This is a genomic window from Actinacidiphila sp. bgisy145 (genome assembly GCF_057708125.1).
Genome location: NZ_JBYIRL010000017.1, coordinates 1 through 112,956, shown reverse-complemented (window position 1 = coordinate 112,956; position 112,956 = coordinate 1). Strand labels below are relative to the sequence as shown.

The 112,956-nt window shown below is 72.7% G+C and carries 100 protein-coding genes and 7 pseudogenes (1 of these 107 only partly in view); 51 read left to right on the top strand and 56 right to left on the bottom strand.

What is annotated here, in order from left to right:
- Positions 1-125, bottom strand: the start of a protein-coding gene (locus AC3ERT_RS17465; protein WP_435175247.1) for a hypothetical protein. 436 nt of this gene lie to the left of the window's left edge; the window shows 125 of its 561 coding nt (coding positions 1-125); it begins with the start codon at positions 123-125; its stop codon lies beyond the left edge, outside the window.
- A gap of 240 nt (positions 126-365) precedes the next feature.
- Here AC3ERT_RS17465 and AC3ERT_RS17460 point away from each other — a divergent pair, with 240 nt between their 5' ends.
- On the top strand, positions 366-1,316 hold the full coding sequence (locus tag AC3ERT_RS17460) for a Rieske (2Fe-2S) protein (protein ID WP_435175245.1): 951 nt from the start codon (positions 366-368) through the stop codon (positions 1,314-1,316).
- A gap of 87 nt (positions 1,317-1,403) precedes the next feature.
- Here the strand turns inward: AC3ERT_RS17460 and AC3ERT_RS17455 are convergent, their stop codons facing one another.
- The 3 genes from AC3ERT_RS17455 to AC3ERT_RS17445 form a co-directional block, all read right to left on the bottom strand.
- Positions 1,404-3,614 (bottom strand): catalase, encoded by a 2,211-nt coding sequence (locus tag AC3ERT_RS17455; protein ID WP_435175243.1) that lies wholly within the window; start codon positions 3,612-3,614, stop codon positions 1,404-1,406.
- 160 nt (positions 3,615-3,774) lie between these two features.
- Entirely contained in the window at positions 3,775-4,326 is a 552-nt protein-coding gene (locus tag AC3ERT_RS17450; RefSeq protein ID WP_435175241.1) for a DUF6328 family protein, read from the bottom strand.
- A gap of 139 nt (positions 4,327-4,465) precedes the next feature.
- Positions 4,466-4,930 (bottom strand): STAS domain-containing protein, encoded by a 465-nt coding sequence (locus AC3ERT_RS17445; protein ID WP_435175239.1) that lies wholly within the window; start codon positions 4,928-4,930, stop codon positions 4,466-4,468.
- A gap of 126 nt (positions 4,931-5,056) precedes the next feature.
- On the opposite strand from AC3ERT_RS17445, the gene AC3ERT_RS17440 reads away from it, so the two are divergent.
- Together AC3ERT_RS17440 and AC3ERT_RS17435 are read left to right on the top strand one after the other, a co-directional pair.
- Entirely contained in the window at positions 5,057-5,419 is a 363-nt protein-coding gene (locus AC3ERT_RS17440) for a helix-turn-helix transcriptional regulator (RefSeq protein ID WP_435126970.1), read from the top strand.
- Positions 5,420-5,559: 140 nt separating this feature from the next.
- Positions 5,560-6,567 (top strand): SDR family NAD(P)-dependent oxidoreductase, encoded by a 1,008-nt coding sequence (locus AC3ERT_RS17435; RefSeq protein ID WP_435175237.1) that lies wholly within the window; start codon positions 5,560-5,562, stop codon positions 6,565-6,567.
- On the opposite strand, the gene AC3ERT_RS17430 is transcribed toward AC3ERT_RS17435, so the two are convergent.
- Positions 6,561-6,929: a VOC family protein gene (locus AC3ERT_RS17430; protein WP_335972460.1), complete on the bottom strand. Its 369-nt coding sequence runs from the start codon at positions 6,927-6,929 to the stop codon at positions 6,561-6,563. The two genes, AC3ERT_RS17435 and AC3ERT_RS17430, sit on opposite strands and share 7 nt — an antisense overlap.
- Positions 6,930-7,080: 151 nt before the next feature.
- Here AC3ERT_RS17430 and AC3ERT_RS17425 point away from each other — a divergent pair, with 151 nt between their 5' ends.
- The gene (locus AC3ERT_RS17425; RefSeq protein WP_435175235.1) at positions 7,081-7,992 is read left to right on the top strand and encodes a LysR family transcriptional regulator; all 912 of its coding nucleotides are present in this window, start codon (positions 7,081-7,083) and stop codon (positions 7,990-7,992) included.
- Between the two features lie 7 nt (positions 7,993-7,999).
- Here the strand turns inward: AC3ERT_RS17425 and AC3ERT_RS17420 are convergent, their stop codons facing one another.
- On the bottom strand, positions 8,000-9,184 hold the full coding sequence (locus AC3ERT_RS17420) for a zinc-dependent alcohol dehydrogenase (protein ID WP_335972458.1): 1,185 nt from the start codon (positions 9,182-9,184) through the stop codon (positions 8,000-8,002).
- A 286-nt stretch (positions 9,185-9,470) separates the two neighbouring features.
- Here AC3ERT_RS17420 and AC3ERT_RS17415 point away from each other — a divergent pair, with 286 nt between their 5' ends.
- Entirely contained in the window at positions 9,471-10,043 is a 573-nt protein-coding gene (locus AC3ERT_RS17415; protein ID WP_335972457.1) for a hemerythrin domain-containing protein, read from the top strand.
- A gap of 65 nt (positions 10,044-10,108) precedes the next feature.
- On the opposite strand, the gene AC3ERT_RS17410 is transcribed toward AC3ERT_RS17415, so the two are convergent.
- Positions 10,109-11,176 (bottom strand): mannonate dehydratase, encoded by a 1,068-nt coding sequence (locus AC3ERT_RS17410; protein WP_435175232.1) that lies wholly within the window; start codon positions 11,174-11,176, stop codon positions 10,109-10,111.
- A gap of 128 nt (positions 11,177-11,304) precedes the next feature.
- Positions 11,305-12,045 (bottom strand): GntR family transcriptional regulator, encoded by a 741-nt coding sequence (locus AC3ERT_RS17405; protein WP_435175230.1) that lies wholly within the window; start codon positions 12,043-12,045, stop codon positions 11,305-11,307.
- Between the two features lie 105 nt (positions 12,046-12,150).
- On the opposite strand from AC3ERT_RS17405, the gene AC3ERT_RS17400 reads away from it, so the two are divergent.
- The 15 genes from AC3ERT_RS17400 to AC3ERT_RS17330 all read left to right on the top strand — a co-directional run bounded on the left by AC3ERT_RS17400 (position 12,151) and on the right by AC3ERT_RS17330 (position 36,008).
- Positions 12,151-13,449, top strand: coding sequence for an extracellular solute-binding protein (locus AC3ERT_RS17400; protein ID WP_335972454.1), 1,299 nt, complete (start codon positions 12,151-12,153; stop codon positions 13,447-13,449).
- 29 nt (positions 13,450-13,478) lie between these two features.
- Entirely contained in the window at positions 13,479-14,396 is a 918-nt protein-coding gene (locus tag AC3ERT_RS17395; protein ID WP_435175228.1) for a carbohydrate ABC transporter permease, read from the top strand.
- A complete protein-coding gene (locus AC3ERT_RS17390; protein ID WP_435175226.1) occupies positions 14,393-15,328 on the top strand; it encodes a carbohydrate ABC transporter permease in 936 nt (311 codons plus the stop codon). Before AC3ERT_RS17395 ends, AC3ERT_RS17390 begins: the two co-directional genes overlap by 4 nt.
- Before the next feature lie 39 nt (positions 15,329-15,367).
- A complete protein-coding gene (locus AC3ERT_RS17385) occupies positions 15,368-18,166 on the top strand; it encodes a fibronectin type III domain-containing protein (protein WP_435175224.1) in 2,799 nt (932 codons plus the stop codon).
- Between the two features lie 106 nt (positions 18,167-18,272).
- Entirely contained in the window at positions 18,273-18,989 is a 717-nt protein-coding gene (locus tag AC3ERT_RS17380) for a GntR family transcriptional regulator (protein WP_435175222.1), read from the top strand.
- Positions 18,990-19,518: 529 nt separating this feature from the next.
- The gene (locus AC3ERT_RS17375) at positions 19,519-21,432 is read left to right on the top strand and encodes an alpha-amylase family protein (protein ID WP_435175220.1); all 1,914 of its coding nucleotides are present in this window, start codon (positions 19,519-19,521) and stop codon (positions 21,430-21,432) included.
- Positions 21,433-21,497: 65 nt separating this feature from the next.
- Positions 21,498-24,407 (top strand): hypothetical protein, encoded by a 2,910-nt coding sequence (locus tag AC3ERT_RS17370; RefSeq protein WP_435175218.1) that lies wholly within the window; start codon positions 21,498-21,500, stop codon positions 24,405-24,407.
- Between the two features lie 64 nt (positions 24,408-24,471).
- Positions 24,472-25,773, top strand: coding sequence for an enolase C-terminal domain-like protein (locus AC3ERT_RS17365; RefSeq protein ID WP_435175216.1), 1,302 nt, complete (start codon positions 24,472-24,474; stop codon positions 25,771-25,773).
- A gap of 98 nt (positions 25,774-25,871) precedes the next feature.
- Entirely contained in the window at positions 25,872-27,212 is a 1,341-nt protein-coding gene (locus AC3ERT_RS17360) for an ABC transporter substrate-binding protein (protein WP_335972446.1), read from the top strand.
- Between the two features lie 70 nt (positions 27,213-27,282).
- Complete coding sequence (locus AC3ERT_RS17355) at positions 27,283-28,182, top strand: carbohydrate ABC transporter permease (protein ID WP_435127003.1); 900 nt, start codon at positions 27,283-27,285, stop codon at positions 28,180-28,182.
- Positions 28,179-29,078, top strand: a complete 900-nt coding sequence (locus AC3ERT_RS17350) for a carbohydrate ABC transporter permease (protein ID WP_435175214.1) — start codon at positions 28,179-28,181, stop codon at positions 29,076-29,078. The genes AC3ERT_RS17355 and AC3ERT_RS17350 overlap by 4 nt, the downstream gene beginning before the upstream one ends.
- Positions 29,075-33,259 (top strand): hypothetical protein, encoded by a 4,185-nt coding sequence (locus AC3ERT_RS17345; RefSeq protein WP_435175212.1) that lies wholly within the window; start codon positions 29,075-29,077, stop codon positions 33,257-33,259. Before AC3ERT_RS17350 ends, AC3ERT_RS17345 begins: the two co-directional genes overlap by 4 nt.
- The gene (locus AC3ERT_RS17340) at positions 33,253-34,107 is read left to right on the top strand and encodes an NAD-dependent epimerase/dehydratase family protein (protein ID WP_435127010.1); all 855 of its coding nucleotides are present in this window, start codon (positions 33,253-33,255) and stop codon (positions 34,105-34,107) included. Before AC3ERT_RS17345 ends, AC3ERT_RS17340 begins: the two co-directional genes overlap by 7 nt.
- A gap of 153 nt (positions 34,108-34,260) precedes the next feature.
- Positions 34,261-35,094 (top strand): SDR family NAD(P)-dependent oxidoreductase, encoded by an 834-nt coding sequence (locus tag AC3ERT_RS17335; protein WP_435175210.1) that lies wholly within the window; start codon positions 34,261-34,263, stop codon positions 35,092-35,094.
- Between the two features lie 56 nt (positions 35,095-35,150).
- On the top strand, positions 35,151-36,008 hold the full coding sequence (locus tag AC3ERT_RS17330) for an SMP-30/gluconolactonase/LRE family protein (protein ID WP_435175208.1): 858 nt from the start codon (positions 35,151-35,153) through the stop codon (positions 36,006-36,008).
- A 36-nt stretch (positions 36,009-36,044) separates the two neighbouring features.
- Here the strand turns inward: AC3ERT_RS17330 and AC3ERT_RS17325 are convergent, their stop codons facing one another.
- Positions 36,045-37,031 carry an MASE1 domain-containing protein gene (locus tag AC3ERT_RS17325; RefSeq protein ID WP_435127016.1) on the bottom strand — a complete coding sequence of 329 codons (987 nt, stop codon included), beginning with the start codon at positions 37,029-37,031 and terminating at the stop codon, positions 36,045-36,047.
- Positions 37,032-37,100: 69 nt separating this feature from the next.
- A complete protein-coding gene (locus AC3ERT_RS17320) occupies positions 37,101-37,931 on the bottom strand; it encodes a PP2C family protein-serine/threonine phosphatase (protein ID WP_435175206.1) in 831 nt (276 codons plus the stop codon).
- Positions 37,932-38,174: 243 nt separating this feature from the next.
- On the opposite strand from AC3ERT_RS17320, the gene AC3ERT_RS17315 reads away from it, so the two are divergent.
- Positions 38,175-39,137 (top strand): NAD(P)-dependent oxidoreductase, encoded by a 963-nt coding sequence (locus tag AC3ERT_RS17315; RefSeq protein ID WP_435175204.1) that lies wholly within the window; start codon positions 38,175-38,177, stop codon positions 39,135-39,137.
- On the opposite strand, the gene AC3ERT_RS17310 is transcribed toward AC3ERT_RS17315, so the two are convergent.
- From AC3ERT_RS17310 to AC3ERT_RS17290, 5 genes are all read right to left on the bottom strand, one after another.
- The gene (locus tag AC3ERT_RS17310) at positions 39,122-42,118 is read right to left on the bottom strand and encodes a glycoside hydrolase family 35 protein (RefSeq protein ID WP_435175202.1); all 2,997 of its coding nucleotides are present in this window, start codon (positions 42,116-42,118) and stop codon (positions 39,122-39,124) included. The genes AC3ERT_RS17315 and AC3ERT_RS17310 overlap by 16 nt on opposite strands.
- A gap of 64 nt (positions 42,119-42,182) precedes the next feature.
- Positions 42,183-43,541: a right-handed parallel beta-helix repeat-containing protein gene (locus AC3ERT_RS17305; protein ID WP_335972435.1), complete on the bottom strand. Its 1,359-nt coding sequence runs from the start codon at positions 43,539-43,541 to the stop codon at positions 42,183-42,185.
- Positions 43,542-43,566: 25 nt separating this feature from the next.
- Positions 43,567-44,700, bottom strand: coding sequence for a Gfo/Idh/MocA family protein (locus AC3ERT_RS17300; protein ID WP_435175200.1), 1,134 nt, complete (start codon positions 44,698-44,700; stop codon positions 43,567-43,569).
- Positions 44,701-44,781: 81 nt separating this feature from the next.
- Entirely contained in the window at positions 44,782-45,861 is a 1,080-nt protein-coding gene (locus AC3ERT_RS17295; RefSeq protein ID WP_435175198.1) for an SGNH/GDSL hydrolase family protein, read from the bottom strand.
- Positions 45,862-45,915: 54 nt separating this feature from the next.
- On the bottom strand, positions 45,916-48,648 hold the full coding sequence (locus AC3ERT_RS17290; protein WP_435175196.1) for an exo-rhamnogalacturonan lyase family protein: 2,733 nt from the start codon (positions 48,646-48,648) through the stop codon (positions 45,916-45,918).
- A 669-nt stretch (positions 48,649-49,317) separates the two neighbouring features.
- Between AC3ERT_RS17290 and AC3ERT_RS17285 the strand changes: the two genes are divergently transcribed.
- The 5 genes from AC3ERT_RS17285 to AC3ERT_RS17265 all read left to right on the top strand — a co-directional run bounded on the left by AC3ERT_RS17285 (position 49,318) and on the right by AC3ERT_RS17265 (position 55,860).
- Entirely contained in the window at positions 49,318-50,172 is an 855-nt protein-coding gene (locus tag AC3ERT_RS17285; protein WP_435127031.1) for an ABC transporter permease, read from the top strand.
- Positions 50,169-51,056, top strand: a complete 888-nt coding sequence (locus tag AC3ERT_RS17280; protein WP_435127033.1) for a carbohydrate ABC transporter permease — start codon at positions 50,169-50,171, stop codon at positions 51,054-51,056. The genes AC3ERT_RS17285 and AC3ERT_RS17280 overlap by 4 nt, the downstream gene beginning before the upstream one ends.
- Before the next feature lie 83 nt (positions 51,057-51,139).
- Positions 51,140-52,792, top strand: coding sequence for an extracellular solute-binding protein (locus AC3ERT_RS17275; RefSeq protein WP_435175194.1), 1,653 nt, complete (start codon positions 51,140-51,142; stop codon positions 52,790-52,792).
- Positions 52,793-52,838: 46 nt separating this feature from the next.
- The gene (locus AC3ERT_RS17270) at positions 52,839-53,894 is read left to right on the top strand and encodes a LacI family DNA-binding transcriptional regulator (protein ID WP_435175192.1); all 1,056 of its coding nucleotides are present in this window, start codon (positions 52,839-52,841) and stop codon (positions 53,892-53,894) included.
- A gap of 16 nt (positions 53,895-53,910) precedes the next feature.
- Positions 53,911-55,860 carry a DUF2264 domain-containing protein gene (locus AC3ERT_RS17265; RefSeq protein WP_435175190.1) on the top strand — a complete coding sequence of 650 codons (1,950 nt, stop codon included), beginning with the start codon at positions 53,911-53,913 and terminating at the stop codon, positions 55,858-55,860.
- An 81-nt stretch (positions 55,861-55,941) separates the two neighbouring features.
- Here AC3ERT_RS17265 and AC3ERT_RS17260 read toward each other — a convergent pair whose 3' ends face one another.
- The 6 genes from AC3ERT_RS17260 to AC3ERT_RS17235 all read right to left on the bottom strand — a co-directional run bounded on the left by AC3ERT_RS17260 (position 55,942) and on the right by AC3ERT_RS17235 (position 63,248).
- Positions 55,942-57,519, bottom strand: a complete 1,578-nt coding sequence (locus AC3ERT_RS17260; RefSeq protein ID WP_435175188.1) for a hypothetical protein — start codon at positions 57,517-57,519, stop codon at positions 55,942-55,944.
- Between the two features lie 429 nt (positions 57,520-57,948).
- On the bottom strand, positions 57,949-58,704 hold the full coding sequence (locus AC3ERT_RS17255) for an MOSC domain-containing protein (RefSeq protein WP_435175186.1): 756 nt from the start codon (positions 58,702-58,704) through the stop codon (positions 57,949-57,951).
- A gap of 2 nt (positions 58,705-58,706) precedes the next feature.
- Positions 58,707-59,597 carry an alpha/beta fold hydrolase gene (locus AC3ERT_RS17250; protein ID WP_435175184.1) on the bottom strand — a complete coding sequence of 297 codons (891 nt, stop codon included), beginning with the start codon at positions 59,595-59,597 and terminating at the stop codon, positions 58,707-58,709.
- Positions 59,594-60,877: an ATP-grasp domain-containing protein gene (locus tag AC3ERT_RS17245; RefSeq protein WP_435175182.1), complete on the bottom strand. Its 1,284-nt coding sequence runs from the start codon at positions 60,875-60,877 to the stop codon at positions 59,594-59,596. The genes AC3ERT_RS17250 and AC3ERT_RS17245 overlap by 4 nt, the downstream gene beginning before the upstream one ends.
- On the bottom strand, positions 60,874-61,797 hold the full coding sequence (locus AC3ERT_RS17240) for an alpha/beta hydrolase (protein WP_335972422.1): 924 nt from the start codon (positions 61,795-61,797) through the stop codon (positions 60,874-60,876). Before AC3ERT_RS17240 ends, AC3ERT_RS17245 begins: the two co-directional genes overlap by 4 nt.
- A 155-nt stretch (positions 61,798-61,952) precedes the next feature.
- Positions 61,953-63,248 (bottom strand): MFS transporter, encoded by a 1,296-nt coding sequence (locus AC3ERT_RS17235; RefSeq protein ID WP_435127049.1) that lies wholly within the window; start codon positions 63,246-63,248, stop codon positions 61,953-61,955.
- A gap of 219 nt (positions 63,249-63,467) precedes the next feature.
- Between AC3ERT_RS17235 and AC3ERT_RS17230 the strand changes: the two genes are divergently transcribed.
- The 3 genes from AC3ERT_RS17230 (at position 63,468) to AC3ERT_RS17220 (ending at position 65,868) form a co-directional block, all read left to right on the top strand.
- Positions 63,468-64,067 (top strand): RNA polymerase sigma factor, encoded by a 600-nt coding sequence (locus AC3ERT_RS17230; RefSeq protein ID WP_335972420.1) that lies wholly within the window; start codon positions 63,468-63,470, stop codon positions 64,065-64,067.
- Positions 64,068-64,072: 5 nt separating this feature from the next.
- Complete coding sequence (locus AC3ERT_RS17225; RefSeq protein ID WP_435175288.1) at positions 64,073-65,242, top strand: Ada metal-binding domain-containing protein; 1,170 nt, start codon at positions 64,073-64,075, stop codon at positions 65,240-65,242.
- Positions 65,243-65,325: 83 nt separating this feature from the next.
- Entirely contained in the window at positions 65,326-65,868 is a 543-nt protein-coding gene (locus tag AC3ERT_RS17220; RefSeq protein ID WP_435175180.1) for a methylated-DNA--[protein]-cysteine S-methyltransferase, read from the top strand.
- 22 nt (positions 65,869-65,890) lie between these two features.
- Here AC3ERT_RS17220 and AC3ERT_RS17215 read toward each other — a convergent pair whose 3' ends face one another.
- From AC3ERT_RS17215 to AC3ERT_RS17195, 5 genes are all read right to left on the bottom strand, one after another.
- Positions 65,891-66,559, bottom strand: coding sequence for a LysE family translocator (locus AC3ERT_RS17215; protein ID WP_335972418.1), 669 nt, complete (start codon positions 66,557-66,559; stop codon positions 65,891-65,893).
- Entirely contained in the window at positions 66,553-66,906 is a 354-nt protein-coding gene (locus tag AC3ERT_RS17210; protein WP_435175177.1) for a Rieske 2Fe-2S domain-containing protein, read from the bottom strand. The genes AC3ERT_RS17215 and AC3ERT_RS17210 overlap by 7 nt, the downstream gene beginning before the upstream one ends.
- Positions 66,894-68,315, bottom strand: a complete 1,422-nt coding sequence (locus tag AC3ERT_RS17205) for an iron-containing redox enzyme family protein (RefSeq protein ID WP_435175175.1) — start codon at positions 68,313-68,315, stop codon at positions 66,894-66,896. Before AC3ERT_RS17205 ends, AC3ERT_RS17210 begins: the two co-directional genes overlap by 13 nt.
- Positions 68,316-68,387: 72 nt before the next feature.
- Positions 68,388-69,491 carry a class I SAM-dependent methyltransferase gene (locus tag AC3ERT_RS17200; protein ID WP_435175173.1) on the bottom strand — a complete coding sequence of 368 codons (1,104 nt, stop codon included), beginning with the start codon at positions 69,489-69,491 and terminating at the stop codon, positions 68,388-68,390.
- A gap of 1,004 nt (positions 69,492-70,495) precedes the next feature.
- The gene (locus AC3ERT_RS17195; RefSeq protein WP_335972414.1) at positions 70,496-71,074 is read right to left on the bottom strand and encodes a nuclear transport factor 2 family protein; all 579 of its coding nucleotides are present in this window, start codon (positions 71,072-71,074) and stop codon (positions 70,496-70,498) included.
- A 103-nt stretch (positions 71,075-71,177) separates the two neighbouring features.
- Here AC3ERT_RS17195 and AC3ERT_RS17190 point away from each other — a divergent pair, with 103 nt between their 5' ends.
- Positions 71,178-71,804, top strand: a complete 627-nt coding sequence (locus tag AC3ERT_RS17190; protein WP_435175170.1) for a TetR/AcrR family transcriptional regulator — start codon at positions 71,178-71,180, stop codon at positions 71,802-71,804.
- A gap of 163 nt (positions 71,805-71,967) precedes the next feature.
- Here AC3ERT_RS17190 and phtC read toward each other — a convergent pair whose 3' ends face one another.
- The 3 genes from phtC to AC3ERT_RS17175 all read right to left on the bottom strand — a co-directional run bounded on the left by phtC (position 71,968) and on the right by AC3ERT_RS17175 (position 75,532).
- Positions 71,968-72,729, bottom strand: coding sequence for a 3,4-dihydroxyphthalate decarboxylase (gene phtC / locus AC3ERT_RS17185; RefSeq protein ID WP_435127063.1), 762 nt, complete (start codon positions 72,727-72,729; stop codon positions 71,968-71,970).
- 395 nt (positions 72,730-73,124) lie between these two features.
- Positions 73,125-74,117, bottom strand: a complete 993-nt coding sequence (locus AC3ERT_RS17180) for an ABC transporter substrate-binding protein (RefSeq protein WP_335972411.1) — start codon at positions 74,115-74,117, stop codon at positions 73,125-73,127.
- Positions 74,114-75,532 (bottom strand): MFS transporter, encoded by a 1,419-nt coding sequence (locus AC3ERT_RS17175; protein ID WP_335972410.1) that lies wholly within the window; start codon positions 75,530-75,532, stop codon positions 74,114-74,116. The genes AC3ERT_RS17180 and AC3ERT_RS17175 overlap by 4 nt, the downstream gene beginning before the upstream one ends.
- Before the next feature lie 120 nt (positions 75,533-75,652).
- Here AC3ERT_RS17175 and AC3ERT_RS17170 point away from each other — a divergent pair, with 120 nt between their 5' ends.
- The gene (locus AC3ERT_RS17170; RefSeq protein ID WP_435175168.1) at positions 75,653-76,288 is read left to right on the top strand and encodes a PadR family transcriptional regulator; all 636 of its coding nucleotides are present in this window, start codon (positions 75,653-75,655) and stop codon (positions 76,286-76,288) included.
- 646 nt (positions 76,289-76,934) lie between these two features.
- Here AC3ERT_RS17170 and AC3ERT_RS17165 read toward each other — a convergent pair.
- Positions 76,935-78,077 carry an FAD-dependent oxidoreductase gene (locus AC3ERT_RS17165; RefSeq protein WP_435175166.1) on the bottom strand — a complete coding sequence of 381 codons (1,143 nt, stop codon included), beginning with the start codon at positions 78,075-78,077 and terminating at the stop codon, positions 76,935-76,937.
- Between the two features lie 107 nt (positions 78,078-78,184).
- Between AC3ERT_RS17165 and AC3ERT_RS17160 the strand changes: the two genes are divergently transcribed.
- Positions 78,185-78,883 carry a TetR/AcrR family transcriptional regulator C-terminal domain-containing protein gene (locus tag AC3ERT_RS17160; protein WP_335972407.1) on the top strand — a complete coding sequence of 233 codons (699 nt, stop codon included), beginning with the start codon at positions 78,185-78,187 and terminating at the stop codon, positions 78,881-78,883.
- A 207-nt stretch (positions 78,884-79,090) separates the two neighbouring features.
- Here the strand turns inward: AC3ERT_RS17160 and AC3ERT_RS17155 are convergent, their stop codons facing one another.
- Positions 79,091-79,822, bottom strand: coding sequence for an IclR family transcriptional regulator (locus tag AC3ERT_RS17155; protein ID WP_435175163.1), 732 nt, complete (start codon positions 79,820-79,822; stop codon positions 79,091-79,093).
- 70 nt (positions 79,823-79,892) lie between these two features.
- Here AC3ERT_RS17155 and pcaH point away from each other — a divergent pair, with 70 nt between their 5' ends.
- Genes pcaH through pcaDC form a run of 4 tightly spaced genes read left to right on the top strand, consistent with a single transcriptional unit; the run spans position 79,893 to position 83,491 of the window.
- A complete protein-coding gene (gene pcaH / locus AC3ERT_RS17150; protein ID WP_335972405.1) occupies positions 79,893-80,672 on the top strand; it encodes a protocatechuate 3,4-dioxygenase subunit beta in 780 nt (259 codons plus the stop codon).
- A complete protein-coding gene (pcaG, locus tag AC3ERT_RS17145) occupies positions 80,669-81,205 on the top strand; it encodes a protocatechuate 3,4-dioxygenase subunit alpha (protein ID WP_435175161.1) in 537 nt (178 codons plus the stop codon). The genes pcaH and pcaG overlap by 4 nt, the downstream gene beginning before the upstream one ends.
- Positions 81,198-82,352 (top strand): lyase family protein, encoded by a 1,155-nt coding sequence (locus AC3ERT_RS17140; RefSeq protein WP_435175159.1) that lies wholly within the window; start codon positions 81,198-81,200, stop codon positions 82,350-82,352. The genes pcaG and AC3ERT_RS17140 overlap by 8 nt, the downstream gene beginning before the upstream one ends.
- On the top strand, positions 82,349-83,491 hold the full coding sequence (gene pcaDC, locus AC3ERT_RS17135; protein WP_435175157.1) for a bifunctional 3-oxoadipate enol-lactonase/4-carboxymuconolactone decarboxylase PcaDC: 1,143 nt from the start codon (positions 82,349-82,351) through the stop codon (positions 83,489-83,491). Before AC3ERT_RS17140 ends, pcaDC begins: the two co-directional genes overlap by 4 nt.
- Before the next feature lie 15 nt (positions 83,492-83,506).
- On the opposite strand, the gene AC3ERT_RS17130 is transcribed toward pcaDC, so the two are convergent.
- Positions 83,507-84,385 carry a LysR substrate-binding domain-containing protein gene (locus tag AC3ERT_RS17130; RefSeq protein ID WP_435175155.1) on the bottom strand — a complete coding sequence of 293 codons (879 nt, stop codon included), beginning with the start codon at positions 84,383-84,385 and terminating at the stop codon, positions 83,507-83,509.
- 70 nt (positions 84,386-84,455) lie between these two features.
- Between AC3ERT_RS17130 and AC3ERT_RS17125 the strand changes: the two genes are divergently transcribed.
- The 3 genes from AC3ERT_RS17125 to AC3ERT_RS17115 are packed head-to-tail and all read left to right on the top strand — an operon-like array spanning position 84,456 to position 87,033.
- Entirely contained in the window at positions 84,456-85,652 is a 1,197-nt protein-coding gene (locus AC3ERT_RS17125) for a thiolase family protein (RefSeq protein WP_435175153.1), read from the top strand.
- Positions 85,649-86,344, top strand: coding sequence for a 3-oxoacid CoA-transferase subunit A (locus tag AC3ERT_RS17120; protein WP_335972399.1), 696 nt, complete (start codon positions 85,649-85,651; stop codon positions 86,342-86,344). The genes AC3ERT_RS17125 and AC3ERT_RS17120 overlap by 4 nt, the downstream gene beginning before the upstream one ends.
- Complete coding sequence (locus tag AC3ERT_RS17115) at positions 86,341-87,033, top strand: 3-oxoacid CoA-transferase subunit B (protein ID WP_435175151.1); 693 nt, start codon at positions 86,341-86,343, stop codon at positions 87,031-87,033. Before AC3ERT_RS17120 ends, AC3ERT_RS17115 begins: the two co-directional genes overlap by 4 nt.
- Before the next feature lie 134 nt (positions 87,034-87,167).
- Here the strand turns inward: AC3ERT_RS17115 and AC3ERT_RS17110 are convergent.
- A pseudogene (locus AC3ERT_RS17110) lies at positions 87,168-87,710 on the bottom strand (aldehyde dehydrogenase family protein); the annotation flags it as partial.
- Here AC3ERT_RS17110 and AC3ERT_RS17105 point away from each other — a divergent pair.
- Both AC3ERT_RS17105 and AC3ERT_RS17100 read left to right on the top strand, forming a co-directional pair.
- On the top strand, positions 87,643-87,987 hold the full coding sequence (locus AC3ERT_RS17105) for an FAD-dependent oxidoreductase (RefSeq protein WP_435175149.1): 345 nt from the start codon (positions 87,643-87,645) through the stop codon (positions 87,985-87,987). The pseudogene AC3ERT_RS17110 and the gene AC3ERT_RS17105 sit on opposite strands and share 68 nt — an antisense overlap.
- A 243-nt stretch (positions 87,988-88,230) precedes the next feature.
- Entirely contained in the window at positions 88,231-88,638 is a 408-nt protein-coding gene (locus AC3ERT_RS17100; protein ID WP_435175147.1) for a VOC family protein, read from the top strand.
- Positions 88,639-88,809: 171 nt separating this feature from the next.
- Here the strand turns inward: AC3ERT_RS17100 and AC3ERT_RS17095 are convergent, their stop codons facing one another.
- From AC3ERT_RS17095 to AC3ERT_RS17080, 4 genes and pseudogenes are all read right to left on the bottom strand, one after another.
- The gene (locus AC3ERT_RS17095) at positions 88,810-90,285 is read right to left on the bottom strand and encodes an MFS transporter (protein ID WP_435127092.1); all 1,476 of its coding nucleotides are present in this window, start codon (positions 90,283-90,285) and stop codon (positions 88,810-88,812) included.
- A gap of 204 nt (positions 90,286-90,489) precedes the next feature.
- Positions 90,490-90,657 carry a transposase gene (locus AC3ERT_RS17090; RefSeq protein WP_435175293.1) on the bottom strand — a complete coding sequence of 56 codons (168 nt, stop codon included), beginning with the start codon at positions 90,655-90,657 and terminating at the stop codon, positions 90,490-90,492.
- Positions 90,634-91,064 (bottom strand): annotated as a pseudogene (locus tag AC3ERT_RS17085) (transposase family protein); the annotation flags it as partial. The pseudogene AC3ERT_RS17085 and the gene AC3ERT_RS17090, both read right to left, overlap by 24 nt.
- A gap of 111 nt (positions 91,065-91,175) precedes the next feature.
- Positions 91,176-91,613, bottom strand: a complete 438-nt coding sequence (locus AC3ERT_RS17080) for a winged helix-turn-helix transcriptional regulator (RefSeq protein ID WP_435175145.1) — start codon at positions 91,611-91,613, stop codon at positions 91,176-91,178.
- Between the two features lie 99 nt (positions 91,614-91,712).
- Here AC3ERT_RS17080 and AC3ERT_RS17075 point away from each other — a divergent pair, with 99 nt between their 5' ends.
- Complete coding sequence (locus AC3ERT_RS17075) at positions 91,713-92,462, top strand: SDR family NAD(P)-dependent oxidoreductase (RefSeq protein WP_435175143.1); 750 nt, start codon at positions 91,713-91,715, stop codon at positions 92,460-92,462.
- A gap of 183 nt (positions 92,463-92,645) precedes the next feature.
- Positions 92,646-92,789: pseudogene (locus AC3ERT_RS17070) on the top strand (flavin reductase family protein); the annotation flags it as partial.
- A 264-nt stretch (positions 92,790-93,053) separates the two neighbouring features.
- Here the strand turns inward: AC3ERT_RS17070 and AC3ERT_RS17065 are convergent.
- The 10 genes and pseudogenes from AC3ERT_RS17065 to AC3ERT_RS17020 all read right to left on the bottom strand — a co-directional run bounded on the left by AC3ERT_RS17065 (position 93,054) and on the right by AC3ERT_RS17020 (position 99,411).
- A pseudogene (locus AC3ERT_RS17065) lies at positions 93,054-93,592 on the bottom strand (DJ-1/PfpI family protein).
- Positions 93,593-93,717: 125 nt separating this feature from the next.
- Positions 93,718-93,888: pseudogene (locus AC3ERT_RS17060) on the bottom strand (FAD-binding protein); the annotation flags it as partial.
- A 34-nt stretch (positions 93,889-93,922) separates the two neighbouring features.
- A complete protein-coding gene (locus AC3ERT_RS17055; RefSeq protein ID WP_435127098.1) occupies positions 93,923-94,183 on the bottom strand; it encodes a helix-turn-helix transcriptional regulator in 261 nt (86 codons plus the stop codon).
- A gap of 62 nt (positions 94,184-94,245) precedes the next feature.
- Entirely contained in the window at positions 94,246-94,368 is a 123-nt protein-coding gene (locus tag AC3ERT_RS17050; RefSeq protein ID WP_435127100.1) for a hypothetical protein, read from the bottom strand.
- The gene (locus AC3ERT_RS17045) at positions 94,365-94,922 is read right to left on the bottom strand and encodes a DUF6907 domain-containing protein (protein WP_435127102.1); all 558 of its coding nucleotides are present in this window, start codon (positions 94,920-94,922) and stop codon (positions 94,365-94,367) included. The genes AC3ERT_RS17050 and AC3ERT_RS17045 overlap by 4 nt, the downstream gene beginning before the upstream one ends.
- 36 nt (positions 94,923-94,958) lie before the next feature.
- Positions 94,959-95,840: a helix-turn-helix domain-containing protein gene (locus AC3ERT_RS17040; RefSeq protein WP_435127104.1), complete on the bottom strand. Its 882-nt coding sequence runs from the start codon at positions 95,838-95,840 to the stop codon at positions 94,959-94,961.
- Positions 95,837-96,358 carry a DUF6907 domain-containing protein gene (locus tag AC3ERT_RS17035; RefSeq protein ID WP_435127106.1) on the bottom strand — a complete coding sequence of 174 codons (522 nt, stop codon included), beginning with the start codon at positions 96,356-96,358 and terminating at the stop codon, positions 95,837-95,839. Before AC3ERT_RS17035 ends, AC3ERT_RS17040 begins: the two co-directional genes overlap by 4 nt.
- Positions 96,355-96,861 (bottom strand): hypothetical protein, encoded by a 507-nt coding sequence (locus AC3ERT_RS17030; RefSeq protein ID WP_435127108.1) that lies wholly within the window; start codon positions 96,859-96,861, stop codon positions 96,355-96,357. Before AC3ERT_RS17030 ends, AC3ERT_RS17035 begins: the two co-directional genes overlap by 4 nt.
- A 257-nt stretch (positions 96,862-97,118) precedes the next feature.
- Positions 97,119-98,108, bottom strand: a complete 990-nt coding sequence (locus AC3ERT_RS17025; protein ID WP_435127110.1) for an ATP-binding protein — start codon at positions 98,106-98,108, stop codon at positions 97,119-97,121.
- Positions 98,062-99,411 (bottom strand): NsdA family TPR-like regulatory protein, encoded by a 1,350-nt coding sequence (locus AC3ERT_RS17020; protein ID WP_435127382.1) that lies wholly within the window; start codon positions 99,409-99,411, stop codon positions 98,062-98,064. Before AC3ERT_RS17020 ends, AC3ERT_RS17025 begins: the two co-directional genes overlap by 47 nt.
- A gap of 270 nt (positions 99,412-99,681) precedes the next feature.
- On the opposite strand from AC3ERT_RS17020, the gene AC3ERT_RS17015 reads away from it, so the two are divergent.
- Both AC3ERT_RS17015 and AC3ERT_RS17010 read left to right on the top strand, forming a co-directional pair.
- Positions 99,682-100,434 carry a nucleotidyltransferase family protein gene (locus AC3ERT_RS17015; protein ID WP_435175141.1) on the top strand — a complete coding sequence of 251 codons (753 nt, stop codon included), beginning with the start codon at positions 99,682-99,684 and terminating at the stop codon, positions 100,432-100,434.
- A gap of 26 nt (positions 100,435-100,460) precedes the next feature.
- Entirely contained in the window at positions 100,461-101,279 is an 819-nt protein-coding gene (locus AC3ERT_RS17010) for an STM4013/SEN3800 family hydrolase (RefSeq protein WP_435175139.1), read from the top strand.
- A 103-nt stretch (positions 101,280-101,382) separates the two neighbouring features.
- Here AC3ERT_RS17010 and AC3ERT_RS17005 read toward each other — a convergent pair whose 3' ends face one another.
- Entirely contained in the window at positions 101,383-102,528 is a 1,146-nt protein-coding gene (locus AC3ERT_RS17005) for an MAB_1171c family putative transporter (protein WP_435175137.1), read from the bottom strand.
- Positions 102,529-102,533: 5 nt separating this feature from the next.
- On the bottom strand, positions 102,534-103,094 hold the full coding sequence (locus AC3ERT_RS17000) for a regulator component (RefSeq protein WP_435175135.1): 561 nt from the start codon (positions 103,092-103,094) through the stop codon (positions 102,534-102,536).
- 358 nt (positions 103,095-103,452) lie between these two features.
- Here AC3ERT_RS17000 and AC3ERT_RS16995 point away from each other — a divergent pair, with 358 nt between their 5' ends.
- Together AC3ERT_RS16995 and AC3ERT_RS16990 are read left to right on the top strand one after the other, a co-directional pair.
- Complete coding sequence (locus AC3ERT_RS16995; protein WP_488180737.1) at positions 103,453-104,295, top strand: helix-turn-helix transcriptional regulator; 843 nt, start codon at positions 103,453-103,455, stop codon at positions 104,293-104,295.
- 185 nt (positions 104,296-104,480) lie between these two features.
- A pseudogene (locus AC3ERT_RS16990) lies at positions 104,481-104,776 on the top strand (FCD domain-containing protein); the annotation flags it as partial.
- Positions 104,777-104,903: 127 nt separating this feature from the next.
- Here the strand turns inward: AC3ERT_RS16990 and AC3ERT_RS16985 are convergent.
- The 6 genes from AC3ERT_RS16985 to AC3ERT_RS16960 form a co-directional block, all read right to left on the bottom strand.
- Positions 104,904-105,164 carry a flavodoxin gene (locus tag AC3ERT_RS16985; RefSeq protein ID WP_435175286.1) on the bottom strand — a complete coding sequence of 87 codons (261 nt, stop codon included), beginning with the start codon at positions 105,162-105,164 and terminating at the stop codon, positions 104,904-104,906.
- Between the two features lie 9 nt (positions 105,165-105,173).
- Positions 105,174-105,422, bottom strand: a complete 249-nt coding sequence (locus AC3ERT_RS16980) for an NADPH-dependent FMN reductase family protein (RefSeq protein ID WP_435175131.1) — start codon at positions 105,420-105,422, stop codon at positions 105,174-105,176.
- 289 nt (positions 105,423-105,711) lie between these two features.
- The gene (locus AC3ERT_RS16975; RefSeq protein WP_435175129.1) at positions 105,712-106,563 is read right to left on the bottom strand and encodes an aldo/keto reductase; all 852 of its coding nucleotides are present in this window, start codon (positions 106,561-106,563) and stop codon (positions 105,712-105,714) included.
- A gap of 49 nt (positions 106,564-106,612) precedes the next feature.
- A complete protein-coding gene (locus AC3ERT_RS16970) occupies positions 106,613-107,590 on the bottom strand; it encodes an aldo/keto reductase (protein ID WP_435175127.1) in 978 nt (325 codons plus the stop codon).
- Positions 107,591-107,681: 91 nt separating this feature from the next.
- Complete coding sequence (locus tag AC3ERT_RS16965) at positions 107,682-108,716, bottom strand: alcohol dehydrogenase catalytic domain-containing protein (RefSeq protein WP_435175125.1); 1,035 nt, start codon at positions 108,714-108,716, stop codon at positions 107,682-107,684.
- Between the two features lie 63 nt (positions 108,717-108,779).
- A complete protein-coding gene (locus AC3ERT_RS16960; protein WP_435175123.1) occupies positions 108,780-109,100 on the bottom strand; it encodes a carboxymuconolactone decarboxylase family protein in 321 nt (106 codons plus the stop codon).
- A gap of 180 nt (positions 109,101-109,280) precedes the next feature.
- On the opposite strand from AC3ERT_RS16960, the gene AC3ERT_RS16955 reads away from it, so the two are divergent.
- Entirely contained in the window at positions 109,281-110,195 is a 915-nt protein-coding gene (locus tag AC3ERT_RS16955; protein WP_435175284.1) for a helix-turn-helix transcriptional regulator, read from the top strand.
- 183 nt (positions 110,196-110,378) lie between these two features.
- Positions 110,379-110,560: pseudogene (locus tag AC3ERT_RS16950) on the top strand (IS5/IS1182 family transposase); the annotation flags it as partial.
- 18 nt (positions 110,561-110,578) lie between these two features.
- Here the strand turns inward: AC3ERT_RS16950 and AC3ERT_RS16945 are convergent.
- Positions 110,579-111,028: a Secondary metabolite protein gene (locus tag AC3ERT_RS16945; protein ID WP_435175121.1), complete on the bottom strand. Its 450-nt coding sequence runs from the start codon at positions 111,026-111,028 to the stop codon at positions 110,579-110,581.
- A gap of 434 nt (positions 111,029-111,462) precedes the next feature.
- Here AC3ERT_RS16945 and AC3ERT_RS16940 point away from each other — a divergent pair, with 434 nt between their 5' ends.
- Together AC3ERT_RS16940 and AC3ERT_RS16935 are read left to right on the top strand one after the other, a co-directional pair.
- Positions 111,463-111,789 carry a transcriptional regulator gene (locus AC3ERT_RS16940; RefSeq protein ID WP_435175119.1) on the top strand — a complete coding sequence of 109 codons (327 nt, stop codon included), beginning with the start codon at positions 111,463-111,465 and terminating at the stop codon, positions 111,787-111,789.
- A 1-nt stretch (position 111,790) separates the two neighbouring features.
- A complete protein-coding gene (locus AC3ERT_RS16935) occupies positions 111,791-112,810 on the top strand; it encodes a hypothetical protein (protein WP_435175117.1) in 1,020 nt (339 codons plus the stop codon).
- Positions 112,811-112,956: the final 146 nt, after the last annotated feature.

The following is a 112,956-nucleotide window of genomic DNA, read 5'->3' as shown; positions in this document are numbered from 1 at the left end:
GAGCTGATCAGCACCACGTCCAGCGCGGCGAGCAGCACCCACCACGCGGCGACCTCGGCCACCGCCGTCCGCCCCATGCCCGCCGCCTCCCGCCGTCGCCCGCCTTCGATGCCCGCCTCGTGCATTCTCGAAGCACCCCGGAGCCGTGCTCCCGCGCCGTCCCGCGCCGCGCCGTACGTCACCCGAACGGTGGCGGTGCGGGCGGGCGGAAAGCGTCCGGCTCCGTTGCGGGGCCGCGTACCCCGGCAGCCCGCGCGCACACCGGCACCCGCGCGGGCGGCGGGTGCGCGCGGGCACCGGCACCCGCGCGGGCAGGTCCGCCCGCCGCCGCGCGGGACCGCGGCCCGGCCCCCAGACTCGGGGGCATGACACGCTGGAGCGCGACGACGGTCATGGCACAGCCGCTGCTGCGATGGGCACCGGACCGGGCCAGACCCGGCCGGATCGCCGACGCCGTCAGCAGGCTGGAACGCACCACGGCGCTGGACGGCGCGATCGGGGCGCTGCGGGGCGGCGTGCACGCCGTGGCGCTGGGCGACGTCCGCGACCTGCTGCACGGGCGTTTCCTCGGCCACCCGGTCCACCCCCTGCTCGTCCAGGTGCCGGTGGGCGCCTGGCTGTCGTCCGCGGTGCTGGACTGGACACCCGGCGGCCGGCGGCAGGCCGGGCTGCTGATCGCGGTCGGCCTGGCCGGCGCGGTCCCCGCGGCGGCCGCCGGGCTGGCCGACTGGGCCGAACTGGAGGACGAGCAGGCCCGGGTGGGACTCGGCCACGCGCTGCTGAACGTGGTGGCGACCTCCTGCTACACCATGTCGCTGGCCTCCCGCCTGATCGGCCACCGCGGGCGGAAGACGGCCCTGTTCGGCCTGGCCGCGGTGGCGGCCAGCGGCGCCCTGGGCGGCCACCTGGCCTACCACCAGGCGGCCGGCGCCAACCACAGCGAGGCCACGCCCCGGATCACCCCGCCCGGCTGGCACGACGTCGGCGCGGTCGCGGACTTCCCCGACGGCCGCCCGGTGCGCTGCCTCGTCGGCGAGGTCGCGGTGCTGGTGCTGCGCGACGCCGACGGCACGCTGTCCGCGCTCGCGGACCGGTGCAGCCACCTCGGCGGCCCGCTGTCGGAGGGCGAGATCACCGACGGCTGCGTACGGTGCCCGTGGCACGGCAGCACCTTCCGGCTGTCGGACGGGTGGAACGTCACCGGCCCGGCCACCGCCCCGCAGCCCTGCTTCGACACGCGGGTCACGGACGGCCGCGTGTGGGTGCGGCTGCGGTCCGCCGCCCCCGGCGACGGCCCGGCGCCCGCCGGCTCCTGACCCCCGGCTCCTGACCCGCCGGCCCGCCCCCGCTTCCGCACGGCGCCCCACCCGGGCGCGCGGAAGCGGCGGCGGGTCCTGCCCGTGTCAGGCCGGCGAGCCGCCCAGCAGCGGCGGGAAGCGGTCCCAGACGCGGTGCTCGGCGAGCAGGCCCGCGACCTGCCCGAGGGCCTCGGCCCCGGTGTCCCGCGCGACCACCCCCGCGCCGCCGGCCGCGAGCCCCACGGCCGCCAGCACGTCGCTGCCCTCGCCGAAGGCGCCGAGCGGCTTGCCGTGCCGGTACGCCTCGGTGACCAGCAGCAGGACCCGCGGGTCGATGTCGGTGACGGCCGCCGCCTCCGGGTCGGCCTTCGCGTCCCGGGCCGGCGCCGCGTCGGCGGCCGGCCCCGGAGCCGCGGCCAGCAGCAGCGCGTCGAACTCGATGGACCGGGCCGTCGCGAAGGTGCGCTGCACACCCGGCCCGCCCGTCGGCGCGACCACCAGCGGCACCATGTCCGCCGCCAGCACGGCCTGTCGCACGTCGGCGACGTCCTGCCCCGCGTCGGCCACGACGATCCCGATCACCCGCCCGTCGGTCGGCCAGCGCCCGCCCAACTGGGACAGCGCCGGGCTCGGCTCGGGGTCGGCCAGCGGCACCGTGGGCTCCGGCACGGGCAGCCCGAGACCGGCGGCGACCGTCCGGCACAGCTCGCCGTCGATGTTCGCCAGCACCCGCAGCCCCCGCTCCTTGACCGCGTTCTCGTAGCACTTGCCGAGCTCGAAGGTGTAGGCGGCGGCGATGTGCTCCCGCTCCGGGGGCGTCATGCTCCGCCAGAACAGCCGCGCCTGGCTGAAGTGGTCGTCGAAGGAGGCCGCCGCGTCGCGGACCTTGCGCGAGGCGGGGACCTCGACGGGCGCCTCGATGTAGGCGCCGGTGTCCGCGCCGGCCGTGAACGGGCACCCTCCGTCGAGGGAGTTGGGCCGGTAGGGGGCGACGCCGCGGTGCACCGCGGTCTGGTGCATGCCGTCGCGGAGCATGTCGTTGACCGGCGCGTGCGTGCGGTTGATCGGCAGCTGCGGGAAGTTGGGGCCGCCCAGCCGGGTGATCTGCGTGTCGACGTAGGAGAAGAGCCGGCCCTGCATCAGGGCGTCGTTGGTGACGTCCACCCCGGGCACGAGGTTGCCGACGTGGAAGGCGACCTGCTCGGTCTCCGCGAAGTAGTTGGACGGGTTCGCGTCCAGCGTCATCAGGCCCACCGGCTGGACCGGCGCGATCTCCTCCGGCACGATCTTCGTCGGGTCCAGCAGGTCGATGCCCTCGAACATCTGGTCCTCGGTGTCGGGGAAGGTCTGCACCCCCAGCTCCCACTGCGGGTGCGCGCCGGCCTCGATCGCGTCGGCCAGGTCCCGCCGGTGGAAGTCGGGGTCGACGCCGGCGGCGATCTGCGCCTCCTCCCACACCAGCGAGTGGACGCCCAGCTTCGGCTTCCAGTGGAACTTCACCAGCGTGGTGCCGCCCTCGGCGTCCACCAGCCGGAAGGTGTGGACACCGAAGCCCTCCATCATCCGGAAGGACCGCGGGATGCCGCGGTCGGACATGTTCCAGAGGGTGTGGAAGGTCGCCTCGGTGTGCAGGGTGACGAAGTCCCAGAACGTGTCATGGGCGCTCTGCGCCTGCGGGATCTCCCGGTCCGGGTGCGGCTTGCCCGCGTGGATCACGTCCGGGAACTTGATCGCGTCCTGGATGAAGAACACCGGGATGTTGTTGCCGACCAGGTCGAAGACGCCCTCGGAGGTGTAGAACTTCGTGGCGAAGCCGCGGGTGTCGCGCACCGTGTCGGCCGAGCCGCGCGAGCCCAGGACCGTCGAGAACCGCACGAACACCGGCGTGCGGGCGCCCTCGGCGAGGAAGGCGGCGCGGGAGATGCGGGCGGCGGTGCCGTACGACTCGAAGACGCCGTGGGCCGCGGCGCCGCGGGCGTGCACGACGCGCTCGGGGATGCGCTCGTGGTCGAAGTGGGTGATCTTCTCCCGCAGATGGTGGTCCTGGAGCAGGACCGGCCCGCGCGGACCGGCCTTCAGCGAGTGGTCGGTGTCGTACAGCCGCGCGCCCTGGGCCGTGGTCAGGTAGGCGCCGGCCTGCGCGGCCGTCGCCGGGTCGGCGCCCGTCGGCTGCCCGGTGGGGCTGCCGGTCGCCGGGCCGCGCTGGTCCGCCTTGGGCGGCAGCGGGTCCCGCGGCCGCGTCGGTTCGTCCACCGGCGGCGGCTCCACGCCCGGTGCGCCGGGGATGTTGTCGCGCGGGGTGTCCTTGCTGCTCACTGCGGCTCCTTGAGGTCGGGTCAGGGGGAGTGGCGCCGAGGGCGCCGACCTGTCCGGGTGCCCCGCCCGCGGCGGGCGAACCGCCGGCCGGCCCGGATTCCTCCTGATGGCGGCCCGGGCCGGGGGCCGGTTCGCGGGGGGCGGGTCCGCCCCGGCGCGGTCAGCGGTCGTGGTGATCGTCGTGCTGGTGGCGCTCGTGGTGCTGGTCGTTTTCGTGGCGCTCGTTGCGGCGCCTGGCCCACAGCGGCAGCACGATCCAGCACAGCACGAACCATGCGACCAGGGCGCCGACGAGCCAGGCCGCCGTCGGGTCGTGCACGGCGACGCGCAGCACCAGCAGCAGCGACGACGCCATGGTGCACAGCAGCAGGCACAGCCCCAGCAGGGTCAGCCGCGACGCGAGGACGACGGTCTCCGGTTTGAGCCGGCGGCCGGTGAGCAGCCGGTGCATGGCGACCGGTCCGACCAGCGCCCCGGTGGTGGCGGCGCCGAGCACGACGGTCGCCACGTAGATGTGCCGGTCGGTGGCGGACAGAGTGGTGAAACGCTGCTGGAAGACCACCGTGAGCAGGAAGCCGAAGAGGATCTGCACCCCGGTCTGGGCGACGCGCAGCTCCTGGAGGAGATCGCCCCACCTGCGGTCGGCGCGCTCCTCCTCGCTCTCATGGCGCCCCGCCGCCGGTGACGGCTGCCGGTCGTCGGACGGCTTCATCGCGGCTGGCCCTCCTTCGCCGTACGCCCCCGCGTCCGCGGCCCCGTGCGGGGCGCGCGGAGCCTGCCGGTCGGGTGCCCCCGGCGCCGCGGATCATGCGCGGCGCCGGGTGGGCCGGCTGTCCAGGGTGGGGCGGATGTTACGGCTGGGATGCTCGGGCGGGCCGGGCCGGGCGGACCACGCGGGCCTCGCAGGTCCTGGTGGGGGAGGCGAACAGCTCGCGGGTGCCGGACAGGTCGAGCACCCGCGCGACGCTCGGCGAGAGCGCCGAGATCGCCAGTTCGACCCCGAGGTCCAGCGCCCGCGCCCGCAGGCGCAGCAGCATGTTCAGGCCCGCGCAGTCGAAGAACGCGACGTCTCCCAGATCGACGTCGAGCCCGGCGGGGGAGAGGACGAGGCAGTCCGTCAGGATGTCGCCCGCGGTCGGGGCGGTGGCCAGGTCGAGTTCGCCGGCGACCGCGGCCCGGGTGTGGCCGGCGCTCTCGACGGTACGGACGGCCAGGCCCGAGTCGAAGTCCTGGTACGAGGATGTCCTCGGTGACGTCCCGCCCCTGTGCGCCCGCGCGCTGCCGCCGAGGGTCGGCGTGGGCTCGATGACGGTCAACGACCTACCTCCAATGCGTCGCAGGCTGTACCCAGAGCTTGCCCGCCCGCTTCGAGCACGTCAAGAAATACACGAAATTTGGTTCGTGACTTGAGCTACGTAAATCAGCCGCCGTAAGGTGAGACCGTGCCCGAACCAACCGACTCCCGTCCCACGTGGACCTTCCTGACCAACCACGCCCGGGTGCTCGCCACCATCGCCCGCGACCCCGGGGTGCGGGTGCGGGACATCGCGGCCCGCTGCCTGCTGACCGAGCGCGCGGTGCAGAAGATCATCGCGGACCTGGAGGGCGACGGATACCTCCAGCACACCCGTATAGGGCGCTCCAACCACTACGAGATCCCGCAGGGCACCCTGCTGCGCCACCCGGCCGACTCCGGCCCCACCGTGGACGACCTGCTCGCCGTGTTCGCCCTGGACACGCACCCCGCCACAGGCGGCGCACCCGACCCCGACCCCGGCGCCCACTCCGGCGGCGACGCGACCTGACCCCTGCCGCCCGGCCCGGCCGCGCACTTTCCGGGCACGCCCCGCGGTAGAGGGCCGCCCCTGCGGGTACCCGGGGACCCTGCGCCGGGTCGGGAACCTGTCCGCCCGCACCGGCACCCGCTGCCGTAGGAGGTAGGGACATGGCCGATACCCGCACCCGCGCGGACTCCGCCCTCGCCGGCCGGTCCGCGGTGGTCACCGGAGGCTCCCGCGGCCTCGGCCTGCTCATGGCCCGGCGGCTGGTCGACCTCGGCTGCGACGTGACGGTCGCCGCCCGCGACGCCGCCGAACTCGACGCGGCCGCCGCCCACCTGGACGCCGGCGCCCCGAGACACGCCCGCGTACGGACCCAGGTGTGCGACGTCACCGACCGCGACGCGGTGCGCGCGCTGATGCGGGAGGCGGCCGGCGCCCACGGAGGGATCGACGTGGTCCTCGCCAACGCCGGCATCATCCAGGTCGCCCCGATCGACGCGATCGGCGCCGACGAGTTCCGCTCGGCACTGGACACGATGTTCATGGGCGCCGTGCACACCGCCCTGGAGTCCCTGCCCTACCTGCGCCGCAGCCCCGGCGGCGGCCGGCTCGCGCTGATCGGCTCGGTCGGCGGCCTCGTCACCCCGCCGCACCTGGTGCCGTACGCCTGCGCGAAGTCCGCGGTGGCCGCGCTCGCGGAGGGGCTGCGGGCCGAGGAGCGGCAGGTGAGCGTGACGGCGGTGCACCCGGGGCTGATGCGCACCGGCTCCCACCTGGCCGCGGAGTTCGGCGGCGACCGGGCCGCGGAGTTCGGGTGGTTCTCGGCGCTGGCCGGCACCCCGCTGCTGTCGATGGACGCCGAGCGCGCCGCGCACCGCATCGTCCGGGCCGTCGAGGCGCGCCGGACCCGGCTGGTGCTGACGCCCGCGGCCAAGGCGGCGGGCCTCGCCCACGGCGTGGCCCCGGCGCTCACCGTCCGTCTGACGGCGCTCGCCGCCCGCGCCCTCCCCTCGGGCGGGACGGACGGCGCGTCCGGACCGGGCCTGGCGGAGGGCCGCGACGTGGATGCGGCGCCGGCCGACCCGGTGCTGCGCCGGCTGCGCGCCTGGGGCAGCGCCCTCAACGACCGCGCCGCCGACGCGTTCAACGAGCGCCGCCCCCGGCATCAGTAGCAGCGCAGCTCGATGACGTTGCCGTCCGGGTCGCGGACGTAGAGCGAGGTGGCGGTGCCGCGGGCGCCGAAGCGCGGGCCGGGGCCGTCGACCACGTCCCACGCGCCGGATGCGACCACCTCGTCCCAGTCGAGCGGTTCGACGACCAGGCAGAAGTGGTCGACATTGCGGCCGTCCCGCTCCCCGGCGACCAGGTCGACGATGGTGTCCGCGCTCACCCGGACGGACGGGAACGGCGCGCGGCCGGCGCGCCACTCCTCAACGCGGACGGGCGCGAGGCCGAGGGCGCCGCAGTAGAACCGCAACGAGCGTTCCACGTCGGCGACGTTGAGGACCAGGTGGTCGAATCCGGTGACACGCATGGCGTTCCCTCTTTCCGTTCACCGGCGGGGTCCGGGGCCCGGACCGCCTGCCTGGCACTACCCTCGCGGGGCCGGCCGGCGGGACCAAGCACCAAGCGGCATAGGATCGTTGCCCCAGGAACAACGGTCGGCGATCAGCGGGAGGCGGCTCGTGTGGGAGCGCCACGAGACGGCGGCCTTCCTGGTGCTGGCCGAGGAGCTCCACTTCGGCCGGACCGCCGAACGGCTCGGGCTGACCACCGGCCGGATCAGCCGGACCATCAAGGCGGTCGAACGGCGGGTCGGCGCACCGCTGTTCGAGCGCACCAGCCGCACGGTCCGGCTCACCCCGCTCGGCGAGCAGCTCGCCGCGGACCTGCGGCCGATCGTCCGCGGCCTGGACGCCGCCCTGGAGCGGGCGGTGGCGGCGGCCCGCGGGGTGACCGGCGTGCTGCACGTCGCCTTCCTCGGCGCGACCACCGCGCCGGTGCTGCTGCGCGGGGTCGAGCTCTTCCAGCGGCGCCACCCCGACTGCGAGGTGCGGGTGCACGAGGAACGCCTGGCCACCACCCGCGCCCACCTGTCGGACGGGACCGTCGACGTGCTGCTGGCCGCGTTCCCCTTCGACGGCATGGCCACCGGCCCCGCGCTGATCCGGGAGCGCCAGGTGCTCGCGGTGGCGGCCGGGCACCGGCTGGCCCGCGAGCCGGCCGTGTCGCTGGAGGTCCTCGCCGACCACCCCGTCATCCAGTACCCGCAGGCCACCTCGCGGTCGTTCAAGGAGCACCGCACCCCGAGCCGCACCCCGGGCGGGCGGCCGGTGCCGCGGGGCCCGCAGGGGGAGAGCTTCTCCGAGATGCTCTCCCTGGTGGCCCTCGGGCGCGGGGTCCTGCCGGTCGGCGAGCACACCCCCGGCTCCTTCCCGCACCCGGGCATCGCCTATGTGCCGATCACCGACGCCCCGCCGATCCTGCGGGGGCCGGTCTGGGCGGAGTCCCGCACCACCGCCCGCGTACGGGCCTTCGTCCGCGCCGCCGTGGACGCGGCCCCGCACTCGTCGGTCCCGCCCGCTCCCGGCCGCTGACGCCCGGTCACGGCGTGAAGAGCACCTTGACCGCGCCGTCCTGCTTCTTCTGGAACATCGCGTACGCGTCGGGCGCCTTCGCCAGCGGCACCCGGTGGGTGGCGAAGTCGTCGACACCGAGCGGGTCGGCGTCGGTCAGCAGCGGGAGGAGGTCGTCCACCCACCGCCGGACGTTGGCCTGGCCCATGCGCAACTGGACCTGCTTGTCGAACAGGGTGAGCAGCGGGAGCGGGTCGGCCATGCCGCCGTAGACCCCGGACAGCGAGATGGTGCCCCCGCGCCGCACCAGCTCGACGGCCAGGTACAGCGCGGAGAGGCGGTCGACGCCGACGCGCTGCATCAGCCACGCGGCCAGCGGGTCCGGCAGCAGCGCGGTCATCTGCTGCATGCCCTGGGCCAGCGGCGCGCCGTGCGCCTCCATGCCGACGGCGTCGATGACGCAGTCGGGCCCGCGGCCGTCGGTGGCGTCGTACACGGCGTCGGTGAGCTTGTCGCCGTACGCGGACAGGTCGAAGGTGTGGACCCCGCGGGCCCGGGCGCGGGCCAGCCGCTCCGGCACGACGTCGATGCCGATGACCTGGCCGGCGCCGCGGTGGGCGGCGATCCGCGCGGCCATGTCGCCGATCGGGCCGAGGCCGAGCACGGCCACGCTGCCGCCCTCGGGCACGGCGGCGTACTCCACCGCCTGCCAGGCGGTGGGCAGGACGTCCGAGAGGTAGACGAACCGGTCGTCCGGCGGGCCGGGCGGAACCGCGATGGGCAGGGTGTTGCCGAAGGGCACCCGCAGGTATTCCGCCTGGCCGCCCGGCACCTGGCCGTAGAGCTTGGTGTAGCCGAAGAGCGAGCCGCCCTTGCCGTGTTCGCGGACCTGGGTGGTCTCGCACTGGGAGTGCAGGCCGCGCCCGCACATGAAGCAGGTCCCGCAGGAGACGTTGAAGGGGACGACGACCCGGTCGCCGGGCCGCACCGCGGTGACCTCGGGGCCGACCTCCTCCACCACGCCCATCGGCTCGTGGCCGAGGATGTCGCCCGGGTCGATGAACGGTCCGAACACCTCGTACAGGTGGAGGTCCGAGCCGCACAGGCCGGTGGTCGTCACCTTCACCACGATGTCCGTCGGGTCCTGGACCACCGGGTCGGGAACGGTGTCCACGCGCACATCGCGCTTGCCGTGCCAGGTCAGTGCTTTCACTGGTGCTTCCTCTCCTCAAGGCGGCGGCCCGCTCGGACCGGTGCGGCGGCCGCGTGGGCAGACGGGGGCGCGCACCCGGCCATCCGTTCCCCGCACCGGGCCGGGCCGAGCGTCCCGCCGCCCGAGGTCCCCCGAGCGGTCCCGCCCGGCGCGCCGCGGCCCACGGAGGCGCGGGTACGGGCGGGGTAGCGGGGATGTGCCGGGGCCGAAGGGGTTTGGCGGGGCCGTGAGGGGTGAGGCGCCCCTGCGTACGAAGATCGACGTCCGACCCGAGAGGGAGCCGAGCATGAGTTCCGCCACCATCGAACGGACCGCGGCGGCCCGCCTTCCCGACGGCGACGTGGTCGCGGTGCTGCTCACCCAGCACGCCCGTATCCGCGACCTGTTCGCCACCGTCCGCGGCACCCGCGGCGACGCGCGCCGGCAGGCGTTCGACGAGCTGCGCGCGCTGCTGGCGGTCCACGAAGTCGCCGAGGAGCTGATCGTCCGGCCGGTCGCGAAGCGCACCGCGGGCGAGCAGGAGGCCGAGCACCGCAACACCGAGGAGGCCGAGGCCACCGAGGTGCTCAAGCGGCTGGAGCGGATGGACCCCGACAGCGCCGAGTTCGACGCGGCGATCGGGGAGTTCGAACGGGCGGTCGGCGAGCACGCCGACCACGAGGAGAGCGAGGAGTTCCCCTCGATCCTGCGCGAGTGCACCGCCGAGCACCGGCACACCATGGGGGAGCGGCTGGCGCGGGCGGAGCGGCTCGCACCCACGCACCCGCACCCGTCCGCGGCCGGCCGCCCCGCGATGGTCGCCCTGACCGGGCCGTTCGCCGCGATGACGGACAAGGTCCGGGACGCCCTGAGCGGCTGAAGGAACCGGGCCGCCCGTGCGCGTGGTCAGGGCTCAGCGGGCAAGAGCGCCTTCCGTTGCCGGGGTCATCGGACCCGCGCCCGGCCGGGTGCCCGGTGCGGCGGCCCGTCGAGGTCCAGGGCGTTGAGCACCCCTTGCAGGTAGCCGATCGCGTGGGCCCGGCCGCGGCTGCAGTACGCCGCCGAGGAGATGTCGCCCCAGGTGTCGAGGTCGCCGATCATCGCCGGGACGTGGTCGTCGATGAGGAAGCCGTCGAACCCGGCGGCCGCCAGGCGGCGGATCACCCGCGCCGGGTCGAGGTTGCCCTCGCCGAGGAAGCACTCGGTGAAGCTTGGCACGGTGCCGCGCACGTCCCGGAAGTGCACGTAGAAGATGGCCGGGCCGAGCAGGTCGATGACGGCGTCGACGCTCTCCTCCCCGGCCATCTCCGAGACCGTGCCCAGGCACAGGTTCAGCCCCCAGGACGGGCTGCCGCCCGCTTGGGCGCGGGCCCGCGCGATGGCGGCGGGCGAGGTGAAGATCCGGGCGACCCCGCCCAGCGGCTCGTCCACCGGCGGATCGTCCGGGTGCAGCGCGAGCCGCACCCCGACCTCCTCGGCCACCGGCAGCACCGCGTCCAGGAAGTACTGGTGGTGGGCCCACATGTCCTCGGCGCTGATCGGCTCCGCCACCGGCTCGTCGGGGGTGAGCCGGTAGCCGGCCAGCGCGTTGCCCTGCGGGACCCGCGCCAGGTCGAAGGCGCTCACCTTGGCGCCGCCGCGCCCGGCCGCGGCCATGTCGGTGCGCCACACGTAGGTGGCGAGGAAGTTGTAGCCGAGCAGGTCGATGCCGACCGCGGCCATGTTGCGCAGGGTCGCGCGGAAGTTCTCGATCTGCTCGTCCCGGCCCGGCAGGCCCCGCTGGATCTTCCAGAAGTGCGCCAGGGGCACGTTCTCCAGCCCGTCGATCGCCAGGCCGTCCGCGTCGCAGCGCTCGCGCAGCGCCCGCAGCTCTGCCAGGCTCCAGCAGCCCTCGCGTCCGGGCAGCAGGTCCGGTGTGTGCAACTGGACGCCGGTCAGGCCGAGTTGGTGCGCGAAGGTGGCGACCCGGTCGTCGTAGGTGTCGATATGGCCGAGGGAGAGTCGAATGGTCATGCCCGGCCGACCCGCAGGTGCTTCACGGTGATCCGTTCGGTTGGAGGGGAGACAAGGGGGACGCAAGGAGGGGACACGGGGGACGCGAAGGGGGACACGGGGCCGGACCGCCGACCGGAGCGTCCCGGTCAGTCGGCGAAGTAGTCCGGGTACTGCGCGCACAGCTTCGGCACCCGCTCCAGCGCGCGCCTGGCGTGGCGGCTGATGAGCCGGCGCCCGCCTTCGGCGTCGCGGGCCGACAGCGCGTCGACGATCAGCCGGTGCTCGTCGATCAGGTCGCGCATGCTGGCGGTGTCGGGCTGCGCCAGCCGCCGCAGCCGGTCCAGTTGCAGCTTCATCCGCTGCACGGCCTGCCAGGCGCGCAGGTAGCCGCTGAGGGCGAACACCTCGGCGTGCAGGGCCTCGTCGGCCTGGAAGAACGCGTCGTGGTCGCCGGCGCGGTAGCTGTCCTCCTGCCGGTCCAGCAGGTCGCGCAGGGCGCCGGTGTCGAGCGCGGGACTGCGGCAGGCGGCCTCGAAGGCGGAGACCTCCAGGCTCTCGCGGACGAAACACGCCTCCGCCACGTCCCACAGCCGGATCAGCCCGACCCGCGTGCCGACCTGCGGCACCACGTGGACGAGGCCGGCGTCGGCGAGCCGGGCGATGGCCTCGCGCACGGGGGTGCGGCTGACGTGCAGGCGCTCGGCGATCTCCGTCTCCGACAGACAGGAGCCGGGGGCCAGGCGCAGGGTGCGGATCGCGGCCACCAGCTCGTCGTGGACGAGGTCGGAGGTGCGGGTGCGCCGGCCGTCCCGGCTGATCGGCGTCAGCACTCCGGCGGTTGCGTACGGCGCCTGCTCCGGCATGCGCGCTGGTGGGGGAGCGGTCATGTCCGAATCCTTGCATGCCAGTGTACTTGTATGCAAGTATGCCTCGCCATCGGCCGGGTGGCACCCGTGCACCGCGCCGTACGAGCAGACCAAGGGGACGACGTCATGACCAAGCACAGGGCCGGGCTCACCGCCGCGGCGATCCTCGCTGCCACCACCCTCATGCTCACCGGCTGCGGCGGCGGCAGCGGATCGTCCGCCGCCGGCAAGGGCCCCGCCGAGATCACCTTCTGGGGCTGGGCCGCCGGCTACGACAAGTCGGTGGCGCTGTGGAACAAGGCGCACCCGGACGTCCACGTGAAGTACCAGGCCATCACCAACGGCGGCGCCGGCGGCTACGACAAGATGCTCACCGCCGCCAAGGCCGGCAACGCGCCCTGCCTGGCGCAGATCGGCTACGAGACCTTCGCCAGCTTCCTGGCCGCCGGCGCCCTGAAGGACGTCAGCGCTTACGTCAAGCAGGACCGCGCCCAGTTCCCCGACTGGGTCTGGAACAACGTGGGCGTCGACGGCAGGGCCTACGGCGTCCCCGTCGACACCGCGCCGATGGCGATGTTCTACCGCGCCGACCTCTTCGCCAAGGCGCACATCGCCGTCCCGAAGACCTGGGACGACTTCGCCACCGCCGCGGCGAAGGTCAAGGCCGCCGACCCCGCCGCGCGCATCATGAACGCGCCCAGCGACCCCTACCTGTACGCCGGGTTCGCCTGGCAGGCCGGCGCGCCCTGGTTCGGCGCGAAGAACGACGCCTGGTCGGTGTCGTTCGACAGCCCCGCCAACAGCAAGGTCGCCGCCTACTGGCAGGGCCTGACCGACAAGGGCCTGCTCACCTCCTACCCCGCCTTCGACGCCACCTTGTACTCCGCGTGGAACAAGGGCTCGGTCTGGGCGGAGGTCGGACCCGTCTGGTCCGCCTCCCTCATCCGCGACAATGCCGCCGCCTCCGCCGGCAAGTGGGCCGTCGCGCCCATGCCCCGCTGGGCCGGCTCCGACGCGGTCGGCAACTCCGGCGGCTCGGCCACCGCCGTGACGAAGGACTGCGCCCACCCCAAGGAGGCCACCGACTTCGCGCTGTGGATGTCGACCGACAGCGGCTCGGTGTCCAACCTGATCTCCGCCGCGGCGATCCTGCCCGCCTCCAAGTCCGGACTGGCCAGCCCCGCGCTCGACGCGCCCCAGAGTTACTACGGCGGCCGGCGCATCTACCAGCTCTTCCGCACCGAGGCCGCCAAGGTCGACGACAACTGGACGTGGGGCCCGATCATGGCCACCTCCGCCACCAGCCTCGGCGACGGCCTCGGCAAGGTCCACACCAGGAAGGGCACCTACCAGGACGCCCTCGACGGCGCCCAGCGAAGCACCGTCAGCGCCCTGAAGTCGCAGGGCTTCTCCGTCAGCAAGTGACCCGCAGCACCACCCCAGAGAAGGTGACCGTGTCCACCGTGACGTCCGCCGCCACCGACCGCCGGCGCCGACTTCGCGAACTCCGCCGAGCCGCGCCCTTCGTCCTGCCCTTCCTCGCGCTCTTCGCCGTCATCTACCTCATCCCCACCGGATACGCCCTGGAGCAGAGCCTGTTCACCGAGAAGCGCTCCGGCCTCGGGCTCACCGGCGCCAGGACGGTCTTCGCCGGCGCCGACAACTACACCCGCGTCCTGCACGACACGGACTTCCTGCACTCCCTCGCGCACGTCGCCTTCATCGGCGTCATCCAGGTGCCCGCGATGCTGGCCCTGGCCCTGGTGCTCGCGCTGCTGCTCGACTCCGCGGTGGTCAGGACCGGGCGCCTGTTCCGCGTCGCGTACTTCGTGCCCTACGGCCTGCCCGGCGTCATCGCCGGCCTGGTCTGGTCCTTCCTGTACGCGCCCTCGCTCAGCCCGGTCGTACGGCTGCTGGACTCCGCCGGCATCCACGCCGGCTTCGTCACCGACACCGCGCTGCCCTTCGCCATCGCCAACATCCTCACCTGGGCCTGGACCGGCTACAACACCATCCTCATCTACGCCGCCCTCCAGGCCGTCCCGCCGGAGACGATGGAAGCCGCAGCGGTGGACGGCTGCACCGGCTGGAAGGCCGCACTGCTGATCAAGGTGCCCCAGATCCGCCCCGCCCTGCTGATGACGCTGGTCTTCTCGATCATCGGCACGTTCCAGCTCTACAACGAGCCGGCCACCATGAAGTCGGTGGCGCCCAACCTGTCCTCCACCTACACGCCCATCATGGCCACCCTGCGCTCGGTGTCCTCGAACAACTTCACCTACGCGGCAACGCAGTCGGTGGTGCTCGGCGCACTGATCTGCGTGCTGTCGGTCGCCGTCTTCCGTGCCTCGGCCCGAAGGACCGACTCATGACCAGCACCCTCCACCCGCCCGCCGACCCCGCCGGCCCCGCCGAGGCCGCCGCCCCCGCCGCACCCCCGCGCCGGCGCCGCACCGGCAGCCCGCTGACGACGATCAACCCCACCACGCGGCTGGTCACCCTCGGCGTCATGACGCTCTTCGCCCTCTACTTCCTGCTGCCGGTGTGGTGGCTGGTCGTCTCCACCACCAAGGACAGCGGCGAACTCTTCGCCGGCGACGGCTTCTGGTTCGGCCACCACTTCGCGCTGTGGGACAACGTCCAGACGCTCTTCCGCGCGCAGGGCGGCATCTACTCCCGCTGGCTGCTCAACTCGCTGCTGTACGCCGTCGGCGGCGGCATCGTCGCCACCCTGCTGGCCGCCATGTGCGGCTACGCGCTGGCGAAGTTCCCCTTCCCCGGCCGCGAGGCGGTCTTCGGCACCGTGCTGGCCGCGGTGCTGCTGCCCGCCCCCGTCCTGGCCGTCCCGCTCTACCTGCTGTTCAGCCACACCGGGATCGTCAACACCTTCTGGTCGGTGTTCATCCCCAGCATCGTCAGCCCGTTCGGCGTCTACCTCAGCCGCATCTACGCCGCCTCGTCCGTCCCGGACGCGCTCATCGAGGCCGGCCGGATCGACGGCGCGGGGGAACTGCGCATCTTCACCATGGGGATGAGGATCATGGCACCCGCCATGGTCACCGTCTTCCTCTTCCAGTTCGTCGCCATCTGGACGAACTTCCTGCTGCCCTCGCTGATGCTCGCCGACAGCTCGCTGCAACCGGTCACCGTCGGCCTGGTCGGCTGGCGCCAGATGCAGGGCTACCCCATCGGCTACACCACCGTCGTCACCGGAGCCATGCTCTCGGTCATCCCCGTCATCGCGATGTTCGTCTCCCTACAGGCCTTCTGGAGCAAGGGCCTGACCGCGGGAGCCGTCAAATAGCCGGCCGGCCGACCGGCCGGCGTCATGGAAGGACGATCCATGAAGGTCCTGTACGCAACCGCGGCGTCCGTGTGCGTCACGGTGCTTCTCGCGGCACCCTGCCAGGGCGTCGCCGCAGCCGCCGCCGACCCGCCCGCCAACCTCCTCGCGGCGGACATGGACACCACGATGGACAGCGGCACCAGCCCCCTGACCCAGGGCAGCACCACCACCGGCGGCAGCCAGCAGATCGTCAGCGTGGGCGGCGACAACGCCCTCCAGCTGAGCGACGCGTCCGACGGCACCAACCTCGCCAGCTACTTCTACCACCGCTTCTCCACCGGCTTGCTCAAGGACCGGATCAACGCCGTCTACAGCGAACCGGCCGGCAGCCCCGCCGAGCAGTTCGTGCTGACCTTCGACCTCGCCCGCACCCAGGCCAGCGACAAGCCCGTCGCCAAGGACATCTACGCCCGCGTCTCCTTCGGCAACTTCGACAACGCCACGGTGCCGCAGTTCCCCGTGCCGCCGGTCAGCCTCACCACCACCGCCGCCTACCAGAACACCTCCGGCGCCCTCCAGCCGGTCTCGGACACCGACATACCGCAGTACCGCTTCACCATCGTGCCCAACGGCGGCACCCGGCTGGTCTCCACCGTCGAACTCGGCTTCCAGGTCCGCGTCGACACCGGCGGCACCGACGAGGCCGTCGCCGTGGACAACCTCGACGTGTACGACGCCGGCTCCGTCACCGACACCGCGCCGCCGACCGCCCCCACGTCCCTGATCGCCGGCACCCCCGGGCAGAACAGCGTCCCGCTGGGGTGGAGCCCGTCCACCGACGACACCGGCGTCACCGGCTACGACGTCTTCCGCGACGGCTACCAGGTCGCCTCCGTCAGCGGCTCGACCACCACCGCGGTCGTCGGCGGCCTGATGCCGGGCACCGGCTACGACTTCACCGTCCGGGCGAAGGACGCCTTCGGCCACGTCAGCGCCATGAGCGCCCCGCTGCACGCCACGACCTCCGCGTACGTGCCCGACAACCCCGCGCCCTACCCGGGCACCCAGCAGACCCGCTCCCAGTGGCTGTGGGACAAGACGAAGGCCATGAAGGAGGAGGACGGGCCGATCAACGTCGCGCAGTACACCGCGCAACTCGTCGACCACGAGAACACGACCGCCGCCCTCACCAAGCTCGACACCCTCTACAAGGGCTACGACTACGAAGAGTACAAGTGGCTGTCGCGGATGTACGCCTACCTCATGGCGGGCGACCAGTTCAGCGCCGCGATGCTCCAGGACGTGGCCACCTACTTCGGCCAGTACAGCTACAAGAAGCTGCCGCAGACCGAGAACCTGCGGATGAGCACCTATGTCACCGGCTACCTCGTCGGCCAGTACCTGCCCGGCGTCGCCGACACCGACGGCACCTCCGGCGCGGCGCTGATGGCCGAGAGCAAGGCCAACATCGAGGAGATGGTCCAGCAGGCGGTCAAGGACGGCTGGGCGGAGTACGAGAGCCCCGAGTACACGATCATGACGTACTTCGGCCTCAACGCGATCTACCAGTGGTCCACCGACCAGGAGCTGCGCACCGAGGCCAAGACGGCCATGGACGTCATGTGGTTCGAGTGGGCCAACGACTGGGACGACGGCTACCTGGTCTCCTCCGAGAGCCGGGCCAAGGGCGACCTGGCGTCCGTGGGCGACCCGACCTGGCGCCCGGCCGACCACACCGCGCTGGCCTGGACGTACTTCGGGGAGCACCGCGCGCAGGAGGGCGTGGGGGAGTCGGACAACCCGGCGCCCGACGCCTACCGCCCCGACCTGGAGTACGTCGGCCTGCTCGCCTGGTCCGGCACCGCGTACCAGCCGCCCGCCCTCGCGGTGCGGATCGGCCGGATGACCGACAAGTCCTACACCGCCTACAAGACCAACCTCCAGAACTCCAGCGGCGACCCGACGGACATCTACCGCACCAGCTACGTCCGGCCGACCTGGGGCCTGGCCACCGAGGTGCAGTACCGCAGGACCGACGAGTGGCTGGAGGACCAGCCGCTGGACCTGCGCTGGCAGTCCGACGCGGCGGACCCGCTCTTCCGGGTCTCGATCGACCAGGGCAACGCGCCGGTCGGCAACTACGACGACCCGGCCGAGCAGCGCGTCATGCAGGACGGCCCGACCGCGCTCGGCGTCTACAAGTCCTCCGGTGACAGCACCGAGAACTACCTCAACGCGCTCTTCCCCGACACCGGGTCCATCAAGGAGCGCCGCCAGGTCGACGGCTGGACCGTCGTCGACACCGGCACCATGTACTTCGCGTTCAGGACGGCCCAGCCGGCGACCTGGTACCACCAGACGCCCAACGACCCGTCGAACAAGGTGAAGACCACCACCCAGATCCACCCGACGACGACCCTCAGCTACAGCTACGACATCCTGCGCAGCCAGGCCGACACCAACGGCTGGGTGCTGGAGACCGGCGACACCTCCACCTACGCCAGCCTCGACGCCTTCGCGACGGCGCTGACCACCAGGACCCGGCTGGACACCAGCCACATCGGCGACGCCGAACCGCGGCTGGTCTACCACAGCCTGAGCGGCCACGACCTCGACCTCACCTTCGACGACCCCGCCCAGGCCCCCGGCGCGACCCACCTGGTGGACGGCAAGCCGATCCGGTACGACGCGTTCAAGCTCTTCGACACCCCCTGGCTCCAGCAGGACCGGCAGGGCACGAAGTTCACCGCCAGGGTCGGCAGCCAGTGCGTCGTGTACGACTTCTCCGACTGGTCCGTCACCAGCCGCGGCCCGGGCGGCAACGGCCGCCGCTCCGGGCGCGGCGCCAAGCCCTGACCGCGCACCGAGCGCCCCGGCGGGACACGGGCCGGACCCGGCCCGCGTCCCGCCTATCCTGGGCCCTGCCGGACTTCCGGCAGGCGCCTACCAGAAGGATCGATCGGTGAGCAGTTCCTCCGCGGACACCCGGCCGGGTGCCGGCCCCCTTCGGCCCATCGCCCGCGGCCGGGTCCGCGCGTCCGACCGGGTCTACGAGGAGCTGCTGTCGGCGATCCGCAACCTGCGCATCCCGCCGGGTGCCTCGCTCTCCGAGACCGACCTGTCCGCCAGCCTCCAGGTCAGCCGCACGCCGCTGCGCGAGGCCCTGGCCCGGCTGGCGGACGGCGGGCTGGTCTCGGTCGTCCCGCAGGTCGGCACGACGGTGGGGCGGATCAGCCTGCGCGAGGTCAAGGAGGCCCGGTTCGTCCGGGAGAGCCTGGAACTGGCCGCCTTCGCGGTGGCCTGCGGCCGGCCCGACCGCGACGTGGCCGCCTGCCGGGAACTGCTGGCCGCGCAGGTCCGCTGCCACGCGAACGGCGACCTGACCGGCTTCTTCGACGCCGACGAGGCCCTGCACGAGCAGATCTTCGTCATCAGCGGCTACCGCGGCGCCTGGAGCGTGATGCAGCCGATGAAGGTCCAGCTCGACCGGCTGCGCCGGCTCGCTCAGCCGGAGACGTCGAACGTGCGCGAGCTGATCGAGGAGCACACGGCCGTGATCGACGCGCTCGAAGCGGGGGACGCCGCCGGCGGGCAGGAGGTGCTGCGGGCGCACATCGGCCGCGGGCACCGCTACGCGCCCGCGCTGCGCGAGCAGTACCCGGACTACTTCACGGACTGAAGCGCGGCCCGTGGGGCGGCTGGTGCGGACTCGACGGCCTGTGCCGGGCCGGGCTGCGCAACGCCCTCATAGCTGAGACAACGTTGGCCCGAGTTGGTCACGCACGGCCGCCGGGTGGCCGGATTCCCGTGGGCTGTCGCGGCCGAATGCGGCGTCAACAGGCGAGATGTGCAGGCGTGATGGGGTCGTGCACGCCGTGATGCGGCCTTCGTCCCCGGGGCCGCCGAAGTAATTCCCGGCTACTCGCGCGAAACCTATAGGCAACGTTGTCTCAGCGGGCTATGGTTCAGCACGACCGCGGAAGAGCGGCCGCCTCGTGGTTCCCGTACCCGGCCTTTTGCCCCTGACGTGCGGTCATGTGCCCCTCGTCGGCGTTGGACCTGGTCACTTCGTACCGCCTCGCACGCTCACCGAGCGGCTCGGCGCGGGACAAGGTTATCCCGCCTGTTCGCCGCATGCTTCCCGCAGCACCCGCATACCGCAGCACCCGCACACCGCGACCTGCCACCCGATCTGAAGAGGAGCAGTGATGGCCGAGACGGCCGTACCCGGCTTCGCCGAACCCGCCCGCCTGTGGGCCGATGCCCGCCACGCGGCGGCGGTGCTGGGCGCGCAGGCCGGCCTGCTGACCGAGGGCGCGCGCCTGGCCGTCGAGCCCGGCCCGGCCGGTGCGCGGCAGCTGCGGCTGTTCGCTGCCGCGGACACCACGGCCGTACTCCGGCTGGACGTCCCGCTCGGCGACGCCGCCGGCTACTGGCACCCGTCGGCCGGCTGGGACCGCCATCTGACCGCGGACTGGGCGAGCCGCTGGCGCACCGTCGGGCCCGCCGAGTCCGCGCCGCTGGGGTGCCTGTACGACACGGCCGGGCGCGCGCTGCTGGCCTTCGGCGCCGACCGGCCCGCCGCCACCACGCGGGTCCGGTTCGGCCTCGCCGAGGACACCGCCCGGTTCGGGGTCTGGCTGGCGGTGGAGCTGCGGGCCGGTGAGAGCTGCCGGGTGGTGCTCCAGCCGGCCGGGTCGCCGGTCGCCGCCGCGGTCCGCGCGCTGGGCGCGGCCCTCGCGGTGCCGGACGCCCTGCCCGTACCGCCCGCGGGCCGGGAGGCGGCGTACTCCACCTGGTACGCGATGCACCGGGACGTGGGCGCCGCGGACGTGGAGGCCGAGGCGAAGCTCGCCGCCGCGGCCGGCTGCGGGGTGCTGCTGCTGGACGACGGATGGCAGCTGCACGCGAAGGGCACCGGCTACTCCGGCAGCGGCGACTGGACGCCGGACCCGGCGAAGTTCCCGGACTTCGCGGCCCATGTGCGGAGCGTGCAGGGCCTGGGGCTGCGGTACATGGCGTGGATCGCGCCGCTCATCGTCGGCGAACGCACCGCCGCCCACCGGAAGTTCGCGCACCTGGCGCCGCACGCCATCCCGCGGCTGGGCTGCCGGGTGCTGGACCCGCGGCTCGCGGCGGCCCGCGAGGTCGCCGCGGACGCCTGCGTCGAGCTGGTCCGCCGCCACCACCTGGACGGGCTGAAGATCGACTTCCTCGACCTCGCGGCGGCCTACGCGGACCTGGACCCGGTCGGCGGGACCGGCGCCGCCGGGCGCGATGACGGCACCGGTGCCGGAGGTGGTGCCTCCGCCGAGTGCGGCACCGGTGCCGCCACCGCGCCCGGGAGCACCCCGTCCGGCGGCGGCGATGCCGGCGGTACCGGCGGTGCCGGTGACGTCGCCGATGTCGGCGAGGGGCTGCGGCTGCTGCTGGCCGACGTCCGCGACCGGCTGCGCGCGCTGCGCGGCGACGACCTGCTGGTGGAGCTGCGCCAGCCGTACACCGGGCCCGGCATGCTCGCCTTCGGCAACCTGCTGCGGGCCGCCGACTGCCCGGGCGACGCCACCGCCAACCGGGTCCGCACCCTCGACCTGGGCCTGCTCGCCACCTCGGGCGCCGTCCACTCGGACATGCTGATGTGGGACCGCTCCGCCACCCCGCAGACCGCCGCACGCCAGCTGCACTCCGCGCTGTTCGCCATCCCGCAGCTGTCCGTCGCGCTGGCCGGCCTGCCCGCCGACCAGCACGCGGCGACCGTGTTCTGGCTCGACTTCTGGCGCACCCACCGCGATGTCCTCACCGGCGGCCTGATCGACGCCGGGCGTCCGGACCAGCTCCACCCGACCGTCACCGCGCAGCTGGGTCAGCAGGCCGTGGCGGCCTTCTTCGCCGAACACACCCACGCCCGCCTGCCGCTGGCCGGACGCACCGAGACCGCCCTGGTCAACTCCACCGCCGCCGACCGCGTGGTGCTGGACGTCGAAGGAGCGGCCACCGCCGTACGGCTCGACACCTTCGACGCCTGCGGCCGCCCGGCGGGCTCGCACCTGCGCACCCTGGGCCCGGGGCCCGCCGCCATCGCCGTTCCGCCCGCCGGCCTGTGCGTCGTCAGGCCGGCGTGACCCGACACCCGCTCCCGTTCCGAAGAGCCGAAGAGCCGAAGAGCCGAAGACTGGAGAGAACCCACGTGACCGACAACCACGACAGATCCGACCGCACCGAGCCGGCCGCGCACGCCCCCGGGCAGGTCAGCCGCCGCACGGTCGTCGGCTTCGGCGCCGCGGCCGCGGTGGGCGCCGCGACCGCCGGGGCCCTGGACCTCGCCGCCGCCCCGGCCGCGAGCGCCGCCACCCCCGAGGGCACCGCGGCGCAGGCCGCCGCGGCCCCCGCGGTGGCCCTGGCCTTCTCCGACCCGACCGGGCTCTACCCGCTTTCCGGCGGCGCCGCAGAGGCGGCGCCCGCCCTGCTCGTCGTGTTCAACCCGGCGACCGCGCTGAGCGGTTCGATCGCCTGGTCGGTGGCCCCGCGCGGCGGCGACCCGGTGGCCTCCGGCACCGCCGGCTTCACCGCCGCCGCCGGCACGCAGAGCACCACCACCATCCCGCTGGGCTCCTTCGGCCCGGACTACTACGCGGTCACCGCCACCGTCACCGCCGCCTCCGGCACCCAACTCCTCGGCCAGACCGTCGGGTTCGGCGTCATCCGTCCCCCCGTCGAGGGCCGCCGCCCCGGCTCGGCGTTCGGCCTGGGCATCCGGGCGGAGTCCGACACCGCCCTGACCCGGCAGATCGCCCAGCGCATCGGGGTGAAGTGGACCCGCGGCGTCATCGCCGTCCAGCCCGACACCGTCTGCCCGGCGCCGGGCGTGTTCTGGCAGCAGGCCCAGATCGACGCCGCCCGCGCGGAGATCGCCGACTGGCACGACCACGGCATCGAGCCGCTCGGCTTCATCAACTACAACATGTCCTGGAACGTGCAGCCCGACGCCAACGGCAAGCCGCTGCTGGTCTACCAGAACCGCCCCAAGGACCTGGCCGCGCACGCCGAGATGGTCTACCACGCCATCGCCCCGCTCCAGGACCTGGTCCCCAACTGGGAGATCTGGAACGAGCCGTGGGTGCACGGCTGGGCGTGGAAGACCGGCGACGCCCAGGACTACCGCGACATGTGCAAGCTGATCTGGGACCGCGTCAAGCCGGACTTCCCGGACGTCAACCTCATCGGCGGCGGCTCGGTCACCTACAACCGCGACATCGTCTACGCGCAGGGCTCGAAGGACACCGGCTACATCGACGGCTCGGTCAACCACGCCTACGGCTACCCCGACCCGACGCAGTACGCGATGACCAAGACCCAGATCCGGATGGACCGCAAGGGGTCGCGCACCAAGGGCCGCGCCGGGCAGTGGCAGACCGAGCTGGGCACCGCCGAGAGCACCAGCTTCACCGACGTCCCCGCCGCCCAGGCCCCCTACGGCGTGGCCCGCACCGTGGCGCCGACCTACCTGCTGCACATGCTGGCCGGCGCCGAGGAGGACTCGCCGATCCGGATCTTCTGGTTCTCGCTGTCCTACGACAAGACCTACTCCGGCGTCGAGTTCAACATCTACGACTACGCCACCAAGACCCCGCGGCCCGCGGTCGTGGCCTACTCCGCGATGACCTCCCTGCTGGAGGACGCGAAGCTGGAGAGCGAGCTGTACCCGGACGCGAAGTCCACCTGGGGCTTCCTGTTCCGCGGCGCCGACGGCAAGGGCCGCGCGGCGCTCTACGCCGACCAGCTCTACGACGGCACCGAGGAGCACCAGAGCGCCGGCCACACCGGCACGCTCACCCTGGACGGCGCGCGCGGCGTCCGCGTGTACGACTACCTCGGCCGGCAGCTCGCCGACGGCAGCTCCGCCGAGGTCACCCTGCCGCTCCGCCCCTGGGAGGTGCTGTACTTCGACAGCGACCTGACCCCCGCCGCGCTGAAGACCCTGCTGACCCGCGGCGCGTGCTTCGCCTACGACACGCCGCTGAGGATCAGCCCGCTGTCCTTCGTCAAGCCGCTCGACGCGACCAGCGCCATCGAGGTGCGGGTGGAGAACACCACCCCGCACCCCCTCGACGCGCAACTGCGCGTCACCCCGCCGTCCGGCTGGCAGCTGTCTCCCGCGGTGTCGCCGTCGGTCCGGCTCGCCCCCGGACAGGCCCGCACCCTGTCCTTCCCGGTCAAGGCGTTCGCCGTCAGCGACAGCAACCGCTACCCCGTCGGCTACGAGGCCACGGTGGCCGGCCGCCCGGAGGCGCACCAGACCGGCACCCAGGACGTCCAGGTCGCCTACCTGCCCTTCCGCTCCATCACCGTCGGCGGCAGCGCCAGCCAGTGGAACGGCGTCATCCCGGTGACCCTGACCAGCACCACCGCGGCCGGCGACACCAAGTCGTACGCCTTCCAGGCCGCCTGGGACCAGTCGTTCCTGTACGTCAGGGCCATCGTGGAGGACGACGTCCAGCTCTCCCACGTGCCGTTCGGCGACAACGCGTACCTCTTCCCGTTCCAGGCCGACAGCATCCAGCTCGCCTTCGACGCCGTCGCCGACAAGACCGAGGACCTGCTCGCCGGCGACCCGCACTACGAGAAGTGCCTGCGCTCGATCTCCCACCTGTACGTCGCGACGCTGGCCACCGGCAACGTCTCCGAGCTGCACCGCCAGCTCGCCCCCGGCACCAACTACCAGACGTACTACCCGACCAACGCCGACCTGCCGACCCCGCTCGGCCCGCTCGACGCGGCACCCGGCAGCGGCACCGAGGGCCGCGTCCTGGTCTCCCGCGACGACACCGGCCAGCAGACCCGGTACGAGATCGCCCTCGCCTGGAGCCAGCTGCCCGAACTCCAGGCCGCGGTGCAGGCCGCGAGTCCCGGCACCGTCACCCCGGCGACCTTCGCCGTCCAGGTGACCGACGCCGGCACCGGCGGCCACGGCGCCACCTACTCGACCACTGCCACCGAGCCGCCCACCTCCGGCTGCTACAACTTCGCGCCGTTCTGGGGCACCGGCGCCCAGTTCACCGGCGGCCGCGTCGACACCCGCTGGGGCATCGGCCACTAGATCCCCGGCAGATCCCCCGCCGGCCCGCCCGCCTCCCCGCCGCACCGAACCTGGAGTCCCTCCCGTGAGCGACCAAGCCGCCACCCCCGAGACGCCCGCCCCGGCCCCCGAGCCGGTCGAGCCGCCGTGGGCGCAGCCGTCCGGCGTCCGCATCACCGGCGTCCGGACGATCCTGACCGCGCCGGCCGGCACCACGCTCGTCGTGGTCCGGGTCGACACCAGCGAACCCGGCCTGTACGGGCTCGGCTGCGCCACCTTCACGCAGCGCGCCGCGGCGGTCGCCACCGCGGTCGATGAGTACCTGGCCCCGCAGCTGATCGGCCGCGACCCGGCCGACATCACCGACATCGCCGCGACCCTGCACGTCAGCGGGTACTGGCGGTCGGGCCCGGTGCTCAACAACGCGCTGTCCGGGGTGGACATGGCGCTGTGGGACATCAAGGGCAAGCAGGCCGGGATGCCGGTGTGGCAGCTGATCGGCGGGCGCTGCCGCACCGCGGTGCCGGTGTACGCGCACGCCGCCGGGCGGGACGCGGAGGAGGTCACCGACGAGGTGCTGGCGCTGATGGCCGACGGCTACCGGCACGTGCGCTGCCAGGTCGCCGTGCCGGGCGCCGGCACCTACGGGGCGCCGGCCGCCGCTGCCGCGGCCGGCGCCCACCGCCCGCTCACCCCGGACGCCTGGGACCCGGCCGCCTACCGGCGCACCGTCCTGGGGCTCTTCGACCACCTGCGCGAGCACGCCGGCCCCGAGGTCGAGCTGATCCACGACGTGCACGAGCGGGTGCACCCCACCGACGCGGTGCGGATCGCCGCGGAGCTGGAACCGTACGACCTGTTCTACCTGGAGGACCCGGTCGCGCCGGAGGACCTCGAGTGGCTGCGGGTGCTGCGCGCCCGCAGCGCCACCCCGATCGCGATCGGCGAGCTGTTCACCAACCCCGCGGAGTACCGCCCGGTCGTCCAGGAGCGGCTGTGCGACTTCATCCGCGTGCACGTCTCCGCGATCGGCGGCATCACCCCGGCGTGGCGGCTGGCGAACACCTGCGAGCTGTTCGGGGTGCGCACCGCCTGGCACGGGCCCGGCGACGTCTCGCCGATCGGGCACGCCGCCAACCTCGCGCTGGACCTGGCCGCACCCAACTTCGGCATCCAGGAGCAGCACCTGTTCGGGCCCGAGGCCCGCGAGGTGTTCCCCGGCTGCCCCGAGATCCGCGACGGCCACCTGTGGCCCGGCGACCGGCCGGGCCTGGGCGTCGACCTCGACGAGAAGCTCGCCGCCGCCTACCCGCCGCGCCTACCCGCCGCACCCGGCCGGGCGTGGAAGCCGCCGCGGCGCGCCGACGGCGCCCTCCAGCGCCCCTGACCGGCCCCGCACCGCAACCGGCCCCGCACCGCAACCGGCCCGACCGCCCGCACCACCCCTACCGTCCGACCCGCTGTCCGTTCCAAGGAGCGACCCTCATGAGACCCCGTATCACCGTGACCCTGACGGCTGCCACCGTATGCCTGGCCGGTGTGCTGACCGGCTGCTCCAGCTCCTCCGGCAGCGGCGGCGCGACGACCACGCTGAACGTCGCCGAGTGGACCAACCCCGGCGCCATCCAGTTCACCCAGTGGCTCGACGCGAAGTTCGAGAAGGCCCACCCGGGCGTGAAGGTCAAGCTCCAGCAGGCGCCGACCTCCAACGGCGCCTGGGGGACGCTCTGGAACAGCCTGCTCCAGTCCAAGTCCGTGGACGTGCTGGCGCTCCAGGCGCCCACGCAGGCCGGCTTCGCCCCGAGCTACACCAGCCTGAAGGCCCAGGGCGCGGCCGCGCTCATCCAGGCCGGGCAGCTGGTGGACCTGAAGAACCAGCCGTTCATGAAGCACTACGACCAGGCCGCCCAGGCCGCGGCGGCCGGCCGCAACGGCGGCATCTACGGCGTGATGGCCGCGGAGTACTCCGCCGCCGGCGCCATGTGGTACAAGAAGGACCTGCTCGCCAAGTACCACATGAGCGTGCCCACCACCTTCCAGGAGTTCCTGGACGACTGCGCCACGCTGAAGAAGGCCGGCGTCACCCCGATCTTCGTGTCCGGCAAGGACGGCATGCAGGGCGGCGTGTGGCAGGGCGTGGAGAACCAGGTCCTCATGCAGGGCAAGAAGCCCGCCGAGTCGGTGCGGGTCGGCAGCGACCGGGCCGACGCCTTCTGGAAGGGCACCCAGTCCTGGAACGACCCGGTCTACCACCAGACCTCCGACCGCTACGAGCAGGTCATGAAGTACATCGAGCCCAACGCGGCCGGGGTCGCCCAGCTGACCGCGCCCGGCGTGTGGGCGGCGAAGACCGACGACTACCCGTTCCTGCTCGACGGCTCGTGGGACGGCGCGGTCATCCAGCAGGCCAACCCCAAACTCGACACCGGCTTCTTCACGATGCCCGGCACCGATGACGCGTCGGCCAACCGCCTCACCCTCAAGCCCGACCTGACCTGGGTGGTGCCCACCAGCGCCAAGCACCGGACGCTGGCCATGCAGTGGCTGTCGATGTTCTCCGAGCCGGAGAACTACCAGCAGTGGCTGAAGCAGACCGGTTCGGTCTCCACCCAGCCCGCGCTCACCAACAGCCTGCCGTGGATGGACTGGCAGAACTCCCACATGGCCGACGCCTTCGCGCAGTTGAGCACCCCGTGGGTGCCGGCCGGCGCCGCCCTGGACGCGGCGGGCCCGGACTTCTACAAGATGACGCCCATCGGCAAGGACAGCGTCGACACCATCCTCAACCGCTCCGCGTCCGTGTACCGCAAGTCGGTCAAGGGCTGACCGCCGCCTAGGCACCCAAGACCAGGAAGCAAAGAGAGACCAGGCAGCAAAGAAAGAGAGGAGGCGCGGCGTGGCACGCTGTCCCTTCGGAACGCAACGCACGCGGCGGTTCATCCCCTGGGCCAGCATCGCGATACCGGGAGCCGGCTGGCTGCTGTTCGGGCTGTACCCGTCCCTGGCCACCATCGGCTACTCGTTCACCCGCTACTCCGGACTCCCGGGCACGCCGTTCAACTTCTGCGGCATGTGCAACTACCACGCCGCCTTCACCTCGCTGTCCGGCCAGGTCCTCGGGGCGGTGAAGGTCACGCTGATCTACGTGGTCGGCGTGACCGTCCTGCAGAACGCCATCGGCCTGGGCCTGGCGCTGCTGCTCAACCGCGGCGGCCGCTCGTACACCTTCTACCGCGCGCTGATCTTCATGCCGCAGATCTTCTCCGTCACCGTGGTCGGCGCGATCTTCGCGCTCATGCTCGACCCGTACTCCGGCCCGACGGAGAAGCTGGTGCACGGCCTGTTCGGCACCGACTCGGCGTTCCTGGGCTCCAGTTCGCTGGCCCTGCCGCTGGTGATGATGGTGAACGTCTGGATGTTCTCCGGATACTCGATGCTCATCTACATCGCCGGGCTGCGGAACATCCCCGCGTCGGTGTACGAGGCCGCCGCGATGGACGGCGCCGGGCGGCTGCGCACCTTCCGGCACGTCACCTGGCCGCTGCTGGCCCCGGCCACCACGGTCAACGTCTTCCTCACCGCCATGGGCACGCTCGGCGAGTACGCCCTGATCATGGTGCTGACCGGCGGCAACTTCGGCACCAAGACCCTGGGCCTGTACATGTTCCAGTCCGCGTTCGGCGCGGACAGCCAGCTCGGCTACGGCTCGATGCTGGCCATGCTCCAGTTCCTGCTGACCGTCGTCATCGGCGGCGGCCTGCTCTACACCCTGCGCAAGCGGGAGGTGGCCCTGTGACCGCCCCGGGCGCGCTGCGGCGCCTGCTGACCACCCGCCGGACGAAGGCGGCGGGCGTCAACCTGCTGTGCTTCGCCATCGCCGCCGGCCTGTTCGCCCTGCCGCTGGTATACGTCCTGCTCCAGGCGTTCAAGACGTACACCGGCTTCCTCCAGAACCCGACCGGGGCGCCGCACCCGTGGTCCACCGAGAGCTTCTCGTCGGCCTGGCACCAGGGGCACTTCGGCCGGGAGATGGTCAACAGCCTCGTCTACGCGGTGGTCCCGGACGTGGTCACCCTCGTCCTCGGGGTGTTCCTCGCCTTCCCCATCTCCCGCGGCTACTTCAAGTACTCGGGCGGCCTGTACACGTTCTTCGTCTTCTCCGGCTTCCTGCCCGGCGGCCTGATCCCGCTGTTCATCGAGGCCCGCACGCTCCACCTGTACAACAGCATGATCGGGTACCTGATCCTCACCAGCCTGTCGGGCGCGGGGTTCTTCTTCTTCGTCGGCTACATCCGCGGCATCCCGCGGGAGATCGACGAGGCGGCGGCGCTGGACGGCTGCGGCTACGTCCGGTTCATCTTCACCATCATCATCCCGCAGATGAAACCGGCGCTGGCGACGTTCGGCATCTTCGGCTTCGTCACCGCCTGGAACAACCTCATCCTGCCGCTGGTGATGCTCTCGGACTCGGCCCTGTGGCCGGTCACCCGCGGGCTGTACTCCTTCTTCGGCGAGTACGCGCAGAACTGGCCGCTGATCGCGGCCGGCACCTTCATCGTGGCGGCGCCGATCATGCTGCTGTTCGTCCTGCTCCAGCGCTACCTCGTCGAGGGCGTCGCGGGCGGCGCCACGCTCGGCACCCAGAACGTCGCGCCCGGCGCCGGCGGCGCCGAGCTCGGAGGGGGGTCGTGACCGGCACCGCCGGCACCACCGGTACTCCCACCACCGACTGGCCCGAGGGCGCCGCCGAGATCGCCTTCCGGCTGCACGACCGGCTCGACCGGCCCGAGTTCGCCTGGCCCCGCACCCTGCTCCACTACCGGGTGCGGTGGCCCGCGCCCGCCGTGCGGGCCGCGGACCTGCGGCTGCTCGACGACGGCGGGGCGGCCGTGCCCTTCCAGCTCACCGACACCGCCCACGCCGACGGGCCCGGCGACAGGGGTGCGCTGGCCGCCGCGACGGTGTGCTTCTTCGCCGACCTCCCCTCCGGCGGGCGCCGCACCTTCACGCTGCGGGCCGACGCCTCGCTGCCGCCGGCCCGCCCCGAACGGACGGTGCGTGTCCGCGCGGACAGCGACGGCACCGTGGTGGACGGCGGGGCGCTGCGGGTCCGCCTGCCCGCCCCGGGCCGCTTCGGCGCCGCAGACGAGGTGCCCGGCCCCGTCCTGCGGCTCGACCGCGGAGGCGGGTGGGTCGGCGGGTCGGTGCTGCGCCGCCCCGCCGGGCCCGCCGAGCACTTGGAGGTGCGGCTGCTGCGGGCCGGGCCGCTCTTCGCCGACCACGCACTGGCGTACCGCTTCCGCGACGGCGCCCGCTACACCGCGGTCGTCCGGGTCCTGCTCGACTGCGACTTCCTCGAACTCGCCGAGGACATGGCCGGACTCGACACCGACGGCGCCTGCTGGCAACTGGACTGGGAGGGGTGCGCGCCCACCCACCGCTTCTCCTCCGCCTGGCCCCACGCGCAGGACGCCGCTGCCCACGCCGCGCCGGGCACACCCGGGCGGTACCACTGGCTGGGCATCGACGAGCCGGTGGTGGTCGGCGACAGCGGGGAGGACCCGCCCTTCTCCGGGCCGGGCGGCCGGGAGCGCCCGGAGGCCGCGATGGCCTTCACCGTCGGCCCGTACGCGCCCAGTTACGCCTGGGGCATCCGCCCGCACGCGACGTTCTGGGACGCGGCAGGCGGTGACGGGAGCGGCGGTGACGCGATGGGCGTGTTCATCCGCGACCACGCCCGCTGGGACGACCGCGGCTACGCCCACTGGGCCTCCGCCGGCACCCTTCAGATCCGCTTCCGCCACGACGGGGTCCTGCACTGGACCTGGCCGCTGCGCACCGGCACCCGGCACACCGGCATCGCCTTCTACGACCACCGCCGCGACCTGGACGCGCTGCGCCGCCAGGAGCAGGCCGGCCGCCGCCCCGCCCACCAGACCACCCACGTCCGCGACCTGCACCACTGGCAGGGCACGCTCAGCCTGGACCGGGTCAAGGACTGGACCCTCACCTACACCGGCCGGCGCCCCCGGCCGCTGTGCACTACCGGCGAGTTCGCCACCCCGCGGGAGTTCACCGACGCGCTCTTCACGGGCCCCGACGGCCCCCGCCTGCTCGCCAACGGCGTCAACGAGGTCGCCGGCTACCTCAACATCGGCCAGCGCCCGCTCTACGACCGGCTGCTGGACGGCTACGACCGGTTCGCCGACCGCCTCGACCCCGCACAGCGCACCCGGGTCGACGCCCTGCTCCTGCTCACCGCGTACGTCTCCGCGGGCGAGGAGATCGGCCCCACCCTGCGCATGCTCGGCGGGCACCCCAACTTCCTCGCCGACGGCAAGGCCGCGCTGGCCTGCCTGGCCTGGCTGTTCCCCGAGCACGAGGCGGCCGGGCGGTGGCTGGACGCCTTCGAGAAGTTCGCCGAACTGTCCGGCACCTTCCACACCCGCCCCGCGCTGCCCTCCCGCGGCGCCCGCCCCGGCCGCTGGACCGAGAGCCCCGCCACCTACGTCTGGGCGTTCCTGCGCCCGCTCACCCAGGGCAACGCCCTCGCCCAGCACGCCGACGGCCGCAACCGCATCGCCACCGAGCACCTCGCCGCCCTCGGCGACTGGCTGGTCGACGCGCTGACCGCACCCGTCGACGTCTCCGGCACCGGCGACCTGCGCCGCCTGCACCCCGCCCAGGGCGCGCACGCGTTCTGGCCGCGCCGCCCGCCGATCGAGATGCGGCTGCTCGCCGAGGCGCTGCGCCGCTACCGCCCCCTGACCGCCGAACACCTGCTGTGGGGCAGCGACCCCGGCGCCCGGCGGCTGGACAGCAGGCCCGGCGACCCCGACACCTGGCGGGTGCTGCTGCGCTCCGGCGGCGACCCCCGGGCCGGCCGCGCCGCCGACACCGGCACCAACCCCCGGCTGCGCAGCACCAAGTACACCGGCTACGGCGTCACCCTGCGCGCCGCCGTCGACCGGTCGGACGAGGTCGCGGTCTTCCTCCAGCAGGTCGACCGCGGCCCCAACTACCGCTGGGGCATCGCCGACGACAACGGCTGCGGCCAGCTCTACTACTACGCCGCCGGCCGCTCCTACAGCGGCCACGGCCCCGAGGACGCCGGGGACCGCCGCGTCCCCGACGCGACCTTCACCACCTCCTGCGCGCTGTGGCAGGACGGCCGCTTCCGCGGCATCGGCCCGCACACCCTGGACCGCCCGCTGTACGACCTGGACCCGGCGCAGTTCGCCGAGATCACCCCCGACCCGGACAGCCCCGTCGCCGACCTCTACCTCAGCCGCAGCGTGCTGCTCGTCGGCAGCGACTACCTCGTCACCTACGACGCGTTCGCCGCCGGCCAGCGCATGGTGTGGACCTGGTCGGTGCTGACCGAGGCCACCGGGCACGACGCCAACAGCTACCGCCACCTGCCCGAGCAGCTGCCCTTCCTGCACGTGGTGCGCGGGGTGCGGGAGGACGGGCGGGCCGCCGACGGCACCGCCGGCGGGGCCTTCGCCACCGACGTGACCCGCGGCGTACGGCTGGAGGGCCGCGCCGACGGCGGCAGCGGCAACACCCTCGCCGTGGTCAGCCACCGCTTCGACCTCACCGTCGCCGCCGCGCGGACCACCCCGTGGGGCACCACCGTCCGCACCCCGCACAGCGTCGACCACGTCTTCCGGTACGAGGCCGCCACCCACTACGAGCCCGGCCAGGCGCGGTTCGCGCGGGACGGGCTGCGCTTCGAGGGCACCGCGGGCGTCATCCGGCTGTTCGACGACGGCCGGCGCGAACTGGCCCTCTTCCACGGCACCGCCGTGGGCACCGCCGACGTCCTGCTCACCACCGCCGACCGCGACCTGGGCATCAGCCTCGCCTACCGCGACCCGGCGGAACTGACCGGCAGCTACGTCGCCCCCGCGGACACCGCGATCACCCTCGACCTGCCCGGCGGGCTCGCGGCGGGTGCCGCCCTGTACGTCGACGGCGCCCCGGTGCGGCCACTGGAGCGGCACCCCGGCGCGCTGCGCGTGGCGCTGCCCGCCGGCCGCCACCGCTGGGAGCTGACGGCCCGCCACCCGGAGCCGCTGCCCCCGCGGGTGGTGCGCACCGAGACCCTGCCGGGCGGCGCGCTGGTGCACTTCACACCGGTCGCCGCCGCCGACGGCTACCTGCTGGAGCTGAGCACCGACGGCGGCATCACCTGGACGCGGGCCGCCCGCACGGCGACCGGGCCCTTCCGGCTCACCGGCCTGGACGACGGCCGCACCTACCACGTGCGCGTCGCCGCCTACAACGCCGACCGGCGCGGCCGGCCCGGCACCGACTACCCGGTGCACGCCACCTCCGCCGCGCCCGAACCCCCGGACGGGCTGCGGCTGCGGCTCGGCCCCGGCACGGTCACCGCCACCTGGGGCGAGGTCCTGGGCGCCGCCCGCTACCGGCTCTACCGGCGGGCGCGCGGCGCGGACGACTACCGCGAGGTGTACGCCGGGCCCGGCTTCACCTGCACCGACCGCGTACCGCGGCCGCCCTCCGGTGCCGGCGACCGGGCCGGTTCGGCGCCCGTCGTGCAGTACGCGGTCGCCGCGGAGAACGGCAACGGCCGCGGACCGCTGTCGGCCGCCGTGGACACCGACCCGGCGAGCCCGCGGCACTGGTACCCGCCGGGGGGCCTGGCCTTCCGCCGCGACCACACCTACCACCGGCCGCCGTTCGCACCCCCCGGCACGGCCCCCCTGCCGTACGACGAGCAGCTGCCGCCGGCCGCGGTGCCGCAGACTGCGGGCATGGACACGGGCATGGACACGGGCACGGACACGGACACGGACACGCGGATGGACACGGGCACGGCCACGGACGCGGGGGAGCAGGCATGGTGACGCAGCGGCAGCGGGTCCTGGTGACCGGCGCCGCCGGGCGGATCGGCCGGGCGCTGCGGACGCGGCTGGCCCGGCCCGGCAGGACCCTGCGGCTGCTGGACGTCGCCGAGACCGCGCCCGCCGGGCCGGGCGAGGACGTCGAGGTGGTCCGGGCGTCCTTCACCGACCCGGACGCTATCCGGGCGGCCTGCCGCGGCGCCGACGCGGTGCTGCACCTGGGCGGCGAGGCGGGCGAGGCGCCCTGGGAGCGGGTGCGCGAGGCCAACATCGACGGCACCGCGCACCTGCTGGAAGCCGCGCGGGCGCAGGGAGTTCCGCGGGTCGTGCTGGCCTCCAGCCTCCATGCCGCCGGGTTCCGCAGCCGCGACGAGGCGGCAGCGGCCCCGGGCGGGCTACTCGCCGCCGCAAGCGCGCCGCGCCCCGACACGTACTACGGCGCCTCGAAGGCCGCGCTGGAGGCGCTCGGCGCGCTGTACCACCACCGGTTCGGCATGGACGTCAGCTGCCTGCGGATCGGGGCGTTCCGGCCGGCGCCGCTGGCCCCGGAGGACCTGGCCGGCTGGCTGTCCCCGGACGACGCGGCCCGGCTGGTGGAGGCGTGCCTGCGGGCCCGGCCGGCGGGCTTCCGGGTGCTGTGGGGGATCTCCCGCAACACCCGGCGGTGGTGGTCGCTCGCCGAGGGGGAGGCCATCGGCTACCACCCGCGCGACGACGCCGAGGACCACCTGCCCGCGCTGCTGGCCTCGGGCGCCTTCACCCCGGACGACCTCGATCCGGCGGCGCCGCGCAACTCCCGGGTCGGGGGCGCCTTCTGCACCCGGCCGCTCGGCGGCGCCGGCCGCGGCTGACCGGGCCCCCGCCGCACACGCACCCCCGCGCATCAGGCACACGCACACCGCACGCACACCCGCATCACGCATCTGCGCACGCTCGCTCCGACCTACGGGCAGCGGCAATCCATCGGGGCGAGAAGCCCGCACAGCGGCTGGGAGAGGTAACACATGGCTGAGGAACACGCCGGGCGCGTCGCGCTGGTGACCGGCGCTTCGAGCGGCATCGGCCGCGCCACCGCAGAACTGCTGGCCGCCCGCGGCGCCGCGGTGGCCGTCAGCGCGCTGGACGCCGCCGGCACCCGCGAGACGGTGGCGGCGATCACCGCCGCGGGCGGCCGCGCCCTGCCGGTCGTCGCCGACGTCGCCGACGGCGCGGCCGTCGCCGAGGCGGTGCGCCGCACCGTCGAGACCTACGGCGGGCTGGACGTCCTGGTGACCTCCGCGGGCGTCCAGCGCTACGGCACGGTCGCCGACACCGACGACAAGACGTGGGACGAGGTGTTCACGGTCAACGTCAAGGGCGTCTTCCTGGCCGCCCGGGCCGCCCTGCCGCACCTGCGGCGCAGCACCTCCGGCGGCGCCGTCGTCGTGGTCTCCTCGGTGCAGGCGCGCGCCACGCAGGCCAACGTCGCCGCGTACGCCGCCGCCAAGGGCGCGCTGAACGCGCTGGTGCGCTCGATGGCCGTCGACGAGGGGCCCTTCGGGGTGCGCGTCAACGCGGTGTGCCCCGGCTCCGTCGACACCCCGATGCTGCGCCGCTCCGCGGAGCTGTTCAGCGACGGCTCCGACGCCTCGGTGCGGCGCCTGCTGGCGGAGTGGGGGCGATCGCATCCGCTGGGCCGGGTCGCCGAGCCGCGGGAGGTCGCCGAGACCATCGCGTTCCTGGCCGGGACCCGCGCGGGCTTCGTCACCGGCGCCGACGTCCCGGTCGACGGCGGGCTGCTGTCGGCGCTCCCGGTGGCACTGCCGCCGGCCGCCCCCGAAGCCCCCGCGGGCGCCTGAACCCCGCCCCCCGCCGCCACCCCGCACCCCGGACATGCCCCCTGGAGAGGACCCGGATGAACCCCCGTATCGAGGTCGCCGTCCCCGGCGCCGCCGCCGTCGGCGAGGGCCCGCACTGGGACGCGGCCACCGCGACCCTGTCCTGGGTGGACATCCCCGCGGGTGCCATCCACCGCGCCGCCGGGGCCGCCGGGGAGGTGCGCACGACGGTCCTGCCGACCTCGGTGGGCGCCGCCGTGCCGAAAGCCTCCGGCGGCATGGTCGCCGCCACGGGGGAGGGCTTCGCCGACGTGGGGCCGGACGGCCGGTACGCGCCGCGGCCGCGCGTCCTGCCGCCGGGGCAGCGCATGAACGACGCCAAGTGCGACCCCGCCGGTCGGTTCTGGGCGGGGAGTACCGACCTGGACTTCGCCCCCGGGCAGGGCGCGCTCCACGTCCTGACCCCGGACGGGGACCGCCACGTGGTGCTCACCGGGCTGACCCTGCCCAACGGCATGGCCTGGTCCCCGGACGGGCGCACGATGTACCTCGTCGACACCATGGCCGGCGAGCTCAACGCCTTCGACACCGACCCGGACCGGCCCCGCCTCGCCCGCCGCCGCCTGCTGGCGGCGTTCACCGGCCGGGGCATCCCCGACGGCATGGCCCTGGACGCGGCCGGCTGCCTGTGGATCGCGATGTGGGGCGGCTTCCGCCTGCTGCGCGTGTCGCCCGACGGCGACGTCCTCGCCGAGGTCCCGCTGCCCGTCGAGCAGCCCGCCTCCTGCGCCTTCGGCGGCCCCGGCCTGGACGTCCTCTACGTCACCACCGCCCGCGAGGGCCTCGACCTGCCCCCCGGCGACATCGCCGGCTCCGTCCTGGCCGTGCGCGGCCTGGGCGTCACCGGCCTGCCCGCCGCGCGGTTCGCCGGCTGACGGGCGGACCACCGAGCCGGCAGACGGACCGGCAGATCACGCGGGCGGGTGGCGGGCGGGGGAGAGGCGGTCCTGGCGGGTCTCGCCGACGGAGAGGCGGTCGAGCACCTCGGCCAGCTCCTCGCAGGCGTGCTCCACCGACTGCCGGGTGCGGTACTGCTCGGTGATCACCGCGGACAGCAGCAGCGCGGTCAGCGCGGTCGTCCCGTTGAACGCCTGGAGCTTGACCATCACCTCGACGTGCGACAGGTGCCTGAACGGCCCGGCGCCCTCGGTGGCGGCCACCGTCGTCATGACCGACGCGAACAGCGCGCACAGCAGGCTCCCGGCGAACCGGAAGCGCAGCGCCGCCCAGATCAGCATCGGGTAGACCACGAAGAGCACGCTCAGGTCCGACCGGGTCGCCACCAGCACCGCCGCGCAGCCGATCACCGCCAGCGCCAGCGCCTCCTTCCAGCGGCGCAGGTCCGGGCGGGCGCGCGCCCCGACGACGAGCAGCAGCGCCGGCGTCACGATCAGCACCCCCATCGCGTCGCCGACCCACCAGGCCAGCCACACCGCCCAGAAGCCGCCCGCCTCCAGCTTGCCGGTGAGCACCAGCAGGCCCGTCCCGGCGGTCGAGCTGATCAGCATGGCGCCCAGCGCGCCCAGGAACACCAGCGCCAGGCCGTCCCGCAGCCGACCGAGGTCGGTGCGGAAGCCGACCGCCCGCAGCAGCAGGCACGCGCAGACCGGGGCCGCGGTGTTGCCCGCCACCGTGCCGATCACGTCGGGCTGCGGCGGGTCGATCGAGCAGACCACCACCAGCGCGCCGATGGCGATGCCCGGCCACATCCGCAGCCCGTGGAGGAGGAGGGCGGCGACCGCGACACCGGTGGGCGGCCAGATGGGGGTCACCACGGCCCCGTCGACCTCCAGCCGCCGCAGCAGCCCGAGCCGGCCCGCCAGGAAGTAGCAGGCGACGACGGCCAGCGTCCGCACGGCGAACAGCCCGGCCCGCCGCAGCCGCGCGTCTGCCTCCACACCCTCCACCCCGCCATGAGACACCGGCCGCCCGCGGTCGGCCACGCGAGCGACCTCTCGACACCGCCGTCAGGCGGCCGCGGCGGGAGCGTCGTGGCCGACCACCAGCACCGCCGCGTCGTCCTCGTGGCCGACCGCCTCGGCCATGGCCACCACGCGCGAGGCCAGCGCGTCCACCGCGAGGCCGGTCAGCGCGGCCGTACGGGCCAGCTCCGCCACCCGCGCCAGGCCCTCGTCGAGGCTGAGCGACGGGCCCTCCACCACCCCGTCGGTGAGCAGCACGAAGACGCCGCCCTCCCGCAGCCGGTGCCGGGTCACCGGGAACGCGGCCCCCTCGACGATGCCCAGCGGCGGCCCGCCCTCGCCGGTGTCGATCCCCGAGCGGCCGTCCCCGGTCGCCCAGATGTGCGGCACATGGCCGGCCCGGGCGCTCTCCATGACGCCGGTGGCCGGGTCGAGCCGGATGAAGGTGCAGGTGGCGAAGAGGTCGCCGCCCAGCGCCTGGAGCAGGTCGTTGGTCCGCGCCAGCAGCTCACCGGGGTCCCCGCCAACCGAACCCAGGGCACGCAGGCCCACCCGGACCTGGCCCATGAAGGCGGCCGCCTCGATGTTGTGGCCCTGGACGTCGCCGATGGACAGCCCGATCCGGCCGTCGGCCATGGGGAAGGCGTCGTACCAGTCCCCGCCCACGTACAGGCCGTGGTTGGCGGGCGCGTACCGGACCGCGAGGCGCACGCCCGGGAAGGCGGGCAGGCGCCTCGGGAGCATGCCGCGCTGGAGGGCGACGGCCAGCTCGACCCGGGAGCGCTGCTGCTCGGCGAGTTCGTATGCGCGGGCGGTGAGCGAGCCGAGCCGCGCCAGCAGCTCGTCGCCGTCGTCCGCGGGGCCCCGGGGGGACACCGGTCACCGGCTTCTGACGCCGGTTCCCGCCGCCGGTGCGACCTGGGAGCTGCTCGTACCGGTCATACCGGCCTCCTGGTTCGGCTCGGGCGCAGGGCGCGGACCCGACGCCATGGCCCGCTCCACGGTAGCGGGCGCGGCCGCGGGCCGCCTCCGAGCAGCCCCCTCGCCGTTCGCCCGCGCAGGCCCCCGCCGGCCCGGGCCCGGCGCAGCGTGCCCCAGGCCACCGGATACGATCCCGGGATGTTGAAAGTGGGACTGATCGGTCTGGGGCGGATGGGCCGCCCGCTCTGCACGCGCCTGGCCCGCGCCGGCCACCCGGTGACCGCCTTCGACGCCCGGCCCGAGCGGAAGGCCGACGCCGAGCGGAGCGGAGCGCGCTGGCAGGACTCGGCGAAGGCGGCCGCCGCGGGCGCCGACGTCCTGGTCACGGTGCTGCCCGGCCCCGCCGACGTCGCCGCGGCGGTGGACGACGCGGTGCTGCGCGCCCTGGGCGCGGGCGGTATCTGGCTCGACATGTCCAGCAGCACCCCCGAGGCCGCCGCCGCGCTCCGCGACCTCGCCCGGCGGCACGGCGTCGACACCCTGGAGGCCCCGATCGGCGGCAGCCCGCGGGACGCCGCCGCCGGCCGGGCCCGGCTCTTCGTCGGCGCCGAGGAGGCGACCCTGACCCGGGTGCGCCCGCTGCTGGAGGCACTCACCGCACCCGGCCTGCTCACCCGTGTCGGCGGCCCCGGCACCGGCTACGTCGCCAAACTCCTCGTCAACTCCCTGTGGTTCGGGCAGGCGGTGGCCACCGCCGAGGCACTGCTGCTCGGCAGCCGGGCCGGCATCGACCCGGCCCTGATGCGGGAGGTGCTGCTGGCGGGCCCGGCGGCCGGCGCCTTCACCCGCGACCACCTGCCGGCGCTCTTCGCCGGCGACTACCTCCCCTCGTACGAACTCGACCGCATCCACGACCAGTTGGCGGCGGTCACCGCCCTCGCCGGGGAGCTGGGCACCCCGCACACCGTGGCGGAGGCGGTGCGCGCGGTGCACCAGCGGGCCCTGGCGCGCTACGGCCCGGTGAACGGCGAACTCCTCGGCGTGGCGCTCCTGGAGGAGCAGGCCGGCCTCACCCTGCGTCCGGGCCGCCCGGACCGTCCAGGCAGCACGGACGGCCCGAGCGGCCCGAGCGGCCCGGACGGCCGTCAGGAGCGGCGGTAGGAGGGGGACGCGACGGTCTCCACCGGTGTGCCGCCGCGCGCGGCGGCGAGCAGCGTCAGGGCGGGCAGCGCGGGACCGGCCGGGCCGGTGCCGTCGGTGAGGACGGCCAGGGCGAGGGTGTTGGCGCCGCGGGTGCGCAGGATGCCGTTGGGCAGGACGAAGGTGTGCTGCGGGCCGACGTCGTTGGCGTACTGGCCGATGTTCCAGCCGTTGAGGAAGATCTGCACGCGGTAGGCGCGGGCCGGGTCGTCGGTGAAGGCCAGGCCGATCGAGGCGTCGGTGGCGCCGTCGACGGCGAGGGTGAAGGCGGTGCGGTACCAGGCGACGCCCTGCCGGGTGTCGGTGTGCGGCAGGGTCACAGGCGACCACGCCCGGTCGGGGAAGCCGGGCAGGTGCCAGCCGTTGCGCTCCCCGTACAGCCCGCCGGTGTTGAGCGGCCCGCGTACGGCGTCGTAGCCGTCCGCGCCCTGGATGCGCCAGGTCAGGGGCGCGCCGTCGAGCGTGGCGGCGGTCAGGCCGCGGGCGGACTTGAAGGCGTCGTTGGCGCCGCCGTCCTCCTCGTGGCCCATCCGCCGGACCAGGACGGCGAGGGTGTGCGGGCCGCTGCCGCGCAGGTCGGCGGGGACGGTGAAGGCGGCCGTGTCCGACCAGGTGCCGGTGGTGACCTCCGCCTTGGCGGGGACCGGCATGCGGTGGGTGCCGAGCGGGCGGCCGTCCCACCAGGCCATCAGCAGGCCGAGGGTGCCGGTCTGGTAGGACAGCGCGATGTCCTGCGCGGTGCTCGCGTCCGCGACCTGCGCGCGGTACCAGACGTCGCCGTAGTGGAAGCCGTAGTCGTCGGCGAAGAGCACGGCGGGCTGCCCGGCCGGGACCGCGGTGGTGCTGTGACTGGCCGTCAGGTCGGCCACCCGCCAGGCGCTGTCGTCGAACGCGGCGGCGGACTCCGGGTTCTCCGCGGCGTACCGCCAGCCGGTGAGGGCCGGCAGGGACACCGCTGCCGGGCCCGGGAGCTGCCCGGTGGCGCTGAAGTCGCCGGAACCGGTGGTGGCGACCGGGATGTCCAGGCCGTTCCACGTCACGGCCTTGAGGACCCCGGGCGACCACACCTTCAGGCCGGTGGCCGCGGTGGTGTCGCCCGTCAGGTGCACGCTGCGGCCGGTGATCGCCGCGGTGCGCACCAGGGCCGGGCCGCTGACGAGGACCGAACCGGTGCCGGTGGTGCGCGGCCACAGGGTCGCCGCGGCGTCGTCGTCGGCCAGCAGCAGGACGAGCGGGGTGTCGTAGCCGCCGCCGTCGAGCCGGACGACGGTGAGCCCGGCGAGCGTCGCGTTGATCCGCAGCGTGCCGGACGCCGTGTCGTACGTGCTGGCGGCGGCCCCGTCGGTGACGGTGACGGTCGGGGCGTCCTTGCTCAGGACGACCACCTCGACGGGGTCGCCGGGGCGCCCGGTGAACACCGCGAGGTCGCGTGCGTCGCCGGAGGCGCGCCACATCGGCTGGGCGGTGGTGTAGAGCAGCGCGCGGCGGCCGAGCGAGACGTTCGCGGCCAGCAGCTTGCCGTCCTTCGCGCCGACCTTCAGCCCGCCGGAGGCGGCCGGCACCGTCACGGTGCCCGCGGCCGTCTCCACCGGCACCGTGCACGTCACGTCGGCACCGGTGTCGTTGCGCAGCAGGTACAGGTGCGAGCCGCGCTCGGGGTCGGTCAGGTGGTAGACGCGCACCGAGGAACTGCTCGCGGCGGTGTCCGCGGCGCGGTCGAGTACGGCGAGGTCGGGGAAGGCCGCGAGCAGCGCGCCCATCTGCTTCATCGGGGTGACCTTGGCCGTCAGCTGGCGGGCTTCGCTGATCGCCGCGCCGAAGTCGTACGAGGTGTAGACGACCGGGGCGGGCAGCCACCCCCAGGAGGTGCCGCCGAACGTCATGTAGACGTTGTGGATCTTGATGCCGTTGGCGAGGTTCGTCAGGTAGAACCGCCGCTCGTAGGCCGGGTCGCGGGCCTTCCACGCCCCGGCGTACCCCTGGCCGGCGAACCCGGCGCCGCCCCACGCGTCGAACCAGCCGCCGCCGAACTCCGCGAGGAAGCCGGGCGTGTCGGGGCTCGCGGTCGCGCCGCCGGTGGCGCCGCCGGTGCCGAAGTAGCCCCAGTCCGGCGGGTTGCCGCTGGCGTAGCCGTCGAAGGCGTACAGGTAGCGGCCGGTCTCCCCGCCGGTGTCGAAGCTCCCGGGCACCCAGTCGCCGTTGCGGCCCTTGTCGTTGTGGAACAGCGGGATGTCGATGCCGTCGGCGCGCACCTTCGCGTACAGGTGCGCCATGTAGTCCTTGCCGGTGGCGGAGCCGACGTACGAGGCGTACTCGTTCTCCAGCTGGTAGAGCACCACGGTGCCGCCGCCGCGGGTGTACTGGCGCGGCGCGATGACCGCGTTCACCGCGGTCAGCCACTCGTCGGCGTACCGCAGGTAGACGGGGTCGTCGGTGCGCGCCTTGGCGGCGGTCGCGGTCAGCCAGCCGGGGTAGCCGCCCGCGTCCGTCTCGCCGTTGATGTACGGGCCGGGCCGCACGATGACGTACAGCCCGGTCTCTGCGGCCGTGTCCAGGAACTGCCCGAGGTCGCGCACGCCGGTGAAGTCGTAGTGGCCGGGGGCGGGGGAGTGGTAGCTCCAGTTCGCGTAGACCGACACCGCGTTGTAGCCGCTCGCGGCGAGCTTTTCGAGGATGTCGCGCCACAGCGACGGGCTGGGCAGCCGGAAGGGGTGCATCTCGCCGGACCAGACCGGTACGCGCTGCCCGTCGACCAGCAGCGAGTAGCGGTCGAAGGCGACCGTGTGGGCCGTGCCCTCGGCCGCGGCGGCCGGGGTGATGCCGCCGGCCGCGGAGCCGGAACCGGAGCCGGAGCCGGAGGCGGCCTCGGCGGCGTGCGGGAGCGCCAGCGCGGCGGTCGCCGCCCCGGTGAGGGTGGTGAACGTACGTCGGGAAAGGGACACAGGTCCTCCTTGCGGACGGTCGGTCGAGCTCGGTCCGGGGTGCCGCCCGGGCGCGGCGGCGGGATCAGCGGGTCTCGAAGGCGCCCAGGTCCGGTGCCTCGCCCTTGTAGGGCAGCCCGACGTCGGTGCCCTGGTCGATCAGGTCGCTCGTCGCGGCCGGGCGCAGGTAGGGCAGCGTCGGCAGGCTGCCGTCCGAGTGGCGGGGCGCGTCCCAGCCGGTGGTCGAGACGCTCTGGAACTGCGCGTCCGACAGGGCCAGGCCGAGGTCCCAGGAGTTGTCGGCGGAGTCGGTGCCGGTCATGTTGGAGGTGAGGGTGCCGGTGTAGGCGACGTCGTTGCGCAGGGTGCCGAGGCCGGTGGCGGTGCCGTCGGGGGCCACACCGAGCATGTTGAAGTCGGGGTGGTTGCCGTAGCCGGTGTCGTTGAAGAAGTCGTCGGCGACGGTGTGGTGGTTGGCGTAGAAGCCGGCGGCCTTGTTGTCGAAGGCGACGGACTGGCGCACGGTGTGCTTGACGCCGCCGGTGACGTACTTCCCGCCGTAGCCGCCGGCCTTGAAGCCGTTGCCGTCGCCGGCGCTGGTGGCCGTGCCGGGGACGTACCCGTTGGACCAGGCCCAGGACTGCTCGATGGTCACCGACGACAGGGCGTTGATGAGGTCGAAGCCGTCGTCGGAGTTGTTCCAGGAGCGGTCGCCGCGGAAGACGTTGCCGGGGTTGCCGGCGGGGATGTGGGCGCCGAAGCCGTCGGCGTTGGTGCCCGGGCCGCTGGAGCTGTCCGCGTCGTAGTTGTCGTGGGAGTCGGTGTTCAGCACCAGGTTGCCGCCGCCGTCCTGGAGGAAGACGCCCGGGCCCATGATGTCGTGGACGTCGAGTTGCTCGTAGGTGTTGTCGCTGCCGGAGTTCCACACGCCCCACGACTCGTGGTTGAGGGTGTTGTTCTGCGGGACACCGGTGATCTCCAGGCCCTTGAGGTACAGCCAGCTGCCGGTGACGTCCAGGCCCTTGATCCGGCAGTCGTCGGTCATCTTCGAGAAGTCGAGGACCGGCCGCTCCCCCGGGTAGGCCCAGTAGCGGATCGGGCTGCCGGAGGTGCCGCTCTTGCTCAACGTGACCGCGTCGACCCGGGCGGTCTGGCTGGAGCAGGAGGTGGTGGCGTGGGTGTAGGCGTAGGTGCCGCCGCGGACGTACACGGTGTCGCCGGGCTGGGCGACGTCCTGCGCGTGCGCGAGGGACTGCCACGGCGCGCCTTTGGTGCCCGCGGCGCTGTCGTCGCCCGTGGGCGACACGTAGTAGACGGCGCCGGTCATCGGACGCGCGTGGCCCGGGGCGGGGCTGGCGGCGGCCGAGTCGGCGACGACGGCGATGACGCCGGCGATGACCGCGGAGGTCAGCAGGGCGCGGGCCGCGGTGCTGTTCGTCTTCATTCGCTCACTCCGGAATCGTGAAGTCCTACGAACGGGATACGGGCGCAAGCGCCCAGGGGGCGCCGGACTCGGCGAAGGTCGACAGGTGCTCGGCGGACGCCGCCACCGCCGCCTCGACGCCGACGACAAGGACGCGTGCCTCGTCGCCGCTGCCCGAACGCCGCAGCCAGGCGGGCGCGATGGGGCGCGGGTCGGGGGCGGTGCGCACCGCGTCGAGCACGCGCATGAAGCCGCCGCAGTCCGCCAGCGCCGATTGCAGCGGGACCCGGTCGTCGTCGAGGTGGTCCAACAGGTTGCGCAGCGGGGTGGTCGTGCCGTGCTCCTCCCGGACCCCGTCCAGGAAGAGCACGTCCTTCGTGTAGTGCAGTGCGGCCCGGCCCCGGGTGCCGTGGACCAGCAGCACCGGGTCGGAGGTGACCTCCGCGCAGAGCGTGACGGCGGCGCTGACGACGGTGCCGCGGCCGGTGCGCAGCCGGACGCATGACGTGTCGTCGGCCTGGATGTCGCGGGCCCGCAGCAGCTCCAGCTCGATCCCCGACACGTCGTCCCAGCCGGTGCTGTTGTCCAGGAACAGGGCGGTCGCGACCATGTGCGCGAAGGGGTTGGTCAGCGCGCCGTCCACCACCGGCACCCCGTCGACCTCCCGGCGGCCGGCCCACGCGGCGCGCCGGTAGTAGCCGTCCGGGCGGGACCAGGCGCCGTGGCCGCCGATGCCCCTGATCCGGCCGAGCGTGCCGTCGGCCATCAGCGCGCGCAGCCGGGCGGCCGCCCGCGACCCCAGGCTCTGGAAACCGGTCTGGCAGGCGCGGCCCGCCGACCGGCCCAGGGCGACCAGTTCCCGCCAGTCGTCCGCGGTGGGCAGCGGCGGCTTCTCCACCAGCAGGTGCGCGCCCGCGCCGAGCACCTGCCGGGCCAGCGGCAGATGGGTGTGGATGGGGGTGGCCACGATCCCGATGTCCGGCCGGACCCGGTCGAGCAGCCGGCCGAGGTCGGTGTCGAACGGCCGGTCCCCGGCGAGCCGCCGCCCCTCGCCGTCCAGCGGCCGTACATCGCAGACGCCGGCCAGCCGGACCGCGCCCGACGCCTCCAGCGCGGCGATCTCCGCGAGGTAGGTGCGTCCGTAGCCCGAGGCGCCGACGAGCACCATGTCCCTGGTCATCGTGTCCTCTTTCCTGTGGCCGGGCGCGGTGTGCGCCCGGCGGAGCGTGCCTGGCGGGTGCCGGGGCCGGCGGGCGTCCGGTCAGTTGTCGAGGAAGGCGGCGTCCGGCAGGTGGGCGGCGCGGATCTCGCCGGCCACCAGCCCGGCGATGGTGGCCGCGCCGCCGGCGTTGAAGTGGGTCTGGCTGCGGCCGGCGGGCAGGTCGGCGTAGAGCAGCCAGGAGGCGTCGGGGCCCAGTTGCTCCATCAGGGCCTCGCTGTCGGCGGTCAGGTCCAGCAGCGGGATGTCCTGCTGCTGGGCGATGTCGCGCATGACGGCGGGCAGGTCGACGCCGAGGCTGTTGACGATCCGCCCGGTGGGGGTGATCTTCCCGTCGGCGTCGAAGAGGTGCCGCACGGGCGGGGTGACCAGGACCGGCCGCGCGCCGCGGGAGCGTACGCCGTCGATGAGGGTCAGGAGGTTGGCGCGGTAGGTGTCCTCGGGGGTGGTCTTGTCGTTGTGGGCGAGCTGGATCAGCACCTCGTCGCCGGGCTGGATCTGCGGCTGGAGTGTGGCGAAGAGCGCCGGGCTTGACAGCCAGGAGACCGTACTGGAGCCGGAGACGGCCCAGTTGGCGACGTCGAGGCTGCCGTGGACGTACTGGGGCAGTTCCTGGGCCCAGCCGCGCTGGACGGTGGTGAGCCAGTCCGCGGCGGTGGAGTCGCTGATCACGTAGAGCCGCGGGGCGTGCGGGCGGGCGGTCACGCTCAGCGCGCTGACCGCGGGTGCGGTGCCGGTGAAGGTGAGTTGCAGGCCGGGGGTGCCGTCGCCCTCCTGGCCGTCGGGCATGCTCTCCGGGGTGCGGACGTCGACGGTCACGGTGCGGTGTGCGAGGTGGCCGGCGGTGGTGGCGACGGGGGCGAGGACGGTCCGGTTCGCCTCCACGTCCAGCCCGGTGTCGGCGGCCGCGGTACGGCTGCCGAGGGTAAGCTGTATCTCGTAGGCGCCGGGTGCCACGTCGAAGGAGCAGGTCAGGCCGGTGCCGTCGGTGCCCGGGGCGCAGTTCTGGGCGAGCTGGTCGGCGGGCCGCGGGGTGCCGGGGGCGGCGACGGCCGTGCCCGGGAGGGTGAGGACGGCGGAGGTGACCGCAACAGCGGCCAGCAGTCGGGGTCTACCGCGCATGGGATGTCCCTTTCGTACGGTCGGATGACTGGATACGGAGGACCGGACGGCCCGTCAGGGCGCCTGGTCCGGGGCGACGGCCAGTAGGGCGATGATCGCCAGGTTGCGCTGCGCGAGGTCGTTGGTGCTGAAGTCGGTCGACGGGATCTCGTCCACCCCGGCGAACACCGCCGGGCCGCCGACGTGCACCGGCGCGCCCCAGGGCTTGCCGCCGGCGTCGGCCGAGAACACGTCCCAGCCGCGCTGCTGCACGGCCGGCTCGCCGGTCTGCTCCCCGGCCCACGCGGTCATCCGCGAGTAGAAGACCGCGGGCGCGGAGGTGGTGAACTTGAAGCCGAAGTGTGCGGTGATCTCCGCCGCCGGAGCCTGGACGTAGCGGCAGAACTCCACGAGCTTCGCGCGGAACTCGGGCACGTCGACCAGGCCGGTGGTCTCCCACATGATCTGCTCGCCGCAGAAGACCATCGTCAGGTTGACCTTGCCCCAGTCGCCGCCGAGCCCCAGGTCGCTGATGTGGCCGGTGGCGGGGTCGAAGCCGACAGCGCCGCCCTGCTCGCCGGTGAACAGCCCGGCGGGCAGCTTCGCGATGTCCTCCATGCCGGTGGCGATGCGGTCGCGCCACCGGGTGTCGCCGGTGCGCTCCCACTCCGTGAGCCAGTTGCTGACCAGCGCGTACCAGTCCGGGCCGATCCGGATCACTGTCGGGACGCCCGCGGGGGTGTCCAGGTAGTCGCGCAGCGGCGGGTACGTCAGCAGCGTGGTGTCCAACTGGAGCGGCACCCGCATCGCGTCGCCGACGAACTCGTCCGCGGTGACGTAGTACATGAAGCGCTTGGTGTACGCCTCGGAGACCCGCGGCTCCTTGCCGCCGTCGGCGTAGTGCTGCACGTCATGGCGCGAACCGAGGCCGGCGAAGGGCCCGCTGCGGATCATGTCGGTCTCGGTGACGTGCCGGGTCATGGCCCGCGCGAGGTGGAAGGTCTGCGCGTCGCCGGTGCGCAGGAACTGGTACCACAGCGCCGCGTCCGAGCCGAGTTCGGCGTTGTCCCAGGCGAAGCCGCCGACGTCGTAGCGCCAGGTGTGCCGGTCGGAGTCGTAGGTGTGCATGATGTCGCCGTAGTTCCAGAAGCCGTACCACTGGCGCTGCTCGACCTGGCCGGCGTAGAACGCGACGCTGTCGGCGATCGAGTCCTCCAGCTTGGTGCGGCCCGGGGTGCTGCGGTCGGGCAGGCTCCAGCGGCCGAAGACGCCCGCGCCGTGGTAGGTCTCCGGGGCCGCCACCAGTTGCGGGCGGGCGGCCAGCGCGGTGGCGAGCACGGGGATGTCGTCGCGGGAGGGGGTGTGCTCCAGCGCCCACAGCTGCATGTCGGTGGACCGGGCCATGCCGGTGGACAGGCCGAAGCCGTAGCGGTCGTCCTCGTAGGCCAGGTCCAGGCCGTGGCTCGCGGTGTCGTAGGCGCGCAGGTCCATCGCCTCGCCGTGCGGCGACCACGACCACAGGGTGACGGTGGCGGCGTCGCCGGTCGCGCCGCGGATGTCGAGCGCGCGCGGGAACTGCTGCCAGAAGTCCCGCAGTCCGAAGCCGAGGCCGCCGCTGACCCCGCCGGCGAAGCCGAAGCCGGGCGCGCGGTCGGCGAAGCCGGCGTGCTTGAGCCAAGCGGACTTCTCCGAGGTGCGCTTCCACACCGCCGCCTGCGCCGCCGACTGCTGCACCAGGCTGAAGTCCCCCCACGCCGGCAGGTCCTGCCACTCGGTCTGGACGGTGGTCTGCCAGGTGCTGGTCGCCGGGGTCGCGGTGCCGGCGATCTGGGCGGCGCGCACATCCGTGCCCGGGTCGCGGCGCAGCCCGGTCAGCCCGACCACGGCCTCGCCCCACACGCCCTGGTCCGGGCCGGCGAACCGGATGTGCCGGTCGTAGGGCTCGTCGCTCATCGGCACGGCCAGCTCCAGCCCGATACCGCGGACGAAGTCCTTGGCCGGGTTGCCGTCCCAGACGAACTCGTGCATGACCCGCAGCGACTCGTCGCCCGCGCCCAGGTAGACGCGCATCGTCCAGGGCAGCAGCGCGCGGCGGCCGGTGCCGTACTTCTTCGCGCCGTCCTGCCGGTAGCGGCCGGTCAGCTTCACCACGGCGCGCACCGGGCCGGACTGCTCGATCTCCGCGGTCTCGACCACGCCGGTCCAGGCGGTGTGCTTCGGGGCGTCGGTGTCCTCGGGCTTGTCCTGGAGCAGCAGCACCAGGCGCCCGTTCTCGGCGGACGTGCGGCCCGAGCGGGTGACCGAGGTGATCGCCAGCGGGCCGGTCAGCGCCAGGCGGATGTCCACCACGCCGTTGGCGAGCTTGATCTCCTTGCTGCCGCGCGTGGCGGTGACCTGCTGCTTCGGGGTGGCGGGCGTGCCAGGGGCCAGGTGGTAGCCGTCGGCGAGCGCGGTGGAGTCCACGGCGTGCCCGGTCCACTTCAAGGTGCCGTCCGGCCAGTAGGCCAGCGGCCAGGACTGCACGGGCACCTGGGCGCCGCCGCTGTCGGTCAGCGCGAACGCGGTGTGCGCGGCGACCTGCCCCTTCGGCCAGGGCACGCCCCAGGCCGCGCCGGTCGTGGCGGCGGGGCGGCCGTCCAGCCAGTGCAGGTCGACCCCGCCGGCCGCGTCCTTGGCGGAGGCGGGCGACGGCGCGGCCGGCGGCGTGCCGGCGGCCGCCCGGCCGCCGGAGCCGAGCGCGAGAGCCGCCGCGGTGATCGACGCACCGCCGAGGAACGTGCGTCGGTTGAGTGGGGACCCCTCGGGCATGGACAGCCTCCAGTCAGGTCGGAACTGCGGGTACGGGTACGGCGGGAACGGGCGGCGGGGGAGCCGGGCCGGGAAGGACGCAGGTCGACGGCGAGGCCTCCGGGGGAGCGGAGGACGGGGTTGGGCCATGCGTCAGCAGAGGTGCGATCGATGAATCGTTCTAGGTGCGCTCATGAAGGCGTGTCAAGACATTGCGCAGAGTCCACAGGCCGGCCCCACTGTCGGCCCCGGTCCGGTGCGGCCGTATACAACCGGCTCTGAACTGGCCTTCTCCGGGCTCTCCGGGCCTGCCGCGGCGGGATAATCCCGCTCGGCGGTCGCGGTGGGCCCGGCGGCCGGTGGGCGCCGGGCGTCCGACGGCGGTCGGAACCGGCTGCCGGCTCGATACGGCATGAACCGATTCAGTGCTGATAACGCGTCAACTCATGACAAACCGTGCGCGCGGCCGCCGAGGATATCGGCGATGTGTGTCAGAACCGTTGACGCCAGGTGTGGAAACGTTTTAACTACCGCTCACCCAGCACCCGATGGTGAGGAGGCGCCGTGGCGGCGCTGATACGGGAGCTCCCTGGAAAGACGGCGTCCGAGGACGGTCGTGGTCGTACGCCGGGGGCTCCGACGGAACGAAAAGGTTTTCGCAAGCGGCGCAGTTGGGCGCTGCTTGCCCTGATGGTGCCGGGGCTCGCCTACTTCCTGGTGTTCCAGTACGGGGCCCTGGTCGTCAACGTCGTCGCGTTCAAGGACTACGTGCCCTTCGCCGGCCTGTGGGGCAGTCCGTGGAACGGCGTCACCAACTTCCAGCAGCTCTTCCAGGACGACGCGTTCTGGCACGCGGTCTTCAACACCGCCTGGATCGCGCTGCTCCAGCTGGTCTTCTACTTCCCCGTCCCCCTGGCGCTCGCGCTGCTGCTGCACAGCCTGACGTGGAGCACGGTGCGGCGGTTCGTGCAGTCGGTGGTGTACCTGCCGCACTTCATCTCGTGGGTGATCGTGGTGGCGATGTTCCAGCAGGTGCTGGGCGGCACCGGGATGCTCAACGGCTACCTCGGCGACGCGGGCCTGCACACCGTCGACATCATCGGGAACCCCGACGCGTTCAAGCCGCTGCTGATCGCCCAGGTGATCTGGAAGGACACCGGCTGGGGCACCATCATCTTCCTCGCCGCGCTCTCCCAGGTCGACGAGCAGCTGTACGAGGCGTCCGCGATCGACGGGGCCGGCCCGTGGCGCCGCTTCTGGCACGTCACCCTGCCCGCGATCCGCCCGGTGGTGGTGCTGCTGCTCATCATGCGGCTGGGCGACATCCTCTCGGTCGGCTTCGAGCAGATGCTGCTCCAGCGCGACGCGGTCGGCCCGCAGGCCGCGGAGGTCATCGACACCTTCGTCTACTACAAGGGCATCGTGGGCGGCGACTACGGACTGGCCGTCGCCGCGGGCCTGTTCAAGGGCGTGGTCGGCGCCGTCCTGGTCTACGCGGCGAACAAGATCGCCCACCGGCTGGGCGAACAGGGGGTCTACAAGTGAGCGCGAACGTCCGGCCGGGCTGGATGGAGAAGCCGAAGCCCGTCACCCAGTCCGCGAAGGCCGTGGCCCTCGTGGTGGTCGTCGCCCTGGTCTGCGTGCCCTTCCTCGTGGTGGTGTCCACCTCGCTCGCCTCGCAGCGGGAGGTGGTCGCCAACGGCGGCTGGGTGCTGTGGCCCCAGCACCCGAACCTCAAGGCCTACCACGACATCCTCCAGGGCGGCATCGTCACCCACGCCCTGGCCGTCAGCATCGGCGTCACCGTCATCGGCACCGCGCTGAGCCTGCTGTGCACGGTGGGCCTGGCCTACGCGCTGGCCCGCCCCAAGGTCATCGGCGGGCGGCCGGTGCTGCTGCTGATCCTGTTCACCTTCCTCTTCCCGCCCGGCATGATCCCCAGCTTCCTGCTCGTGAAGAACCTGGGCCTCCTCAACAGCTACTCCTCGTTGATCCTTCCGCTGCTGGTCAACGTCTTCAACCTGATCGTGCTGCGCGGCTTCTTCCAGGGCATCCCCGAGGAACTGTACGAGGCCGCCCGGCTCGACGGGGCCGGCGACCTGCGGGTGCTGTGGACGATCGTGCTGCCGCTGTCCAAGGCCGCACTCGCCGTCGTCGGGCTGTTCTACGCCGTGTCGTACTGGAACTCCTGGTTCTACGCCTCGCTGTACCTCAACAGCGACCACTGGCCGCTCCAGCAGGTGCTGCGCACCTATGTCGTGGCCGGCACCGGCCTGACCGACCAGACGCTGGGCGACGGCACGGTCAACGCGCCGCAGACGATCCAGATGGCAGTCGTGGTGCTCGCCACCGTGCCGATCCTGCTGGCCTACCCCTTCCTCCAGAAGTACTTCACCAAGGGCGTGCTCACCGGCGCAATCAAGAGCTGACCTCCTGCCCGGTACCTGCTCAGCACCGGCCCGGCACCCGCCCGCCACCCGCTCGGCCGCACCGACCCGAAAGGCCACCTCCCATGCCCAGAATGTCCCGGCGCACCCTGCTGCGCTCCATCGCCGCCGGCGGCGCCGCGGTGTCCGTCCCCGGACTGCTGTCGGCCTGCACCTCCTCCGACGCCGCCGGCGGCAACGTCTCCAACGTGGGCAAGAAGCTGGCGCCCTGGCCCACCTACCGCCCGGCGGCCGGCCCCACCCCGGACCTCGCTCCGACCTCCGCGGGCGTCCAGGCCGGCTTCACCGCCTACCCGTCGAACCTGACCAGCTCCGTGGCCCGCACCCCCGGCGACGGGTCGACCATCAAGGTCATGTCCGTCACCTTCGGCACCCCGCCCAAGTCCGAGGCGGGCAACCAGTACTGGAAGGCCGTGGAGAAGGCCCTCGGGGTGAAGATCGAGTACACGGTCATCCCGACGGACGACTACCAGGCCAAGATGGCCACGGTGATGGCCCAGGACAGCGGCTCGCTGCCGGACATCATCAACATGTTCTCCGGGTTCGTCCTGCCCCGGGAGGCGCAGTTCGTGCAGGCCCGCGCCGAGGACCTGACCCCGTACCTGTCCGGCGACGCCGTCAGCGCCTACCCCAACCTCGCCGGCATCCCCGCCCAGGCATGGCACGACATGGGCCGGATCAGCGGACGGATCTACGGCATCCCGCTGGAGCGGCCCGTACCCGGCTCGACCCTGTGGATCAACCAGGGCGAGTTCACCGCCGCCGGGATGCAGGACGGCTGGACGTCGAACGACTTCACCGCCGTGGCGAAGAAGGCCACCAGCGGCAAGAAGTACGCCCTCGGTTCGGCGAAGGGCTCCGACTTCAACTACAACGTGCACTCCGCGGCCCACAACGTGCCGCAGGGCTGGGCGGTGGACGCCAAGGGCGCCTTCCACGCCGGCTACGCCGACGAGCGCTTCAAGGCCGCCGTCGCCTACCAGGCGCAGCTGCGCAAGAGCGGCTACTACCACCCCGACTCCACGTCCCTGTCCACCTCCGACGCCTACACCCTGATGCTGAACGGCACCATCGGCTCCCTCCAGAACGGCTTCGGCAACTACACGGCCGTGTACCCCGACTCCAAGGGCCTGCTCACCCCGGCGCCCGCGCTGCCCTACAGCGTGGACGGCACTCCCGGCGGCATCGTCGCCGCCCGCCGCTCCTTCGGCTACACCATCCTGAAGAAGGCGGGCAAGGAGCGCATCCAGCTGCTGCTGCGCGTCCTGGACTACCTCGCCGCCCCGTTCGGCACCAAGGAGTACGAACTCACCCACTACGGCGTGGAGGGCGTCCACTTCACCCGCGGCAAGGACGGCTCCCCGCTGCCCACCAAGCTCGGCCAGGTCGAGAACATCACCAACCTGCCCTTCCGCTACCTCGCCGAGGGCCCCCAGGTGCTGTTCCTGCCCGGCTTCCCCGACGCGACCAAGGCCCTGCACGCCTGGCAGCAGAAGGTGGTGCCGGTCGCCATCCGCGACGCCTCCTACGGACTCCAGTCCGCCACCTTCAACTCCCAGGGCACCACGCTCGAAGCCGACATGGACGACACCATCACCTCCGTCATCGCCGGCCGCGAGCCGCTGTCCGCGCTGGACGGCGCGATCAGCAAGTGGCGCTCGGGAGGCGGCGACAGAATGGCTGACGAATACGCCAAGGAACACGCCTCGAACACGTGAGGCGGCAATGGCGTACACGGCAGCGCGGGGAAGAGGCAGGAGCAGCATGGCGGCGAATCGACGGGTCACCATCCGGGACGTGGCGCAGCGGGCGGGAGTGTCGGTCGCCACCGCCTCCCGGGTGCTCAGCGGCAACTACCCCGTGCCGCAGGCGACCCGGGCGAAGGTGATGAGAGCCGCCCAGGCCCTGGACTACGTCGCCAACGCCCACGCCCGCGCGCTGGTCGGCGGCGGCCGCAAGATGGTCGCCGTCCTCGTCCGCCAGGTCACCAGCCCCTTCTACGCGCACGTCGCCGAAGGCGTCGAGGCCGAGGCGGCCGCCCACGGCTGGCTGTGCCTGGTCGGCCAGACCGGCGGCGAGCCGCAGCGCGAACTCGCCTTCATGCAGCTGATGCGCGAGGAGGGCGCCCGGCTGGTGGTCCTGGTCGGCGGCGTCGTCGAGGACGACGACTACCGCGAGCGCGTCGCCCAGTACGCCCACGCCCTGGACGGCGCCGGCGCCCGGCTCGTGCTGTGCGGGCGCCCGGCCCCCAGCCCCGACATCCCCGCCCTGGTCGTCGACTTCGACAACGAGGCCGGCGCCCGCGCGGTCACCAGCCACCTGCTGTCCGCCGGCCACCGCAGGATCGTCTTCCTCGGCGGCCTGCCCGGCAACACCGCGCTGGACGCCCGCGTCGCCGGCTACCGCGCCGCGCTGGCCGAGCACCGGCTGCCCGCGCAGGCCGCGCACGTGGTCGACTGCGGGCTGGGCCGCGCCAACGGACAGCGTGCCATGGCCGAACTCCTCAAGGCGGGACCGCACTTCACCGCCGTCTTCGCCGGGGACGACATGGTCGCCGCCGGCGCCCTGCGCGCCATCGCCGACGCCGGCCTGCGCGTCCCCGACGACATCTCCGTCGTCGGCTACAACGACATCCCGCTGGCCGCCGACTTCAACCCGCCGCTCACCACGGTCCGCACCCCCGCCGAGGAACTGGGCCGCGAGGCCGTGCGCATCGCCCTGCGCTCGCCCGAGGACTCCCCGAGCACCCACCACGTGCTCGGCACACACATCGTCGTACGCGAAAGCGTCGCCGCGCCCCCACCGGAGCGCACCCCATGAAAGGGCCCGAACCGGCATGACCGCGCCGCACCTCCTGGCCGACTCCCCCCAGCAACCGCCCCTGGACCCGGGCCTGTCGCCGTACACCGGCTACACCCGCGCCCACTGGGAGGCGGCCGCCGACCGCATGCTGGCCGCACTGCTCCCGTACGCCTCACCCCACCGGGCGCAGTACCGGCTCCCGGGCCGCGCCAGCCACTCCGGCGCCTGGTCGGACGGGCTCGAAGGCTACGCCCGGTCCTTCACCCTCGCCGCCTGCCGCATCGCCGGCGCCGCCGGGCAGGACCAGCCCGGTACCACCCACATCCAGGACCTCATCGCACGCTACGCCGCGGGCCTGGCCGCCGGCACCGACCCCGCCGACCCCGAGCACTGGCCCCCCGTCACCGACCGCGCCCAGTCCATGGTCGAGGCCGCCGCGATCGCCATCGCCCTGCACGAGACCCGCCCGTGGATCTGGGACGCCCTGCCCGAACCGGTCCGCCAGCGCACCGCCGCCTGGCTGGGCGGATTCGTCGGCGCCAAGCCCAACGACTCCAACTGGCGGCTCTTCCAGGTCGTCACCGAGGAGTTCCTCGCCTCCGTCGGCGCCCCGCACCGCCGCGCCGAGATCGACGCCGGCCTGTCCCGCCTCGACGACTGGTACCGCGGCGACGGCTGGTACACCGACGGCGACGGCCAGAAGTTCGACTACTACAACGCCTGGACCCTGCACCTGTACCCCGTGCTGTGGGCCCGCATCGCCGGGCCGCGCGCCGACGGCATGCTGGTCGCCGCCCACCGCGAACGGCTGCGCCGCTTCCTCGAAGACCACCAGTACTTCTTCGGCGCCGACGGCGCCCCCGTCCACCAGGGCCGCTCCCTGACCTACCGGTTCGCCGCGGCCGCCCCGCTGTGGGCCGGGGTGCTGGCCGACGCCACCCCGCTGCCTCCCGGCCGTACCCGCCGGCTGGCCTCCGGGACGCTGAAGCACTTCGCCGACCACGGTGTGCCCGACGCGGAAGGGCTGCTGCGGCTGGGCTGGTACGGCCCCTACCTCCCTGTCACCCAGCCCTACTCCGGCCCCGCCTCGCCGTACTGGGCGAACAAGGCGTTCCTCGGCCTGCTGCTGCCCGCCGACCACCCGGTGTGGACCGCGCCGGAGGAGCCCGGCCCGGTCGAGACCGCGGACCGCCACCTCGCCCTGCCCGGCCCGGGCTGGCTGCTGCACTCCACCGCCGCCGACGGCATCGTCCGCCTGGTCAACCACGGCAGCGACCACCAGTCGCCGACCTCCGCGATCCAGGACGACCCGCACTACAACCGCTTCGCGTACTCCACGGCCACCGCGCCCGACACACCCCCCGACGACACGGCCGCCGGCCCCGACAACCAGATCACCCTGCTCGACGCGCCCGGCCGCTTCGCCCGCGGCCGAATCCACCGCCTCTTCACCGAGGGCCGGCGTGCCGGTTCCTGGCACACCCGCCCGTCCGCGGACAACGGCGAGCACGCCCGCATCACCACCGTCAGCGTCGCCCACGGCCCCTGGGAGGTACGGGTCCACCGGGTCGAAGCGCCCGCAGGCGCGCACCTGCGCGAAGGCGGCTGGGCCGTGGCCGACGACACCGCGCCGCCCGTCGCGCAGGCCGGCCCCGGCTGGGCGCTCGCCCGCCGCCGCGACGGCCTGACCAGCCTGCTCGTCGGCCTGCTCGGCTGGGACGGCGAACCGCCCGGCGGCCAGGGGTCGGTCGCCACCTCCGTGGGCCACAACGCCTACGGCCGCCACTCGGCGACCCCGCTGCTGACCGCGCGCCACCCCGGCGGCACCCGCCTGCTGGCCACGCTGGTGGTCCTCAGCGCCGACCCCGGCCTCCACGGCGGGCCGCAACCGCAGCACACCGGGGCGAGCGCCGTCCGCACCGCCGACGGCGCCGTCCGGGTCGTCTTCCCCGACGGCACGACCGAGGACGTGCCGACGGCCTGAGCACCGGCCCGCGCCGCCGGGCCCGGACACCGCCGGGCGCACCCGCGCCCGGCGGCGTCCGGACCTTCCCAAGACGCGAGGTCACGCCGAGGACAGCTGCTCGCCGATCTCCTTGATCCACGCGGCGGTCTTCGCCGGGTCGTCGAGGGTCTGCGCCCACGCGTCCGGGTCCAGCTTCTGGTCGGCCGGGCCCGCCTTCAGGGCGACCAGCAAGGACCTCGCCGACGCCCGCATCTCCGGCGCGGTGTCGCCGCTGCCCCGGATCTGCGGGCCAGCCGCCAGGGCGTAGATCTTCCGCGCCATGGCCTGGCGCTCGCCGCCCGTCACCTTCTTCCAGAACTTCAGCGCCTCCTTCAGGGCGTCCTCGCGGGAGGCGGGCGCCGCCGTCCGAGCACCCTCCTCCGCCCAGCGCTCGGGGTGCCGCGCCCCGTCGTACCGCTTCTTGCCCGCCCGGCCCGCCTTGTAGGCGGTCACCCCGAGGATCAGCCCGGCCGCGCCCGCGGCCAGGCCCCAGCCGACCGGGTTGCTCGCCAGGCCCGCGCCGCCCGCGGTCGCCGCGACCGCGGTCACGATGCCGCCGGCGGCCTTGGTGGACTCGCCGACCGCGGTCAGCGCCTGCTTGCCGAACTTGTGGCGCTGCTTGCCCGTGGCGTAGGAGAGCACGTCGTCCATGGTGTTGACGTCCTGGGCCCGCTGGTAGTCCCGGGCGGCGTCGCGTGCGTCGCCCATCGCCCCCCAGGCGGTGTCGATGGCGTCGCCCAGCCGGTCCGCCAGGTCGTCGCCGCCCACGTCCCACTGGGCGTCCAGCGCGACGTACGCCTCGGCCGCGGCCCACTCGGCGTTCTGCTTCGCCTGGCTGAGCTGCGCCAGCGCCTCGTCGGGGGTCCGCGCGGGCTTCTCGATCTTCCTCAGGGCGCGGTACTTGCGGGCCGTCAGCCCGGTGCGGCGCGCCGCGCGGGCCCCCTTGACCGCGCCCATGACGCCGGAGCCGATGCCGCCGGCCTCGGCCACGCTCGCGGCGTGCAGCGCGTGCTCGGCCTTGGTCAGCTCCTTGGCGGAACTCAGCGCGTTGGCCGCGGAACTGGCCGCGTTGATGACCGCCTCCGACGCCTTCGACCGGAACTTCTTGGCCGCCCCGTGGTGGGCCGCCCCGGTCCGGTGCTTCTTCAGGTCCTGCCGTGCCTTGGACGCCTCCAGGCCGTTGAGCGCCGCGCCGATGCCCTCGGCGACCATGCTCTCCGCGCCGGCCGCGCCGCCCGAGGACGCCGCGTTGTGCTTCAGGCCGTCGTCGACGGTGGCGGCGGCGTGCTGGGAGAAGCCCGCGTTCGCCGGCACCTGCACGTTCTTGACGAAGGTGTCGAGGAACTCGAAGTTCTTCTTCAGCTTGTCGAGGATCTCGGTGATCCGCTCCCGGTACCGGTGCGGCCGGGCGGCCGCGGCGGGCGCGGCGCCGTCGGCCGGGGCCGGGCCGCCGGTGCGGGCGCGCTGCACCGCCGCCACCGCGGCGCGGTTGCCGGCGCGGGACTGGATCTCCAGCAGTGCGCGCTGCGCCGCGTTGCCCGGCAGGACTGCCGGCCGGCCGCCGTCCTGCCGCCGCCGGTCCCAGGACACCGGCGCCCCGGGCTGACGTGCGGGTATGCGGTGGAGCGGGGTGCTCATCGATGGTGCGCCTCTCCTGTGCCGGACCGGGCCGCCTGGGACGGTAGCCGCGCAAAGCGAACGGAAAGGGTGCCGCGGGGAAACGCTGCCCCTCGGATTGCCTGCAACTACCGCCGCCAGTCGGGCAGTTGCGCGCCAGCCGGCCCGGCCGGGCTCAGCTGCCGGCGCGGCGGCGGGGCCGGCGCCGAGGGAGAAGACGTCGTCGTCGACGGCCACCGACGCCGGCTGCCGCGCGTCCTGCGGGAAGCCCTTCTCCAGGTAGGCGGGGACGAGGTCGGCGCCGTCGCCGCGGGTCGAGGCGACCGGCACGATGCCCCGCGTGAGCAGCGCGTCGGCCTGCCCGGTGAGCGCTCGGGGGCGTCCACCTGATGTGGCTGCTGTGGCGCCGGGAGTGACGCCCCCGAGGCGGAGAAAGCCGGGCCGGGGCCCTTACGCGGACAGCCGCGCCTTGTCGCCGGCGCGGACGGTGCCGGGGGTGACGACCTTGGCGTAGACGCCCGCGTGCATGGCCGTCGCGCGGTAGAGGGCCTTGAGGATGCGGCCGTCGTAGGGCATGCCGTCCCGGTCGTGGTTGACCATCACGCACCGCTCGGTGGGTTCCACGACCGTGAACCGCGCCGTGCCGATGGAGAGCGACCGGCCGACCCACGCGTCCTCCACCGGCCCGGGCGGATCGTCCACGTCCAGCAGCAGGTTCGGCCGGAAGCGCCGCTCGTCGACGTCCGAACCGGCCAGCAGGCCGCGTACGTACGCCACCGTCGCCGTCGTCAGCAGGTGCACGATGCCCGGGCCCGCGTCCAGCAGGGAGACCCCCGCCTCCCGGGCGAGGGTCACCTCCCGGCCGAGCGTGTCGGACAACGCGCGGTGGATGCCGTCCGCGTCGCCCCGCCAGCGGGTGCCGTCGGGGAAGACCACGCACGGCACCGCCGCGCCGGGCCCGGCCTGCCCGTCCGGCTCGCCGCCCTCCTCGTAGCAGGCGGAGAAGTACCGCAGGCCCTCCACCGTCCGGAACCGCGGGGTGTGCTTGCCCGCGCCGTGCTTGCCGTCGGCGAAGCGCACCGCCCACAGCCGGTCGCCGGCCACCCCCCGCTCGTCGAACACCAGGGACGGAAGGCGCTCGCCCAGCATCGACTTGACCGGGAAGCGGCGCAGCAGCGCGACCGAGCCGACCACCTCCGGCGCCACGCTCAGCGCCCCTTCCAGAAGTCGCGCAGCAGCGCGTGCACCACCGCCGGCTCCTCCACGTGCCCGAAGGCGCCGCTGCGCTCCAGCATCCGGAAGTCGATCCCGGGCGCGTGGCGGGCGAAGTCCCGCTGCAACCGCGGGTAGAGCGCGCGGTCGTAGCGGCCGGCGAGCACCATCGCGGGCACGGTCAACTCGCGCAGCCGCGGCCGGAAGTCCGGGATGGCCGCCACCTGGCCGCCGACGGTGAAGTCCACGTCCGCGCCGCAGAACAGCGGGTACAGGGCGGTGTTGCGGGCCCCCGGCTCGGTGGCGAGCAGCCCCGCGTGGTCGGGGTCATAGAACCGCACCAGGGGCGTCGCCACCGCGAACTCCGCCTGGAGGCGCGGGTCGGTGGAGGGTACGCCCTGGTCGTGGAGGGCGGTGATCCGCTCCCACGTCTCGGGGTACTGCGCCGCGATCTCCCGGTTGATGTTGGCGTGGTTGAGCTGCCACATCTCCGGGCTGTGCAGGGTGTTGGCCAGGGTGAGGGTCCGCACCAGCGCCGGGTGGTCCAGCGCGAGCGCCTGGGCGACCAGGCCGCCGTAGGAGAAGCCGTACAGGTGCAGCGGGCCGGCGCGCAGCTCCCCGATCAGCGCGGCGACGTCGGCGACGTCCTCCGCGAACGTGATCTGCGACAGGTCCTCGGGCGCGTCCGAGCGGCCCCGCCCGTACAGGTCGAGGTACAGCACGCGGTGGTCCGCGGCGAGGGCGGAGAAGAAGGGGTGGAAGACCACGTGGGAGCCGGCCGGGCCGAGCCCGGCCAGCAGCAGCACCGGGTCGCCGTCGCCCTCCGACTCCACCCACAGGCGGTGCCCGCGCACCTCGTGGTGGCGGCCGGCGGGGTGGTCGATCATGCTTCCTCCAGGGTCGGTTCGGACGCCAGGGCCGTTTCGGACGCCACGGCCGGTTCGGGCTCCACGGTCAGTTCGGCCTCCAGGGCCCGCACGGCGGCGTGGTCGGCGCGTATCCGGGCCGGGTCGGGGTGGGAGAGGACCACGAACCCCAGGGCGAGGGTGGAGAACAGGTCGTGCGTGGCCGTCACCCGGTCGCCGTCGCGCAGCGGCACCGACGTGTGGTGGTGGCTGGGCAGCGCGCCGATCCGGTCGACGACCTCCCGCACGTTGCGGACGACCCCGGTGGCCCGACTGATCAGGAACACCACCATCAGGTGCTGCCGCAGCTCGAAGGCGTCGGGAACCTCCTCGCCCGCGCAGTACCGCACGGTGCGGTCCACCTGGCTGTCGCCGGTCGCGACCCGGCAGAAGCGCGGCTGCCCGCCGCCGTGCAGCCGCACCCCGGTCTCGATCAGCCGCGGCCCGGCGGCGGTCATCATCACCTCGGAGTGCGCGGCGCCGAACCGCACCCCCAGGGCGTCCAGCGCGTCGCGGGTGTAGCGGATCAGCTCCCCGTAGCGGTCGAGGTCGTACGGCAGCCACTCCAGGCTCTCGTAGACCACCCCGCGCTTGCCGTACGCGCACAGGTTCACCACCGTGTGCACCCCGTCGTGGCTGAAGGTGTCCACGACGTACTCGGTGCCGACCAGCCGCTCCTGGACCAGGACCTGGTCGTTGACGAGGTCCAGCTTGTTCCTGCGGTGCAGCAGCCCGTCGAAGACCGGCCGCCAGTCGGCGCCGGCCGGCACCAGGGTCACCCCGTCGGTCCCGGCGCTCGTCGGCGGCTTGACCACGAGGTCGGCGCCCTCCAGGTGCTGCGCGCGCAGCCAGCCGGCGACCGCGTCCGCGGAGTCGGTGCAGATCTGCCGGACCGCGGGCACCCCGGCCGCGACCAGCGCCTCGCGCATCGCGCCCTTGTGGCGGCGCACCCGCGCCGACGCCGCGTCGTTGGCCCGCCCGGGGGTGATCAGCGGCGCGAGCCGGTCGGCGAGGGCCACCCCGCTCTCGGTGCCGGCCACCACGCACACCGGGTCGAGCGCGGCCACGGCCGCGCGGGTCGCCGCCAGGTCGCCGTCGTGGGTGACCACCGAGGCGAAGTCCCCGGGCCGGTAGGACGGCGCGTAGACCGCCGACGGCTTCGGCGCGGAGGTGACCGCCACCGGTGTGAACCCGGCGGCGCGGAAGGCGGGGGCGAACATGTTCCCGGAGGAGTACGGGTCGACGACCACCGCCACCTTCACGCCGCGCTCTCCCCGGCCAGGCGCGCCGCGTGGGCGCAGAACCGCCGCCAGGCGTCGGCCGCCTGCGGGCTCAGGCCGCGGGCCCGGATCGAGGAGTGCACCAGACCGGGCTCCACGACGAGGGTGACCGGCGTGCCGTGCTCGCGCAGCCGCTCGGCGTACTGCTCGGAGTCGACCAGCAGCGAGTCCAGTTCGGTGCCCATGACGTACGCCGGCGGCAGGCCGTGGAACTCGCCGTGCAGCAGCGGCGAGACGTAGGGGCCCTCCACCTCCTTGGGATCGGGGCAGTAGCAGGCGGTGTAGTACTCCATCTCGCCGCCGGTCAGCAGCGGCGCGTCCTCCCCGCCGGTGCGCCAGCGGGCGAAGTTGAGCACGGGGCTGATCAGGGCGTGGCCGCGCAGCGGCGGGCCCTGCCGGTCGCGCGTCATCATGCACAGCACGACGGCCATGTTCGCGCCGGAGCTCTCACCGGTGAGCACCACGCGGTCCGGGTCGAAGCCGAGGCGCCCGGCGTTCTCCACCAGACCGCACAGCGCCGCGTAGCAGTCCTCCAGCGGGGCCGGATAGGGGTGTTCGGGCGCGAGCCGGAAGTCCAGCGACGCCGCGAGCAGCCCGGTCTTGTCGGCGATCTCCGCGCCGACGCTGTGGTGGGAGTCCAGCGACCCGACGACGAATCCGCCGGCCCGGATATAGCAGACCACCCCGCTGCCGCGGAGTTCCTTCGGACGGTACAGCCGAATACGGCAGCCGTTTATCACTTCCTCCGTGGCGGTCACGCCGGGCGGAATCTCGAACGGGAAGACGTCCTTCAGCCCGGTGTACATCGCGCGCTGCTCGTCGAGGGGCAGTTTGTAGAAGTCCAGCGGGATCGCGTCATTGCTGCGGTTGATGAACTCTTCGATTCCCGGCGCGTACGTCATGTGGAGTCCCTTCGGTAACTGTTCGCCTGGCGGGCGGCCGGCTCCGGCGAGGCGCTCGCGCACGAGACCTGCCAGACCGCCGGCTCCGGGTGGGTACTTCATGGCGCCTTTCCCTTCGGGGTGCGGTCGGGGTGTGTCGGCCCCGCGGGAGGGGCTCAGCCTTGCGGGAGGGGGCTCAGCTCACCCCGTACGGCGATGCCGCCGCGGATGCCGCGGCGGACCAGAACCGGAACGCACAGCACGGTGCCGACCGCGCCGATGGCCATCGCGGCCTGGAGGCTCCACAGCGAGATCGCCAGGGAGGCGAGCAGGCTGCCGAGCGGGATCATCCCCCACACGAGGAACCGCTGGACGGCGTTGACCCGCCCGAGCAGGGCGGGCGGGGTCTCGGTCTGGCGCAACGTCAGCGACAGCGGGCCGAAGGCCCCCTCGCCGACGCAGTGCACCACGCAGCCGGCCACCAGGCCGACCGTCGAGTGCAGGTGCCCCGCCACCGGCATGCAGATCAGCCCGGTCACCGACACGACGGTGCCGATCACGCAGGTGCGGGGGACGCCCTGCCACGCCGCCAGCCGCACCGACAGCGCGTTGCCGACCGGGAAGCCGGCGGCCGAGGCGCCCACCACGATGCCGGTGCCGACCGGGCCGAGCCCCAGCACGCTGTGGCAGTACAGCACCAGGATCGACTCGACCATGGTCAGGAAGACCGTGTACGTCATCCCGCAGGTCAGCACCGGCTCCAGCACGGGGTGGCGGAAGACGAACCGCAGCCCCTCCCAGATGTCCCGGCGCAGCCAGCCCCGGCTGCGGCGGGCCGGCTCGGGCGCGGGCTCCCGGTGCCGGATCGACAGCACCGCCAGCACCGAGACCAGGAAGCTCGCGGCATTGGCGGCCACCGCGCCGGCCACGCTCAGGAACGCGATCACCGGGCCGGCCACCACCGGCCCGGCCGCCTTGGACACCGAATCCGACAGGTACAGCTGCGAGTTGCGGCGGTGCAGCTCCGCCTCGTCGGTGAACAGCGCCGGCGGGTAGGAGGTGCAGGCGACCTGGAAGAAGACCGTCATCGTCCCGGCGACGAACACCAGCCCGGCCAAACCCCAGAAGGACAGCACATGCGCCTCCGCGCAGACGAAGACCGCCAGGAAGGTCGCGGCCTGGACGCTGTCGCACAGCAGCATCACCGAGCGGCGGCGCATCCGGTCCACGACCGCCCCGGCCGGCAGGCCGACCAGCAGGAACGGCGCGTACAGCGCGAACGGCAGCAGCGCGGCCCGGGCGAGGGAGGTGTGCAGGACCGTGACCGACAGCAGCGGCAGCGCCACGACCATGAACTGGTCGCCGACCAGGCTGGCCGACTGCCCGAACCACAGGCGGGCGAAGTCCTGTCCGGAGGTGCGCGCCTTCCCGCCGGGAGGGGCGGCCGGGCGCGTCCGGATGTCGTCCGTCATGTTCTGCGATCTCCTCGTCCCCGCCGTCACCGCCGGCCGTGCCGGCGGCCGGGCGGCCGGTGGGCGCTTTCGGGCACCATGGGTGTTCCGAAGGGAAACACCGGCGGGCCGCGTTCGGTTGCCGATCACCGGCACGGGCCGCCCGACCGGCGGACCACGGGCCGCGGGCCCGCGCCGGTCACCGGCAACCGAACGCGGCCGGGCGGTGTTCTACTGACGATGGACGCGACGGTGGAACTGACGGCGGGCACCGGGGACTTGCTGGCGGAGGATCTCGAGAGCGGCTTCGTGGAGCTGGTCCGACGCCACGCCACCCCGGTGCGCACCTTCCTGCTGCGCGTGTCGGGGTCGGCGGCGGTCGCCGACGACCTGGGGCAGGACACGTTCCTGAAGGCGTACACCGCGCTGCGCGGGTACTCCGCGGAGCGCCGCCGGGCCCTGCGGCCGCGCTCCTGGCTGCTGGCGATCGCCGCGAACACCTGGCGCAACCACGTCAGGACCGCCACACGGCACCCGGTCGCGCCCTTCCCGGCGGAGGAGTCGTGCACCACCTGGCCCGACGGCGACCCCGGGCCGGAGGAGCGCGCGGCCAACGCCCTGGACCGCGGCGTGCTGACCGCCGCGCTGCTCCAACTGCCGGAGCAGCAGCGGACCGCGGTCGTGCTGCGGCACGTGATCGGCATGAGCTACCAGGAGGCGGCCGAGGTGGTCGGCTGCCCGGTCGGGACGGTGAAGGCCCAGGTCTCGCGCGGCCTGGCGAGACTACGGGGCATCGTGCCCCCGGACACGGCGCAGGCGCAGGAGGTGACGAGACCGTGAACGGCATGGGGGAGCGGCCCCCTGAGCAGGGCGCCGACCGCCTGGAGCGCGCGCTGGCGGGCCTGGCGGAGCCGGCCCCGGCGGGCTTCGCGGCCGGCGTGCTGCGCGCGGCCGGCATCGCTCCGGTGCGCTACGACGGCTACACCGCCGTCCCCACCGCGGCGGGCCCGCTGTACGTGGCGCACCGCGCGGGCGTGATCACCGGCGCCGCCCTGGCGGGGGCCCTCCGCGGGTACGGGGCGCAACGGCCGCGGGCTGACGCTGAGTTCGACGCGGTCGTGGAGGGTGGCGAAGTGCCCGGCCCGGAGGGCGGGTTCGGCTCGGCCGTGGGACGTCGTGCGGCGGACGTGCCCGGCTTGGACGCGGGGGGCGGCGAAGTGCCTGGCCCGGCGGGCGGGTTCGGTTCGGTAGCGGGATGTCGTGCGGCGGACGTACCTGGCCTGGACGCGGGGGGCGGCGAAGTGCCTGGCCCGGCGGGCGGGTTCGGTTCGGCAGCGGGACGACGTGCGGCGGATGTCTCCGGCCTGGACGCGGGAAGTACCGAAGTGCCGGAAGCGGCCGGTGAGTTCAGCTTCGGGTCCGGGGCGGGCGGCCCGCTGGCCGCCATCGCGTTCGAGGAGGCGCACCGGGCGCGGACCGGACGCTCGGCGGTGCCGGTGGAGCAGGCGCCGCCCGGGCTGCGCACCGCGCTGCGCACCGGCCGGTTCGCCCGGCTGCCGCTGGCGTGGGGCCCGGTGCCGCCGCCCGTGGACGCGGTCCTCGCCGCCGTACGGACGGTGCCGCGCGGCCAGTTGCGGCCGGTGTCCTGGCTCGCCCGGGAGGCCGGCGGCCTCCCGCCGCACACCGTGCTCGCCGCCCTGGCCGCCAACCCCGTCAGCGTCCTCGTCCCCACCTACCGGATCACCGACGAGCGCGGGCTGCCGCACGACATCGGGTACGGTACGGCGGCCGGTGCCGCGCTGCGGGCGGCGGAGGCGATCGACGCCGACCGGGTCGCGGAACTGGCCCGGCGGGAAACGGTCTTCCTCGGCAGCGACACCACCCGTATCTATTGCCACCCGACCTGCGCCCACGCCCGGCGGATCACCGAGCGGCACCAGGTGCCCTTCCGGTCCGCGAGCCAGGCCCGGCACGCGGGCTACCGTCCGTGCAAGAGCTGCCGGCCGGCGGCATGACCACGGCCCGGGCCCTTCCCAGGTCCGCACCGCCCCCGCGTGCGGACCGTTCCCACCGCCCCCGGGCGACCACCAGGAGAACGATGACCAGCGACAACCCGGACCGGCTCGACAGCGTCGTGACGGCCTGCCACACCACCCCGATCGGCCGCCTCACGCTCGCCGCCTCCGAACAGGCCCTGCTCTACTGCGGTTTCGCCCCGTCCGAGCAGCTGCTCCGGCTGCTCGCCCCGGTCTGCCGCACCACCACCGACGAGGCGGCCGCCCCCGCCGGATCAGCCGCCGCGCTGGTGCTGGAACGCACCCGGGCGCAGCTCGACGCGTACCTCGACGGGCGGCGCCGCGGCTTCGAGCTGCCGGTGGACATGCGGCTGGCCACCCCCTTCCGCCGCGAGGTCGTCCTCGCGGTGGACACCCTGGCCCCCTACGGCGCCACCACCACCTACGGCGCGCTCGCCGCGGGCATCGGCCGGCCGGGCGCGGCACGGGCGGTGGGCACCGCGCTCGGCGCCAACCCGCTGTGCGTGGTGCTGCCCTGCCACCGGGTGGTGGGCGCCGCCGGGAAGTTCACCGGCTATGCCGGCGGCGCCCACGCCAAGCAGTTCCTGATCGACCTGGAGAGCTGACCGCCCCACCCGGCGGCAGGCGTCAGCCCGCCCAGGCCAGGCGCACCGCGAAGCCGAGGAAGAGCACGCCGAGCACCCCCTCCGCGGCCTGCCGCCATCGGCCGCGGCGCCCGGCGTCGCGCTCCTGCCGCCGGGCGCCGCGGGTGCGCAGCAGGTCGGTGGAGACGATCAGCACCGTCAGCCAGGCGGCCGCCAGCGCCAGGTAGACCGCCGCGAGCAGTGCCACGGTGCGCTGCGCCGGGTCGTGCCGGCCGGCGAACTGCGGCAGGTAGGCGAGCAGGAACACGCCGACCTTGGGGTTGCTGCCGGTGGACAGCAGCCCCAGGCCGTAGCTGCGGCGCAGCGAGAACCGCCCGCCAGGACCGTCAGGACCGGCCGGGCCGTCCTGGCCGCCGGCCGGCCGGCACGCGGCGGCCAGCGCCCGCACCCCCCACACCAGCAGCACCGCCGCGCCGGTCCACCGCATCGCCGTCCACACCGCCGGATTGCCGCGCATCACCACCGACACCCCGGTCAGCGCCAGCAGGGCGTGCCCCGCGCCGGCGGTGACCATGCCGGCGGCGCCCGCGAACGCCGGGGCGCGGCGGCCGCTGCGGAGCACCAGGTGCACCGCCAGCACGGCGTCCGGCCCCGGCGAGACGATCACCAGCAGCGAGGTGGCCAGGAAGTACGGCGATACGGTGGTCAGCACGCCGGCTCTCCGCCGCCCGCCGCGCACAGCGCCGCCGCCACCGGGACGTGGCGCACCCGGGTCGGCGTGCCGGGCGGCACGCTGAACACCGCGGTCACGCTGCCCCCGCGCCGCACCGACGCCACCTGGCGGCGCAGCCGGGCCACCGAGACGCGGCCGCCGTGCCAGGGGCACCGCACCTGCCTGCCGTCCGCCGAGACGTCGGCCAGGTGCAGCGGGCCGCCGCGGTGCGGGCAGGCGGCGCCCATCACGAAGCCGCCGGACGCGGTGCGGGCGTACACGTAGGGGGCGTCCGCGACCTCCACGCAGTTGCCGGCGCCCGTCGCGGCGAAGGTCACGACAAGCACGACGTGTGATCCCCCACCGAGTAGATCTGGTAGACGCACTCGTCGGACTCGATGATCGCGCCGTGCAGCCGGTTCTTCAGGATCACGACGCCTTCGCCGGCCTCCAGGATCACGTGCGAGTCGAAGCCGCTGACGAACTTCATCGTCCCGGAGACGATGTGGCACAGCTCGTCGCCGTCGTGGCAGTGGGTGTTGGACAGTTCGCCGAACGGCTCGACGATGTCGGCCAGCGGCGGGTTGATCCGGCCGCTGGTGATCGCCTCGTGGACCGGCGCGTGCAGCTTGCGGCACTCCGGCTGCCCGTCCATCCAGGCGATCTGCGCGGCGAAGTCCTGGTCGGAGACCTCCAGCAGGGCGCGGTACTCCTCGATGCCGCGGACCATCTCGGGGATCACGCTCTCGCCGTGCTCCTCCAGCACCGGCAGCAGCAGCTTCTCCAGCGCCATCCGCCCGTGGTGCTGGTCGATGTGCACGTGCTCGGTGAAGTACGTGGTGTCGACGCGGTCGCCGAAGACCTCGGTGAGTGTGCTGACCGCGTGCCGGCACCAGTCCACGAGGCTGGACTCGGTGTAGTAGAGCGCGCCGAGGTAGCGGAAGAACAGCTCGTGGTTCTTGCCCAGGTAGTGGAAGTAGTTGTTCATCAGCAGGCTGCTGTTGAGGTAGTACTGCCAGTACCGGTGCAGGTCGGAGCCGAGGCCGACCGACTCCAGGGTCTGCTCGTACAGCCGGCTGTGCTTGGTGGCGTGCACGCCGTACCCGTACTCGTCGATGATGATCTTGAACCACTCGGACTGGGCGGCGCCGTAGTTGCCCAGGACGTTGCGGATCATCGGCGACGCCTCGGACAGGAAGTCGGGCGCGAGCTGGATGAGCCACATGCGGGCCGCGCGCTCGCGGTCGGTGGACGACAGGATCGCCTGCTCGGTCCGCGACGGCCCGGCGGCCGCACCGGCGTCCAGCGACTCCACGTAGGCGAGGAACGACTCCTTGGTCCACGGGCCGGAGACGTCGACCTCCTCGTCGAGGAAGCCGAAGGCGTAGCGCTCCAGCGCCGGGCGGATCGCCTCGCCCAGCGCCCGGTTGCCGGGGTCGTAGTAGCGGTGGAAGTCCTCGGCGCGGTCGCCGAGCCCGGACTTCGGCAGGAAGACCAGGTCGGCCTCGTAGATGCTGGTGAGCAGCCGCCCGGCGGCCAGGCTGGAGTAGTTGAGGATGTCGGCCCGGGCGGGCGGCTTGCTGAAGTCCAGGTGCCGCAGCACCTGCGGGCGCAGCTGGCGGCGGTAGGGGTTGTCGTGGTTCTGCCAGTCCTCGTTGTCCAGGTACAGCGGGTTGGTGGCGTACCGCAGGACGGCGTCGCGCAGTTCGTCGCCTTCCAGGGCGAACGGCCGGTAGGCGGGCAGGGAGTGGCTCATCGCGGGCTCCTCTCGAGGGGGCGGGCGGATGCGGGGTGTGCGGTGTGCGGGGTGCAGGTGCGGGGACAGCGGCTAGCGGGCCGTCAGGCGGCTGTCGGACCAGGACAGTTCGAGGTCGAACAGCCCGCCCGGGCGCAGCACCGCGCTCCCGTCGAGCGGGACGAGGGCCTGGGACCAGTGCGAGGCGGTCTTCTCCGGCTCGTTGCCGAGCACGATGCCCTCGCCGTAGTCCAGCGCGAACCACACGACGAGCCCGTCGGCCCGGCCGCCGTCCGTCACCGGCAGCGACACCCGCCGCGAACCGGGCAGCAGCGGCGCCGCGCGCAGGTCCCACCGCGCCAGGGGCGCCCGCTGCGACAGCGTGCGGTGCGGCCAGGTGTTCAGGCGTACGGGGAAGTGGCCCGGGGTGGCGACCGTGTTCATCAAGGACACGTCGTAGTCGGCGGCGGACCGCACCCGGTTCAGCCCGGCCACCGCGGCGCTCTCGATGAGCTGGCCGTGCAGTTGCGCGCCGGCCGGCAGCATCAGTCCGCCCGGCGCCAGCAGGTGCTCGCGCGCGTGCCGGACGGCGGGGAACAGCCCCTCGCCGACCAGCCCGCAGTCGACGATCTCCGAGATGAGCACGTCCGCGCGGCGCGGCAGGTCCCCGCCGACCGACAGCGCGGTGGAGCGCCGGGGGACCACGGTGACGGCGTCGGACATGCCGTGCCGCGCGATCGTCTGCCGGGCGATCTCCGCCATCAGCGGGTTCTCCTCGCAGGTGACGACGTGTCCGGCGCCGGCCTTGACCGCCGCCATCGCCAGGAACCCCGTCCCGGTGCCGATCTCCAGCACCAGGGACCCGGACGGGATCTGCTTGTGCAGCGCCAGGGCCAGCGCCTCGTTCCGCTCGGTGTCGTTCAGCATCGGGAAGTGCCAGCGCGGGATCGAGCGCCGGGCGATGTCGGTGAAGCCGTCGGACTGCGGCGTCCCGGCCCGGGCCAGCGCCTCGGCGGTCTCCTCGGCCAGGCGGCTGAGCTCCCACGCCCTGGTCTGCAAGGACGCCAGGGCCAGCCGGGCGGACGGCGACGACCAGGCAGGGGTGCTGTCGGTGCCGACGGCGTGGTCGGCGCTGTCCGGCGGGGCGAGGTCCGCGGCGGCCCCCGCGGCGGGACTGTTCTGCACGGAGTCGGTCATGCTGTCGAGCACACTCCTTCGTGGTGCTCCAGGGGGATCAACAGGGGCGGCGGTGCGCCGCGGGTTCCCGCGTCCGGTACGCGGCCGGCGGCCGCGCCCTCGGCGGGCACGGCGCAGCGGCAACCGGAACGTGCGGAGTACGGCTGCCGACGAGGTCAGGGCAGCTGAGGATGCGGGCCTGACGCGGCCCGGTCCGGGCGCGCGGCGGTCACGCCCGGGTGCGGGGACAACACGCCGCGCGGAAGGGCGGGAACAAAGGGCGCGGGTGGCTGTGCGCGCGCCGGCAGAAGGTCGCTCTGGAATCGTTCATCAATTCCTCCCGCGTCTCAGGACGGTCGGGGGCGTATCGCTGCCGAGGGCAGCCCCCTCAAACGGTCGGTCCCGTCCGCAAGATGCTCTTCCGTGTCGGCCGGAGAAATACTGATCAGAGCGCGCGACTGAATCAATAAAGTCGGCGGGACGGCACCCAACATAAGCCAGCCCGGGGGAAGTGAAAACTGATTCCCGCAGGTTCCGGTCGTTGCGTGAATGGCCGGTAGTGGCCTAGGGAGAGATTCCGGATTCCGGTGCGTGAATTCGATCAACTGCCGCGGTGATCGCGTGTTTCCGGAAATCGATCTCCGGGGCGCCGGGGGCCCCGGCGCCGGGCCCCGGGTGCCGGCCGGCCGCGCGGGGGCCGCAGGAGCCAAACGGCGTGGTCACCCCCGGGAGCACTCCGGCCCGCCCGTCGCGGCGGGAACGCCGCCGCGCCCGGCCCGCGCCGCCGCCGCGGGCTGCGCCGGCGGGCGCGGGCGCGGTGCCGGCGGGCCGCTCGCCGCTCCGCGGTGGCCGCCCGCCGCTCAACAGCGCTCACCAGTGGCCGAGTTGTGACGCAGGCCACCCCGGCGCGGGCGGGCGCATCCGGCGGTTTCTGTACCTCTGCCCGACCGCCCGCGTCCCCCGGCGTACGCCCCCGGGGCCGGTCGGGGGCCGGCGGGAGCCCTCCGGGGGCCGGGTGCGGGGAATCAGGACGCGTCGAGCCAGGCGTGGCCGGCGGCCTTGATGTCGGCCTCCAGGGCGCTGCCGCGGGTGGGGAACTCCCGCACGATCGGGAAGCCGGACTTCACCAGCAGGTAGGCCAGTGCGGCGTACTCGCGCGGGAAGCCGCGTACCGCCTCCTCGTCGATCTCGTGGACCTTGGTCAGGAAGTTGAAGTAGCTCATGTCGTAGAAGCTCTGGCGCTTGGCGATGCGCCACTCGCCGTCGCGCTTCTCCACCTGGTCCCAGAAGCGGTTGTGCGCGGTGGCGCCGAGTTCCAGGTCGGTGTTCTCGGCGAGGACCATCGCGTTGGTCTCCACCAGGGCGCGGTCGCCGTTGAAGGTGATCGAGGGCCCCGCGATGACGTGCTTGGTGCGCAGGGCGGACGCGCCCATGCGCGCCGATCCGTCGACGAAGTCGGTGGCCAGCCCGTCGAACCAGGTGATCTCGACGGTGGCGCCCGGGTGGAAGAGGTCGCGCAACCGGTCCCACTCGCTCAGGTCGCGGTGAATCCAGCCGGTCATCAGATCGGCGATGGCCGCGCGGTCCTCGAGGCGTGTGCCCATGGTGTGCTGCTCCTGTAAATAGAGAACGATTCAGTTTCTTAAAGCCACGTTACACCCCGCTGCCGATCGACGCGCGCAGAGGTCAGGGGCTATAACGGGGAGGGTGACCGCCTCTCCAGCAGCCCCCACCCCGCCGCCGCCGGCCGGCGGCAGGGCCCCGGGAACCCGCCGGCGCGGCGCGGAGCTGACCCGGGCGATCTACCGGGCGACGCTGGAGGAGCTGGCCGCGAGCAGCTTCGAGGAGCTGAGCTTCGAGAAGATCGCGCCGCGGGCCGGCACCGGGAAGTCCGTGCTGTACCGCCGCTGGAGCACCACCGCGGAACTCGTCCTGGACGCGCTGAAGGACGAGGACGCGGGACTCGGCCGGCTCACGGCGCCGGACACCGGCACCCTGCGCGGCGACCTGCTGTTCCTGCTCACCAGGTTCGCCCGGGTGCTGGACGAGCCGCGCGGGCGGGCGCTGCGGCCCCTGCTGACCCAGCGCCCGCGCCACCCCGAGCTGTTCGCCCGGATCATGGACCAGGTCGTGCTTCCGCACCGGGCACTGCTGCTGGACTGCATCCGCGCCGCCGTCGACCGTGGCCAGGCCGCCCCGGAGCGGGCCACCGTCCGCACCGCCTCGGTGGGCCCGCGGCTGATCGTGGCCGAGTCGATCGACCGCGGTTCCGTCCCGGACGAGGAGGTCAGGGCCGTGGTCGACGAGGTCCTGCTCCCGCTGCTGGCGCCGTAGCCTCCCGGTGGTAGCCGCCGCGGGTAGCAGTCGGCGGGCAGGTCAGCGGCGTCGGCGCAGCGGGCCATCGCGTCGACATGCGCGCTGAGCTGCGCGTATCCTGATTCTTCCGGTCGACTCGGCCGACTGAACGCGCGACCACCGGGACGCGCACGGCGAAGACCTAACCCCTGCCGGTGTCCGGCTCGCGGCTCAAGGACAGCCCTGCGTGATCGAGGGCGGCGAGGTGGCTGTTCCAGACCAGGGTGTCGAAGAACGCGGAGCCCAGGTCGGGCAGTTCGGCGATGTCCTCGGGAGGCAGCACCTCGGGCAGCCGCGGGCCGGCGGCACTGCGGAGCGTCATCACCGCCAGGGTCTCCACGGCCAACGCGCGGACCACCGCCTGCTCGACGCTGGTCCCGGTGGCGACGATTCCGTGGCCGCGCAGGATCGCCACCGGTCGGTCTCCGAGCGCCTCGGCCACCTCCCGCCCGAGTTCCGGCCGCGTGACCAGCACACCGCGCGGGTAGACCGGGATACCGTCCAGGGCCATCCGCATGGCGGGGATGTCGTAGGCGCCGACGATCGGACGCAGCGGGAGGCCCGCAAGGTCTGCGGCGACCACGTGGGGCGGATGCACGTGGACGACCGCGGACACGTCCGGCCGTGCCCGCAGGACCTCACGGTGGATGGGCAGTTCGTTGGGCACCCGGTAGCCCTCGGGCACTTCCGGTTCCCCGGACAGCGCCACCGGGTGGACGTCCCCCGGCTCGGTGAAGAGCAGACCGCGTTCCCGCGGGCCGCGGCAGCGGACGTGGAGGCCGTCGCCGTCGCCGGTGCGTACGGAGATGTGGCCGAGGATGTCGGCGGCCAGGCCCCGGAAGGCGAGGATGCGGCAGCCGAGGGCTACGGTATCGGGCGCGGTATCGGGTGCTGCGGTGGTCATGGGCCTTCCCTTGCAGAACTGCAGGACTTTCTCCCCGAGGCCCTCCGCCTCGGTCAGTCCTGGGCTTCGGTGACTTGCTGTTGCGTTTGGTGCCCGAGCCACCGTACGTGGCGGGCAGCCGCCGCCGTCCGACCGGCCTGCGCGCGGCCCCGGTCCCCGTGATCCGGCAGGGGTAGGTCCGCTCGTACGCGGCCTTGTCGAGGCGGGCCACCGGCCCGAAGGCGGCCACGCCGGCGCCGGACATGGTGGGCTGGAGGGAGGTGTCGTACTGGTTGAAGAAGTAGTTCGCGACGGGGTGGCGTGTACGCATCATTTCGGCGGAGGTCGCCTGCCGGCGAGCGGTGCGGCGCGGGCGGGCGCCGCTCGCCGCAGGTCGGGACCGCCAAGCCGGGCGGCTACAGGACGAAGGTGTCGGAGGCGGCGGCGAGCACCAGTTCCTCCGCGGTGCGCCGGTGTTTCACCAGGTGCTGCTCGTGCTGGTAGCGGGCGAAGGTCTCCAGTGCCTTGCGGTTGCGCTCCAGGCCGTAGTCCCACCAGCCCTCCCCGAGGGCTTCCACGGTGGCGGCGAGGTGCTCCTGCAGCCACGGCAGCATGACCTTCAGGGCGCTGCGGTAGCGCAGGTCCGCGTAGGCGATGTCCAGCGACTCCTCGAACGCCTTGGTCAGGGAGCGGGCCACCCAGGGGTGCCGCTCGGCGATCTCCCGGCGTACGGCCACGACGTGCATGATGGGGAAGATCCCGGTGCGGGCGTAGTAGGCGCGCTCCTCGGCCGCGAAGTCCTCGAAGAGGTGGCGGATATGGGGCTCGCGGCCCATGCACGACGGCTGGCTGGCGCTGTAGATCGCGTCGATCTCGCCGTCCGCCAGCATCCGGGACAGCGTCTGGCCGGCTCCGAGCGGGGTGATCCGGACCGAGTCCGGCAGGTCGAGCGGGAGCTTCTCCGGCCGGCCCGGCTGCTCGATCCCGCCGGTGAAGTAGTGCACCGACTCGACCGGGACGCCGTACTCCTCGGCCATGATCCCGCGTTGCCACACGGCCGCGGTCATCTGGTACTCGGGGATGCCCACCCGCTTGCCGACCAGGTCGGCCGGAGACTCGATACCGCTGCGGGAGTTGACGTAGATGGACTGGTGGCGGAAGAAGCGGGACGGGAAGACCGGCAGCGCCACGAACGGCGGGTCGTCCCGATCGAGCGTCATCGCGTAGCTGGAGAGGCTGAGTTCGCTGACGTCGAACTCGCGGTGGCGCAGCTGGCGGTAGAAGGTCTCCTCGACGCCGAGCGGAAGGAAGGTGAGGTCGATGCCTTCCGGCCGCACCCGGCCGTCCTGAAGGGCGCGCATCCGGTCGTAGTCGCCGCAGGCGAAGGAGAGGCGGAGTCGGTGGGTCACGGGTAGGACACCTCCATGGTGGGGCCGGTGCGGGGCGCGCCGGTGCGGCGGGCCAGGGGCACGCACAGCAGCAGCGCGAGCAGGGCGCAGGCCCCGCAGACGGCGAATCCGGTCAGGTAGGACGCGAGGGCGGGCAGCCCGGCGGGGGTGGTGAGCGAGGTGAACAGGACGCCGGCGATGGCGCTGCCGGCCGAGTTGCCGACCGCGTACATCACGACGGACAGGCCCAGGGCCACGCCGGACTCCGCGGGCGCCACCGCGCGCAGCACCAGGAGTTGGGTGGCGGCCAGGGTGACCGCGAGCCCCATGGCGTCGAAGCCGAGTGCGACCAGTTCGACCAGCGGCACCGCGTGGCCCGCGGCGAAGCCGAGGAATCCGACGCAGATGGCGGCGAAGCCCACCGCCGCGGTCAGCACCAGTCCGCGCGGACGCAGCCGGCGCAGCACCACGATGCCGGCGACGCTGCCGAGGGCCTGCGGCAGGGCGAACCAGCCGGCGGCCAGCGCGCTCCAGCCGTAGCCGAAACCGGTGGCGGACGGGGTCTGGGCGAGGCGGGTGACGGCCGACAGCGAGCCGTAGATGCCCACCGCGATCAGGAAGGTCATCAGGTAGGGGAGCGCCACAGCCGGTCTGGTCAGATAGCCGACGTCGATCAGCGGTGTGCGCGTGGAGCGTTCGTAGCGCCACCAGACCGCGCCGACCGCGACGCCGCCCACCAGCAGGGCGAGTACCGCCGCCGAGGACCAGCCCCAGGTGGGGCCCTCGCTCAGGCCCAGCAGGAACGCGCCCAGCGCGACCGCGAGGAGCAGCGCACCCGGCACGTCGAGGCGGCCGGCGGCGCGCAGCGGCGAGTCCCGGACGGTGAGGGCGGTGGCCACCAGGCCGATCAGCCCGGCCACCGCGCCGACGGCGAAGTAGACGTGCCAGCCGTTCTCCTGCCGGCCGGTCAGCGCGCCCAGCAGCAGGCCGCCGGAGATGCCGAGGCCGGTGCCGACGTGGATCGCGCTGATCGCGGTGTGCGCGCGGGCGGGCGGCAGGGTGTCGCCGGCAACCGCCTCGGGCAGGGCGAGCATGGGCAGTTGGGCGCCGATCAGCACGCGGCCGGTGATCAGCAGCGGCAGGTTCTCCGCGAACGTGCACAGGGTGCAGCCGACGACGACCAGGGCCATGGCGATCAGGATCGCGGTCTTCTTGCCGATGATGTCGGCCAGCCGGGACAGCACCGCCAGGAAGATCGCGCCGGACAGCAGACCCGAGGTGAGGACCCAGGAGGTCGCCGTGGCCGAGGCGTGCAGCGAGCGGCCGATCGACGGCAGCAGCGGGATCAGGCCGACCTGCACCAGTTGCAGGGCGAAGCCGAGATAGGTCAGCGTGCCCACGGCCAACCGGCCGTTGACAGTATTCGGAGCTGCCATGGGGATGTCCCTCCTCATTGAAGGAGCGGTGGGTGCCGCGTACGCTAGGCGTGCCCCAATGTTTATGTCAACGCTTACGTAACGCCTTACGTACAGAAGGCCGCGGGAGATGGAGTCGGAGTGTCGCTGCGCCACGCACTGCTGGGCCTGCTCGATTCGGGGCCGAGGACCGGTTACGAACTGGCCCGGCTCTTCGACGCCTCCGCGCATCGCGTCTGGCACGCCACCCATCCGCAGGTCTACACCGAGCTGCGCAAGATGGAGGCGGACGGCCTGGTCACCGCGGAGGAGCAGCCGCGCGGCGGCCCGGAGGCCCGCGCGGTCAAGCGCGCCTACGGGCTGACCGGCGCCGGGCGCGACGAGCTGGCGGCCTGGGTCGGCGCCCCCGAGGAGCCCCCCGCCCTGCGCGACTCCGGCCTGCTGCGTACCACGTACCTGGAGTACACCGACCCGGAGGGCGCCCGGCGCCACTTCCGTCTGCACCGTGACCACTACGCGCGGATGGGCGAGTACTGGCGGCAGGAGGCGCGCCGCCTGGAACGGCACGAGAGCGATCTCCTGCGGGCCCGGCTGGACCAGGCCCCTCCAGGGCGGCACCAGGCCATCGTCCGCTACAAGGTGCACGTCTACCAGGGTCTGGCCGAGCGCGCGGATGCCGAGATCGCCTGGGCCGAGAAGGGCCTGGCCCTGGTCGACGAACTCGGCGATGAGTCCGTCGAGTTCGGTTCCCCGACTGGTGAGGGAGCGTCGCTCTGACGAGTCGACCCAGTTGATCGGATACGTCCCGCCCGCCCCGCCGCCAGGAGCGGGCGCCGTGGCCCTGCCGGCAGGGGAGGGGCGCCGCGGGAGTGTGTCGCGGCCTTCGGCGAGCAGCCCGGCGAGCGCCCTGGTGCGGCGCGCCCATGGCTCCCGTCCCTGCCCGATGACCGGGCTGACATCGTGCCGCTCCGGGACCGGTCCGCGGGGATGGCCGGTGATCGGCGTACCAGGGCGGTGGGGGAGCGGAAGCCGACCGCGGTCAGCAGCGCGAAGTCGCCTCCCGTCCGGGAGCTCGACGGCGACCTCGCAGGCGCCGTGGTGGTGGACATCTCCAACTCAAGCCGGATGAGAGCCGAGGAGCTTGCAAGGGGCGCCACCGCGCGCGGGTGGGCCTCGGCGGCCACCTTGGGTTCTCCCACTTCACCGTGCTCACCGGCTTCTCTGCGAAGTCCAGCGGTGCACGGCGTAGTTCAAGGCCGCGACGAAGGTCTTGCGCTTGCGGCGTCGCCGTCGCTCCGAGAGCCGCTTTCCCGTCCAGCCGCAGCTTGAAGGCGTCCAGCATCTCCGGCACCCCGAGCGGCTCCTTCAAATCCTTCAGCGGCCGGGACGTCTTCGCCACCCCCCGAGCACCCGGGTGCGGAGGTCACTGGGTCTGCTCGGCGGCGGTGAACAGTTCGACGAAGCCGAACGGTGCGCGGTCGCCGAGCAGAAGGTCCAGCATGGCGTGTGCCTGAGCGTAGAAGGGTTCGGTGCGGGCGAACAGGGCCTCTTCGTAGGCGGTGAGAGCCGCGTGGATGTCGTCGGGGTGGGCGGCGACGGCCTTGCCGAGTTCGGCGCCGTCGAACATCGCCAGGTTCGCGCCGTCGCCGGACGGCGGCATCAGGTGTGCGGCGTCGCCCAGGAGCGTCACGCCGGGGACGCGTTCCCACCGGTGTCCGTCGGGGAGCGTGTGGATCATGCGCGCGACCGGCGCGGTCTCGCCGTCGGTGATCAGTGCGGTGAGTTCGGGTGCCCATCCGTCGAACTCGGCCGCGACGCGGGCGGTGGCGGTGGCGGCGTCGGTGAAGTCGATGCCGGCGACCCACTCGGCGGATCGGTTCAGCTCGACGTAGGTGTGCAGGACGTTCCCCGCCTCGCGGTGCGCGGCGATTCCCGTACCCGGTGCCAGCGCGCACATCGCGCCGGCTCCGACCGCCTCGGCCGTCGCGGCGTGCCGCTCGTCGGCGTCGTGGAGGTAGGTCTCGATGAAGGTGGTGCCGGTGTAGCTCGGTTCGGCGTCCGACAGCAGCGGGCGGACCTTCGACCAGGCGCCGTCGGCGCCGACCAGCAGAGCGCTGGTCACGGTCGTGCCGTCCGCGAACGCCAGCTCGTGCCGGCCCTCGCCCAGCGGCCGGACGCCGGTGACCTTGCGTCCCCATTGGACCGTCTGGTCGGGGAGGGAGTCGAGCAGGATGCGGCGCAGGTCTCCGCGGAGCAGTTCGGGGCGCCGTCCCGTGCCGTCGTCCGGCTGGTCGAAGAGCACCTTGCCGTGCTGGTCGAGGATGCGCATCGCCTCGGCGCCCTCGTGGATGACCGAGCGGAACTCCTCGGTGAGGCCGGCGTCGGCCAACGCGCGTTGCCCGTCCTCCTCGTGGATGTCGAGCTGGCCGCCCTGCGTGCGGGATGCGGCGGAGGGGTCGGCCTCGTAGACGGTCGCGGGGATGCCGTGGACGTGCAGTACCCGGGCGAGGGTCAGGCCGCCGAGGCCGGCGCCGACGATGGCGATCGGGGGGTGGGCGGTGTTCATGGGCTTCCTCTTTTCCGCACGGGCGGCACTGTGCTGCACCGAGCCATTATGGATCGGTGTTCCATAATGATTATGGAACGCCGTTCTAGGCGTGTCAAAATGAGGTCATGCCACGGACACGAGGAAGAGCACCCGCCGGAGGGCGCGCCGACGCCCTCTCACAGGAGGTCGTCGTCGGCGCGGCGATCACCCTGCTGGACGAGCTCGGCGAGCGAGGGCTCACCTTCCGGCTGCTGGCCGAACGGCTGCAGACCGGCACCGGCGCTCTGTACTGGCACGTGGCGAACAAGGACGAGCTCGTGGCGCTGGCCGCCGACCAGGTGCTCGGCCACGCCATGGCCGCGGCTCAGCTCCCCGCGGAAGGCGCCGGCTCCGCGCTGCGCGCGCTGGGCATCGCCGTCTTCGACGGCCTCGACCGGCACCCGTGGGCCGCCTCCCACCTCACCGCGCCCACCGCCCTGCACCACGGGCTGCGCCTGCTCGATCGCATCGGCACGCTCGTCGCGCGCACCGGGCTGCCCGCGGAGCGGCAGTTCGCCGTCTCCACGGTGATCTTCTACTACGTCACCGGAGTCGGCGCCCGCATCATCGCACCGGCCGTCACCGTCGGCGCGGTCACCAGCCGGGAGGACTTCCTCGCCCGGGCCGGCGAGCGCTGGAGCAGCCTCGACCCCGACGAGTACCCCTTCCTGGCCGGCGCCGTGGAGGACCTGCGCGGCCACGACGACCGCGACCAGTTCGTCACCGGCCTCGACATGCTCCTGAACGGCCTCCACACGACCACGGACCCGACACCGCCGGCGTGACCGAAACCCCGCCGGCGACGGACCGCCGGCGAGCTGGAGCAGGAGGACGACGATCCGTGCGCCGGCACGGCGGAACAGCCGTTGCGGTGGGAGACGGGAAACGCCGGACCAGCCGCACGCCTCGGAGCGCTCGCCGGCCGCGCCGCGCTGGGTCCCGAACGCAGGCACCGCCGCGCGAGGCCCCCGACTCAGGGTGCTGCGGCGTCGTCAGGCGAGGCTGCGGGCGATTCCCCGGGCGGCGACACGCAGGGCCGCCACCAGCCGCGGGCGGGTGCGCCGCAGGTCGGGCACGACGAAGCCGACGGAGGCGACGACGCGGTCGGCGACAACGACCGGTACGGCGACCGAGCAGGCGCCCGGCGACATCTCCTCGACGGTCGTGGCGAAGCCGTCGGCGCGCACCCGGTCGAGCTGCTGCCGCAGCCGCGCCGGCGCCGTCACCGTGTACGGCGTGAACCGGCGCAGCCGCTCGCCCAGGACCGCCTGCCGCACCTCGGCGGGCCCGTACGCGAGCAGGACCTTGCCGACCCCGGTGCAGTACAGGGGCAGGCGCGAGCCGATGGTGCTCACGATCGGGACCGACGCGTGGCCCGCGAGCCGGTCGACGTACAGCACCTCGGTCCCGTCGCGGACCGCCAGGTGCACGGTCTCCAGGGTCGCCCCGTAGAGGTCGTGCAGGAACGGCGAGGCGGCCTCGCGCAGACCGGTCTGGACCGGGGCGAGCATGCCGAGGTCCCACAGCCGCCGGCCGACGACGTACGCGCCGGTGTCGAGACGGCGCAGGGCTCCGCACGCCACCAGTTCCGCGGCCAGCCGGTGCGTGGTGCTCAGCGGCAGGCCGGACCGGGTCGCGATGTCGGTCAGCCGCAGGGTCCGGTGGCGCTCGCCGAAGGCCCCCAGGAGCGCGAAGACGCGCGCGGTGACGGAAGGCGTCGACATCGGGGCCTCCTTCCGCTCAGTGGAAGTCCAGAGTGGATGCGGACACCGCGGCGGCGCCAGGGTGACGGCTATGAGCTTCACCACCCAAGCGCAGATCTCGGCCGAGATCGCCGAGATAGCAGCGGCCCCCGGCCAGGACGCCGTGCCGCAGCCGCGGATCGACTATCCGCCGTACCGTTCCAGCGTCCTGCGCCACCCGACCAAGAACCCCCGGCACGCCGACCCCGAGACGATCGAGCGCTGGGCTCCCTGCTTCGGCCACCGCGACGTGCACGCGCTGGAGGCCGACCTCACCATCGGGGCCGGCCGCGGGCCCGAGCCGGACTTCTCCGGCGAGCCGATCGGCGAGCGGATGACGGTGTCCGGCCGGATCGTCGACGGCGACGGGCGGCCGGTCGCCGGCCAGCTCGTCGAGATCTGGCAGGCCAACGCCGCCGGCCGCTACATCCACAAGCACGAGCAGCACCCGGCGCCGCTCGATCCCAACTTCACCGGCGTCGGCCGCTGCCTCACCGGAGCGGACGGGTCCTACCGCTTCCTGACCATCAAGCCGGGACCGTATCCGTGGGGCAACCACCGCAACGCCTGGCGGCCCGCGCACATCCACTTCTCGATCTTCGGGAACGCGTTCACCCAGAGGCTCGTGACCCAGATGTACTTCCCCGGTGATCCGCTCTTCGCGCTCGACCCGATCTACCAGTCGATCACCGACCAGAAGGCGCGCGACGCGCTCGTGGCCACCTACGACCACGACCTGACGGTGCCCGAGTTCAGCACCGGCTACCGCTGGGACGTCGTCCTCACCGGCAGCGGCCGCACCCTGATGGAGCCCGAGGAGGCTGCGCAGTGATCACCCCCGGACAGACGGTCGGCCCCTTCTTCGGCTACGCGCTCCCCTACGACGGCGACAGCGAACTCGTGCCCGCCGGCCGCGCCGACGCGATCCGGCTGCACGGCACCCTCTTCGACGGCGCCGGTGAGCCGATCCGGGAGGCGCTCGTGGAGATCTGGCAGCCCGACGCGCGAGGCAACGTCCCGCGGGAGCCGGGCTCGCTGCACCGCGACGGCTGGACCTTCACCGGCTGGGGCCGGTGCGAGGCCGACCGGACCGGCCACTACTCGTTCTCCACGGTGCTGCCCGGCGCCACCGACGAGGGCAGGGCCCCGTTCTTCGCGGTCACCGTCTTCGCCCGCGGGCTGCTCGACCGCCTCTTCACCCGCGCCTACCTGCCCGGCCACCCCGCCAACGCGGCCGATCCGCTGCTGTCGTCGCTGCCGGCCGGAGAACGTGATTCCCTGGTCGCCGTGAAGGAACCCGACGGACTGCGGTTCGACATCCACCTCCAGGGCGAGCGCGAGACGGTCTTCCTGACCCATGGCTGATCTGTTGTGGCCGGGCGGCGAGCGAGCCGGCGACATCTTCACCGACGCCGCGTTCCTCGCCGCCATGGTCCGTGTCGAGCAGGCCTGGCTGGACGCGCTGGCCGGCGCCGGACTCGCGGCGCCGGTGTCCCTGGTCGCGCCGGACGCCGACGTCGTCGCGGCCGGCGCGGAGTCGGGCGGCAACCCGGTCATCCCCCTGGTGTCGGCGCTGCGCCGGCAATCGCGCGACGTCCACCGGGGCCTGACGTCGCAGGACGTGCTCGACACCGCCCTCGTGCTGTGCCTGCGCGACGCCGTGCGCGCCGTCGAAGGGGCGCTGTCCCGCCAGGCCGCCGCACTCGCCGGACTGGTCCGCGCCCATCGCGGGACCGTCATGGCCGGGCGCACCCTGACGCAGTACGCCGTGCCGATCACCTTCGGGCTGAAGGCCGCCACCTGGCTGAACGGGGTGACCGCGGCCGCCGACCGGCTCACCAGGTGCGCCCCGCTGCCCGCGCAGCTCGGGGGCGCCGCCGGCACCCTGGCCGCGCCGGACGCCCTCGCCGACGGCCCCGACGGGGCACTGCGGCTGGTCGAGGACACCGCCGGTCGGCTGGGTCTGCCGGTGTCGGCGCCGTGGCACACCGAGCGCTCCGTCCTGACGGAGCACGCCGACGCGCTCGTGGCCTGCGCGGATGCCTGGGGCCGGATCGCCGGGGACGTGGCCCTGCTGTCCCGCCCGGAGCTGGGCGAACTGCGCGAGGCCGACGGCGGCGGCTCCTCGACCATGCCCGGCAAGAGCAACCCGGTGCTGTCCGTCCTGCTGCGCCGGCACGCCCTGGCGGCGCCCGGTCTGGCCGCGACCCTGCACACCGCCGCCGGTTGCTACGTCGACGAGCGGCCGGACGGCGCCTGGCACGCCGAGTGGGACACCCTGCGGCTCCTGGCACGGCGCACCGTCGTGGCCGCCTCGCAAGCCGCCGCCCTGGTGGAGGGTCTCGTGGTCGACGCGGACCGGATGACCGCGCGGGCCGGCCAGGCAGCCTCCCAGCTGACCGCCGAGCAGCGCAGCATGGGCGGCGGTCAGGGCCCCTACCTCGGCGCGGCCGACGCCCTCACCGACGCAGCACTCAGGCGCGCCCGCCGCCTGTGGAAGGACCTCCCGTGAAGCTCTCCCTCGTCCAGCTGGCAGGCGCCGAGGGGCGCCCCACCCTCGTGGTGGGGCCGTCGCTCGGCACCTCGGTCACCGCGCTGTGGAGCCGTGCCGCCGCCCATCTCGGCGAGCGGTTCCACGTCGTCGGCTGGGAACTGCCCGGGCACGGCAGCGGCACACCCGTGCAGGACCCCTTCACCATCGCCGATCTGGCCGCCGGGGTGGTCGAGGCCGTCGACCGTACGCTGGGCGCGGTCACCTTCGGCTACGCCGGCGACTCGGTCGGCGGCGCGGTCGGACTGCAACTCGCCCTCGACGCACCGGACCGGCTGACGGGAGCCGCGGTGCTGTGCACCGGTGCGCGGATCGGCAGCGACCGGTCGTGGCACGAGCGGGCGGCGCGGGTGCGCTCCATGGGCACACCGGCCGTGGTGGAGATGTCCGCCAAGCGCTGGTTCGCCCCGGGGTTTCTGGAGCGCGAACCCGAAGCCGCCACGGCCCTGCTGCGCTCGCTCCAGGACGCCGACCGGGAAAGCTACGCCCTCGTCTGCGAGGCCCTGGCCGCGTTCGACATCCGCGGCCGGCTGTCCGCGATCGGCGTGCCGGTCCTCGCCCTGGGAGGCAGCCACGACGCCGCGACCCCGGCCGCGGTGCTCCGGGAGGAGACGGCGGCCGTACCCGGCGGGCGGTTCGTGGAACTCGACGGCGTGGCCCACCTCGCCCCGGCCGAGGCGCCGCGCACGGTCGCCGACCTGCTCACCGACTTCTTCGTCCGCGTACCGGCCCGCGACCCCGTGCACGAGGCCGGCATGAAAGTGCGCCGCGCGGTCCTCGGAGACGCCCACGTCGATCGCGCGATCGAGCGGACCGGTGACGTGACCCGGGACTTCCAGGAGTTCATCACGCGGTACGCGTGGGGGTCGGTCTGGACGCGCCCGGGCCTGGCCCGGCGGGACCGCTCGATCGCCGTGCTGACCGCGCTGGTGGCCGGACGCCACTTCGAGGAACTGGAGTTCCACCTGCGGGCCGCGCTCACCAACGGGCTCTCCCGGGAGGAGATCGTCGAGGTGCTGCTGCAGTCGGCGGTCTATGTCGGGGTGCCGGCGGCCAACACCGCATTCGGTGTCGCCGCACGGGTCCTGGCCGAGGGCTGACGCCCGCCGGGGGGTTCAGAACAGACCGCGGATGACCTCCACCGCCCGGGCCAGGTGCGGCTCTCGGCGGTCCGCACGGTGCGCGACGGCCAGTTCGATCGACGCCGATCCCGCGAGGGGCCGGTAGACCACACCGCTGAGAGCGAGTGCCGTGACCGGCTCGGGCACGACCGCGACCCCCAGGCCGCCGGCGACGAGGGTGACGAGGGTGGACGTCTCCCCGACCTCGTGCCGGATGCAGGGCTCGACGCCGGCGGCCCGCAGGAGGTCGAGCACGACGTCGTGCATCACCGAGTGCCGGTCCGCCAGGTGCACGATCAGGTCGGCGCCGGCGAGGTCGGCGGCCCGCACCCGGGACTCGGCGGCGAGCGCGTGCTCGGCGGGGAGCGCCGCCACCAGGCGCTCCTTGCGCAGGACATGGACCGACAGCGCGGGATCGGCGCCGGGCGGACGCAACAGGGCCACATCGATCGCGCCGCTGTGCAGCGCCCCCACCTGGTCCGGCACGAGCATCTCGCCGCGGAAGGCGAAGTCGATGCCCGGCAGTTCGGCGGTGAGGTGGCGCGACAGCGTCGGCAGCAGGCTGTACGTGGCCGAGCCCACGCAGCCGAGTGTGAGGTGGCCGACCACGCCGGCGGCGACCCGGCGGGCGTGGTCGGCGGCCTCGTCGATCCCGGCGAGGACCGCCCGCACCCGGTCGAGGTAGGCGCGGCCGGCGTCCGTGAGGTCCACCCGGCGGGTGGTGCGGTGGAAGAGCTCGACCCCGAGCTCGCCCTCGAGTTGCCGGATCGCCTGGGACAGCGGCGGCTGGGCCATGTGGAGCCGGGCGGCCGCGCGCCCGAAGTGGCGTTCTTCCGCGACCGCGGCGAAATACCGGAGCTGGCGTAGATTCATATCCTCAGCATCTCAATCAACGACGGAACTGATACTTCCGGATATCGGCGTGGGCGTCTAGCGTCGAGCCATGAGCAGCGCATTCCTCTACGCCGCCGTCCGCACGCCCTTCGGCAGGTACAACGGCGCCCTGTCCGACGAACGGCCCGACGACCTGTCCGCCACCGCCGTCAACGCGGTGCTCGCGCAGGCGCCGTCGCTGGCCCCCACCGCGATCGACGAGGTCGTCTGGGGCAACGCCAACGGCGCCGGCGAGGACAACCGCAACATCGGCCGGATGGCCGCGCTGCTGGCGGGGCTGCCGACGAGCGTGCCCGCCACGACCGTCAACCGGCTCTGCGGCTCGGGTCTGGACGCCGCGATGATCGGCTCCCGGGCGATCGAGACCGGCGACGCCGCGGTCGTCCTCGCCGGCGGGGCCGAGTCGATGACCAGGGCTCCGTGGGTGCTGCCCAAACCGTCACGCGCCTTCCCGGCGGGCGACGTCACCGCCGTGTCGACGACGCTGGGCTGGCGGCTGGTCAACCCGCGGATGCCCAAGGAGTGGACGGTCCCGCTGGGGGAGTGCAACGAGCAGCTCCGGGAGCGCTTCGGCATCTCCCGCGAGCGCCAGGACGAGTTCGCCGTCCGCTCCCACCGGCTCGCGCACCAGGCGTGGCAGGACGGCTTCTACGACACACTCGTCACCCCGGTCGCCGGCCTCCTCCGCGACGAGGGCATCCGGCCGGACTCGACCACCGAGAAGCTCGCCGCCCTCAAACCCTCGTTCCGGCCCGACGGCACCATCACCCCGGGCAATGCCTCCCCGCTCTCCGACGGCGCCTCCGCGGTGCTGCTGGGCAGCGAGGCGGCGGCAGCGGCCGTCGGCCGCGACCCGCTCGCCCGGATCGCCGGCAGGGGCGCGGCCGCGCTGGACCCGCAGGACTTCGGCTACGCGCCGGTCGAGGCAGCCGGCCGGGCGCTCGCCCGCGCCGGGATCACCTGGGACCAGGTGGGAGCCGTCGAGCTCAACGAGGCATTCGCCGTCCAGTCACTGGCCTGCGTCGACGCCTGGCTGAAGGACGGCCTGCGCGACCCCGGCGTCGTCAACCAGCGCGGCGGGGCCCTCGCGATCGGGCACCCGCTGGGCGCCTCCGGCGGCCGGGTCCTCGCGACGCTGGCCGCGGTCCTGGAGGAGCGCGGCGAGCGGTACGGCGTGGCAGCGATCTGCATCGGAGTCGGCCAGGGGCTGGCCGTCGTCCTGGAGAACCCGGAGGTGTCGAAGTGAGCCGCGCCGTCGTGCTGGAATCGACCGACGAGGCCGTCGCCGGGATCGAGGACGGCTCGACCGTGCTCGTCGGGGGCTTCGGCCTGGCCGGCATGCCGTTCGACCTCATCGACGCCCTCATACGGCAGGGCGCCAAGGACCTGACGATCGTCTCCAACAACGCCGGCAACGGCGACGTGGGCCTGGCGGCCCTGCTGGCGGCGGGGCGGGTCCGCAAGGTCCTGTGCTCCTTTCCGCGGCAGACCGACTCCTACGTCTTCGACGCTCTCTACCGCGAGGGCAAGGTCGAGCTGGAGGTCGTGCCCCAGGGCAACCTCGCCGAGCGGATGCGCGCCGCCGGCGCCGGGATCGGCGCGTTCTACTGCCCGACGGCGGTCGGAACCCCGCTCGCCGAGGGCAAGGAGACCCGCACCATCGACGGACGCGACTACCTCCTGGAATACCCGATCAAGGGCGACTACGCCCTGATCGCCGCCCACCGCGCAGACCCGGTGGGCAACCTCGTCTACCGCAAGACCGCCCGCAACTTCGGACCCGTCATGGCGACCGCCGCCGCGACCACGGTCGTCCAGGTCGACGAGGTCGTCCCGCTCGGCGGCCTCGACCCGGAAGCCGTCGTCACACCGTCCCTCTACGTCGACCGCATCGTCCCGGTGCCGTCCCGCCACTACACCGTCCAGGGGGCACGATGAGCACCGACGCCACCGCCGCGACCGGCCCGTCCACCACAGGCGGCGTACCGGTGGCCGCGGACCGACCGCTCGGCGTGGACGAACTGGCCGCCGTGATCGCCCGGGACATCCCCGCCGGGGCTTTCGTCAACCTCGGAATCGGCCAGCCGACCCGGATCGCCGACCACCTGCCCGCGGACCTCGGCGTGGTCCTCCACACCGAGAACGGCATGCTCGGCATGGGGCCCAAGGCCGAGGGCGACCTGATCGATCCGGACCTCACCAACGCCGGCAAGGTCCCCGTCACCGAACTGCCCGGTGCCGCGTACTTCCACCACGCCGACTCCTTCGCCATGATGCGCGGCGGCCACCTGGACGTCTGCGTGCTCGGCGCCTACCAGGTCTCCGAACGAGGCGACCTGGCCAACTGGCACACCGGCAAGCCCGACGACATCCCCGCCGTGGGCGGAGCGATGGACCTCGCCATCGGGGCGAAGGACGTCTACGTGATGATGACGCTCTTCACGAAGTCCGGCGCACCCAAGCTGGTCCCGCGCTGCACCTACCCGCTCACCGGCGTCGCCTGCGTCAGCAGGGTCTACACCGAGGTCGCCACCTTCGACCTGCGCCCCGACGGCGTCCACGTGCTCAGGACCTACGGGCTGACCGTCGACGAACTGCGCGCACGCCTCGACATCGAACTGCACTGACCGCGCCCCGCGGCCGGACCTCCCACCGAACGGAAGTCGACGCCGGCACAGGCGGACCTGGCCGGCGTCGTCTTCGTCCCGGGCCGGTTCGACGTACCCGGCGGCGGGCTGCGCCGGGTGGCCGGGACACCCGGTCAGAAGGGGTAGCGAGCGGCACTACCGCGCATGGTGATCCAGCGGGTCTCTGTGAATGCCTCGATGTTCGCGGTCGCACCGCCGAAACGGGAGCCCGTACCCGATGCCTTCACCCCGCCGAACGGCGCCACCGCCTCGTCGTTCACCGTCTGGTCGTTGATGTGCACGATCCCGGTGGGGATCTGCTCGGCCACCGCCAGACCGCGCATCACGTCCCTGGTCACGATGCCGAGCGACAGCCCGTACTCGCTGTCCGCCGCGATCCTGACCGCGTCCTCCACCGACCTGACGCGTGTGACCGGCGCAACCGGGCCGAAGACCTCTTCGGTGAAGGCCGGCGCCGTCAGCGCCATGTCCGCCAGTACCGTCGGGCGGTAGAAGAGGCCCTCGTGGGTGCCGCCCGCCGCGAGCCTGGCTCCCTGGGAGACGCTTCCGGTGACCAGGCGGTGGATCTTGTCGCGCTGACCGGCGTCGATGATCGGCCCCAGAGCGACGTCGCCGCCGAACGGGTCGCCCACCGGCAGGCTCTGCGCCTTCGAACTCGGCGGCCTGCCGGACCTGGTCACCGAGCACTTCCCGGGGCTGCTCGCCCACCCCACCCGCCTCAACGTCTACATGGACGGTTTCACCCCCGACGGACAGCCCGTCCTCGGCCCGCTGCCCGGCACACCGGAGGTCGTCGTCGCCGCCGGGTTCTCCGGCCGCGGCTTCAAGATGGCCCCGGCGATCGGACACCTGATGGCCGAACTCGCCGTCCGGGGTGGGACCGCCACCGACCTGAGCCACTTCGACCCGGCCCGCTTCCTCCCGGAGCCCTAGGGACCCATCCGATGGGCCGGGGCGGGGAGAAGAGCGGGCGGCACGCCGGCGTCGGTGCCCGCGCGGGCCTCTTCTGAAGGTCAAGGCAGTGAGCTTCTCGCGGAGGTGTGCGTGGGCAAGAGGATGCGGACGACCACGGATTGGCCTGCCCGGGGAAAGGCGGTAACGGAGCCGGTGCTCTGACCGGGAAGGGCTGCCGGGTTGGGCTGGCGCGTCCGTATGGCCAGCAGGCAAGATCGCCTGATGACTCATCTCGGACTGGTGACCGTTGTCGTGCGGGACTACGACGAGGCCATCGCCTTCTACCGGGACATCGTCGGCTTCGAGCTCCTGGAAGACACCCGGATCGACGAGGGCAAACGGTGGGTGGTGGTCGCTCCGCCGGGCGCGCGGGAGACCGCGGTGCTCCTGGCCAGGGCCGTGACCGGCGGGCAGGAGGCGCGCATCGGAGACCAGACCGGCGGCCGGGTCGGCTGGTTCCTGAACACCGACGCCTTCGAGCACGACTACGAGCGGATGCGGGCAGCCGGGGTCGTCTTCGAAGAAGCGCCCCGGCAGGAGCCCTACGGCACGGTTGCCGTCTTCCAGGACCTGTACGGCGACCGCTGGGACCTGATCCAGCTGCGCCGGCCCAGTGGCGTCGGGCGGTGATCCGTTCCGGCAGCTCGGGAGCCGAGCATGTCCGGGATCGTAGCGGGCGGCTGAGCTGCGGCAAGCAGGAACCGGACGGTCAACTCCCCGCTTGTGCTGCTGACCCCTTGCCCAGGAACTGCTGTGCGGATCTCCTCCCACGACAACATCAACGACCCACCTGCGCACCCGTCAGGGGCAGTAGTCGTCCGGGTTGATGCCCTCCCGGAACCGGGCGAACAGCGGCGGGGAGTTCCATCCTGGCTGCTGACCGCCCATCCACTCGTCCACCGCCGGCGTGGGCGGGTGGCGCACCCCGCCGGCCACGTACAGGGCGACGCCGATCACCGCGCCCGCGACGGAGATGCCGAAGCAGATCCACAGGGCTGTCCTGGTGCCCGCGTCGAGGTCGGGGCCGACGGTGGCGGCGATGTACAGCAGGATCGGAGCGATCAGGAACGCCGCGACCGCCCGGACGAGTTCGATGATCGCGAACACGCGCTGCACGTTGTTGGAGCGCAGCGAGAACCCGGCGATGAACAGCGCCGGGACGACCGAGGCGCCGACGCCGATGCCGACCAGTCCGGAGCCGACAGCGGTGAGCACTGCAGTGGGCGGGGCGGCGGCGTTCATGGCCACGATGCCCGCAATGAGGAAGCCCATGCCGACAAGGACGTAGTAGTGCAGCGCGCGGGTGCGGAAGATGACGCTGAAGGCGGCCGCGGTGACCACCGCGCCGCCGAACTCGGGAAGGTAGAGCAGCCCCAGGTGCAGCGGGCTGTGGTGGGGTGCGAGCGAGGTCAGGGTCAGCGAGATCGCCGACACCGACGCGGCCGCCGCGCAGATCGCGGCGATGATGCCGGCGACCGGGAGTGTGCTGGCCAGGCTCCGGACGCACAGCAGCGGATACTTCGCCGTGTACTCGTGAACGAGGAGGGCGACGATCAGCAGCAGCCCCCCGAGCAGCGGCCCGCACGCCGTGGGATCGAGGAAACGGTGCGTGAGCAGCCACGAGGCGCCGAAGAACGAGGCCGCGCAGCCCAGTGTCGCCAGCCCGAGCGCGACATAGTCGATCGGAGCCCCGGGATTCACCGGCGGCGTGTCCTGGAACGTCAGCAAGGACAGTACGAGCGCCGCGAAGGCGATGCCGGCGATGATCCAGAACAGCGGCCGCCAGCCGTGCGCGTTCGCCTGGATGCCGCCGAGCACCGGACCGAGCGCGACCGCCCCGAAGATGCACACGTTCAGGATCACCACGGTCCCGCGCAGCTTGTCCGGCGGATAGCCGATGATCAGCGGTGGCGCGGCGGCGATCAGCAGCAGACTCGTACACAGACCCTGCAGGAGGTGCCCGACGATGAACATCGAGGGGTCGACGGCCGCGGCGGTGAGCACCGAACCGATCACCAGCAGGGTGCCGTAGACGATCAGCATCCGCCGCTGGTGCAGATGCTGGGCGAACTGCACAGCCAGCACCGTCCCCACCGCGTAACCGGCATTGGCCATGCCCGTCGTCACGCTCATCGCCTGCACGCTCATACCCAGTTCTTCGGCGATATGCGGGGTGAGCGGACCCAGCGCCGCCGACAGGGCCAGGTACGGCACCAGGGCGAGCACCACCATGGCCGCCACTACCGGATAGCGACCAGCCAGCGGACCCTCGCGCATCGGGCATTCCCTCCCGTTCACCAACGATGATGAGACGACTGCATGAGGTCACCATGCTGCTCCGTGGCCGCTGCCTTGGCGTCAAGCACACCCGCGATGTCACCTGATCGACCCTCAAGCCGGTGCGCGCCACCCGGTACTCTCCGGTAACGGGACTGTGAGACGTTCGGGTCTGTTCCGTAGTCGGTGGTGACGGAGGATGTGTCAGCCCAGGAGGATGCGGTGGCGGAGGAGGGGAAAACTCGCGCGGCCGTACATCTGGCGCTTGATCAGTTTGGTTTTGTAGTTGACGCCTTCGGTGCCGCCGTTATGGTGCGGCAAGGTGAGGGCGGCGTCGACTGCCGTGTGCCGCAAGGCGGAGGCGTATGACACGGGCACGGCCATCGATGGGGCGAGCCGGGCGGAGGCCCGGCCGCACGACTCCTTGACCACCTCGGAGAGCTGGCTGGTCAGGCGCGCGGTGCGGCGCTGATGGCGCTCCAGGAGCCCGGGACCTGCTCTCGGAAGGTCTGCCGACCGCAACCCCGAACCGGGCAGACCAGCTGTCGTATCCTCACCCGGACCACGACCTGCCGGCCATCGACCGGCACGTCCCGCACCGTCCGGCCGTGATACCCATGGACCCTCCCCGTCAGCACCCCGCGCGCCGGACAGGGAACGGGAACATCCCGGGTCCGGGCCGAACCCCGGACCATCTCGCCGCCGTCCGCCACATCCTCGATGACCAACGCGGACAAGCCCGAAGACACCGTTCCCACAAGCGTGTTCGCATCATGCACGCTCGATGATCACAGGCGCGCACTCGCCGTCACCACCGACTACGGAACAGACCCGAACGTCTTACAGTCCCGATCTCGTGGCCGCAAAGCGCTTCTCGAAGGAGACCGGGCCTATCGTCGGTGGTTCGCCACCGCGGGCGGGATGGGTGGGTCGGCGTCGTAGGTGGCCTGGGCAGCCTGAATGGTGCTGGTGTGGTGGTCGACCCAGGTGACGAGGTCCTTGAGGCGCGGGGCCAAATCTCTTCCCAGGTCGGTCAGTTCGTAAGTGACCTGGATCGGCACGGTGGGGGTCACGGTGCGGCTGACGAGCCCGTCCCGGGTCAGGGCCCGCAGGGTCTGGGCGAGCATCTTCTCGCTGACGCCTCCGATGCGGGCGGCCAGCTGCGAGAAGCGGTGCGGCCGGGCCGTCAACGCCGTGATCACCAAGGTGGCCCAGCGGCTGGTGATGTCGCCGAAGATCGGCCGGACCGGGCAGTCAGCGGCGAAGACGTCCCGTTGTGGGCGCACCCGCTCCTGATCGTTGGCCGTCTCCGGCATCGGCTGGTTCATGGGTAGGTAGCTTACCAAGAGGTATGTCCTTACGATCGGTAAGCCGCCTGTATACCGTCGACTCGTCAGGAAGTCAGTGCTGAAGCGAGGAGCAGGACAATGGTCGACCTGAACGGACGTGTCGCCTTGGTGACCGGAGGAGGCAAGGGCATCGGCCGGGGAATCTCCTCCGCGCTTGCCGCTGCCGGTGCCGCGGTCGCGGTGAACTACGCGGCCGACCGCCCGGCCGCCGAAGCAGCCGTTGCCAGTATTGTCGGCAACGGCGGCAGGGCCGTGACGGTGGCCGGCGACGTCGGCAGCCCTGACGACGTCGAGCGTATGTTCCAGCAGGCCAACGCTGCTCTCGGTCCGGTCGACACGCTGGTGAACAACGCGGCGGTCTACTCCTTCCAGCCGTTCGAGGACGTCACGCCGAGCGAATTCGACCGGCAGTACCGGACCAACGTGCTCGGCGTGTTCCTTACCTGCCAGACTTTCGTCAAGCAGGTGCCCGAAGGCGGCGGGTCGATAGTGAACATCTCGACCTCCGACATCTCCAGCAACACCCCCGGCTCGGCCCTCTATACCTCGACCAAGGGCGCCCTCACCACGCTGACCAGAGTTCTGGCCAACGAACTTGGGCCGCAGAACATTCGGGTCAACGCCGTCGCTCCGGGTGCCACCGACACCGAAGGCGCCCGAGCGCTCGGCCTCATCAACGGCGAGAACGTCGCCAGGGTGGTCGCCACCACGCCGCTCGGCCGTCTCGGGCAAGCCGGCGATGTCGGCTCCGCGGTGGCTCTTCTTGCCTCCCGGGATGCCGCATGGATCACGGGCGACGTTGTTTTCGCCTCCGGCGGGCTGCGCTGACGCCGCGCTGGCGGGTATGGGGCGGGATGGTGAGATCGTCCCAAGGGGCGGTGGGGTGGTGGTCACGGGCTCGGCTTTCGGTCCAGTGGTCGTCCGATACCGGGCACTGTCCGGAGAACCGAAGGTTTGGTCGCGGCGCGAGCCCCTGGTAGGGGCGACGCCGAACGCGTGGATACTGGCCGCATGCGTATCGACTTCGATCCTGCCCAGACGGACCGGAATGCGTTCTACCGGCTTCTGACCTCGGTGGTCGTGCCGCGGCCGATCGCCTGGGTGTCGACCACCAACCGGGACGGTACGGCCGACAACCTGGCGCCTGCGAGGTTCGCCGGACAGCGGTATCGGTGAAGGCCGACGGTACCTTTCGCGGCGTCGCCCGATCAAGAACCTTGGACCGTGTAGCCGCCGGCGGGCAGGTTGGCGGCGTTGGCGCAGCGGGCCAGGCGGCTTGCGAGATGCCGCTGTTCGGGTGATGTGCGGTTCGGGGCATGGGCCCGTGCCAGGAGCGCGTCGTGTGCGGCTCGCAGAATACGCACGGTAGGTCATCGGCTGGTCGGCGACGGGCGAGCGCGGGGAGCGGCGGGGGACCGCTCAGGCCGGTGGCCGCAACTGCCGGAGGACGGTGCGGTTGAAAGCCGGCAGGTCGCCGTGCCTACGGCTGGTGATCAGGGTGTTGGGTCTCACCGTGCAGATTTCCACTTCTGGCCCACCCACGTTGCTCCTGCGTTGCGCAGATCGGTCTGCAGACTCGGCCACGAGGTGAGGGTGCGGTCGCGGGCCGTGCCCGCCTCGATCAGCGTCCACGGCGCATGGCCGATCGCCGCTACCGGCTTGCCCTCGAGGAAGAAGCCCCGGCGAGTTAGAGCGCTCGGTGTCCTGATGCAGCATGTCGGGGTTAACCACACCGCCGGGTAGTACCAGCACGTCGAAGTCGTCCACCGACGCCTCGCGCACGGCGAGGCCGGCGGGGAAATATCGGCCTTGTCCAGGTGGTCGAACCTCTGGACCTCCCCCCGTCGGGCGCGATCAGCGACGGCGTCGCGCCGACGCCGGACAGGCCCTCCCTCCCACGGTGAGGTCAGCTCAAGCTGCTCGACTCCTTCGCCCGGGGTCAGGAATGCGGCTCGCACGACATCACGTCCTCTCGTTGCCGGCGACCCGTATCCGGCGCCGTCACCAGAGAGCCCTTTTCATACGGGGCGAGGCACCGCGGGTACCTGGCCCGACCGCCGGGAGAGGGACACCAGAACTACGGGGCGAGTTGACGGTTCGGCTCGTCCAAGACGATGCCGGGATCGACGACGCAGGTGCGCCCCTCGGCATCGACCGAGACCAGCAGGTCGCAGAGCTTCGTCCAGTCCACGACGACCGCGGTGTTCATGCACTGGCCGCCCAGGCTGGTGCGGCGGCCCCGGGAAAGCACGGGGCGCGCCTAACCGGCGCCCGCTGCTGCGCAGTTGTCAGCCGGCGGCATCGGCAATGGCGTCCCCGCGCTTGCGTTCCAGGATCACGAGTGGACAGTTCAGCGCCTGGGCGATCTTGATCAGATTGGCGGGCGTGGCGTTGCGCCGGCCTGACTCGATGTCGCCCATGAGCTGCTCGGAGATCCCGACCCGAGCGGCCAGGGCCCGCTTGGTCAGCCCCTCCCTTTCGCGGGCCCATGTGACGGCCGCCGGTTCCTGACAGAGCCTTCTGGGCCGAGTCCCAGCACGTGATGGCATCCCTGCTCCCAAGCTGTTCAATCGCCGGCATCACACCGGCGGTTTGCTGAAGGTTTCCTGCATCAGGGGGCGGGTTGGCCGGCGATGGCCAGGCCGAGGACGAGTCCGATGGTCAGGGCCAGGGCAGCGATCAGGGCGATGCCGGTCCAGCCGGCGATGAGGGCGATCTTCCAGTGGCGGATCACGGGAGATCGGCCTTGCTCTCGTTGTCGGCGGGGGGCGTGGGGTGGTGGGTGGCCCAGTCCTCGCGGGCGGTGGTCAGGGTGGGGAGGACGGTGGTCTCGAAGTAGTCGGCCTGGGTGCGGATTTGGGTGGCGAAGCGGGCGAGGTCGGCAGGGGAGAGGCCCTCGAAGTCCCACTCTTCGATGATCGTGAGGCTGGCGGTGGGGACCTGCTGGTGCGGCTGCGGGGAGTAGGGGTGGCAGGCGATCTGGGAGGCGAACATCAGGCTGGTGGACTCGCGGTAGCGGGTGCCGTTGATCTCGATGTCGAGGGTGGCGGGCGGCAGGACCGGGTCGACGGGCAGCATCGTGTAGTGGGCGTGTTCGCGCAGGTGGTTCATGGCCTGGTCCAGCGTGATGTCGGTCCGGCTGGGGTCGTCCATGGACCAGTCGGGCTGGCGGCCGGTGAGGGTGATGCCCTCGATGGTGCTGATCGTCCAGGTGCGCGGCGTCACGGTGGGCTCGGGGTCGGGGGGCGGCGTGACGGTGGGTTTGGTGAGCAGGGTCGTGAGGCTCATGTCCGATGGCTCCTGAGTGGGTGTGGAGTTGGTTGGTCAGCGGGTGCCGGTGCGCAGGGCGTGGAGGTGCTCGATGGTCTGCGCGGGAGTGAGGGCCACATCACGCAGCTGGTCGTACTGCCGACTGAGTTCCTCGACGTCGTCGGGGTCGTCGGTGAGGTGGTCGGTGAGGGTGCCGTGCGCGTAGGCGAGGGGGTTGCGGGCGCGGAAGGACAGCAGCTGGAGGGGGCCGCGGAGGTCGTGAGGCCCTGCGTGCAGCGGGAGGAGTTGCAAGGTGACCGCAGGTTCGTGGGCGGTGGCGATGAGGCGGTCGAGTTGGCCGTCCCAGGTCGCCTGGCTGCGGGCGCGGCGGTGGAGGACCAACTCGTCGAGGACGGCGCGGTAGCGGACCGGGTGGGGTGTGGTGGCGGTGAGGCGGGCTTGGCGTTCGCGGAGCGCGTCGAGCTGTGCGGCCAGGGCTTCCGGCGACTGCGGGATGGTGGTGGCGAGCTGCTCTTCGGCGTACGCGGGCGTCTGGAGCAGGGCAGGGATGGTGGTGAGGGCGTATTCCTGGATGCTGGTCGCGGCGGCTTCCAGGGCGGTGAGTCCGCCGGCCGCGCGTTTGGCTTCCCGTTTGGCCAGGCGCCACAGGCCGGCGAGGAGAGTGCCGGTGCCGTAGTAGCGGTCGAGGGCTTGGGCGACGGTGAGAGTGCCGAGACGGCCGCCGGTCTCCAGACGGTGGAGGTAGGACTGCTCGTAGTGACACTGATCGGCCAACCCCTGGAGGGACAGGCCGGCCTTCTCACGGAGGAACGCGAGGTGGTGGGCATACAGGGCCCGAGCGCTGACCTGACCGGCCGCGAACGACGCGGCAATGCGAGCGAGTTGGCTGGCGCTGGTGCTCTCAGGGCCCGTGGCGGCGGGTGTGTCGGTGCTCACTGGCGGGCCCCCGTTCCGGAGGTGTGGTGGGTGGTCCATTCGGCGCGGATGTCGTTGAGCTGGGGGATGACGACGCGGTCGAGCCGGTCGGCCACCGCGCGCAGCCCCTGGACGATCTCGGTCAGGCCTGCCGGATCGAGGCCAGTGATCTGGTACGCGTCGGCGACCCACACCGTGGCGACCGGGATCGCCGGCTCGGTCACCCCGGCATAGGGCGTGCAGGTGATGCTGGAGCGCAGGATCTCCAACCCCTCCGGCGCGTCCGTCCCGTTGCCGGGCGGGTACGCGTGCAGGACCTGCCCGGGGAACTCGGTGACGTGGCGGATGTCGGTGAGGCGCGCGGCCAACTCCTCCGGGAGCACGTCCTGTTCGCTGGGGTCTTCGGTGGCCCAGGGCGGCAGATAGCCGGTGGTGCGCTCGCCGGTGGTCGTAGTGATCAACCACCGCCGTACCGAGCTGGGCGTGGTGTCGGGCGCGGTGGCGGGTAAAGCGGTGGGCGCGGGGACCGCGGGGTTCATCGTGCGGGTGTCCTGTTCGTGGTGGGACGGTGGAATCGGCTGGTGGCGTCGAGCACGCGGCCGTCGGGGGGCCGGGCCCGGTCGGCGAGGAGCGGACCGAAGAGCGCGGAGAGGTCCGGTTGCGGTCGAGGGTCGCTGAGGTCCCAGCTGTGGGCGCCGGGGTGGCCGGCGTACTCGCTGCACGCCTCACCGCCGTCGGCGGTCGTGGCGGGGCAGTCGGGGAGCGTGATGGCCAGGTAGGGCTCGATGCTGTCCCGCCAGGCGGCCCAGATGGTGCCGGCGTCCGGGCCGCGCAGGTTCATCACCACGCTGTGGTGGACCGGGCCGCGGTGCTGCTGGAGCGTGCAGACGAGCAGCTTGTAGACCTCGTCGGGGTCATACACCAGGCCGTCCCAGGCCGGTTCGGCGGTGTGGGCCATGCCCAGGGCCGTTTCGGCGAGCTGGGCCGGTACGAGGCTCCGTCGACCGCAGATGAAGCGGCGGCTGGCGCTGCGGTGAGGCATCACGTACGGCTCTTTCGTCGGATCGCTTCGTATGAAGGGGTGTTGGCCCGCTCCGGCCAGGTGTGCCGTGAGTCCGTCACGCCCTAAGGGGAGCTGGGGGTTTGGATGCCTGCTTGACTCGGCGTGGCCGGAGCGGGGAAGGGGCCGCTCCAGCGGCACAGGTGCCCGCTGCCGCCCGCACGGGGACGGAAGTGCGTACGGCGACGTGGGTGACGCCTGCGGGCATGCCGCTGAAGCGGAGCAGAGAGGCGTTACGGCTAACCGTGTGGGTCTGCCGTTGCCGTGCTTCCGTGGTCGGTCACCACGGTCATCGCGCGGCATGCGCGGGCACTGCTCGACAGTTCAGAAGAGGAGGTCGGACCAGAAGGTGTGAGGTTCCTCTTCGTAGCTGGATCTCCGTTGCCTTCGTGATGATGAGGACGTGCCGTTGACGGAATGGTCCGAGCGACAGAAACAGTCGTGCTTTCGCTGCTTGCGCGAGTACCCCGAGCGCGAGCGATGCGACGTCGAGTGTGGGGTTCCCACAACTCGTCAGGGCGCACCGGAGGGGCTGTCGGTAACAGCAGCCGGAGCTGCGCCCAGACGACCTTGCCCTTCCCGTGCGGCACCAGGTGGTAGCCCCACACACCGTGACTGAGCGCGGCGACGAGATGCAGCCCCCGACCGTTTTGAGCCTCGCCGGACAACGGCCGAAGGATGGGAGGTTGATCGCTCGCATCGCGCATGGTGATGTGGAGGCTGTCCAGGCTGGCGCACAGTGCGAGTGAGCACTCGCGGACGCTTCGCCTGTCATCCCGCGGCTCCGGCGGGCAGGAGGAGCCACCCGCGTGCCGTACCGCGTTGCCGGTCAGTTCGGACACGATCGTCAGCGCGTCCGCCACGGCGTCGGGGACCGCGCCCCATCGCTCAAGGGCCTCCCGTGCGTGGGTCCTGGCGTACCGGACGGCGGACGGCTCGCAGGTCAGATTCAGCCTGCTCCAGTGGATGCTGCTGGCGTTCAAGGTCACACCTCCTGACGCGTGAAAGCGCGGCACCGGAGTTCGGCGTCGGCCTCTTGCCTGCACTACGCAACCGTGTGTGCACGCAAAGCGGTACTGCACGGGGAGGTGCGGGGCATGAAAGCCATGAAAGCCCGGAGCGTCGCCGACGCTCCGGGCTATGACCTCGTAGGAGTGGCTCTCTGCACGTTCCGCGACGGCTCTATACGACGGTGCCTTTGCGGGCGGCGACCTGGCGGGCGCGCTCATGCAAGGCCCGTACGGGGCGGGCGGTGCGGTGGGTGCGGATCATCGTGCGCATCGTGTCGAAGTGTTCGTCGCCGCGTGCGGAGGAGACCTGTTCGTAGTCGCCGAGGAAGGCGGTCCAGGTGGCGCAGGCGGCGTCGAGGTGGCCGAGTTCGGACTGCCGTTGGGCGAGGAGTCCGTTGGCGTGGACGCGTCCTTGCCGTTCCTGCTCGGGTTGGGTGCGCAGGCAGTCCTGCATGGCCTTGATGGAGCCGGGCAGGTCGCCGAGGTGGTACAGGACGGTGCTGGTGTGGAAGAGGTACGCGGACAGGTCGTAGCCGCCGACGGCGTCCTTGCGGGAGTCGGCCTTGGACAGTGCGGTCTCGGTTTCGGCGAGGCGTGAGAAGGCGGTGCCGCGGTCTCCGGTCATGGCGGCGGAGGCGGCCTGCTGGCCGGCGAGGAAGGCGTGCAGCCGGGGGCCTGCCTTGGGGGAGGCTTCGGCTGCGGCGTCGGCGAGTTGGAGCGCTTTGGTGCCGTGTCCGAGGTTGCCGGCTTGCAGGCTCATCCCGCGCAGGGTGCGGCAGTAGGTGATGTGGTCCTCGGCGGCGCCGGCCAGGCCGAGCGCTTTGACGTAGTAGCGCTGGCCGAGGCCGTGCTCGCGTTCGTACATCGCCATCCAGCCGGTCAGGTAGACCAGGTCGGAGGCGGCCGAGAGCAGGTCCGCGCGGACCGCGGAGGTCGCGTCGGCCCGCAGGTACGGCGCGACGGTGTTCACCAGGAAGGCCGCGGCCATGGGGCGTGCGTGGCCGCCGCCGAACAGGTCGAGGATGTCGGCGATCCGCTCGGTCATCGACCGGACGGTCTCCACCTCGCCCGCGCCGACCCGGGCCGTGCGCCGGGCGGTCGCGGTCCGGTCGGCGCCGGCGAGTTCGGGGTATCCGGGCACGACGAGGGCGGCGGAGTACAGCGCCTTGGTCAGCACGCCCCGGCGGGAAGGGTCCATGTCCGCCTTTCCGAGTTCGAGGAGATCGTCAACAGTCTCTCCGCTTCCGGGGTTCGGGGAAGGGCCGATATCCGCCAAACCGGCCTCGGCAGGCGTGACGGGCCGCTTCAGCTTCCGTGCGAACGCCTCGACGATGATCGGCCGCACCTTGGCGCGCGGCATGGTTCCGCTCACCCAGTGGCTCACTGCGCTCTGGTCGTAGTGCAGCGACAGGCCGGCCTCCTGGCCGGCGCGGTTGACCGCCCGGGCGCACTGGGTCAGTGACCAGTCGGCCTCGTCGAGCAGTGCCGCCAGACCGGTGTTGCGTGGAGTCTGCTGAGCCATCCCGGTCAACTCCTGCGAGATCCGCGGGTTTTCAAGGGTTTCATGCTCGCGCACCGTTTTCACGGTACCGCTCAGCGTAGCCGCACGGTTGCCTGGTGCGTACAGCGGACGTCCACCGGGCCGCTTCGGCCGGCCGGTCGCTCGGCTCCCGGTTTTCCGCGCATCGATCACGGGCGGCGTCGGCGTCGGTCCGTTCGCCGGGCGGGGTCCGCTGTCAGGATGCCTGCCATGGGCGCCACCCCGGCGTCACCGTAGGAGGAGTACCCGCACATGTCCGCAACACCCGTTCCGCAGGCGCTGATCCTGGCAGGCGGCCAGGCCACCCGCATGCGCCCCTACACCGACGACGCCCCCAAGGCGATGGTGCCCGTCGCCGGCGCACCCATCGTCGGCTACCAACTCGTGTGGCTCGCCCAGCACGGCATCACCTCCGTGACGATCAGCGGTGGCTACAAGCACGAGATGATCAGCGACTACGTCGGCGACGGTGCCCGCTTCGGCCTGAAGGACGTCCGCTACGCCATCGAAGCCGAACCGCTCGGCCGGGGCGGGGGGTTGAAGTTCGCCGCACGCCACCTGCCCGAGCCCGACTCCCCGTTCTACGTCCTCAACGGCGACGTCATCAGCTCCTTCTCCCTCACCGCGTTCGCCGACTACCACGAGGAGAACCACGGCGCGGTCACCGTCGCACTGTCGCCGTACCGCTCCAACTGGGGCGTCGCCGACCTCGTCGACGGCAACCGCATCCGGGGCTTCAGGCAGTCACCGGAACTGCCGTACTGGATCAACGCAGGCATCTACGTCTTCAACCCCGACGTCGTGCCCATGCTCCCCGACCTGGGCGACCACGAGGACAGCACCTTCCCCGAACTCGCCCGCGACGGCCGCCTCGTCGGCTACCGCCTGTCCGGCTACTGGCGCGGCATCGACACCGTCAAGGACGTCATCGAAGCCAGCCGCGAAGTCCGCGCCACCGGCGGCCTCCTCCCGCCCGAACTCCACACCACCCCACCCGAGAACTAACGCCAGAACCGAGGAACACCGGCACGGTGATCAACGCCAACGACGTCATCGGCACCCACCACATCCTGTTCGTCACCTTCGACTCCCTGCGCTACGACGTCGCCCGCGCCGCCCTCCATGCCGGCCAAACCCCGCACCTCGCAGCCCTGTTACCCGGCGGGAAATGGGAAGAGCGGCGCACCCAGGGGTCATTCACCCTGCCCGCGCACATGTCCTTCTTCGCCGGCTTCCTGCCCGTGCCCTCCGGCCCCGACCGGCCCCACCGGCTCTTCGCCTGCCAGACCCCGCGCGGCACCACCATCGGCCCGCGCACCCACGTCTTCGACGCACCCGACATCGTCACCGGCCTGGCCGCTGCGGGCTACCGCACCGTCTGCATCGGGGGTGTTGGCTTCTTCTCCCGGCAAACCCCGCTCGGCAGTGTCCTGCCCGCCCTCTTCCAGGAGAGCCACTGGAGCCCGGACACCGGCCCCGACAGCCCCGACTCCACCCGCCACCAGACCGGCCTCGCCCTCAAGGCCCTGGACAACCGCGACCCGGCCCAGCCGCTCTTCCTCTTCCTCAACGTCTCCGCCACCCACACCCCCACCCACGGCTACCTCCCCGGCGCCACCGCCGACTCCTGGGAGAGCCAGTGCGCCGCCCTCGCCTACGCCGACACCCACCTCGGCCGCCTCTTCCACGCGCTCCCCGATGCCGGGCCCTGGCTCGTCGTCCTGTGCGCCGACCACGGCGACGCCTTCGGCGAGGACGGCCACCACGGCCACGGCATCACCCACCCCACCGTCTGGAACGTCCCCTACGCCGAACTGCTCCTGCCCGGCCGACCACGAGGCGACGTGTAACCGACGACAGGGCAGATGTGCCTGCTCCGGAGTTCACGGCGTCAGGGGTTGCGAGCGCGGTTGCCCATAGCTGCCTGGACTTTTCCTTGTCCCCCTGCCGAAGCTATGCGAGCACGGGTCCGTGACACGCGTAGGCATCGGAGACGCGCACCAGCCACTCGGTGTCTTCGCGGAGATCCTTACGGGACACCGCCGCCCTTCTCCGCGGGGCGATCTCTTCGGCGAGTCTGCCGGCATGCAGCTCCGTCAGCGCTGCTTTCACCGCGGCGGCTTCGATGGCCGCGTCCCTTTCAGGCGTGTCCGCCTTGGTAGCGCGCTCGACGGCTTCGAGGAAGTTCTGGGAGCGGTAAGGGCGGAGGGCGAGGATGGCGTCGTTGATTTCGATCACGCGGCGCTGGAGCCTGAAGTCCGGTTCGGCTGCGGGGCATCGGTCGTGGTGCAGGACGATGTGCGGCATGGCGGCGGCCAGGTCGTTCCACAGCGGGCCGAGCGCGGCGAGGGAGCGCTCCTCCCAGTGGCAGCGGCGGGCCTGGCTGATCGGGTAGGCCACGGCGGGCAGCGTCAGTCCGATGCAGAGCAGCAGCATCGAGAGCAGCGGGCACGTCATGCCGAAGAAGCACGGCGCGGTGGCCAGCGACGAGCATCCGGTGTTGTCCGGGATGGCGTTCAGGCCAAGGCCCAGGGAGGCCACGACGCTCAGCTTGTACGCGGTGTACATCAGGGCGAAGGCGCAGCTGCCTGTGGCCAGGCTCAGGCCGAGTCGGACGCTGCTTCGGGGCGCGGCTGCCGACTGCCGCAGCGTCTGCTGCGCGAAGCCGATGATGGCGTAGCTGAGGTAGGAGATGTACAGCAGCACGTAGAGCGCGTACGCCTGCGGGGAGTCGTGGACCGTCTGCCGGTAGGTGAACAGCGTGGTCATCCCGAGGACTGTGGCGGCGAGGAGGGCCAGGTTGATCCGGACCAGGCGTCGTGCCTGCGCGGGTTCGACGGTGAGGTGGACGCACACGGCCAGGACGAGGTGCGCGGCCGTCAGCGAGGAGCAGTTGCTCAGCAGCCGGTCCAGGTGCGGTACCGCCGTGTCGGCGGCGTTCGCGCCCAGTGGTGAGTTGAGGGTGAAGGCGATCGCGAAGGAACCGAGGAGCGCTCCGACGGTGCGGGTGCCGGCTGGGCGGGGCGTGCCCCGGTCGAGGCTCCAGTAGCCGGCGGCCGCGGCGAGCAGGCCGGCCACGCCAAGGAACACGACGTTCATCACGTTCATCTCGAGCGCAGCCGACCCCGCCTGATGGCCTGTGAGAAGAGGGCGTCCCAGCTCTCGGTGCCCCTGCCCGGTCGGCGGGACGGTGCTTCACGTTCGCGGTACATGCGCTGGCGGATGATCGTCGCCATCGTCTCGGCTTCGCGTTCGTCGGTGGTCGAGTAGCTCGTACGCCCCGACATGCGGAGGACCAGGGTGGGGTTCACCCCGAGGACGTGCGCCGCGTCCGCGTCGATCTCGAGAGTGCCGGGGTGGTCGCAGTAGATGTGGCACAGCTCGTGCGTGAGGATGTGCCGCTGGTGGTGGACGGACGTCCCCTCCTCGTAGAACAGGAGGTCTGCCGCAGGCGTCTCCAGCCGGATGCCGCACGGCGCGTCGAGCGCGCCGAGCGCGCCGAGCGTGCTCAGGGGTTTGAGCAGGATCGGCTTGTCCCGCAGGGCGGCGATGGAGTCGCGCAGGTCGCGCGTGGTGAAGCGGTGGGGAAGGCGTAGGCGGTCGACCTGCTCTTCGCAGGCTGTCCGCAGTCGGTTGTCCTCGACTTCCGGCAACGGCATACCCATGTCTGCGTCTCCCCTCGGGGCGGTCTGTGAACCGACCTGCTCGTGGCGATGGCAGGAGGATGCCAAGGCGTAGCTGGAACTCGCGCTTCCACGAACGGTGCCTCTCGTGCACAGCGGGTGACCAGCTGCCCGAGTGTGCGGTGCCGGGCCGGCGGATGTGCCGGAGGGGGTAGGTGCGCGAGACCGCCGGTGATCTGTTTGCGCGGCCCGGGAGTTGTGACGGGGGACGGAGGCGGGTCGAACCGGCTGCCGGCGACTACGCGTAACTACGCTGAATGACGGTTTCGTGATCCTTTGAGGTGCGGCCCCGGCGTTTTGTGTCCCATGTCACACGATGATGCGACCTAGTCTCGCCGCCATGGACTCCCGGCACGGACAGCTCGACCTTGGCGATACTGACGGGCAGTCCCTGCCGGAGCTGTTGCGCGCGTGGCGCAAGCGGGTGGACCCGCGGACGATTCGGGGTCTGCCGTGGCATGAGCGGCGGGGTGAGGGGCTGACCCAGGCTGACGTGGCTTGGCTGGCCGGTCGTACTCCGCGGTGGTACGGCCGGCTGGAGCAGGGCAGGCGTGCCAACTACTCCACCGACTTCCTCGACAAGGTCTCCACCGCGTTGCGGCTGAGCCGTGCGGAGCGGCAGATCCTGTTCGTGCTGGCCGTGGGGCACCCGCCCGCGCTGGCCGCGGTGCCGGCGGCGGACGCTGCCGAGGAGATGGACGGGACCCTCCAGCACTTCATCGACAGCCTCATGCCCCACCCGGTTGTGGTGACGGACGTGGCGTGGAACATGATCGGCCACAACGAGTCCGCGAGGCGCTGGTTCCCCGGAGCGATCCGTGAGGCCAACCAGATGCGGTGGACCTTCCTCAGCCCCGAGGCCCGCGAGCAACTGGTGAACTGGGAGGACGACTGGGCCCGCCCCTACCTCGGGCAGATCCGGTACGAGCGAGGCAACCATCCGAAGAACGAGGCTCTGCGGCTCCTGGAGCGGGACATCCTCGCCGGCGCGCCGGACGCGCGACGGATCTGGGACCGGTGGGAGATGGTCGACCACGGCGACGGTGCCCTGCGCAGGGTCAAGCTTCCCTACCACCGCGGGCGCGAGGTCGCCGTTCGTACCGTTGCCCTCCGGCCCGCGCGCAGTGACAGGCTCCGCGTGATCGCGCTGATGGAGAGTGGGGCGAAACCTCCCGGCTCCTGATCGGTCACCGAGCGTTTTCAGGACGGCCACTGCTCGGGTGGCGGCCCAGTGCAGGGATCCCCGCCCGACCAGCGGGAGCGCGGTGAGGGCGGCGGCCTGCACTCCAGCGCGCTGGCCGAACTCGGCCTGGCCATCGCCTCGGGCGAGTACGCGCCCCCTACGGTGCTGCGGATTGACGAGTTGGAGGGCTGGCCGCGGCCGGGGCCACGTCCGAACAGTGCCGCGAACTCACCGTGCTGGCTGCGGAGATGGCTGCGGCGGGGCGCGGGGCGGACCTGGCCGCCTATCTGGTGCAGGACATCGCGTTCCACCGCGTGGTGCTGACGCGTCCAGCAACGAGATGTTCGCCCGGTTCAGGGAAGTCGTGGCCGTGGTGCTCGCCGGACGCACCGAGCACCACGTGATGTTCACCGCGCCTGATCCGGAGGCGGTCACCTTGCACGTGCGGGTGGCCGACGGGAGGACGCGGTGGTCCGCCAGGCGCTTGGCCATCGCGCTGACCTGCGCATGGACTGTTGCTTCACGCCGGGGGACTGCACTGGTGAAGGGCCGGTATTCGAGCGGTGCGGTGTTCCGGCGGCTCGGTGGGGTGCCGGCGGCCGAGTCGCTCAGCGCAGGGGTAGGCCGGTGCTGTGCAGCCATGCCTTGATCTGGCTGTTGGAGCTTTCGACTTCCTCGCCGCGTACGGCGAGGCCGAGCGCAATGGTCGCGCCGGGGCATGAGGTGGCGTAGTCGCGTCCGGTGTTACCCAGGCCGCTCATGGCGTAGGTGGTGACCGGGTGGACGGTCTTGCCGTGGAAGTCGAGGGCCTCGGCGAACGTCAGCATGATCATGGGTGCTCTGACGTTCCATATCGGGCTTGCGAGCAGGATCGTGTCCTATCCGTCGAGAGACGGTAGGCGGCCTTCGATGGCCGGGCGGGCGTTGGAGTCCTGCTCGCGGACGTTGCGCTGCACGGTCGCGTCGTAGTCGCGCGCGTAGGGGTCGGCGGCCTGGATGCGGTAGGTGTCGCAGGTGATGAGCCCGATGATCTTTCGGGCAAGCACCTCGGTGTTGCCCACCTTCAGGTTGATACGGCCGCCGTTGAAGTAGTTTTCGCCCGGGCGGGAGAAGTAGGCCAGCAGCACTCGCTGCTCTCTGCCTCCGTTTTGAGCGGAGGTTCGGGAAGGCGCAGCGGCGTCGGGCTCGGGTGCTGAAGTCGAGCAGCCTGCCAGATGGGTCCCGGTCACAACGGCGGCTCCTGTCATCAGTGCCCCGCGCAGGATGGAGCGTCGGCTCGGCCGGGCGGTGCGGTGCTGGTATGGGATCGCGGTGGTGGCTTCCGCGCGGGTCGGTGGCGTGGCCGGGCCGGGCGGAGGCCCCGGGACTCGGGGATTCCGCTCCGGCAGTGGCCCTGCCTGGCGGTGTTCTGGTCGCTTAGTTGTCCAGGCGGCGCTTGCTGAGCCAGGCGACCATCTCGGGGTCGTGGTGGTCGAAGAACAGCGTCGATCCGGTGTCGAGGGCGGCGATCTGCTGCATCTGGTCGTCGGTGAGCTCGAAGTCGAAGACGTCGATGTTCTGTGTCATGCGGTCGGGGTTGACCGACTTGGGGATGGTGACGATGCCCCGCTGGATGAGCCAGCGCAGCACGACCTGCGCGACGGACTTGTCGTGTGCGGTGCCGATCTGGCTGAGGACGGGGTGGGTGAACAGGTCGTTCTTGCCTTCGGCGAAGCCGCCCCAGGACTGGTGCTGGACTCCGTGCTCGCGCATGAGGTCGTGGTCGGCGGTGCGCTGGAAGAACGGGTGGGTCTCGATCTGGTTGACGGCCGGGGTGATCTCATTGTTGAAGATCAGGTCCAGGAGCCGGTCGGGGTAGAAGTTGGCCACGCCGATGGCCTTGGCCAGGCCCTCGCGGTTGGCGGCCTCCATGGCGCGCCACTGGCCGTAGACGTCGCCGAAGGGCTGGTGCATCAGGTACAGGTCGACGTGGTCCAGGCCCAGCTTGGTCAGCGAGGTCTCCAGGGCGCGGCGGGTGTTGTCCTGCGCGGGGGCGTCCTGGACCCACAGCTTGGTGGTGACGAACAGGTCCTGGCGGGGGATGCCGCTGGACTTGATGGCGTGGCCGACGGCTTCCTCGTTGCCGTAGGCGGCGGCGGTGTCCAGCAGGCGGTAGCCGGCGGCCAGGGCGTCGGTGACGGCCTGCTCGGTCTTGTCGGCGGGGATCTGGAAGACGCCGAAGCCGAGGATCGGCATCTGGACGCCGTTGTTCAAGGTGACGTGCTGCACGGGTTCTCCCGGGATGTTGCGAGGTGGGAAGGCGATGTGAGGGGGCCGGTCAGCGTTCCATCATGCGCATCTGGGCCTCGTTGTGGGTGTCGCCGGCCGCCGGCGGCAGGTTGGTGAGCTCGGCGAGCTGGTCGTCGGTGAGGTGCACCTGGTCGGCTGCGACGTTCTCCTCGATCCGTGCCACGCGCTTGGTGCCGGGGATGGGCGCGATGTCGTCGCCCTGGGCGAGCAGCCAGGCCAGCGCGACCTGTGCCGGGGTGGCGCCCACCTGGCTGGCGACGGTCGCGACCTGGTCGGCCAGGCGGAGGTTGTGTTCGAAGTTCTCCTCGGAGAAGCGTGGGTTGTTGGCGCGGAAGTCGGTGGGGTCGAACTGGTCGGTGGAGCGGATCGCGCCGGTCAGGAAGCCACGGCCGAGGGGGGAGAAGGGTACGAAGCCGATGTTCAGCTCGCGCAGCACCGGCAGCACCCGTGCTTCGGGGTCTCGGGTGAACAGCGAGTACTCGGACTGCAGCGCGGTGATGGGGTGGATAGCGTGGGCGCGGCGGATGGTGTCAGGGCCGGCCTCGGACAGACCGATGTGCCGGATCTTGCCCTGGGCGACCAGGTCGGCCAGCGCGCCGACGGTCTCCTCGATCGGCGTTTCGGGGTCGACGCGGTGCTGGTAGTACAGGTCGATGTGGTCGGTTCCCAGCCGGTTTAGGGAGCCCTCGACCGCGGTGCGGATGTTCGCCGGGCTGCTGTCCACGTTCTGCGGTCCGCCGCCCGCGTGGGAGACGAGGCCGAACTTGGTGGCCAGGACGACCTGGTCGCGGCGACCCTTCAGGGCGCGGCCGACGAGTTCCTCGTTGATGTAGGGGCCGTAGATCTCGGCGGTGTCGATGAACGTGACTCCCAGGTCAAGGGCCCGGTGGATGGTGCGGATGGACTCCGCGTCGTCGGTTCCGGCACCGGTGTAGCCCTGGGACATGCCCATGGCTCCGAGTCCGATCCGGGAGACCTCCAGGTCACGCAAGGTGATGTGCTTCATCAGGTTCCATCCGTTCGATGCGGTGTGGTGCGGCTGAGCCGCCGCGGGGGTGGTTCGCGGGTCGGGTGCCCACTACTGGGCTGTGTAGCGGTCAGGGGCGGACGATGACCTTGAGGGCTTCGCGGTCGTTCATGAGCCGGTATCCCTCGGCGACCTGCTCCAGCGGGACGGTGCGGTCGAAGACCCGGCCGGGGTGGATCTCGCCGTTGAGGATGTGTGGCATGAGTTCCTCGATGTAGGCGCGGGCGGGAGCCACGCCACCGGTGAGGGTCAGGTTGCGCATGAACTCCGGGAACCCGAAGGGCACTGCCGGGTACTGCGGGGCGCCGACGCGGCTGATCACACCGCCGTCACGGGCCACACCGGCGGCCTGGACAAGTGCGTCCTCCAGGCCCACGCACTCCAGGACCCGTTCGGCGCCGCGGCCCGAGGTCAGCTCGCGGACCGCGGCCACGCCGTCCTCGCCGCGTGCGGCGACGACGTCGGTGGCGCCGAAGTCGCGTCCGAGGTCGGTGCGCGCGGTGTGGCGGCCCATGAGGATGATCCGCTCGGCCCCGAGGAGCTTCGCGGAGATCACCGCGGACAGGCCGACCGCGCCGTCGCCGATGACGGTGACGGTCTCGCCGGCCTTCACGCCGGCGGTGCGGGCGGCGTGGTAGCCGGTGCACAGCACGTCGGACAGGGTGAGCAGGTCCGGCAGCAGCTCGGAGTCCTCGGTGACGGGCAGTGGGACGAGGGTGCCGTCGGCGTAGGGGACGCGGGTGGCCTGGCCCTGTCCGCCGTCGACGCCGCTCACGCCCCACGGGCCGCCGTGCGGGCAGGAGGTGTGCAGGCCGCTGCGGCAGTACTCGCAGGTACCGTCCGCGTAGGTGAAGGGGGCGACGACCAGGTCGCCGGGCTTGATGCTCGTGACCTTGGGGCCGGTCTCCTCGACGACGCCGAGGAACTCGTGGCCCATCTGGCGGGGGCTGTCGGTGAGCGGCTGCGACTTGTAGGGCCACAGGTCGCTGCCGCAGATGCAGCCCATCACGATGCGCACGAGGGCGTCGGTCTGCTGCTGGATCTTCGGGTCCGCGACGTCCTCGACACGGATGTCGCCGGCCTGGTGGAGACGGGTTGCACGCACGGTGGTGCCCTTTCTGCTGAACAAAGTCCGGGAGGCGAAGGTGGAGGCTCTTGCTGTTCCGCCCTATTCCTCGGTGATCGTCTTCAGGCGGGTCATCGCGGACATTGCGCTGGGCCATCCGGCGTAGAACGCCAGATGGGTGAGGGCCGCCACCAGCTCGTCCTTGCTCAGGCCGTTGGCGAGGGCCAGCCGCAGATGCGAGTCCAGCTGCTCGGGACGGTAGAGGGTGACCAGCGCCGCGACGGTGACCAGACTGCGGTCGCGCCGCGATAGCCCCTGATCGGCCCACACCTGGCCGAAGAGCACGTCGTCGGTGAGCCGGACCAGCTCGGGCGCGGTGTCGCCGAGGAGCTGCTGGGCTCGGGTCTGTTCCTGGTCCGGCATGGTGCCTGCTCTCGTTCCGGGAGGTGATCATCCGCAGGAGCGCGGATGTCCGCGTTCTCCACCGTTCCCGATCTGCCGGCCGCCTGGCAGGGCGAGCCTTTCCCGGGAGCCCCAGGGGGGGTGTCGCAGGGCGCCCCTGGGCCGAAGCACGCTGATGACCTGCGGGTCACACTGGAAGGCATGGCGGAACAGCGGCACAACGACAGCGGCGGCACGGAACTGGGCCGGTTCCTGCGTGCCCGGCGCACCCAGGTGACCCCGGCCGAGGTCGGCTTCACCCCCGGCGCCGGGGTGCGCCGAACCCCGGGGCTGCGCCGCGAGGAGGTCGCCGCGCTGGCCGGAGTGAGCATCGACTACTACACCCGGTTGGAACGCGGCAAGGAAACCCGCCCCAGCCTGTCCGTGGTCGACGCCCTGGGCCGCGCCTTGAAACTCGACACCGACGAGCTCGAACACCTCCAAGACCTGGTGATCCGCGCCGCCCGGCACGCCCCCGAACCGCCACCTGCCCCCAGCCGTACCGTGAACCCGCAGGTCAAGCTGCTGCTGGAGAGCCTGCGGCCCCAACCGGCCTACGTCACCAGCCGCACCCTGGACATCCTCGCGCACAACCCCAGTGCGCTCGCTCTGTATGCCGGTATCGAGGACTGGCCCGCGAAACAGCGCAACCTCGCGCGCTTCATGTTCCTCCACCCCGCAGCCCGCGATCTCTACGCCGACTGGGACACCCAGCTTGTCGGATGCGTCGCCCGCCTGCGCGCCCTGGCCGGCACCGACCCCGACGCCCCGGATCTGGCCAACCTGATCGGCGAACTTCTCTTGAAAAGCCCGGACTTCGCGAAACTGTGGGACCGCTACCACGTCACCCGCAGCCCCCACACGCGCAAGCCCAAGACCTTCCACCACCCCCAGGTCGGCGAGATCACCCTCAACTTCCAGGGCATGCAGCTCGAAGGCACCCCCGGCCACCGGCTCGGCGTCTACGTCACTACCCCCGGCACGCCCGAGCACGATGCCGTCACGCTCCTCGACATGAGCGCACCCCGGCACACATCGCGACCTGCGCAGGCAGCCACAGGGCGGCCCAGCAAGTAGCCCAGAACGGCTGGTCGCCGCGACCCCGCGGGCACGAGCGCGTGCTGTACGGCTACAAAGCGTCAAGGTCAGTTGGCTCGCGTTGGGCGCGCAGCCAGATAGTCCCACCAACTCCCACCCGCAAGGACAGCCCAGCGTTCCACCGTTTTGAGTTGGATCTCGAACGGGACTGGGCCACCATCACCAGGCGGTGAACTCACCCTCACCGAACGGACCAGGAACCGGGCCCTGTCCGCAGCCTGGGCGCTTGTCGAGCAAGGCATGGCACGGCTCGAGTCTTGGCAGATCTTCCGCGGATCCCGCATCAGCCCGGCCCCATGAGTGTCGTCAGCAAAACTGTCCTCACCCCGGAGAGGCAACGCTGAAAACGCCCACCGCTTCGCTCAATCCTCGCTGAGGAGCCCGGCCTCGGCGGTGTCCTCGGGAATCCCCTCCAGCCGGCGGGCCTGGTCGATCACGGCGGCCACCATCTGCAGGCTGCCGGTGCTCAGGCCGTTGGCGCGCAGGGCGACTCTGCGGACGTCCGCGTCGCGCATCGCTGTGACCACGTCGATCTCGGCCAGCGTCCGTGCCGCCACCTCTTCCTCGAAGAAGTAGCTGGGAGGCACGCCGAAGAAGGCGGCCAGCGCGCGGATCGTGGCCATCTTCGGGTTCTCGTTCTTCCCGGTCCGCAGCTGTTGGATGGCGCTCGCGGTGAGGGAGAACCCCGTCGACTCCCGTACGCCCTCGGCGACCTCCGCGTACGTGTACGGGCCGCGCCCCGCGGGATGCACCTCCCGGAACAGGCGGTCGAGCAGGTCCGCCACGCTGCGGGGCTCCTGCTGCTCGGTCATCGTTGCTCCTCCGGTGGCGGGTGCGAAAGCCATCCACTCTGCTTGCGCTCGCGCCGCATTCTGTCTCCGCTGGCGACATCGTACTTGACGAGCAGACGCAAATGCGATGTACGGTTCTCTCGATATCCGACCAATCCAGTGTTGCACGCCTGGTGGGATGGTGTGTGAAGACGCTGGACTTGCGGCGAAGGCTCGCCCTATGGTTCTGGTCCCCGCACAAGCGGATCAAGGACCGGCGGCACGCCGGACGGGAGGGGGAGATGCGTACGGGAGAACCGTGACCGGGGTGCAAACGCGACCGGCGCCCGGGAGCTACCAACTCCCAGACGCCGGGCCGGCATCCCGAAGGACACCGATTCACATCGCGCGAGCAGCAGCGCAATCTCTTCGCACGAGAACCGCTGCCCGCGCTCCTACGAACAACGGAGTATCGCATGCACACCGCCGACGGCGGAAGTTCGGCCTGCCCGGATGCAGCCCGGCAGCAGCGTCTCGCGGCCCAGCTCGCCGACATGATTCCCGGCGCGGCCACCCTGCGCGTCAGCCTCACCGACCCCACGCAGACCTGGCCCCACCCGCATGCCATCGCGAAGGACGCGGACGGGGCACGGGTGGAGCTGAGCCGGACGGCTGCGAAGACCGCGGCGCGCTGGGTCCTGCGGGTCTGGCCGGAAGCCGACTGGACCCGCCCCCACACCCTGGACCTCGCCACCGCCACCCTCACCCGCAGCGACCTGGTCGCCGCAGGCCGGGGCCGCTGACGTGCCGCGCATCCGATCGATCAAGCCCGAGACCTGGACGAGCGAGACGCTCGCCGAGGTCAGCATCCCCGCCATGGTGACCTTCCTGGCGATGACCAACATGGCCGACGACTGGGGTAGGCACAGGGACAACGCAGCCATCATCTTCGGCATCATCTGGCCGCTGCGCGCCGAGCACGGCGCGGTCCAGGTCGAGGACGACCTCACCCAGCTCGAGAACGCCGGGGCGATCTGCCGGTACACCGGATGCGACGGGCGGCGCTACTTCCACTACCCGACCTGGTTCAAGCACCAGAAGATCGACACGCCCTCCCAGTCCCGCCTCCCGGCGTGCCCGAAGTGCGAACCGCAGCGGTGCGGGGTCTGCAAGGGACCCTGCACCGAGCGCCCCGAGGACTCCCCGAAGGCTCCCGGAGACCTCCCGGAGGGTTCGGAGAACCCTCCGGGAACCCCCGAACCGCCCGCGCAGCCCACGCCGACCCCTCCCGCACCCGCCCGGGGCACCGCCACGTCCGCCCCGGAACCCGCCGACAGCACTCACCGCGAGACCGCTGATGAAACCGCAGGTCAGAAGGGATTCGCCGAACCCTCCCGGAAGGCTCCCGGAAAGGTCGGGGAACCCTCGGGGTCTGGATCTAGGATCTTGGATCCTGGATCTTTCTTCCCTACGGGGCGCGGTGCGCCCGACGCGGGCAGCGTCTCAGCCAACCAGCTCGTCGGGGAGTACGTCGCCTCGTGCGACCAGCGCCCGCCGGGCGACGTGATCGGTCACCTCGGCCGGATGGTCAAGAAGCTCCTCGGCGAGGGCATCGCGGTGGAGCACGTACGGGCCGGGCTGCGGCGCTTCGGGGAGATCCAGGGGCACCCGTCGCGGCTGCCGAGCCTGGTCAACGACGCGATGAACGCCCCCGGCGGGGCGGGGGCCGGTTTGGCCCGTCCGGGATTCCGGCCTAACGTGCCCGCTCACACCGCGTGGACCAACCCGGTCGACGCCGCCACCGCCTACGCCGAGGAGCTGTGATGGGCACCCGAACCCGCGAACCGCAGACCCTCGCCGGTGCCGGAACCCTGGACCGGATGGCCAGGATCCTGGCCTCCCGGAACATCGACCCCGCACTCGCCGTCGCTGCCGCCGCCGTGGCGGACGAGCCGGAGCCGTACTCGCCG

What these genes read in the sequence shown, in the direction of transcription:
- pcaH (WP_335972405.1), top strand. Translation starts at nt 79,893, where the DNA reads ATGAGCTTCACCACCCAAGCGCAGATCTCGGCCGAGATCGCCGAGATA.
- AC3ERT_RS17315 (WP_435175204.1), top strand. Translation starts at nt 38,175, where the DNA reads ATGTTGAAAGTGGGACTGATCGGTCTGGGGCGGATGGGCCGCCCGCTC.
- AC3ERT_RS17125 (WP_435175153.1), top strand. Translation starts at nt 84,456, where the DNA reads ATGAGCAGCGCATTCCTCTACGCCGCCGTCCGCACGCCCTTCGGCAGG.
- AC3ERT_RS16940 (WP_435175119.1), top strand. Translation starts at nt 111,463, where the DNA reads ATGCACACCGCCGACGGCGGAAGTTCGGCCTGCCCGGATGCAGCCCGG.
- AC3ERT_RS17075 (WP_435175143.1), top strand. Translation starts at nt 91,713, where the DNA reads ATGGTCGACCTGAACGGACGTGTCGCCTTGGTGACCGGAGGAGGCAAG.
- AC3ERT_RS17015 (WP_435175141.1), top strand. Translation starts at nt 99,682, where the DNA reads ATGTCCGCAACACCCGTTCCGCAGGCGCTGATCCTGGCAGGCGGCCAG.
- AC3ERT_RS17450 (WP_435175241.1), bottom strand. Translation starts at nt 4,326, where the DNA reads ATGAAGCCGTCCGACGACCGGCAGCCGTCACCGGCGGCGGGGCGCCAT.
- AC3ERT_RS17290 (WP_435175196.1), bottom strand. Translation starts at nt 48,648, where the DNA reads ATGCCCGAGGGGTCCCCACTCAACCGACGCACGTTCCTCGGCGGTGCG.
- AC3ERT_RS17095 (WP_435127092.1), bottom strand. Translation starts at nt 90,285, where the DNA reads ATGCGCGAGGGTCCGCTGGCTGGTCGCTATCCGGTAGTGGCGGCCATG.
- AC3ERT_RS17250 (WP_435175184.1), bottom strand. Translation starts at nt 59,597, where the DNA reads ATGATCGACCACCCCGCCGGCCGCCACCACGAGGTGCGCGGGCACCGC.
- AC3ERT_RS17260 (WP_435175188.1), bottom strand. Translation starts at nt 57,519, where the DNA reads ATGAGCACCCCGCTCCACCGCATACCCGCACGTCAGCCCGGGGCGCCG.
- AC3ERT_RS17275 (WP_435175194.1), top strand. Translation starts at nt 51,140, where the DNA reads ATGCCCAGAATGTCCCGGCGCACCCTGCTGCGCTCCATCGCCGCCGGC.
- AC3ERT_RS17115 (WP_435175151.1), top strand. Translation starts at nt 86,341, where the DNA reads ATGAGCACCGACGCCACCGCCGCGACCGGCCCGTCCACCACAGGCGGC.
- AC3ERT_RS17100 (WP_435175147.1), top strand. Translation starts at nt 88,231, where the DNA reads ATGACTCATCTCGGACTGGTGACCGTTGTCGTGCGGGACTACGACGAG.
- AC3ERT_RS17360 (WP_335972446.1), top strand. Translation starts at nt 25,872, where the DNA reads ATGAGACCCCGTATCACCGTGACCCTGACGGCTGCCACCGTATGCCTG.
- AC3ERT_RS16995 (WP_488180737.1), top strand. Translation starts at nt 103,453, where the DNA reads ATGGACTCCCGGCACGGACAGCTCGACCTTGGCGATACTGACGGGCAG.
- AC3ERT_RS17080 (WP_435175145.1), bottom strand. Translation starts at nt 91,613, where the DNA reads ATGAACCAGCCGATGCCGGAGACGGCCAACGATCAGGAGCGGGTGCGC.
- AC3ERT_RS17300 (WP_435175200.1), bottom strand. Translation starts at nt 44,700, where the DNA reads ATGACCAGGGACATGGTGCTCGTCGGCGCCTCGGGCTACGGACGCACC.
- AC3ERT_RS17230 (WP_335972420.1), top strand. Translation starts at nt 63,468, where the DNA reads ATGGACGCGACGGTGGAACTGACGGCGGGCACCGGGGACTTGCTGGCG.
- AC3ERT_RS17000 (WP_435175135.1), bottom strand. Translation starts at nt 103,094, where the DNA reads ATGGGTATGCCGTTGCCGGAAGTCGAGGACAACCGACTGCGGACAGCC.
- AC3ERT_RS17285 (WP_435127031.1), top strand. Translation starts at nt 49,318, where the DNA reads ATGGTGCCGGGGCTCGCCTACTTCCTGGTGTTCCAGTACGGGGCCCTG.
- phtC (WP_435127063.1), bottom strand. Translation starts at nt 72,729, where the DNA reads ATGACCACCGCAGCACCCGATACCGCGCCCGATACCGTAGCCCTCGGC.
- AC3ERT_RS17165 (WP_435175166.1), bottom strand. Translation starts at nt 78,077, where the DNA reads ATGAACACCGCCCACCCCCCGATCGCCATCGTCGGCGCCGGCCTCGGC.
- AC3ERT_RS17160 (WP_335972407.1), top strand. Translation starts at nt 78,185, where the DNA reads ATGCCACGGACACGAGGAAGAGCACCCGCCGGAGGGCGCGCCGACGCC.
- AC3ERT_RS17305 (WP_335972435.1), bottom strand. Translation starts at nt 43,541, where the DNA reads ATGAAGACGAACAGCACCGCGGCCCGCGCCCTGCTGACCTCCGCGGTC.
- AC3ERT_RS17435 (WP_435175237.1), top strand. Translation starts at nt 5,560, where the DNA reads ATGGCCGATACCCGCACCCGCGCGGACTCCGCCCTCGCCGGCCGGTCC.
- AC3ERT_RS17205 (WP_435175175.1), bottom strand. Translation starts at nt 68,315, where the DNA reads ATGAGCCACTCCCTGCCCGCCTACCGGCCGTTCGCCCTGGAAGGCGAC.
- AC3ERT_RS17020 (WP_435127382.1), bottom strand. Translation starts at nt 99,411, where the DNA reads ATGGCTCAGCAGACTCCACGCAACACCGGTCTGGCGGCACTGCTCGAC.
- AC3ERT_RS16970 (WP_435175127.1), bottom strand. Translation starts at nt 107,590, where the DNA reads ATGAAGCACATCACCTTGCGTGACCTGGAGGTCTCCCGGATCGGACTC.
- AC3ERT_RS17240 (WP_335972422.1), bottom strand. Translation starts at nt 61,797, where the DNA reads ATGACGTACGCGCCGGGAATCGAAGAGTTCATCAACCGCAGCAATGAC.
- AC3ERT_RS17400 (WP_335972454.1), top strand. Translation starts at nt 12,151, where the DNA reads ATGACCAAGCACAGGGCCGGGCTCACCGCCGCGGCGATCCTCGCTGCC.
- AC3ERT_RS17220 (WP_435175180.1), top strand. Translation starts at nt 65,326, where the DNA reads ATGACCAGCGACAACCCGGACCGGCTCGACAGCGTCGTGACGGCCTGC.
- AC3ERT_RS17270 (WP_435175192.1), top strand. Translation starts at nt 52,839, where the DNA reads ATGGCGGCGAATCGACGGGTCACCATCCGGGACGTGGCGCAGCGGGCG.
- AC3ERT_RS17155 (WP_435175163.1), bottom strand. Translation starts at nt 79,822, where the DNA reads ATGTCGACGCCTTCCGTCACCGCGCGCGTCTTCGCGCTCCTGGGGGCC.
- AC3ERT_RS17405 (WP_435175230.1), bottom strand. Translation starts at nt 12,045, where the DNA reads ATGACCGCTCCCCCACCAGCGCGCATGCCGGAGCAGGCGCCGTACGCA.
- AC3ERT_RS17335 (WP_435175210.1), top strand. Translation starts at nt 34,261, where the DNA reads ATGGCTGAGGAACACGCCGGGCGCGTCGCGCTGGTGACCGGCGCTTCG.
- AC3ERT_RS17035 (WP_435127106.1), bottom strand. Translation starts at nt 96,358, where the DNA reads ATGAACCCCGCGGTCCCCGCGCCCACCGCTTTACCCGCCACCGCGCCC.
- AC3ERT_RS17295 (WP_435175198.1), bottom strand. Translation starts at nt 45,861, where the DNA reads ATGCGCGGTAGACCCCGACTGCTGGCCGCTGTTGCGGTCACCTCCGCC.
- AC3ERT_RS16945 (WP_435175121.1), bottom strand. Translation starts at nt 111,028, where the DNA reads ATGACCGAGCAGCAGGAGCCCCGCAGCGTGGCGGACCTGCTCGACCGC.
- AC3ERT_RS17195 (WP_335972414.1), bottom strand. Translation starts at nt 71,074, where the DNA reads ATGGGCACACGCCTCGAGGACCGCGCGGCCATCGCCGATCTGATGACC.
- AC3ERT_RS17330 (WP_435175208.1), top strand. Translation starts at nt 35,151, where the DNA reads ATGAACCCCCGTATCGAGGTCGCCGTCCCCGGCGCCGCCGCCGTCGGC.
- AC3ERT_RS17460 (WP_435175245.1), top strand. Translation starts at nt 366, where the DNA reads ATGACACGCTGGAGCGCGACGACGGTCATGGCACAGCCGCTGCTGCGA.
- AC3ERT_RS16960 (WP_435175123.1), bottom strand. Translation starts at nt 109,100, where the DNA reads ATGCCGGACCAGGAACAGACCCGAGCCCAGCAGCTCCTCGGCGACACC.
- AC3ERT_RS17430 (WP_335972460.1), bottom strand. Translation starts at nt 6,929, where the DNA reads ATGCGTGTCACCGGATTCGACCACCTGGTCCTCAACGTCGCCGACGTG.
- AC3ERT_RS16955 (WP_435175284.1), top strand. Translation starts at nt 109,281, where the DNA reads ATGGCGGAACAGCGGCACAACGACAGCGGCGGCACGGAACTGGGCCGG.
- AC3ERT_RS17390 (WP_435175226.1), top strand. Translation starts at nt 14,393, where the DNA reads ATGACCAGCACCCTCCACCCGCCCGCCGACCCCGCCGGCCCCGCCGAG.
- AC3ERT_RS17130 (WP_435175155.1), bottom strand. Translation starts at nt 84,385, where the DNA reads ATGAATCTACGCCAGCTCCGGTATTTCGCCGCGGTCGCGGAAGAACGC.
- AC3ERT_RS17005 (WP_435175137.1), bottom strand. Translation starts at nt 102,528, where the DNA reads ATGAACGTCGTGTTCCTTGGCGTGGCCGGCCTGCTCGCCGCGGCCGCC.
- AC3ERT_RS17025 (WP_435127110.1), bottom strand. Translation starts at nt 98,108, where the DNA reads ATGAGCGCGCCCGCCAGGTCGCCGCCCGCAAAGGCACCGTCGTATAGA.
- AC3ERT_RS17415 (WP_335972457.1), top strand. Translation starts at nt 9,471, where the DNA reads ATGAGTTCCGCCACCATCGAACGGACCGCGGCGGCCCGCCTTCCCGAC.
- AC3ERT_RS17030 (WP_435127108.1), bottom strand. Translation starts at nt 96,861, where the DNA reads ATGCCTCACCGCAGCGCCAGCCGCCGCTTCATCTGCGGTCGACGGAGC.
- AC3ERT_RS17045 (WP_435127102.1), bottom strand. Translation starts at nt 94,922, where the DNA reads ATGAGCCTCACGACCCTGCTCACCAAACCCACCGTCACGCCGCCCCCC.
- AC3ERT_RS17340 (WP_435127010.1), top strand. Translation starts at nt 33,253, where the DNA reads ATGGTGACGCAGCGGCAGCGGGTCCTGGTGACCGGCGCCGCCGGGCGG.
- AC3ERT_RS17175 (WP_335972410.1), bottom strand. Translation starts at nt 75,532, where the DNA reads ATGGCAGCTCCGAATACTGTCAACGGCCGGTTGGCCGTGGGCACGCTG.
- AC3ERT_RS17055 (WP_435127098.1), bottom strand. Translation starts at nt 94,183, where the DNA reads ATGCCATCACGTGCTGGGACTCGGCCCAGAAGGCTCTGTCAGGAACCG.
- AC3ERT_RS17140 (WP_435175159.1), top strand. Translation starts at nt 81,198, where the DNA reads ATGGCTGATCTGTTGTGGCCGGGCGGCGAGCGAGCCGGCGACATCTTC.
- AC3ERT_RS17375 (WP_435175220.1), top strand. Translation starts at nt 19,519, where the DNA reads ATGGCCGAGACGGCCGTACCCGGCTTCGCCGAACCCGCCCGCCTGTGG.
- AC3ERT_RS17200 (WP_435175173.1), bottom strand. Translation starts at nt 69,491, where the DNA reads ATGACCGACTCCGTGCAGAACAGTCCCGCCGCGGGGGCCGCCGCGGAC.
- AC3ERT_RS17105 (WP_435175149.1), top strand. Translation starts at nt 87,643, where the DNA reads ATGATCGGCCCCAGAGCGACGTCGCCGCCGAACGGGTCGCCCACCGGC.
- AC3ERT_RS17410 (WP_435175232.1), bottom strand. Translation starts at nt 11,176, where the DNA reads ATGACCATTCGACTCTCCCTCGGCCATATCGACACCTACGACGACCGG.
- AC3ERT_RS17235 (WP_435127049.1), bottom strand. Translation starts at nt 63,248, where the DNA reads ATGACGGACGACATCCGGACGCGCCCGGCCGCCCCTCCCGGCGGGAAG.
- AC3ERT_RS17385 (WP_435175224.1), top strand. Translation starts at nt 15,368, where the DNA reads ATGAAGGTCCTGTACGCAACCGCGGCGTCCGTGTGCGTCACGGTGCTT.
- AC3ERT_RS17225 (WP_435175288.1), top strand. Translation starts at nt 64,073, where the DNA reads ATGGGGGAGCGGCCCCCTGAGCAGGGCGCCGACCGCCTGGAGCGCGCG.
- AC3ERT_RS17265 (WP_435175190.1), top strand. Translation starts at nt 53,911, where the DNA reads ATGACCGCGCCGCACCTCCTGGCCGACTCCCCCCAGCAACCGCCCCTG.